The organism is Roseobacter sp. MED193, from assembly GCF_000152965.1.
Taxonomy (GTDB): domain Bacteria; phylum Pseudomonadota; class Alphaproteobacteria; order Rhodobacterales; family Rhodobacteraceae; genus Pseudophaeobacter.
The window spans coordinates 2640703-2756045 of the sequence record NZ_CH902583.1 but is presented as its reverse complement, the minus strand read 5'-3'; the positions used below and the strand labels follow the sequence as shown (position 1 = coordinate 2756045).

Below are 115343 nucleotides of genomic sequence, written 5' to 3'. Positions count from 1 at the left end.
ATCCGCATCAATGCGGTGAGGAACAAAAAGGTCGCGCCACCTTCGGCCAGACAGCGCAGAGTCACCAAGCCCCAGTCCCGACGGTCAAGCCGCAGGTGCAGGCTGCCCTGATAGCGGGCAAAGGCATAGATCAACAGCGAGGCCATCGTGCCCCGTAGAACCAGAATCTGGGACAGAGGCAGGCTGGTGCCAATCGCCTTGATCAAGGTGTCATTGAAGGTAAAGGCGGCCATCGCCCCCATCATCAAAAACGCGCCTCTTTGGTTGGCTGTCATCCTCAAAGCGCCCTTAGCGCGTCTAGGCTCTGTCCAAAATGGGCTTTTAAACAGGCATCCATCTCGGCAGGTTCCATGCGCCGGGTGATCCCGGTATGCGCTGGCTCTGACTTATTGTCGCCATGGATTGTGCGAATATAGGCCGGCACCTGCATATCGGAATAGAGATTGAAATGACGCGCTAATTTCCGGTGATTGAATTTGTAGGGGTTCGCGCCACTATCCACAGGCGTAACTAGGATCGTTCCCGCCGATAGCGGCGCTTGTTCGATCGCATCAAAGACCTCTGGCCCATCCGGCGTAGCCCGCAAATAAAAGCCTCTGTTGTGAGCGATCACAAAAGAGGTGTCGGCGGGATGCAGCGGCAGCAGGCTCTCTGCCAGCGCGCGGGTGCGGCGAATGAAATCCAGGTCCACCGCATCGTCATCATCCAACCGAAACAAAATGCGATGGCTCGCGTCATTTGACGGTACAGAGTCATAGCCCTGTTTCAACAGGCGATAGTGATTGCGGGTGCCTACGGGACGCAGGTGCATATTGTCGTAGGGCGCCAACAAATCCCGCAGCCGGTTAAGGTAGATCTCAGGCATTGCCTTGGCGGCTAAGACCACCAGATCAAAGTTTCTATCCGTTTGCCGTGCCAGCGACGGCAGGCACAAGTTTTCAAAAACACTAAATCGCAGCTCCATCCGGTCTGGGGCGAACAGATGCTTGGCCGTCTGTTTCAGGTCAGAAAACCGTTCAGAGTAATAGGTTGGCGTCAGAACCGAAAAGCGCACCAGCCCCACCATATTCATGTTCTGCGTCATTCGTCCCCCTGAAGTGGTCCGGCAAATTCGGACAGCGTGCTAAGATGTATCCAACCCGATTGAATGGATACAAGAATGACAAAGCGACGGAATTTTTCAGACAAGTTTAAAGCGACTGTGGCCCTTGAAGCATTGCGCGGTGACAAGACGGTGCAGGAGATTGCATCGAAGCGCCAGCTGCACCCTACGCAGGTGAGCACGTGGAAACGGCAGGCGATTGATGGCATGGTCAACGTTTTCTCGGACAAGGTCAAAAAGGCTGAGAACAAAGACGGCGAAATCAAAGAGCTTCATGCCAAGATTGGTCAGCTGGCGGTGGAAAATGATTTTTTGTCACAAGGGCTGAAGCGATGAGCCTGTCTGAACGCCGCGAGATGATCCGCAAGGACAACACCGACCTTAGCCTGACGCGCCAGTGTAAGCTGCTCAAGATCAGCCGTTCCTCAATCTATTACACGCCTGTTGGCTTTGATCAGGCGACGATTGATCTGATGCATGAGATTGACCGGATATTTACGAAGTATCCGTTCTTCGGCAGCCGCCAGATCGCGGCGTATCTGCCCCAATCAGGGTTCTCGGCAGGACGGCATCGCGTGCGTCGCCTGATGGGCATCATGGGGCTGCAGGCCATCTACAAAGGGCCGAACACCAGCAAGAAGCACCCGCAGCATAAGATCTGGCCATACTTATTGAGAAAGCTGTCGATTACGCGGCCCAACCATGTTTGGTGCAGCGACATTACCTACATTCCAGTGAAGAACGGGTTCCTGTATCTGGTGGCAATCATGGATTGGGCAACACGCAAAGTGCTGTCCTGGCGGCTGTCAAATACGTTGGATGCCAGCTTTTGCGTTGAAGCACTGGACGAAGCCATCGCCAAATATGGCAAGCCCGAGATCATGAATACGGATCAGGGTAGCCAATACACGGGCGCGGATTGGATCAAGACGCTGACGAAGGCCGATATCAAAATCTCTATGGATGGGCGGGGCCGCTATCTGGACAACATCTTCATCGAGCGGCTCTGGCGATCCCTGAAGCAGGAGGCAGTGTATCTGCACGAGATCACCAACGGCTTTCAAGCCAAAAGGATCATCGACGACTGGATCGGCTTTTACAACGCAGAGCGGCCTCACACCGCCCTCGACAAGCGCACGCCAGACGCGGCATACTTCGAACAAAGTGAAACACGAAAAGCGGCATGAACATAAACCAGATGCATCTTAGCCAAGCCGCAAACCTGTCCTAAAAAGCAGGACCACTTCACCCTGCCTATGGCCGGGCAAAACACAACTGCAAACCGCGGCCACCGAAAGCTTAGATAGCCTAAGGCCGCCCCCAGCACAAAAAGAAACCCCCGTGACCAAAGCACGGGGGTTCTCAATCTTATTGGTCAGAGCCCAAGGGCAGCTGAAATCAATCGCGGCTTTCAGGTGTGTCAACCAGATTATCGAAAGTCTCTGCTGCCAGATCGTCTTCGGCCACAGGCGCTGCCAATGCGGCGGCGGCTTCGGCTTCTTCACGACGGGCCTCAAGCACAACATTGTCGCGACCCTGAGCAATCGAACGCACGCGCTGGGTTGCCCCACCGGTCCCGGCTGGGATCAGGCGGCCAACGATGACGTTCTCTTTCAGACCAACCAGTTTGTCCTTCTTACCCTGAACCGAAGCTTCGGTCAGAACGCGAGTAGTCTCCTGGAAGGAGGCCGCCGAGATAAAGGAACGTGTCTGCAAGGATGCCTTGGTGATCCCAAGCAGGATCGGCGCGCCCTTGGCAGGACGTTTGTTGCGCGACAGGGCCTTTTCATTGGCTGCGATGAACTCAGCTTTGTCCACATGTTCGCCTTTGAGCAGCGTGGTTTCACCCGAGTCCGAGATCTCCCACTTCTGCAGCATCTGACGCACGATGACTTCGATGTGCTTATCGTTGATCTTCACACCCTGCAGGCGGTAAACGTCCTGCACTTCGTCGATCATGTAGTTCGCCAGGGCCTCGACACCCATGATGCCCAGGATGTCATGCGGCGCTGGGTTGCCGTCCATGATGTAGTCACCCTTCTGGACAAAATCACCTTCCGCAACAGGAATGTGCTTACCCTTGGGCACCATGTATTCGACGGCATCCAGCGACTCATCCGCAGGATCAATGGCGATGCGACGCTTGTTCTTGTAGTCCCGGCCAAAGCGCACATACCCATCGAGCTCTGCGATGATGGCGTGATCTTTGGGACGACGGGCTTCGAACAGTTCCGCAACCCGTGGCAGACCACCGGTAATGTCCTTGGTCTTGGCGCCTTCACGCGGGATACGCGCAACAACGTCACCGGCCTGCACTGTTTCGTTATCCTCAACAGACAGGACCGCATCCACAGACATCGGGTAGGTCACGGGGTTGCCATTGTCGAGACGCATAGGCTCGCCATTGGTGTCCACCAGAATGATCTCAGGCTTGAGCTCACTGCCTTTGGGGGCGGCGCGCCAGTCGATCACGATCTTCTGGGTCATACCGGTTGCCTCATCGGTTTCATCGCGCACGGCGATGCCCGAAACCAGATCGACATATTTGGTCGTACCAGATTTTTCGGCGATGATTGGCAGAGTATAGGGATCCCATTCAAACAGCTTGTCGCCACGAGCAATCTGCTGACCTGCCTTGACGAAGAGTTTAGAACCATAGCTCAGCTTGTGGCTGGCACGTTCCTCACCGTGTTCATCCTGGATGATCATCTTCATGTTACGACCAACAATCAGAACATCTCCATCGGAGTTCTTCAGAGTGTTTTCGTTTTCAAAGACGATCTTACCTTCATGGCTGGCTTCCTGGAAGGACTGCTGACCACCCTGAGCAACGCCGCCGATGTGGAAGGTCCGCATCGTCAGCTGTGTACCAGGCTCACCAATCGACTGCGCGGCGATGATGCCGACAGCCTCGCCGGTGTTGACCATGGTACCACGTGCGAGGTCACGACCGTAGCACATGGCGCAGACGCCTTCTTCGGCCTCACAGGTCAGCGGCGAACGAATGCGCATGGTCTGAACACCAGCTTCTTCGATGGTGTCGGACAGACGTTCATCAATCAGCTGACCAGCGCTTGCCAGGATCTCATCGGTGCCGGGGCGTTCGACATCCTCGGCGGCGACACGACCCAGAATACGCTCACCCAAGCTGGCAACCACTTCACCGTCATTGACGGCGGCAGAAGCCGTGATCGAGTTTTCAGTGCCACAGTCGCGATCGCGCACGATGCAGTCCTGTGCGACGTCAACCAGACGGCGGGTCAGGTAACCAGAGTTCGCGGTTTTCAGAGCCGTGTCCGACAGACCTTTACGGGCGCCGTGGGTGGAGTTGAAGTACTCCAGAACCGACAGGCCTTCCTTAAAGTTCGAGATGATCGGTGTCTCGATGATGTCGCCGTTTGGCTTGGCCATCAGGCCACGCATCCCGCCCAGCTGTTTCATCTGCGTTACCGACCCACGGGCACCGGAGTGCGCCATCATATAGACCGAGTTCGGTTCCGCTTCAGAGCCATTCTCATGACGCTTGGAGGTCGAAATCGTGGTCATCATGGCGTCTGTGACGCGATCGTTACACTTGGACCAGGCATCGACAACTTTGTTGTACTTTTCACCCTGAGTAATCAGGCCGTCCATGTACTGCTGTTCAAAGTCCTTCACCAGGTCACGGGTTTCGTTGACGATGGGCCATTTGGTATCGGGGACAACCATATCGTCCTTGCCGAACGAGATACCTGCCTTGAAGGCTTCTTTGAAGCCCATGGTCATGATCTGATCACAGAAGATAACCGACTCTTTCTGACCGCAATACCGGTAAACAGTATCGATGACCTGCTGAACTTCCTTCTTCCGCAGAAGACGGTTCACCAGTTCAAAGGGAGCCTTGGCGTTCTTTGGAAGCAGCGCGCCCAGCATGACGCGACCTGGCGTGGTTTCAAAGCGCTGCAGCACCTCGTTGCCTTCGTCGTCGATCTGGGTGATCCGCGCAGTCACGCGAGAATGCAGGTGAACTTCACCGGCGTCCAGAGCATGCTGCACTTCTTCGATGGTACCGAAGACCTTGCCTTCACCTTTCATGCCTTCGCGGTCCAGGGTCACATAGTAGAGACCCAAGATCATATCCTGCGAGGGAACGATGATTGGTGCGCCGTTTGCAGGCGACAGAACGTTGTTGGTCGACATCATCAGAACACGGGCTTCCAGCTGGGCCTCAAGGCTCAGCGGCACGTGAACAGCCATCTGGTCGCCGTCAAAGTCAGCGTTAAAGGCCGAGCAAACCAGCGGATGCAGCTGGATCGCCTTGCCTTCGATCAGCGTGGGTTCAAACGCTTGAATGCCAAGACGGTGCAGCGTCGGCGCCCGGTTCAGCATGACAGGGTGTTCGCGGATGACTTCATCCAGGATATCCCAGACTTCTGGACGCTCTTTTTCCACCAGCTTCTTCGCCTGCTTCACGGTGGAGGAAAGACCTTTGGCCTCCAGACGCGAATAGATGAAGGGCTTGAACAGCTCGAGCGCCATCTTCTTGGGCAAACCACATTGATGCAGCTTCAGCTCAGGGCCGGTCACAATGACCGAACGACCCGAGAAGTCGACGCGTTTCCCCAAAAGGTTCTGGCGGAAGCGACCCTGCTTACCCTTCAGCATATCGCTGAGCGACTTCAGCGGACGCTTGTTGGCACCAGTGATGACACGACCACGACGGCCGTTGTCGAACAGGGCATCCACAGACTCCTGCAGCATCCGCTTTTCGTTGCGGACGATGATGTCAGGCGCGCGCAGCTCAATCAGACGCTTAAGACGGTTGTTCCGGTTGATCACACGACGATAGAGATCGTTAAGATCAGACGTCGCAAAGCGGCCCCCATCCAGCGGCACCAGCGGGCGCAGTTCTGGCGGGATAACCGGGATCACGGTCATGATCATCCACTCTGGGCGGTTGCCGGATTCCAGGAAGGATTCCACAACTTTCAGACGCTTGATGATCTTCTTGGGCTTCAGCTCGCCGGTGGCCTCAGCCAGTTCAGCGCGCAGGTGCTCTGCCTCGGAATCCAGATCGATGGCCGCCAGCATTTCGCGGATCGCTTCAGCACCGATATTGGCGGTGAAAGCATCCATGCCATAGGCATCCTGAGCGTCCATATACTCTTCTTCGGTCATCATCTGGCCATAGGTCAGATCGGTCAGACCAGGCTCGATAACGACGTAGTTTTCAAAGTACAGAACCCGTTCCAGATCGCGCAGGGTCATGTCCAGCATCAGGCCGATGCGCGATGGCAGCGACTTGAGGAACCAGATATGCGCAACTGGGGCTGCCAGTTCGATATGGCCCATGCGCTCGCGGCGCACTTTTTGCAGGGTAACTTCAACACCACATTTCTCGCAGACAACGCCGCGATACTTCATGCGCTTATATTTACCACAGAGGCATTCGTAGTCTTTGATCGGGCCAAAGATACGGGCACAGAACAGACCGTCGCGCTCTGGCTTGAAGGTCCGGTAGTTGATGGTTTCTGGCTTTTTGATTTCGCCATAGGACCAAGACAGGATCCGTTCGGGCGACGCCAGCGAGACTTTGATTTCATCAAAGACCTTGGTGGGCGTCAGCGGGTTGAACGGGTTGTTGGTGATTTCCTGGTTCATTTGTGTTTCCTCAAATTTGTGCGGAAGGGTGGAGGAGAAATAAGGGCGGGCGCCCTTACTCCTCTTCCTCCGCATCCAGGAGTTCCATGTTCAGGCCGAGGCCACGGACTTCTTTGACCAGAACGTTGAAGCTTTCAGGTACGCCCGCTTCAAAGTTGTCCTCGCCCTTGACGATCGATTCATAGACCTTGGTCCGACCAGCAACGTCATCCGATTTGACGGTGAGCATTTCCTGCAGGGTGTATGCAGCGCCATAAGCTTCGAGAGCCCAGACTTCCATTTCCCCGAAACGCTGACCACCAAACTGCGCCTTACCACCCAATGGCTGCTGGGTAACCAGCGAGTATGGGCCAGTGGAACGGGCGTGGATTTTGTCGTCAACCAGGTGATGCAGCTTCAGCAGGTACTTGATGCCGACGGTCACGGGGCGGGCAAATTGCTCACCGGTACGACCATCATAAAGAACCGACTGACCAGAGGTGTCGAAACCGGCGCGCACCAGCGCATCGTTTACGTCTGCCTCTTTGGCACCATCAAAGACGGGTGTTGCAATCGGCACACCGCGGGTCACATTGCCTGCCGCCTCAAGAAGATCGTCTTCGGACATATCCGCCAGACCTTCTTCATAAACGTTTTCGCCATAGGCATGTTTCATCGCGTCGCGAACAGGGGTCAGATCGCCAGAGCGACGGAATTCCTGCAACGCGTCATCCACCTGGATGCCCAGACCGCGTGCGGCCCAGCCCATATGCGTTTCAAGAATCTGACCAACGTTCATACGCGACGGAACGCCGAGCGGGTTCAGACAGAAATCGACAGGGGTACCATCCTGAAGGAACGGCATGTCCTCCATGGGAACCACTTTCGAAATCACACCTTTGTTGCCGTGACGACCAGCCATTTTATCACCAGGCTGAAGCTTACGCTTCACGGCGATAAAGACTTTGACCATCTTCATCACACCGGGTGGCAGATCGTCACCACGGCGGACTTTTTCGACCTTGTCTTCAAAACGGGCGTCCAGCGCGCGTTTCTGCGCTTCGTACTGCTCGTTCAGGGCCTCAACAACCTTGGCGTCCTGCTCTTCTTCCAGAGCGATCATCCACCACTGGCCACGGCTCAGCTGCGACAGGGCATCTTCGTCGATGGCAGCACCGGTACGGATACCTTTGGGGCCTTTGACGGCGGTTTTACCCAAGAGCATGCTGCGCAGGCGGGCGTAGATGTTGCGGTCCAGGATCGCGAGCTCATCGTCGCGGTCACGGGCCAGACGTTCGACCTCTTCCCGTTCGATCTGCAACGCACGTTCGTCTTTTTCAACGCCATGGCGGTTGAAGACGCGGACTTCGACGATTGTGCCGTAGTCACCAGGCTTCACCCGCAGGGAGGTGTCACGAACATCCGAGGCTTTTTCACCAAAGATGGCGCGCAGCAGTTTTTCTTCTGGCGTCATTGGGCTTTCGCCCTTTGGTGTGATCTTACCCACAAGGATATCACCGGGCTCAACATCCGCGCCGATGTAAACGATGCCTGCCTCGTCGAGGTTGCGCAGCGCTTCTTCACCAACGTTAGGGATATCACGGGTGATTTCTTCTGGGCCCAGCTTGGTATCACGGGCGGCGACTTCGAATTCTTCAATATGGATCGAAGTAAAGACATCGTCACGGGCAATACGCTCGGAGATCAGAATGGAGTCTTCGTAGTTGTAGCCATTCCAGGGCATGAAGGCCACGACGACGTTCTTACCCAGAGCCAGTTCACCGATATCGGTGGAGGGGCCATCGGCAATCACTTCGCCCTTGCGGACTTCCTGACCAACACGCACCAGCGGACGCTGGTTGATGCAGGTGTTCTGGTTCGAACGCTGGAATTTGCGCATGCGGTAGATGTCTACGCCTGCGTCACCCAGTTCGAGGTCAGAGGTGGCACGAATAACGATACGCTGGGCATCGACCTGGTCGATGACACCGCCACGTTTCGCCATGATCGCCGCACCAGAGTCACGAGCCACAACTTCTTCGATACCGGTGCCAACCAATGGCGCCTCGGCACGCAGAAGTGGAACCGCCTGACGTTGCATGTTCGAACCCATCAAGGCTCGGTTCGCATCGTCATTTTCCAGGAACGGAATAAGCGAAGCCGCAACCGAGACCAGCTGCTTGGGGGAAACGTCGATCAGATCAACGCTTTCGCTGGGCGCCAGCGTGTAGTCACCGGACTGACGGGTCGAGACCAGATCATTGGTAAACTTGCCGTTTTCATCCAGCGAGGCGTTGGCCTGTGCCACCGTGTGGCGCATTTCTTCGGTCGCCGACATGTAGTGAACTTCGTCAGTGACCTGACCCTCGTTCACAACGCGGTAGGGCGTTTCGATGAAGCCATACTTGTTCACACGTGCAAAGGTCGCCAGAGAGTTGATCAGACCAATGTTCGGGCCTTCCGGCGTTTCAATGGGACACATCCGGCCATAGTGGGTCGGGTGAACATCTCGCACTTCAAAACCGGCACGCTCACGGGTCAGACCGCCAGGCCCAAGCGCCGAGAGACGGCGTTTGTGGGTGACTTCCGACAGCGGGTTGGTTTGGTCCATGAACTGCGACAGCTGCGAGGAGCCAAAGAATTCACGTACCGCAGCCGCGGCTGGTTTTGCATTGATCAGATCCTGTGGCATCACAGTGTCGATCTCGACAGAAGACATCCGCTCTTTGATCGCGCGCTCCATGCGCAACAGACCAACGCGGTACTGGTTTTCCATCAATTCACCAACGGAACGCACACGACGGTTGCCCAGGTGGTCGATATCATCGATGCCACCACGGCCGTCACGCAGATCCACCAGCGCCTTGATACAGGAGACAATGTCTTCCTTGCGCAGGGTGCGCTGAGTATCCTCGGCATCCAGAGCCAGACGCATGTTCATTTTCACCCGACCAACGGCCGAGAGATCATAGCGCTCAGAGTCAAAGAACAGGGTGTCAAACAGCGCCGAGGCCGCTTCGACGGTGGGAGGCTCGCCGGGGCGCATCACACGGTAGATATCCATGAGCGCGGTGTCGCGGCCCATGTTTTTATCTGCCGCCATGGTGTTGCGCATGTAGGGGCCAACATTGACGTTGTCGATGTCCAGAACAGGAATGTCGGTGATACCCGCATCCATCAGCTCTTTGACAGTACCGCCAATGATGTCGCCACCCTTGTCGTATTCCATTGTCAGCTCGTCGCCGGCCTCAACGTAGATCGCACCGTTTTCTTCGTTGATGATATCCTTGGCGACAAACTTGCCAATGATGTTTTCAAACGGAACCAGAAGATTGGTGATCGCGCCCTCGTCGATCATTTTCTTCACAGCACGAGGCGTAACCTTCTTACCCGCTTCGGCAAAGACCTCACCAGAAGCTGCATCCACCAGGTCAAAGGTCGGACGGGTGCCACGCACGCGATCTGGGAAGAAAGGAGTCACCCACCCCCGGCTCTTGTCGAGCGAGTAGTTCACCGTGTTGTAATAGGCATCCATGATCGCTTCCTGGTCCAGCCCCAGCGCATACAGCAGGGTGGTCACAGGCAGTTTACGGCGACGGTCAATCCGGGCAAAGACGATGTCTTTGGCGTCGAATTCAAAGTCCAGCCAGGAGCCGCGGTACGGGATAATGCGGCAGGCAAACAACAATTTGCCAGAGGAATGCGTCTTGCCCTTGTCGTGATCGAAGAACACGCCAGGCGAACGGTGCATCTGGCTAACAATAACGCGCTCAGTGCCATTAACAACAAAAGTGCCATTGGGCGTCATCAAAGGCATATCGCCCATGAAGACATCCTGCTCTTTGATGTCCTTGACCGACTTGGCGCCGGTATCCTCGTCGACATCAAACACGATCAAACGCAGGGTCACCTTCAGCGGTGCTGAATAGGTCATGTCGCGCTGCATGCATTCTTCGACGTCGTATTTAGGCTTCTCGAAGGAATATTTCACGAACTCCAGAACGGAGGTTTCGTTGAAATCCTTGATCGGGAAGACCGACTGGAAGACGCCCTTGATCCCTTCACCGTCAAGCGGCTCTGGGGAATCTCCGGAACGGAGAAACAGGTCGTATGATGATTTCTGAACCTCAATGAGGTTCGGCATATCCAGCACTTCGCGGATTTTGCCATAGTATTTACGTAGACGTTTCTGGCCAAGGAACGTTTGAGCCATGTCAGATGTCACCTTTCGAGTTCTCACCGGTCAAGACTGCTGCCGGGCCACAGCATCTTGCCCATACGAGACAGCGTGGTCGGATCTATTCATGGCCACCGTCCCGAATGGCGGCCTCCCGATCCTATGAACCGCGCCTGAGAAAGGACCGTTCACAATGGTCCTTGCTAAGACAGATTCGGCTGGACCCGAATTACTTCGGATCCAGCCTGAATTTAACAAGGAGAGGTCAGGTATTCCTGACCATATCCCCAGACAAAATGGCTTAGGCCACTTCGACTTCGGCGCCAGCTGCTTCCAGCTTGCCTTTGACTTCTTCGGCTTCGTCTTTCGACACGCCTTCTTTGATCTTGCCGCCGGCTTCGACCAGCTCTTTGGCTTCTTTCAGGCCAAGACCGGTGATGCCGCGAACTTCTTTGATCACGTTGATTTTCGACGCGCCGGCGTTCTTCAGAACGACGTCGAATTCGGTTTTCTCTTCAGCCGCTTCGCCGCCGGCGTCGCCAGTTGCCATTACGACTGCGCCGCCAGCGGCGGGCTCGATGCCATACTCGTCTTTGAGGATGGTTTTCAGTTCTTGTGCTTCCAGCAGGGTCAGACCCACGATGCTTTCTGCGAGTGCTTTCAGATCAGCCATTGTATCAGCTCTTTCCGTGTTCAGTGTATGTGTTCCAACGCATGGGATATTTCCCCACGCCAGTCATTCAGTGCTAACCGCTTACGCAGCTTCCGCCTTCTCTTCGATGGTCGAAAGAATGCTTGCGATATTGCTTGCAGGTGCGCCAATGGCCCCAGCGATGTTGCTTGCAGGTGCGCCGATGCAGCTTGCGATCTGAGCAATAAGCTCGTCGCGCGAAGGCATTTTCGACACAGCTGTAACACCAGCCCGGTCCAGAGCGTTCTCACCCATTGCGCCGCCAAGAATTTCGAATTTCTTGTTCTCTTTGGCGAAATCTTCGGCCACTTTGGCAGCTGCCACAGGGTCCTCAGAGTAGGTCAGAACGGTCATCCCCGTCAGCAGGTTAGACATGCTTTCACACGGCTTACCCTCGAGGGCGATTTTGGCGAGCCTGTTTTTGGCAACACGCACGGCACTACCAGCATCGCTTGCGCGCGCTCGTAGGTCCTGCATCTCAGCAACTGTAAGACCGGCGTAGTGAGCAACCACCACGACGCCAGAGCTTTCGAAGATCTGGCCGAGTTCCTCGACCAATTTCTCTTTCTGGGCTCTATCCACAGTTCTCTCCAAATCTGGGGTGTAAACACCCCGGCTCATTGATGTGCCAGACAAAACTGCCTGACGTTCAAGTCCGTTTTACGGGGTAGCCAACGTCGCCCGAAGGTATAAAGAACCCTCGATCTTTTTTGTCTTTCCCGTCTCAGGAGGGAAATTAAGACCCGATCGACAGGTCACCCACCATCTTGGACGAAATGAAATAAAGCGCACGACGAATCGCACGCTTTACCTCTTGGTCGTATTACTGCCAATTCGAGGAATTTCCAAGTGGTAAATCACTCAAGCCCCCACAAGGGCGCGGCCTTCTCAACAAACCGCATCATCTGGCGCGGCGCGGCACCGGAAAACAGAAAATGGGCGGGCCTTCCGGCACCGCCCATTCTCAATTCACATCGACAAATTGCGATCTCACTCAGAGACAGCAGCGTCCACGTCCAATGTCACACCAGGGCCCATGGTCGAAGTCAGAACGATCTTCTTCATGTAGGCACCCTTGGCACCCGAGGGGCGCGCCTTGGCAACAGCGTCGATAAATGCAGAAACGTTTTCGACCAGCTTGGCTTCGTCAAAGGAGGCTTTGCCAACACCCGCGTGCACAACACCACCTTTTTCAGCTTTGAACTGAACTTCGCCGCCTTTGGCCGCTTCAACAGCTGCCTTGACGTCCATGGTCACGGTGCCGACTTTTGGGTTTGGCATCAGGTTGCGTGGGCCAAGGATCTTACCCAGACGACCAACGATGGGCATCATGTCAGGGGTGGCAATGCAGCGATCGAAATCGAGGTTACCGGCCTGGATGCTTTCCATCAGGTCTTCTGCGCCGATCACATCTGCGCCAGCCGCCTTGGCTTCATCAGCCTTGGGGCCACGGGCAAAGACTGCAACGCGCATGGTTTTGCCGGTGCCGTTTGGCAGACCAACAACGCCACGAACCATCTGGTCCGCGTGACGGGTGTCAACGCCGAGGTTCAGAGCGATCTCGATAGTTTCGTCGAACTTCGATGTTGCATTGGCTTTGACCAGAGCAACGGCTTCAGCAACGGTGAGGTTGGCTTTGCCAGCGACTGCTTCGCGCGCGGCGCGTGTACGTTTTCCGAGCTTTGCCATCTTACTTCACCTCGATGCCCATAGAGCGGGCGGAGCCCAGGATGATCTTCATCGCCGCTTCGATATCGTTGGCGTTCAGATCTTTCATCTTTGCTTCGGCGATTTCTTTCACCTGAGCAGCGGTCACGGTGCCAACGGTTTCACGCGAAGGTGTCTTGGCGCCGGATTTAACTTTGGCGGCCTTCTTCAGGTAATAAGACGCAGGAGGCGTCTTGATGTCCATGGTGAAGGACTTGTCCTGATAGTAGGTGATCACGGTTGGGCAAGGCGCACCTGGCTCCATATCTGCAGTCTTGGCGTTGAACGCCTTGCAGAATTCCATGATGTTGATGCCGCGCTGACCCAGAGCGGGGCCAACTGGCGGGGAGGGGTTTGCCTGACCTGCAGGAACCTGCAGTTTCATCGAACCAACAAGCTTCTTAGCCATTTGGTTGTCCTTTCAACTCGGGCGAAACGCGTTTCGCCCAGTGGATGTTGCGTGGTCCGACCAGAGATCGCGATCTCCGAATCTCCCACGAGAGAATCTCGCCCTAAGACGATAGGGCGGCATTTACAGGGGAAAGGAATGGTTGGCAAGTCAGGAAGCATGTTAAAACTCAATGTCAGTTCAGAGCCCAAACTGTACATCCCAAATGGTCGCGACCAATCATTGGCTATGCAGTAAATCGTGGACTAGCCGTTCCGCTTTTGAAACCGAAATCCCAGTGCTTTGGTCTGTGAAGAGGGGATGATCGGTTTCATGTATTTCAACATACGGTCTTATCCCGTTATCAAGCAGATGAACCGAAGTCGCCAGACCAACGGAACCTTCATAGAACGGTAGCTGCGTATTGAGCCAACCGAAAAATGGGCCGATATGCGAGCGACTATTAAGCTCGTATGCATCTTCCCACTGAGAATAACTTTCCCTGCTAAGTGAGCACCAAACTAGCCAGATAAAGGAATCCTCACTTCCGAGGATCGGCAGTTCTACGCGACCTCTCACGAAGAATAGTTCGTTTTCGATAATGCAATTGTCACTGCCCAACACTGCTTTGTCAGACCTGTCGAGCTCGCTCATGGCCGCGTAACTGTCAGGAGCATCTGGCCCAAAACTTGGAAGCCCCTCATGGGCCTCGCCGCATGTCCGGCATTGAAAACTGAATGACATACGTCGCCCCTAAAATAATTCGAAGTTCCTACAACGCTCCTACAATGGTGAGGAAGTGCCGCAATGTCGAGATATCTTGAAGGTCGGTTAAGTCCCGCATAGCTGTCGTTCCTACCAATACAAAAACGCCGCGAGCCTTGGGGCTTCGCGGCGTTTTGAATTCGGATCAGTGGAGCAATCAGCTCTGTTTGGTCACCTGAGTGTAGTCCAGTTCGACCGGGGTTTCGCGGCCAAAGATGGAGACCGAAACCTTGAGCTTCTGTGCCTCATCGTCGACACCCTCGACCATACCGTCGAAGTCCTCAAAGGGACCGTCGTTGACCTTGACCTTATCACCGATCTCAAAGGAGATCAGGGTGCGTGGTGCTTCGACACCCTCCTCAACACGGCCCAGGATGCCCTGAACTTCGGCGTCACGCATCGGCATCGGGCGGCCCTGCGGCCCAAGGAACCCGGTGACCCGGTTGATCGAGGAAATCAGGTGATAGCCACGGTCGGACATTTCCATGTGGACCAGAACGTAGCCGGGCATGAAACGGCGCTCGGTGGGAACCTTCTTGCCGCGACGGATCTCGATCACCTCTTCGGTGGGGACCAGGACCTCATCGATTTCGTCCTCCAGCCTCTGTTCAGCAACCGAGGTGCGAATCTGCTCTGCGATTTTCTTTTCGAAGTTCGAAAGAACGCTGACCGAATACCACCGTTTCGCCATGAACTTGACCGTCCTTAGTTTTGCCGCGCGAAAATAAATTCGACGCCGTCAGTAAAATTAATTTCTGCCGTGATCCTGCCCTGGCACCTACGGCGCCTTAACAAAAATCGGCGCGCAACACGAATCGCCGCACGCCCACGTCAGAGGTTCTGGCTCAACTACCCGCCAATGGGGGTAAGATCAAGAGCCGGGTCTGGTTTTGTACGGGCGCGATTACCCGCAGATCAGTCCAGTTGATTGGGGCGAACCACAGCCCATCCCAAAACGTACAGGATTGATTGCTTAGAACATGCCAAGCAAGCTTTGCAGACCAAAGCGGATCACCAGATCAACCAGGGCAAAAAACACAGCTGTCAAAGCTGCCATGATAAAGACCATGACAGTGGTCAGCAGGACTTCGCGACGGGTAGGCCAGACGACCTTGCTCACCTCGGCACGAACTTGCTGGATGAACTGAACGGGATTGAGTGTGGCCATGTGCCTTGTGTCTTTCTGCTAGCAGGGTCTGCGGCATTTAACGCCAACAGCTCTCGATTTCAAGCCCTAGGGTTACTTCTGCGTCCTGCGCAGCTCTCGCAACGCCTCATTGAGGATCAAGCCCCCATAGGCGCCATTCTTGTGCACGCTATCGTCGCCCTGGTCCCCAAGGGTGGTTGCGAACTCCGCACGGGTCAGCCCACCGCGAGTGACGGTTTCTTCGGGCTGGCGGATCAAATGAATATTGTCTTGTTGCATTGCCAGGGCGACGCCGTCCCAGATCGCCTTGCGCTCTGCCTCTGTTGCTTCGGTATTGATGGTGCGGGCCACCTCATCCTCGCTGACGATACCATCATTGAGAAAGCCCGCCGGGGAAAAGAAAACCGGCCGTAGTTTGGCAAATTCGCGCGCCGCACGGTACCAGCGACACCCCTCCAGCCAGCGGTTCAGCATTAACGCACGAACAGAGGAACTCAGATACCCAGGCGATCCCGGTAGACTACCGAGTAAGGGCAGCAGAAACTCAGAGGCGCGCAAACGGCAGCCGATGAACAAGAACCCATCAAAATCCTCTGGATCCAGCCCCTCCACGCGCGCTGGATTGATCTTTTCCAGACTGTCGCGTGCCGCCTCGCTACGCGCGGCCAAGCGCCCCTCCTCAAGGTGCAGATCACGAAACTGCGGCCCAGGCGCACCCCAGAACTCCAGTGCCACATTTTTCAGATCCAAAAGATCTTCATCCTGCGCATGTTTAACGCAGGCGATATGGCTGTCGCCGAAAACACAAAACCGTAGAGTGCTTTTCTTTGTGGAGGTTTTGCCCTTTTTGAGAGTTTTTCCAGACGTCGATTTAGCCAAAGGCATCCAGGAACTCCTCGTCACATTTGACCGCGCGTGCGTTTGACGGCTGCCCTGCAGGCTCTCCGGCTGTTTTGCCACCACGTTTGGATTTGCGCGCCAGCCATGGGAAGGCCGCGGTTTGACAGGCAAAGAAACTCTCCATTACGTGGTTGACCCCCTGGGGCACCACACTGCGCTGATTGGGAGCGTAGAACATCCCCCGATAGGCGGGATGGGTGATGATTTCATATGAGGGAAAGTAGTCCACATGTTTGAATTCAGCCGCCAGCTCCCCCGCGACCGCTCGCAAAACCGATTTGGAATGGGAGGTCGCCGTCAAGACGTGCTCTTCAGAGGCGGTTGCCGTCAAAGGAACCGGCGAAACCGTCAGAAGCACCTTCAGTTTCGGGTTGGCCTGGCGCAGAATTTTCAACGCGGCCAGCATGTCACGGCGAATGCCGACAAAGCTCTGGTTTACAAATTCATGCTGGTCAGGGTCAAAACGGCCCGCCAGCGTTCCGGGGCAGATGGCATATTCCAGCTCGCTTGTCCGGTGCCGCCAGCATTCCGTCAACCCCATGGTAAAGACCAAGACATCCGCTTCGAGAATCGCACCGCGAATCGCGGCCAGAAGTGCAGCGCGTGAGGCCTGGAGCTCTGCCAGATCGGCAAAACCCTCAGGCTCGATGCCTGGGCGCAGCGGATCATAAAAACGACCGTTTTGCTCCCAGTGCTCGACTGGGGGCTCTTCCCCTTCAAAAGCGTAGCTCAACCATTGTCGCAGCATGCGCGCGGTGTAGATATTTCCGGTGCGAAAGGAAAAGATCCCATAATTGAAATCCCACGCCTGATCTTCGCTCAGCAGCTTTGGCGCGGGTTCCGCATCCAGCCATCCATAGCCACGCGCCACCAAGGCGCGGCTAAAGTGTTGCGCGAAACAAGACCCCGCCGTAATCACCTTGTGCTTACGCGCCACCGTGAATTTGGGTCTCCAGAGAGCCGAAATTTCAAGCGGGTTTCGCGCCGCAACCGCGGTTTTCCAAAAAGCCGTTTCCGGCAGCCCGACATAGGGGTTTGGGGATTGCTCGCTCATCATGTCATGCCCGTTATGGTTTTTGCCAGACTAGGCGGAGAGATGCGGGAAAACAATTCGTTTGGCCCATAAAACCCGTCGACAACACAATTATATATAGTGACGTTCACCTGAAATAGCTTCCGACTGCGCGGTGCTCAGAGATACCATCAATTTGTAGAAACTCAATTTTAATCCCCTTCGCATAACCATTGAGAACGCGGCGCTGAAGTCTCTCAGAACGAGGACTGCCGCCACCCGTGCGTGATAATGAGATAGGATTCCATGAGTATCGCTGTATCCATGACCAAAGCCAATCGACTGGAACGGAAAAACAAACAAGAAGACGCGGCCAAAATCTATCGCGACATTCTTGCAAAGTTTCCAAAAAATACCAGAGCACAGGCCGCATTGAACAGTCTGCAGAAGAACATGCAGCGCGAGCTCAACCCTCCCCAGGAGCTGCAACAGAAACTTGCGGCGGCATTTGACGCTGGCGACCATGCCAAAGTTGCAAGCGCCTGTGCCTCGCTTCTCAACAGCTACAGAAGATCCTGCTTTCTTTGGAATACACTGGGACAATGCCATCTGAAGTCACAGAACCTCGATGAGGCCGCAACCTGTCTGAACAAGGCTTGCGAGCTCAATCCAAAGGACCCGGCTATCTTTTCTTCCTTGGGCGACGTGCACCGCGCTCAGGGGCAAATCGACAATGCGCTTGCGCTCTACAAAAAGGCCCTTTCGCTAGATGGGGACACGCTGAGTGCACTCAACAATATGGCAAACACCCTCACGGATCTGGGCCGTCTAGCCGAGGCTGAGCCGCTGTTGGAAAGGGCCTGCAAACTAGCCCCCAAGAGCGCCGTAATTCTCTTCAACTATAGCAATGTATTGCTGAGAACGGGCCGCGTCGAGCAGGCAAAGACCTTTTTGGAGCAAGCCACAGAGCTGGCTCCTGAGCTGAGTGGCGCCCAATACAATCTGGCACAACTGCAATCTCTGGATGGCGACAAAGAAGCGGCCATCAAGCGGTTCGAACACATCTTGGAAACCACCCCCAGTGACGACCGAACCCGCGCAGACAAACTGCACGTTCAGGCCCATCTGAATGATTGGAGCTGGATGGAGGAGTATCAGCAATTCCGTCGCCAGCTTGGCCTCACCAGCAAGCCCTGTTCGGCTTTCGCCTCTCTTACCTTTGAGGACAACCCAGACCTCCTGCGTCTGCGCATCCAAGCCTATTCAAACGCAGCCCTGCCCCAGGTAAAATCCGCAACACCCCTCCCTGCGGAGCTGATCGGAACAGATCGCCCGGACCGGTTGCGCATAGGCTATTTCTCTTCGGACTTTCACGACCACGCCACAATGCGCCTGATGGCCGGGCTTTTTGAGGCCCATGATCAGAGCCGCTTTGACATCATTGCCTATTCCTATGATACGGCCCCCGAAGATGCCATGCGGCGCCGTGTCAGCCAGGCGGTCACCATTTTTAAGGACATCCACCAGCTGACCGACGCGGAGGCCACACAGCAGGTTCTCGCGGATAAGTTGGACATCGCCATTGATCTGAAGGGCTTTACCGGCAACAACCGCATGACCCTCTTTGCCAATCGGCTGGCCCCTCTGCACATGTCCTACCTGGGCTTTCCAGGAACCTTGGGAAGTACTGCGATAGACTACTTTATTGGCGATCACATCACCTGCCCTGCCGGTAGCGAGCGCTACTTTGAGGAACATCTCATCCGGTTGCCACACAGCTATCAGGTCAATGATGACAAGCGCGTTTTTTCTGGGCGCCAATACACCCGCAAGGACTGCGGCTTGCCGGACAACGGGTTTGTGTTCTGCTCCTTTAATAGCAGCTATAAAATCACCCCAGTTGAATTTGATATCTGGATGCGCTTACTTGACCAGGTCGAAGACAGTGTCCTGTGGCTGCTGGACTGCAGCGAGACCTCCAAGACAAACCTGCGCAAAGAGGCCAAGCGTCGAGGCCAAGATCCCGATCGTCTGATTTTTGCGCCCCGCATTGCCCAGGAAGAACACCTCGCCCGGCATCGAGCCGCAGATCTGTTTCTTGATACCTTTGTGGTAAATGCGCATACAACGGCAAGTGATGCGCTCTGGGCGGGTCTCCCAGTCCTCACGCTGCCTGGGCGCCAGTTTGCTTCGCGCGTTGGGGCCAGCCTGGTGAGCGCAATGGGCCTGCCAGAAATGATCGCCAAATCCGCCGCAGACTACGAGGCCCGTGCTCTGGAGCTCGCAAATGATCTAGATGCGCTGGCCTCCCTGCGCAGCAAATTGCAACGCAACCGCCTCTCCACGCCGCTTTTTGACACCAAGGGCTTTACCAAAGCGCTGGAGCAGGGCTTTGACATGGCCTACGCGCGCTATTTGCAGGGCCTGCCACCTGCCCATCTAGACGTGACGGACTCGCCTGCCCTGGAAACGCATCTCCCACCCTCGGCTTTTGCCAAGATATCTAGCGAGTTGCCCAATCAGATGCGGTAAGGCCTCACAGTGTTTCTCTGGCACACCCTTCCCCGCGTTGTGCCAGAGTGGGGCTGGAGACCCGTAATCCTGCAAGCAAGTCTGACGCTGGCCTTCGGGCAAACGGGTAGGATTTGGCGTTAGGTTAAAACCCACGCGAACGCCTCACCCCAACACGCCCTTCTCATGCAAACCTAAGGTAGGTCACACCGCCGGGATTGGAGCCCCAAGGGTTACTCCTCTCGGGCTGATCTGCGTCGCGTAAATCAACCGTTCAACCCCGTTCCGTTGTGCAACATCAAAGGCCTGCGCGTAGGTCGGGTCGATATCATCAGCCAGCTGAAAGCGCTCGCAATCGGTGCGTTGCAGAAGATAAAGCATCACCGCTCGATGCCCCTGTTGCGCCACTTTGGTCAATTCCTCGAGGTGTTTAGCACCACGTTTGGTCACGCTATCGGGAAATTCAGCCAATCCTGGCTGACGCATGAGCGTGACGCTTTTTACCTCTATATAGCAATCCGGAAGGTCGGGATGCCGCAGCAGAAAATCGATCCGGCTGTTTTCGCCATATTTCACCTCGGGCTGCACGCTCGTGTAATCCGCAAGTTCAGTGATTTGTTGCGCTTCCAGTGCACGACGCAACACACGGTTGGGAACGGATGTATCAATACCAGAGAAATGGCCATCGTTATGCTCCACCAAGCGCCAGCCATATTTCAGTTTCTTCTTGGGGTCCTCATTGGGTTCCAGCCAAACCCGCATTCCCGCTTCTGCCAGCCCTTGCATAGAACCGGGATTGGGGCAATGTGCGGTGATCTCCTGGCCATTGGGGAGCAGGCAATCGGCCAAAAAACGCTTGTAGCGGCGCACCAAAGTCGCGGGGATAAGAGGCGTAGAAAATTCCATGCCCCTCCCTATCGCAGCCCTGAGTGTTATCAAAGCTGCATTTGTAAACCAGCATACTGTCGCGACCAAAGGTAAGGTGGATCACTTAGGTAACGCCCAATCGCCCCCGCCGCGTGTACGCCTCGTGTCGCGCCTGATACCAAGAACAGCCACCTTCAAGCGGATCTGCACACCGCCTAGTCACCCTTTCTAGGGCACTGCCGGTTTTACGGCAGCACCTCTGGTTCTTTTTACCATTTCCGCTTACATAGTCAGCAAGACACAAGCCTACGGAGCCCAGCTTGATGAGATCGAAAGACGGCCGCACCACCAAAGACGGTATTCGCATTTACCAGGACGCCGATTTTGCCGGCATGCATGTGGCAGGACGACTGGCCGCGCAGATTCTTGATGACATCGCACCGCATGTCTTTCCAGGACAAACCACTGGTGAAATTGATCGCCTCATCACCAATATGGTTGATGAGGCAGGGGCAAAATCCGCCACAATTGGTTACAAGGGCTATCAGCACGCCAGCTGCATCTCGGTGAACCATGTGGTCTGCCACGGCATCCCTGGCGACAAAAAGCTCAAAGATGGCGATATCCTCAATATCGATGTGACCGTCATCGTTGACGGCTGGTTTGGCGACACCTCGCGGATGTTTGTGGCCGGCAAACTGCCCCGCAAGGCCGAACGCCTGATCCAAGTCACCCATGACAGCCTGATGAAGGGGATTGAGGCGGTAAAGCCTGGCAATACCTTTGGCGACATTGGCCATGCCATCCAATCCTATGCCGAAAGCCAACGCATGAGCGTGGTCCGTGATTTCTGCGGCCACGGGCTGGGGTTGGTGTTCCATGCGCCGCCAAATGTATTGCACTATGGTCGCCCAGGTACTGGCCCCAAGCTGGAAGAGGGCATGTTCTTTACCATCGAGCCGATGATCAATCTGGGTCGGCCTGAAACCAAGATCCTCGCGGATGAGTGGACTGCAGTGACCCGCGACAAATCCCTGTCAGCGCAGTTTGAACATTCTATTGGTGTGACCTCAGATGGCTGTGAAATCTTCACCCTGTCTCCTGGTGGCCTGTTCCATCCGACCTACAGTTAGGCGTTTCGCCCAGCTGTCCAGACCTCACAGCAGCGCCTCGACCTTCGGTCGGGGCGTCGTCATTTTGGCCAAGAGTTTCTTTCACAGCCCGATTAGCGCGGGAACCTCTGACATTTCGCTAAAAACTTCGGCGCCCTGCCCAGCGAGGTTCTCGCCCGTGCCGGTCGGCGCAAAACCAAGGCAACGCATCCCGGCCCGCGTTGCCGCCAGCACCCCTGTGGCGCTGTCCTCGACCACCAGACAATCACGGGCCTGAATGCCAAAATGGCTGGCGGCCGCCAAAAACAATCCAGGGTCCGGTTTTGCCACGCCCAGCGATTGCGCTGAAAACATCGCCGCCGGGTGAAACCGCTGCCACAACCCGTTTTGGCCTAGGGTGATACGCATCTTGTCTTCGCTGCCGTTTGAGGCAACACAGCTGGGAATATGGTGCCGGTCTAACAGCGCCAGTAGGTCCATCACCCCCGGCATCAGCTCTACCCCGGCCTCCAGGGCGGCATAGGTCTCAGCGTAGATTTCATCAACCCAGCCAGCGCGCAAATCAGCGCCCAGCGCCACAGCCTTTTGCATCACACCGGTCATAGTACCGCCGACAAACAGCTCCATCGAGCGCTCCAGCGTCAGCTCCAGCCCGTGGCCCGCCAGATTGTCGACCAGAGCCTGATTTGACACAGGCTCACTGTCAACCAGCACCCCATCGCAATCAAAGATGACAAGCTGTGGCGTTGGAAAAGTTGTTGGCATATCCAGAAGTCCCGAGCAAAACAGCAAAGCGTATCGCTACTCTGCCCCGCTCCGTTTGGGGAGGCAAATCCTGAAATGGCGCAAAGCCGCGCGTCAGGGAGCATCTTATTTCAGGCTGAAACATCCCGCAGCATTACGGTGATATGGCTATCTCCATATTTGCGCGCGTCGCGCAAGTCGTAACCTTCGGGGGGCGACATCGGCGCGTTTTCTTCCCAGATGATCAAGGCATCCTCTGCAATCCAACCGCCTGCCTGCGCCACTTTCAAAGCCTTTTCCCCCAGGCCCTTGCCATAGGGTGGATCGAGAAACACCACATCAAAGGGAGGTTGCGGGTTTTCCCCCAGTTTCAGCGCATTCCGTCGGATCAGGCTGGCGCGATCTTTGGCGCGGCAGATCTCGATATTCTTGGCAATCAGCCCCTGCGATACCCGGCCATCATCAACAAAGGTCACGCTCTCGGCGCCGCGCGACAGGGCCTCGAGCCCCAATGCCCCGGTTCCAGCAAAGAGGTCCAGCACCCGCATGCCGTCAAAATCAACCTGATGCGCCAATACATTGAACAGGCTTTCACGCACTCGGTCGGTGGTGGGGCGCAGATGCGCGCCAGCGTCCCCCTTGCCAAGTGCCGCCAGCGCACGGCCACGAAAATCTCCGGCGATGATCCTCACGCTTTTAGCAGGGGCTTCAGATCTGCGGCAGGATCAGCCACCACCGCCTTATCCGCCGTCTTACCCATGTCGATCAAGCGCTTCCCCACCATATAGGCGCGGGGGTCATTCATCGCGTCCACTGCAACCAATTCATCACCTTTGTAGTACCAGAATGAGGTCGTGCGCCCCTCACCGGCACGGGTAACGACGTTGTCGAACCCCGTGTTCAGGCCTGCGATTTGTAGTTTCACATCATATTGGTCCGACCAGAACCAGGGCGTTGCCACATAGTCCTTGCCCGCACCCAACATGTTTTGCGCCACCACCTCGGCCTGATCGATTGCATTGGGCACGCTTTCCAACCGGATACGCTCAGCCTTGTAGGGAAATGATGCACAGTCCCCTGCCGACCAGATTGATGGATCTGAAGTGCGCCCCTGGGCATCGGTCTTGATCCCGTTCTCCAGCTCCAATCCGGCCATCTCTGCCAACTGGGTGCCAGGCGTAATGCCGACCCCAACCACGACAAAATCCACCTCAACCTTGGAGCCATTGCTCAGAACTGCGCGGGTGACCTGCCCGGCCTCGCCCTCCAGCCGTTCCAACCCGGTTCCCTCGAGTATGGTCACACCATGCTCGCCATGCAGCGTGCGGAAATAGTCGGAGGTCTCGGGGGCGGCCACCCGCTGCAGGATGCGATCCCCCATCTCGACCAGAGTAACGTCAACACCGCGCTTGGCGCAAACAGCCGCGGCTTCCAGCCCGATATAGCCGCCCCCAACGATCAGTGCGCGCTTCCCCTCGACCACATGTGGTGCCATAGCATCCACATCCCCAAGGCCACGCACCACGAAGACACCGCCAAGATCCCCACCAATAGCACCGGGCAGGCGGCGCGGGTCAGACCCGGTGGTCAGAGCAAGTTGATCATAGGCAATGACCTCCTCCCCCAAAGAGAGGGTCTTGGCCGCAGCATCAATCGCCGTCACTGCTGTTCCAAGACGCAGGGTAATATTGTTCTCGGCATAGAAGCTTTCGGGACGTAGGAACAAGCGCTCCAACTCCATTTCCCCCAGCAAATAGGCCTTGGAGAGCGGTGGGCGCTGGTAGGGCAGGTGTTCTTCGGCACCAATCAAGGTGATGTCACCGTCAAATCCATCTTTGCGTAGCTTTGCCACCAAGGAAGATCCTGCCTGACCTGCTCCAATCACAACGATATGACTCATTTGCACCCTTGCCTCCCACACGTATTATGGTCTCCTGTTATGGCGACCCTATAGGGGCCAAGAACCAAAACGCAATCACCCAGACAGAGGAAACGCGCAATGATTTCAACTGGAGAAAAACTGCCCGACGCCACGCTGACACAAATGGGCGCTGAAGGCCCAGAACAGGTGCAGATGTTGGACAAAGTAACGGGCCGCAAGGTAGCCATCTTTGCCGTCCCTGGTGCCTTTACTCCAACCTGCCATTCAGCCCATGTCCCCAGCTTTATCCGCACCAAGGACCAGTTTGCCGCCAAGGGGGTTGACGAGATCATCTGCGTCTCAGCCAATGATCCATTTGTAATGCAGGCCTGGGGAGAAGCGACCGGCGCCAATGCAGCGGGCATCACCATGCTGGCTGATGCCGAAAGCGCCTTTACCGATGCCATTGGAATGCGCTTTGATGCCCCTCCCGCCGGGCTGATTGGTCGTTCCCTGCGCTACGCCATGTTGGTCGAAGATGGGGTGGTCACCGTGCTGAACCGTGAAGAAAACCCCGGCCAGTGCGAGTTGTCGGCGGGCGAAGGTCTGCTGGACTCCATCGGCTAACCCCAAAGGGGCCGCGTGGCACCTGTTCGCGCGGCCCACTTTTTGCACAGCGCCCTTGGTGCTAAAGCAAACTGTCCATCTTACGCGCCAGCTTGGCGTCCTGTGCTGACAGGCCCTCTACATCATGGGTCGTGAGCACGACGTTCACCCGATTGTAGACGTTGCTCCATTCTGGGTGGTGATTCCATTTTTCAGCCCAAATCGCAGCGCGGGTCATCCAACCAAACGCATCGACAAAACTGTCAAAAGAGAAGGTCTTGGTCAGGGCATCGCGCCCCTCCACCATCTCCCAACCGCTTTGGAACAGTGGGTCCAATAGCGGCCCTCGCGTGGCCTCAGATAGCTTTTCTGTCATTCCTGCTCCTCCACCTTTGCTTTGCGAAACGGCCCATAGCTGGTCAGGACCTCAACCTCTTCTGCAACAGCGGCCCGCTCGGCCTCCAGATATCGACCAACGGCCTCTGCAAAACCGGGATCGCCTAGCCAATGCAGGCTATGGGTTTCCACAGGCAGATAGCCCCGCGCCAGCTTGTGTTCGCCCTGCGCTCCCGCCTCTACCCGCGTCAGCCTATGGGCAATGGCAAAATCAATCGCCTGATAGTAGCACATTTCAAAATGCAGGCAGGGATGATGCTCCAGGCAGCCCCAATAGCGGCCAAACAGTGTCTCTCGACCAATGAAATTCAGGGCCCCTGCAACCGGGTAGCCATCGCGTTCGGCCAAAATGAGATGCAGGTCATCCGCCATTGTCTCATGGATAATCGAGAAAAACTCGCGTGTCAGGTAGGGACGGCCCCATTTTCGCGCGCCGGTATCCTGATAAAAAGCCCAAAAGGCATCCCAGTGCTCGGGGCGGATCTGATCTGCAGTGTAACTGCTGATTGTTCCCCCAAAACTCTGGGCCTGAAGGCGTTCCTTGCGCATATTCTTGCGCTTGCGCGACGACAGAGCGCCCAGGAAATCGCCAAATTCACCGTAGCCCTGGTTCAACCAATGAAACTGCTGACTCACGCGCGGCATCAGCCCCATCTCGGCGCCACTCTCTGCCTCCTGCGCTGTACAAAAAGTCACATGCAGCGATGAGACCTGATTGTCAGCGGCGAGCTGAACCGCCCCCTGTACCAGTGCCGATTGGCCAAGCGCCTCATGGCCAGGTCGCACCAAGAGCCGCCGACCGGTGGCCGGGGTAAAAGGCACTGCGATCTGCAGTTTGGGATAATAGCGCCCACCTGCCTGCTCATAGGCATGAGCCCAGTTGTGATCAAAGATATACTCGCCCTGGCTGTGCGATTTGGCATAGAGCGGCGCGCAGCCAATCAGAGCATCATCCAAAAAAGCCGTCAGATACTGCGGCTGCCAGCCGGTCCCCGGCCCCACAGACCCGCTCTGCTCTAACGCATGGAGAAAACGATAGGTGGTAAAGGGATCCATGGGACGCCCGCCGTCCGCGGCCTCGGGGCAGGCACAGGCGTCCCAATCCGCCGCCTCAATCTGCGACAGACTGCCAAGCACGCGTATTTCAACCGGTTTTTGATCCATCAGCACTCCCTGCTCCTGACACTATTTGAGCAGTGTTGCGCCTGTGATCAACCCGGCATTGGCGAAAGATATTGCTCGAAGGTAACATTATCGACCCATTTCCGTGCCTCTTCCTCGACCTTGGCGGAGGTCACGGTCCAGCAGAGTACGGGTACGCCAGAGGTGCGCAACTCCTGCACCCGCTGGCGAGACAAATCCCCGACCTCGTGACTGATGAAACTGGATTGGCTGCTGTCAAAATCCGGGATTTCGCGCAGGCGATCGCAGGTGGGGACAGGAAGTGGGGACCAGGATTCTGGATCATAGGCGCTGGTTACCAATCCGCGCGCAATCTCGGGTGCAGTGCGCGCCAGCGCTGTTATGGAATGAGGGTTGAAGGACATCAAAGCCACTGGCCCCTTGTAGCCTGACAGCGCACGCGCCGTGGCCTCCTCTAGAGGGCCAAGATTGGTACCAAGGGCACCGTCCTGATCCTTGATCTCAATCAGCAACGGCACCTGACCGGCCACGAGTTCCAAAACCTCAGCGAGGGATGGAATGCATTCGCCATCCCCCCCCTTCAAAGGGATCTGTTCCAACTCAGCGCGACTGCGGGCGGTGACCGGACCCGAGGCTTCAGCCAGGCGGTCCAGAGTATCGTCGTGAAACACCATAGGACAGCCATCACTAGAGCATTGCAGATCAATTTCGATTGCATAGCCAGCCTTGATCGCCGCGCGAATGGCCGCGCGGCTATTTTCTGGACGTCCGTCTTTCACATCGTGCAAGGCCCTATGGGCGACGGGCTGCGACAAAAATTCTATTGGCAGTTCTGGGTTCATTTAATTTGGAACACTGCGTCGATTTCAACCGCCACACCCAAGGGCAAAGAAGGAGAGCTCACAGCAGAACGCGCATGACGGCCAGCCTCACCCAGCGCAGCGACCAAGAAGTCCGAAGCCCCATTCACCACCTGGGGCTGTTGGGTGAAATCGGCTGTGGAATTGACAAAGGCACCCAGTTTCACAACCCGCACCAGGCGCTCCAGATCGCCATCACAGGCGGCTTTTAACTGCGCCAGCAGGGAGATCGCACAGCGTTTGGCGGCAGCCTGGCCAGCCTCAACGTCCATATCGTCGCCCAATGTGCCGGTGATCAGGCCGGTTTCATCCGCCGAGATCTGACCAGAAACATAAACCATGTCCCCCGTGACAACAAAAGGCACATAGTTTGCCGCCGGGGCTGGGGCCTCTGGCAGGGTGACACCCAGTTCTTTCAGTTTCGCTTCGATGCTCATTGTCACGCTCCTTCAACGCCGATCTATCGAGGCGACGCTAGCGCTGATGAAACGCGCCGGGAAGAGCAAAAACGACTCCATTCATCCCTGTATGGACATCAATCCTCACGAAAGGCTTTGACAAAATAATCCGCCAAGGGCTTGACCAGATACGACAACGGCGATCGATCCTGCGTGCGGATGTAACTTTCCACTGGCATTCCTGGGATCAGCACCGTCCCCTTGGGCAGACGCTGCGCTTCATCGGCGTTCAGCTCAATCTCAGCGCGATAATAGGAAATCCCCGTGTTTTGGTCCTCAAAGGCGTCCGCCGAGACCAGCATGACTTTACCAAACAGATCCGGGGTGTTGCGCTGGTCCAAAGACGAGAATTTCAAAGTCACATCCTGCCCAACATAGATCTGTTCGATATCCGTTGGCGATACCTGCGCTGCAATCACCAGCGGGCGGTCTTGGGGGACCAGATAGAGCACGGGGTCAGCTGCGCGAATGACGGACCGTGGGGTATGGACCTGGAGATCATAGACGATGCCGGACACAGGTGCCGCAATATCCAAGCGATCCAACCGCTCCAGCAGAGTGCGGCGGTTTTCGCCGAGTTCCAATTCTTGATAGCGCAGGTCGCGCAGCTGGGTAATAGCCTCCTCTCGCCGAGTTGACCCCAGCTTGAGGATCTCAATCTCGGTCTCAGTGATCCGCCCCAAGGCCTGTGCCTCGGTCGCGACCAGCTCTCCCAAACGGCCACTCAGGTCGGCCTCAGTGCGGCGCAGGTTGAGCACTGTCCCCGCCTGAGCCAGACCACGTTCCAAAAGGATTGTCTGGTTTTTCAGCTCTTCAGCGATCAGACCCAACTGCAACTCCATTGAAGCCTGCTGCGCCTTGATCCCCTTGATCTGGTCCTTTGTCTGAGCACTGCGTTTATTCAGCTGCTCAATTTCGCGGGCAATGGATTCCTCCCGTGCGACAAAGAGGCGACGCTGCCCCTCGACCAGATCCGCTACCGCAGGCCGGATCATAGCCAAAGCCAGCAGCTCCTCCTCAAACTCAACCGCTTTGGCGCTATCACGTTCCGCCTCCAGACGGCCGCGGCGCGCCATCATTTCAAACAATTGCCCCTCGGTAATGGCCAATTGTGAACGCAGCTCTTTTGCATCCAGACGCAGTAAGACATCGCCACGGGCAACGCTGTCGCCTTCATCCACCAGGATTTCGGCAACGATGCCACCATCCAGATGCTGTACAATCTGCCGGTTGCGATCCACTTCGATCCGACCAGAGGCAACAATCGCCCCCGCGATCGAAGACATCACCGCCCAGGTCCCAAAACCGCCGAGTAGGATCAAAAGGGTCAAGCCCCCAATCAGCAGCGGGCTGCGTGCAGACCATTCAGTCTCCTGGCTCATTGCACACCTCCCGCGCCGGCGGTTTTGCGAATGGACTGATGGTTGGCCACCATTTCTTGCAACACCTTATCCTTGGGCCCAAAGGCGGTTTGTACCCCCTTGTCGATCACCAAGAGCATCTCACATTCCTGAATGGCCGCAGGACGGTGGGCCATGATCAACACCGACTGGCCCGCTGCCTTGAGTGCCTTGATGGCTTGGTTCAAGGCCACAGACCCTTCGTTATCGAGGTTCGAATTGGGTTCATCTAGGATCACAATCACCGGCGCATCATAGAGCGCACGCGCCAAGGCCACCCGCTGCATCTGACCGCCAGACAAGCGCCCGCCCCCAGCAGACACTCGCGTGTCATAGCCCTCTGGCAGGCTGACAATCATGTCATGAGCAGCCGCCTTCTTGGCCGCGGCCACCACCTTTTCGGCATCAGGCTGCTCCGCCAGCCGGGCAATGTTCTGCGCGATGGTTCCGTCAAACAACTGTACACGCTGTGGCAGATAGCCAAAATGTTGGCCCAAAACATCTGGATCATATTGGTCCAGCGCGGCACCATCCAAGCGGATGGTTCCGGCCGCCGGCCGCCAGGCCCCCGTGAGCGCCTTGGCCAGCGTCGACTTCCCAGACCCAGAGGGGCCAATCACCCCAATTGCCTGGCCAGGCTCTACTCGGAAGCTAACGTTGCGCAGCTGCGCACGGCTATCCCCTGGCGGCACCACGGCCAGCGCCTGGACTTCCAGGCGCGCTTTGGGCTGTGGCAGCGCCATGCGCTCTTCTTCGGGGGGAACCTTGGTGAGCAGTTCCGCCAGGGCATGCCAGCCCTTACTGGCGCGCTGGACAAGAGCCCATTGGCCCAGCCCCAGCTCAATCGGAGCCAAGGCCCGCCCCATCAACACCGATCCTGCAATCATGGCCCCGGGAGACACCTCTCCCTGTAGGGCCAGATAGGCACCAAGCCCCAACATCGCGGATTGCAGAAACAACCGGAGCGTCTTGGTCAGGGTGGTAAACCCACCGCCGGTATCATTGGCAGTCAGGGTATCCTTCAGAGCCTCTTTACGAATTTTCTGCCAACGTCGGAAAGCTGCTCCTCGCATCCCCATGGACTGGATCATTTCCGCCTCACCGCGAATTTCTTCGGAGGACAGATTGGCACGATGAGACGAAACCGCTGCTTTTTGTAAGGGGGCCCGGCTGAACATCTGGTTGCAGAGGGCCACCACCACCAGAACTGCCCCTCCGCCCAGAGCCAAGAGGCCGAGCCAGGGATGAAACAGGGCAATTCCTGCCAAAAAGAACGGCGTCCAAGGAAGGTCAAAAGCAGCCCCCAAAACGGGAGAGGACATCAGGCGCTGAACGGCTTCCAAATCAGCAGTCCCCGTCTGTGCCACAGGATCCTGCGCGACGGCTGAGCGCCGCACCATGGCGTCAAATACCCGTTTATCAAGCGTGGCCTGAAATCGGGCCCCGATGCGGGCCAGAACCCGCCCTCGCACAAAGTCCAAAAGGCCCATCATTCCATAGAGAAACAGCACCAGAAGAGACAATGCCACCAGAGTAGCCTCGGACCCGCTGCCCAGAACCCGATCATAGACCTGCATCATGTAGAGCGGGCCAGTCAGCATCAACAGGTTTACAAAAACACTAAATACTCCGACTGCCCAATAGAGACTACGGCTCTTGCGACGACAGGCTGCAAGCTCACTATAGCCGGGCTTAAAAGTTTTATTTGTCATAATGATTACGCTCTACCTGTTCAAACCGCCCGCGACATATTAGACCCTGCGCCAACTAAAACTCTTGGGAAACCTGTTCCGAATCTGCCACAAACGTGCAAACAAATTGCTGTTGAAAGTGGGAATCCGCCCGATTTCCCCTAAATAGATTGCTCGTGTTTCTCAAAAATAGCGAATTAAGTGGATCACAACCCGTATGCGAATTTTCACCAGGTCTCGTTTTGTCTTTGTTGCATTTGCACTGATGTTGTCAACGGCAGGCTGTGCGACGCAAAACCCAGAGGCAAAAGCCGCTGGCGAAGTTTTTGATCCCTATGAAAACACCAACCGGTCCGTCCACAGTTTTAACCTCGCGGTGGACCGCTACGCCTTTCGCCCCGCCTCCAAGGGCTACGTGACGATCGTCCCAGAGCCAATGGTCACAAGTTTTTCGTCTTTTGCCCAAAACCTGTCGATGCCGGGACAAGCAATCAACGCCCTGCTACAGGGCAACCCAAAGCTCGCCGGGCAGGCCCTTGCGCGCTTTGCCATGAACACCACCATTGGTTTTCTTGGTCTAGCGGACCCGGCCACAGAATTTAACTTGCCACAAGTTGATACCGACTTTGGGAAAACGCTAGCTGTCTGGGGCGTTGGCGAAGGCCCCTATGTTGAGCTGCCTGTTTACGGGCCCTCAACCGCACGCGATGCCACCGGTATTCTCGTGGATTTCTTCACCAACCCCATTGGCTACGCTCGGAACAATCCCGCCGATAATATCAGCGTTTACGCTGAGGTGGTGCGCCGCATGGGCGATCGTGGCAGATATTCAGACACCGTGGATTCGATTCTCTATGAAAGTGCTGACAGCTATGCACAGGCCCGACTGCTGTATTTGCAGAACCGGCGCTTTGAGCTGGGAGAAACAGCAGAGATAACTGAGATTGATCCCTTTGAACTTGATACTGAAGGATTTTAGATTATGCATCGCCGCAGCTTTTTGACCGGACTCACCGCCAGTGCGGCACTTGTTCCTGCTGCGCCTCTTTGGGCTTTGAACGAAGCCGGCGCCAGCAAGCTGATCAACAGTCTCGTCACTGATATCAATAAGGTCATCGCATCAGGCAAGGCTGAGAATGCCATGTTCCGCGAGTTTGAGCGGATCTTCAAACGCTACAGTGATACCTCCTATATCGCGGCCTATGCGCTTGGCGTTGATGCTCGCCGGGCCTCTTCTGCGCAGAAGCGCAACTTCTCCAAAGCTTTCCAAGCCTATATTTCCCGGAAATACGGCAAACGCTTCCGCGAATTCATCGGCGGTAGCTTGGAAGTGAAAAGCGTTAAGCGGGTGAAGAAGTGGTATGAGGTAAGCACTCTTGCCCGCCTGCAGGGCCAGGCGCCCTTTGAGGTCACCTTTCTGGTCTCGGACCGCTCTGGCAAGGATCTCTTCTTTAATATGTATATCGAGGGTGTGAACCTGCTGCTGACCGAACGCACCGAGATTGGTGCCATTCTGGACAGCAATAAAGGCAATATCGACGCGATGATCACCGAACTCAAACGCCAAAGCTGACCCGTTTGAGCAAACCGCACGCTGAAAGGCTCCCACTTGGGAGCCTTTTTATTTGGGGGATACGAGGTGAAGTACTGCTAGTTGCGGCCGAAAATGTCGCGCAGGAGCCCGTCCACCGCCCGGCCTATCTCTTGCCCCGGTCGGATCCTTTCGCGGCGCTGCCGGGGATTTGACCGCTCCGGCTCTATCACTGGTGCTATCGGAGTAGGGGCCAACATCGGTAGAGGTTTCGGCGCTAACCCGTCATGCACCCTGACCATCGCCTCGTGCCAGATCTCAGCCGGGAGCCCCCCGCCGGTGACACCGCTCAATGGTGTATTGTCATCATAGCCCATCCAGACACCCGCCACGTAGTCAGCTGTAAAACCGATAAACCAAGCATCTCGGGCTGCCTGGGTGGTGCCTGATTTCCCTGCCGCTTGCCAGCCTGGGATCTGCGCCCGCCGTCCGGTGCCCTCAGAAATGACTTTTTCCATCATCCAGACAAGCTGTTGCGCGGCCTCGGTCCGGATCACCCGCTCACCCATGCCACCACTGCGCCCCATCAGAGGCTCTGTATCCGTAACCAGACGCAACTCGCTTACCCCATAGGGGGTGACCGATGAGCCACCATTGAGGATACCCGCATAGGCCCCGGTCATTTCCAGCAAAGTGCTTTCCGAGGCCCCAAGCGCGAGCGCCGGCCCTTCTGCCATGGCGTTATCAATGCCAAAATCACTGGCAACACGGCGCACAAGATCCCGACCCACAGCCTCTGAAAGCTTAACAGCGGGAACATTCAACGAATCCCTCAAGGCACGGGCCAGCGTCACCTCACCATAGTATTTGCGGGTATAGTTTTTTGGGCACCATTCGCCAGAGCCAGGCAGATCCAGGCAATATTCGGTGTCCAACAGGATATCGAGCGGCGAATAGCCCAGCTCCAGTGCCGTGGCATAGACAAAGGGCTTAAAGGCCGATCCAGTCTGACGCTTGGCCTGGGTCGCACGGTTGAACACACCAGAAACGCGGGTTTTGCGGCCTCCAACCATGGCGCGCACCGCTCCATCTGCGCTCATCACCACAATCGCCGCCTGCGCTTTGGAGCCTTCACGCACCTTATTTTCAAACACATAGGTGATCGCCTCTTCGGCTGCGGTTTGCAGGCGCTGATCCATTGTGGTGCGGATCACCACGTCTTCGGCAGTTTGGGCGCCAAAATAGCTGGGAACGCTGTCCATGATCCAATCGGCAAAATAGCCACCCGCCCGCGCCTCTGCTGCTGGGCTCAAGCGCGCCGGATTCTCCTGCCCCGATTTGGTCTCAGCAGCACCTAAATAGCCCTGTTCCTGCATCAAGCGCAGCACCGTGGCGGCACGATCCTGCGATCGTTTTAGATTATTGGTTGGCGCTAGGGACGAAGGCGCGGTCAAGAGCCCGGCCAACATGGCTCCTTCAGCTGCGCTGAGCAGATTGGCCGATTTGCCAAAGTAACGCTGCGCTGCGGCCTCAGCGCCATAGGCCCCGCCTCCCATATAGGCGCGGTTCATATAGATAGAGAGGATTTCATCCTTGGTGTATTTGACCTCCATTGCCAGCGCATAGACCGCCTCGGTGCCCTTGCGCCACAGCGATCCCTGACGACAGTCCTTTTCATAGGCGGATTCGCTCTCCCATTCCGTCGGGTCATAAACCCGCCCCAAACAGAGCAATTTTGCGGTCTGCTGGGTAATGGTAGAGCCGCCGTGCCCTGACAGAGGGCCGCGGCCTTCGCTCAGATTGATACGTACCGCCGAGGCAACACCGCGCGGCGAGATCCCAAAGTGGCGATAGAAGCGCTTATCCTCGGTGGCGACGATGGCGTTCTTGAGATGCGGCGACACAGTCTGTGCCGTGACCACACCGCCGAATTGATCTCCACGCCAGGCAAAAACTTCGCCCTCATGGTCTAGCAAGGTGACAGAGCCCCGCGCGCGCCCATCCAAAAGCGTCGTCACCTCTGGCAGATTGAGGGCCTGATAGCCCACCGCCATACCCACCAAGGTGAAAACGATCACCCCAACCCGCCAGGAAAACCCCCAGATCAAACGCAGCAACCAACGAAAAGGCAAAAGCAGGGTGCCAATCATCCCACGCGGCTTTGCCGGGCGGGATGCCTTTGGCCGCTTTGAGGGCTGACGTCGAGGTTGCGGTTTAGCTCTGGGCCTGGGTTTTGGTTTGGATTTCCCAAACAACAACCCCCACAACCCGCCAGACCGTCTGGTTGACGGTTTCGCGGGCCGTTTGCTCCCCGCCTTTGCATAGCGTTTATCCGCCACCAGTGGCTTTCGCCCTGAACCCTGCGCCATCTTGAAAATCCTGCCCGGTTTGCCCGTTTTTACCACTCTAGCCTCTTCACTCTGCTTTGTAGAGAGGCGGTTTATGGGGAATTTACCTTTCGCCACCGCCTAATTTCTGGGCGTATTAACAAATTTGCGCTCCTTTTTTAGCCGTCACCCTACGTGCCGAACCTGCAAAACCACCGCTCCGGTTCCCCCGACTCGGCGCCTTGGTTTTTCTGCATGTGCAAATACGCGGGTGCTACAGCCAGATCCTTTGGCGACGGGCCCCCTACCAAGACGAGGATGTCGAAATGAAAATGATCATCGCAGCCATCAAACCCTTCAAACTGGAGGACGTCCGCGAAGCACTGACAGGCATCGGCGTCTCTGGATTGATGGTGTCCGAAGTCAAAGGCTTTGGCGCACAGGCTGGCCATACCGAAATCTACCGAGGCGCGGAATACGAAGTGAACTTTGTACCCAAGCTGAAGCTGGAAATCGTAGTCGCCGCCAGCCTGGCCGATCAAGTGGTCGAAACCATCGCAAACACCGCACGCACCGGGAAAATCGGTGATGGCAAAATTTTTGTGATCGACGTGGAGCACGCCCTGCGGGTGCGCACCGGCGAAACCAATCAAGACGCGCTTTAAGCGCCGCATTTGGAGGATAACTGATGCGTAAACTCTCTCTCTCTTTGTCGGCGCTAGCGCTGGCCACCCTGCCGGGCCTGGCCATGGCGCAAGAAGCGGCTGCTCCAAGCTTTGACGAAATCGGCCCCTACATCATGACAACCCTGTTGTTCTGCATGGCAGGCTTCCTGGTGTTCTTCATGGCCGCAGGCTTTGCGATGCTCGAAGGCGGCCTGGTGCGCTCCAAGAACGTCACCATGCAGATGACCAAGAACATCGCGCTCTACTCGATCGCGGCCATCATGTATTGGCTGGTTGGCTTCAACACCATGTATCCGGGCGATTTCAATGGCTTCTTCTCGATTGGTGGCCAAACGGTCCTGGATGCCGTAGGCGTTTCCGCAGCAGATGCCGCGCTGGACTATGCCTCGGTCGGGTCTGACTTCTTCTTCCAGCTGGTGTTTGTTGCGGCCACCGCTTCGATCGTATCGGGCGCCCTGGCTGAGCGGATCAAACTGTGGCCCTTCCTGGTCTTCGTGATCGTTCTGACTGGCTTCATGTACCCAATTTCCGGCTCCTGGAAATGGGGTGGCGGCTGGCTCGACGCTATGGGCTTCTCTGACTTTGCTGGCTCCACCGTTGTGCACTCTGTAGGTGGCTGGGCTGCTTTGGCTGGTGCGATCGTTCTTGGCCCCCGTTTGGGCAAGTACAAAGACGGCCGCGTCAACCCAATGCCTGGTTCCAACCTGGCCCTGGCGACGCTCGGCACATTCATCCTGTGGCTCGGCTGGTTCGGTTTCAACGGCGGCTCGCAGCTGGCGATGGGCACCGTAGGCGATGTTTCTGACGTGTCGCGCATCTTTGCCAACACCAATATGGCAGCTGCCGCCGGTGCCGTTGCCGCGCTGATCCTGACACAGGTTCTGTACAAGAAGGTTGACCTGACCATGGTCCTGAACGGCGCGCTGGCCGGTCTCGTATCGATCACCGCTGAACCCCTCGCCCCTACCCTCTTTGGCTCGCTCTGGATCGGTGCCGTCGGTGGTGTGATCGTGGTCTTCGCCGTCCCAATGCTGGACAAGTTCAAAATCGATGACGTTGTCGGCGCCATCCCTGTTCACCTTCTGGCAGGCATCTGGGGCACCATCGCGGTGATCTTCTACGGCGAAGCCAGCCTGATGACCCAGCTGACCGGCATTGTAGCCTACGGTGTGTTCACCTTCGTCGCTTCGCTGGTAATCTGGTTCATCCTGAAGGCAACCATGGGTATCCGCGTCAGCGAAGAAGATGAGATCAACGGTCTCGACATGTCGGAGCTGGGCATGGAAGCCTACCCAGAATTCAAAACAGGCTAATCTGGCCAAGAACTCCGAGCAGACCAAAAGAAAACGCGGCCCCCAGGGGTCGCGTTTTTACGTGAGAGCTGCCGCAGCCGCCAAGCCGCTCATCTTCGCTGTTACCCAAACAAAAACGCGCCCCGCAGGGCGCGCTTGATGATTTCAAGAACCAAAGTGTTAAGTCAGACGCCTGCGTCGATGATCGCTTTAGCCAGTACTGGAATGGTCGCCGAGTTCAGACCGGCGATGTTCATGCGGCTGTCGCTGACCATATAGATCCCGTTATCAACACGCATTTTCTCGACCAGATCTGGGGTGGTACCCAGCAACGAGAACATGCCACGGTGCTGCGCCAGGAAGGCAAAGCGATCAGAGCCGGAAAGGCGCTGCAATTCGTTGGCCAGGCCGGTACGCAGGCCCAGCATTCCCAGACGAACCTCTTCTAGTTCCGCAGCCCAATCAGCCCGCAGCGCATCATCATTGAGGATCATGGTTACCAGACGGGCCCCGTGATCTGGTGGGAAGGAATAGTTCTGGCGATTCAAAAACGCCAGGGTTCCTTGATTGACCACTTGCAGACCCTTGTCCTGCGAAACGGCCATCAACAGGCCCGTGCGTTCGCGGTAGATGCCAAAGTTCTTGGAACAGCTGGCAGCGATCAGCACCTCAGGGCAGCTCGACGCGACCAAACGTACGCCCAGCGCGTCTTCTTCCAAACCATCGCCAAAGCCCTGATAGGCAATGTCGATCATCGGGATGAGCCCGCGATCGTTCATCAGCGCGATGACCTCTTTCCACTGCACCTCGTTGAGGTTGGCGCCTGTGGGGTTGTGGCAGCAACCATGCAGCAGAACAACATCCCCTTTGGCAGCCAGCTTTAGGTCTTCGATCATGCCGTCAAAGTTCACACCACGGGTTTCGCGGTCGAAATAGCGATAGGTGACGGTTTCAATGCCGACATATTTCAGAATCGACACATGGTTGGGCCAGGTCGGATCCGAAACATGGACCTTGGCCGCCGGGTTCGCCATCTTGATCATTTCAAAGGCCTGGCGCACCGCCCCGGTGCCGCCGGGAGTAGCGGCAGCAGCAATGTTTTCGCGGGCTACAGAATTGCCCAGGATCAGCTTGATCATCGCATCGCCATAGGCGGGATCGCCAGCCAGGCCGACATAGGACTTGCTGGTCTGCTCTTCCCAAAGTTTGTGCTCGGCCGCTTTGATCGCCCGCATAACCGGGGTAAGGCCCTCGGCGTTTTTGTAAACACCGACGCCTAGGTCAATCTTGTTGTCGCGCCGGTCTTCGCGGAACATTTGCATCAAGGCCAGGATCTTATCAGCTGGCTGAGGTTTAAGGGTTTCGAACATCAGTTCTCTCCGGTTGCAACGGGAAGGGTCGGGAAGGCGCCCCACTCCGACCAAGAGCCATCATAGAGCGCGTGATCGGTCTTGCCGGTCCGCTCTAACCCAAGGCTCAGAACAGCAGCGGTAACGCCCGATCCGCAGGTCGTAATGGCAGGTTTATTCAAGTCAACGCCAGCTGCAGCAAAAATCCCCCGCAGCTCGTCAGGATCTTTCATTGTCCCATTCGCATTGAGTAGATCAGTGTAGGGCGTATTCTTGGACCCCGGAATATGACCTGCGCGCAGTCCTGCGCGGGGCTCGGGTACTTCGCCGCGAAACCGAGCTGCGGCGCGCGCATCAATGATCTCGTGGTCACCCAGTTTGGCAGCAGAGGACACCTGGGTAACATCGCGCACCAGATGATTTTGCACACGCACCGTCATGTGACGGTCGCGGATTACCGGCGGCAGGTCCTCGATCTCGCGGCCCTCGGCCACCCATTTGGGCAGCCCACCGTCCAGCACCGCAACATTGTTCTGTCCCATCAAGCGGAACAACCACCAGACGCGGGCTGCCGATTTCAAGCCAGCGCCATCATAGACCACAACCTGGTGGCCATCTCCAACGCCCATAGCACGCAGCCGGGACATGAATTTCTCGACCGGTGGCACCATATGCGGCAGTTCGGAGCGGTGGTCAGAGATATCGTCAATGTCAAAGAAGCGCGCATTGGGGATGTGAGCGGCGTTATATTCCGCCTTTGCATCACGCTCTTCCTGCGGCAAATACCAAGACCCATCCAACACCCGCAGGTCCGGATCTTTCAAGTGAGCCGCTAGCCACTCGGTGGATACAAGGGTTTTTGGATCGTCACGCATCAAAGCCTCCCCGCACATGTCGTTGGCCCATGCGTACTACCCAGCGTTGGGAGTCGCAAGAGAAGCCCTCTCTGTCGGGCTCAATCAATCGCAACAAATGGCCGATGGGCCTGTGCAGGAAGTCCCAGGCGGGGGGCTAGCGCACCACTTGCAGCTTGGGCCTGCCCGCTCCCACTTTGGGCCGCAGTCCGCCAACCGGAAAACGAGCCGCAAAAGAAAGCCCGGCGCGGATGACCTCCGCATCCATGGTGCCACCGGTCACAGTCGCCACAGCTGCACGCGCCCGCGAAGTCTCATCTCGGCGCATGTGGTGCAGCATCTGTAGCAATGCCCGTTCGTCTTGACTAACCAAGTCCCGCTCATGCAGCGCCAGCGGATCAATGGCCTCGAACTCAATGCCCCTTGCTTTGGCGGTACATTGCACCAGCTTGAACAGGGCTTGGGAGATCGGTAGGCCCAAGGCCTCCCCCCAACGTTCGGCGGCAATACTGTATGCGAATTGCCAAGTTTGGCGCTCTGGCTCTGCCAACGACCGGAAGAAATGGCGCAAAATCGGCAAGAGCCCCTCTTCAAAGTCATCCAAATCGCACAGGTTAAGCGGCAACCTGTCAGAGCGGCCAAGGGCCTGTGGCTGACCTTCAGGTGCAGGGTGGCGGTGATGGGAGGGCATTAAGGGAAGCGTCATGGATCTGTCCTTTGGCCAGCGCAGCTGAATTGTTGTGCAATCTGGGCACCGGGCGGGATCGCAGGAGATCAATCTAACTGGGGTACCGATTTGAACCATTTGGTATCTGACAAAAATAGTCAGAATAGGCAAGCCCTCTTTTCTTCAGCCGCGTTTCTGCTGTTTTCCAGCAAACCCACGCAGAAAGAGGTATGCATGGGGAAGCCAATGCCCAGACAGAAAATTCCGCTCCCCTGGCACAGAGGGCGGGTGGTCCATGATGGATTTTGGGAACTCGGGTGTCGAAGACCATCACCCAGCAATGCTGGGATCAGCCGTGATCCTTCATCAAGCGGCTTTTCTGGCGCGACCAGTCGCGCTTGGCGGCGGCCTCGCGCTTATCATGGGCCTTCTTGCCCTTGGCGATACCGATCTTCAGCTTGGCGCGGCCCTTGTGATTGAAGTACATAACGATGGGCACCAGGGTCATCCCCTTGCGCTGTGTCGCGTTCCACATATCCGACAGCTGCTTACGTGACACCAATAGTTTGCGGCGGCGGCGTTCTTCATGTTTGAACATCTTCGCCTGGGAATAGGGCGGCACATAGGAGTTCACCAACCACAGCTCGCCATCTTCAACCGCAGCGTAGCTCTCGGCGATATTGGTCCCGCCTTCGCGCAGAGCCTTCACTTCGGAGCCTTCAAGCATAATGCCGCATTCCACGTCATCCTCGATGGCGTAGTCAAACCGCGCACGGCGGTTTTCGGCAATCACTTTGTAGTTCGGGTCTGATTTCGTCTGAGCCATGGCTGGCAGATGTAAGCGCCTGCGTCGGCGGGCGCAAGATGACTCTAGCCTCTGGCACTGCGGATCAGGGTGAACAGGCCGCTTGTCACAATCACCGCACTGCCCAGTAGGGTCCAGCTGTCCGGGCGTTCGCCAAAGACCAAAATACCCAGGGCCATGGCAAAAACCAAACGCGTATAGCGAAACGGCGCCACCACCGATATCTCGCCCTGGCGCATGGCGCCGGTCAGCGCATTATAGGCCAGGACGCCGATAACAGTTGTAAGCGCGAGATAGAGCCAGGCCTGTCCACTGGGCCAGCTCGCACCACCGGTCCAAGCTAGCGCTATGGCGCCGGCAATGACCAGCATGGCAAATCCAAACAGCCCCAGCTGCATATTGGTCATGGATTTTGGCGCCGCCCGTGTGGCGAGATCTCGACCCGCAAAGCCCAGCGTGCCGATCACCGCAAAGAGCGAGTAAAACTCAAAACCGCTGGCCCCAGGTCGCAGAATCATCAGCACCCCGACAAAGCCAAATGAAATCGCCAGCCAGCGCCGCCAGCCCACCGTTTCACCAAAAAACACCACCGCGCCGCCGGCAACCACCAGCGGCGTGGCCTGCAAGATGGCCGAAGCGGAGGACAACGGCGTCAAAGCAATAGCCAGAGTAAAACAGAGCCGCCCGGTCACCTCAGCCAGAGAGCGCAACACCAGAGGGCGCGTGCAAAACCCCGGATGCCATAGAGCCTGCCCCTGCGCACGCGCTCCCACCGAAAAGATAACCATGCCTCCGAGCCCAAAGAGAATAAGGATCTGCCCAACCGGCAGCTCCCGCGCCACCTGTTTGATAAACATATCCTCCAGGGAAAAGGCAGCCATGGCCAGAACCATCAGCAAACTGCCACGCAGCGTTTCCATGCTTTTCTCTCCTTTGGGTTGGTCCTGCGGCCAGGGTCCAGGGACATGCGCCTCACCCGCGTGTAGCGACCCCGACGTGACGTGGGTAATGGTGCATATTCAAGAACTCGGCCCCCTGGGAACCACCACGATACCCATGAGACTGGTCCGCCCGGAACCGGATCCCCTCACCAGCTCCAAGGGCAACCCAGCCCCCATCGCGCAGTACCTCCATGTCCCCGGATAGCACAAAGACCTCTTCGACCACCCCGCTCTCATGCGGTTGCGAGACATGGGTCTGGCCCGGCGTCAGGCTGATGCGGAAGGTCTCCCCGCCCAGCGCCGGATCAAAGGGAAAGATGATTTTCACCGCAATACTGCCGGGAAACTGCACGGTCTCGAAAGCCACAGCCGGGTCAGGCTGGTCGGCGTCGGGCGCACCGATCAGTGCCGTCAAAGGCAAGTGAAACCCCTTGGCGATTTTCCAAAGGGTGGCAATTGTCGGGCTGGATTCACCTCGCTCGATCTGCCCCAGCATCGCCTTGCTCACCCCTGTTAGATCGGCAGCCTTGGACAGGCTCAACCCAGCCGCATTCCGGATTTTTCGCAGGTTCGCACCGATAATGTCCTCAGTCATGATCTGTGTTCCAAAAGCCTAAAGCAGGCGATTCCAAAAAAGGGGCTTGTGCGTTATAGCGCACAAGGGCAACATGAGCGCTATAACGCACGACACCCTAGCGCAGCCCCGCGAGAAGGAAAACCCAAATGCTCTCTCACCTGAAACTCTCGCATCTTGCGGCTGGGGCCATAGCAGTGTTGGTTGGTTATACCAGTTCGGTTGCGATCATCTTTCAGGCCATCGAGGCGGTGGGCGCGTCTCAAGCCCAGGCGAACAGTTGGCTCATGGCACTTGGGGTTGGCATGGGGCTCACCAGTCTCGCGCTGTCTCTGTGGTTCCGCATGCCGGTTCTCACCGCCTGGTCAACACCCGGCGCTGCCCTTCTCGCCGTGGGGTTGCAGGGGGTACCCATCGAACAGGCGGTAGGAGCCTTTTTATTCTGCGGTGCATTACTCACACTAACGGGGCTGACCGGCTGGTTTGAGCGCCTGGCGCGGTTGATCCCTGACAGTCTCGCCAATGCGCTCTTGGCTGGGATCCTGTTCAAATTCGGGCTCTCGGCCTTTACTGCCCTCAATGATGATACAGCATTGCTAGCATCGATGGGCCTGGCCTTTTTGGCAGGGCGGCTCTGGTTTTCCCGCTACACGATTTTGGCCGTTCTCTTGGTTGGAGGCATTTGGGCCGGTTTTACCGGCGGCTTTGGCGATTTCACCCAGTTGAACATGAGCCTAACCCTGCCCGAACCCGTCAGCCCGGCCTTTTCTCTGCCCGTTCTGATAGGTGTTGGCCTGCCGCTCTATATTGTCACCATGTGCTCGCAGAATATGCCCGGCACCGTCACACTACGCGCCGCAGGTTATACGCCCCCAGTCTCGGCCACTATGACCGTGACTGGCCTTGCCACGCTCTTGCTTGCCCCCTTTGGTGGCTTCGCCTTCAACTTTGCGGCCATAACTGCTGCCATCTGCGCAGGCCCCGAAGCCGACGACGACCCGAAAACCCGCTATCTTGCAAGCGCTGCCGCCGGCCTCTTTTACTGCCTGGTGGGCTTGGGTGGCGCCACCGTCATCAGCCTGTTTCTCATCGCACCGCCTGCGCTGATTTCTGGTGTTGCCGGGCTGGCCCTGCTGGCAACCATCGGCAACAGCCTGTCCCAAGCACTGCATCAAGAGACCGGGCGTGAAGCCGCCTTGATCACCTTTATGACCGCCGTGTCCGGTATCAGTTTTTTCGGTATTGGCGCCGCCTTTTGGGCCTTGGTCTTTGGATTGCTGGTGAATCACCTTTTCACCCGCGGCACGCCCAAGACCAGCACCCCAGCCAAAGCCTCCTGAGAACGGCGCCTTCGACGCCACGGAGCCCACAAAATCCACCTCAAAGGCCGCGCTCTTGAGATCAAAAGAACCAAAACACGCCTCCGGATATTGCGTTTGTTGCGCAAATGATGTGTCTGAGGGCAAAGACAAGGGAAACAGCTCAGATGCCAATGTACCGATCCAGAACTTCCACCCACGGCCGCAACATGGCGGGCGCCCGCGGTTTGTGGCGCGCCACCGGCATGCAGGACGATGATTTCGGCAAGCCGATCATCGCCATCGTCAACTCGTTCACCCAGTTTGTGCCCGGCCACGTGCACCTCAAGGATCTGGGCCAAATGGTCGCCCGCGAGGTCGAAGCTGCCGGAGGTGTTGCTAAAGAGTTCAACACCATCGCGGTGGATGATGGCATCGCCATGGGGCATGACGGCATGCTCTATTCGCTGCCTTCACGCGAGGTGATTGCAGATTCAGTTGAGTATATGGTCAATGCCCATTGCGCCGATGCCATGGTCTGTATCTCCAACTGCGACAAGATCACGCCAGGCATGATGATGGCCGCGATGCGCCTGAACATCCCGGTGATCTTTGTCTCTGGTGGCCCGATGGAAGCCGGCAAGATCGACATCGCAGATCTTGATATGAAAAAGATCGATCTGGTCGATGCCATGGTTGCCGCTGCCAGCGAGACCATGACCGATGAGCAGGTCCAGCATATCGAGGAAAACGCCTGCCCCACCTGCGGGTCGTGTTCCGGCATGTTCACCGCCAACTCGATGAACTGTCTGGCTGAGGCCCTGGGCCTGGCCCTGCCTGGTAACGGCTCCACCCTGGCGACCCATGCGGATCGTAAACATCTGTTCCTGGAGGCAGGTCGTAAGATCGTCGAGATCACCAAGCGCCACTATGAGGGTGAGGAAAAGGGTCTGTTGCCGCGTGAAATCGCCAGCTTCGAGGCCTTTGAAAACGCCATGAGTCTGGACATCGCTATGGGCGGGTCGACCAATACAGTGCTGCACCTGCTTGCGATTGCCCATGAGGGCGAGGTCAGCTTTACCATGGATGACATTGACCGGCTGAGCCGCCAGGTGCCCTGTCTGTGCAAGGTCGCGCCCAATATCGAAAACGTCCACATGGAAGACGTGCACCGCGCCGGTGGCATCTTCTCGATCCTCGGCGAGCTGTCGCGCGCAGGACTGCTGCATGATGGCTGTTCCACCGTGCATTCGGCCTCGATGGGCGAGGCCATTGCCAAATGGGACATTAAGGTCGCCAATAACCCAGAGGCCGAGCAGCTGTTCAAAGCGGCTCCGGGCGGCGTGCGCACCACCCAGGCCTTCTCCACCGAGAACCGCTTTAAAGAGGTGGATGTCGATCGCGAAGGCGGCGTGATCCGATCCAAAGAACACGCCTTCAGCCAGGACGGCGGTCTGGCGGTGCTGTTTGGCAACATCGCGCTGGATGGCTGTATCGTAAAAACCGCTGGGGTGGATGCCTCGATCCTGAAATTCACCGGTTCTGCCTACGTCTGCGAGAGCCAGGATCAGGCGGTGAGCGATATTCTCACCGGCAAGGTCAAGGCGGGCGATGTGGTGGTGATCCGCTATGAGGGTCCGCGCGGTGGTCCGGGGATGCAGGAAATGCTCTACCCGACCTCCTATCTAAAATCCAAAGGTCTGGGCAAAGACTGCGCCCTGCTCACCGATGGGCGTTTCTCCGGCGGCACATCGGGTCTGTCGATTGGCCATGCCTCGCCCGAGGCCGCCGAGGGCGGCACCATCGGCCTGGTGGAGATGGGGGACAAGATCGAGATCGACATTCCCAACCGCAGCATCCATCTGGCGGTCTCGGACGCAGTTCTGGCAACCCGTCGTGCCGCGCAGGACGCCGCAGGCTGGAAGCCTGCCAAACCACGCAAGCGCAAGGTCTCCAAGGCGCTGAAGGCCTATGGCATGCTGGCCACCTCAGCCGCCAAAGGCGCGGTACGTGAGCTGCCAGAAGACTACGACGGCTGATCCATTTTGACTTTACCGCTTAAGCAGCCCTCTGCATTCCATATGCAGAGGGCTTTTTTGGCCGCAGGTCCAGCAGGATCACCTCCAAGCGCTCCCGCCCCCTCCGCCCGCCTTCTGCCTTTCGGCAAAAGCCAACCAGAGGCCTTGGGCATGGCGCCGGGCAAAGCCCGGCGCGGGTTTCGTCGCTGATCAAGCCTTGCCATCGAAACACTAGGCCACAGTTGGAGTGTCGGAACGATCTGCTGAGAAGCGGTCTAGGGGCAGGTCTGCCCCTAAACGCGCCTTTTGATTCTGAATAACAATCCCGCCTCAAGGGTAGCCCGCGCCAAGGCGCGGCGGCTTTGCCGCCCTTGACCCGGGAGCAGGGCGCGAGCCGTAAAACTGAGGTCTGTTTTTACCACGCCCGCGCCGCGCTTCAGCGCGGCGCCACCCCCAACGGGGGATGAACAATCTATAGATTGTTCTGAAACGGGTGGGAGCTACCCCTGCTCCGGTCACAATAAAGTTATTCGCCGAGCTTGGCGTGCACCTCGTCGAGATCAATCTCTCCAATCGGCATCTTGTTGGAGGGATCCTCAAAGTCGTATTTGAACAGCTCAAAATCGCGCTTGTAGATCTCGTAGATCAGATGCATCGACAGGTCGTCAAAATAGTCCTCAACCGGATGCGCCCGTTTGGGGCCATGACCTTCGCTCTCATTGAAGCGCGGGATCGCGCCCAGGTCGACTGTATGAGGCGTTTCGATGGCGTCCAGAACCTCCTGCATGCCGCCGTTGAAATCCTCGGTCCAGAAGATCTTGTTGTAGCGGCCGCCATTCCAGATAAAGGTCGAGACATGGCCTGACATGGCTGACCAGTGGATATCGGGATCCATCGGGCGGCGGAAGCGAATGCTGTCGCGCACAAAGAGCAGGAACCGACGGAAGCTCTGGATCTGGTCAAACTCCTGCTTGCCATCCTCGCCGCCGACTTCGATGCCATATTCATAGATCAGTTTGGGCACCAGATTGCCGCGATAGCGTTTGCCATTACGCTGAATACCGCAGATCTTGTCAAAAAACGAGCTGAGCACCCGAGTATAAGGATTGCGGACACAGGTGAAAGCATAGGTGCGCTGACCGCGGACATTGCGGGTGATCGGCCCCTGGCTGTGATCCAGCGCCCATTTGTGCAGCCCCTTTTGCGCGTCGTGGATATCGCCCTCAAAGAATTCGCCATGATCCGAATAGTGCAGGATCTGACCGATGGTAGAGCAGGCGCATTTTGGCACCACGCGATAAATGACGCTCTCGCTCTCGGTCATCCAGGTGCCGGGAAATCCCATGTAAGCCTTCCTCCAGTCATGCCGCTTTGGCGGTACAATCCACATCTAAGCACGAAATTCAAATAATCTGGTTTATTCAATGCGCTCGCGCCTTTATCAAGGGGACAATCAGGCCGAAACAAGGTGACCGTCTCCAAAATGGCAAAAATTGCGTATATTCTGCTCTGCCACAAGGATCCCGAAGCGATCATCCAGCAGGCTGAACAGCTGACGGCGGTCGGTGACTACATGTCCATTCATTTTGATCGGCGCGCAAACCCAGAGGATTACGCCAGCATTCAAAAAGCACTGGCAGACAATCCAAACGTCTGCTTTGCCAAGAAGCGGATCAAATGTGGCTGGGGCGAGTGGTCTTTGGTGCAGGCCACCCTGCATGCGCTGGGCAGCGCCATCGAAGAGTTTCCCCGTGCCACTCATTTTTATATGCTGTCTGGCGACTGTATGGCGATCAAAACCGCTGAATACGCCCATGACTTCCTGGATAGGCATGACTGTGATTTTGTCGAAAGCTTTGACTTTTTTGAGAGCGACTGGATCAAGACGGGTATGAAGGAAGAGCGGCTGACCTATCGCCACTTCTTCAATGAACGCAACCATAAGGCGCTCTTTTATGCCAGCGTGAGCCTGCAAAAGAAACTGGGACTGAAACGAGATATCCCCAGCGATGTTCAGGTACAGATTGGCAGCCAATGGTGGTGCCTGCGCCGTCGCACAGTAGAATCCATCTTCGACCTGCTGGACCAGCGCAAAGACATCATCCGCTTTTTCCAGACCACCTGGATCCCGGATGAGACCTTTTTTCAAACCCTGGTGCGCCACTTGGTTCCGGGATCCGAAATCGACAGCCGCACCCTGACGTTTTTGATGTTCACCGACTACGGCATGCCGGTGAATTTCTACAATGATCACTATGATCTTCTGCTCAGCCAGGACTTTCTTTTTGCCCGCAAGATCAGCCCCGATGCCAAAGAGCTAAAACTGCGCTTGGGGCGCCTTTATGCGGCACAAGGCGTGAGCTTTCAGATCTCGAACGAGGGGCGCAGCCTTTACAAGTTCCTGGTGAAACGCGGCCGCATTGGTCGTCGGTTTGCCACCCGTTTCTGGGAGAAGGAAAGCTCGCTTGGGCGCGAGCGCGAACTGATGATCGTGGTCTGCAAAAAATGGCACGTTGCCAAGCGCCTGATCGAACAGCTGCGCAAAAGCACCAACATCCCAGCCATTGAATATCTGTTTCACGAAGAAGGCACGCCGCTGCCGGATCTCGGTGGCATCCAGGCTTCGTTAAATAAACGCACACGACACCGGCGGGCGCTGATGCGGATGTTGTTTGAGTATTTCGACACAGATCGTCTGGTCATCTGTATGGACCCCTCAGCCCTGGAGTTGATGAACGACTTCAATTCGGACCGCTCTACCACCCGCACCCTGCAAATCGAGTGTGAATTCTCAGATGACTACTTGATTGGTCATGCCCATAGGGTGGGCCTCGCTGGGGAACGCACGCCGCAGCAAACGCTGGAGCGGCTGCTGCCGACAATCCGTAACGATATTGTCTACGAATCCGACCGCATTCGCGATTCCGGCTATTCCAACTATGCGATCATCCGCGAGTCCGACAGCACAGAGGAGAATGCCGACCGGCTCATGGAGTTCTTCAGCCTGCCATTTGAAACCGCCAAAGAACTGGCGGAAACGCCGCATCTTTTTGCCGATTAGGCCCGCTAAGTATCCTTTGCAAACCAGATGTGGGCCTGGCTATTTCCGAACCGGCAATGGCCTCAGCCTTTGAGGCTGGAAAACCAACGTCGCATCCGTCCGCGCCGCTCCGAAATGGCATCCCCCGCTGCATATAGCCCGTCTTCGACCTCTTCCAGCACCGGGTCGATCCGATTACGCCTAAACCGGCGCCAGCGCACATAGATTGCCCAGAACAGCGCTGCCAGCAGAGTCAGGAAGATGATATTGAACCAGTTGACCGGCTTGTCATCGGGGCCCGCTGCTGGCGAGATCGAGATCGCATTAGGGAAGGCCGACAAGAAGATGCTGCGCCAGCCATAGTGCATCACAACGACCCACTCTGGGTCATCCTTGGTCGAGATCGCATCATTTGCTTCCGTATAGAGATTGGCGGTGTCAAACTTGAAATAGGGTGGCCAATGCCAGCCGGTGTCCTCATTCCGATAGACAACGGCGTCACCACTGGTACGGAAGGACTGAATGAACTGTACATCGCGGGTGATTGCGGCCTGTGACTGGCTGTCTGGGGTAGACCAGAAAACTCGCTTCCAATTGTCCAGCTCCTGGCGTTCCTCATAGGTGCTGACGATCCGAACCACATCGTATTGTGGTAGGGTATAATGGAGGAAGGCCGCAAAGGCGGACCAGAGCGTGATCAAAAATCCCCATTTGATATAGGCCATGACAGATGCCCCTCAGCTAAAGTTTACCACATAGATGACCAGTGCAATTGCAGTCAGCGGCAGAATATAGACCAACAAGATCAGCCGCCGTCGCAAGGAATGGTCGTATTGTTTCAGCCCCCGCTGGATGAAGGTCCGCCGGTCTCCGGTCAACCCCCTCTCTGTCCAACGCCGTTTCAACTTGGCACGCCGCCGCTCACGGGAGTAGAGCGAAACTGCGCCATAGACCAAGGTCAAACCAACCAACAAAAGCAGCGAAAGGCGCAAAAAGGCAAACATATCAGGTCTCTCAAGAGTGGCGACTGAACTGGGGCACCCCGGCTAAGGTGCTATTCGGCGCGCCTGGTGAGCAGCCCCCAAATCACCAGAACCACATAGCTGATGCAAAGTACAACCAAAGTGGACCAAGCATAGGTCAGAACCGCAGCACCGGCAAAGGCGCAGGCCACCAGAAAGTACTTTACGTTCTCGCGCGAGATGCGCACCAGCTTGGGGGACCATGTTGGAATGCGGCTGATCATCAGCAATCCGATCACCACCATATGCAAACAAATCAGCAGTTTGGGGAAGCCCGTGCCTGCATCGAAAGCGAAGGAAATGAACATCGGCAGCATCGCCAAGAGTGCTCCGGCAGGTGAAGGAATACCCACAAAGTAGCCGCTGGGCACTTCGCTGACCTCTTCGGATTTGGTGGCCACATTGAACCTGGCCAGCCGCACGACGCAGCAGACAGAAAACACCAGGACCGAAATCCAACCCGCATTGCTCATGTCCTGAAGAGCCCAGAAATATATCACCAGGGGCGCCGCCACACCAAAGTTGAGGAAATCCGCAAGCGAATCCAGCTCGGCCCCCATCTTACTATCGCTGCCTAGCGCCCGTGCAAGACGCCCATCCAACCCGTCAAGAATGGCTGCCGCAAGGATCAGCTGCACCGCGAGCACATAGTTGCCCTGCACCCCAAACCGAATAGCCGAAAGCCCCGCGCAGATTGCGCCAATGGTCATCATATTGGGCAAGAGCTGGATCAGTGCAAATTCGGTCAGTCTTTTGTCGTGGGGTTCATCCATGGCGCAGCGTGATCACTTTTATGAGACAGATATCATCTGTTGGAACATATCCCTCCCCCCAGTCAATGCTGGATCCGCATCCTATTTGCGAAGACCAATTCTACAGGGTGGTGAGTTCGCTACTCATAAAAGGTTTGGGCTTGAAAGCAAGAGAGAAGCCTATGTTTGCTACCCAAAGCCCTTCTTAGGGCCTGCAACGCGCCCCATTTGCAAGCTCTCTCTGGGCTCACTGCAATGCGTGACAGCACCGCGCCAATAGCGCGGTGCCATGCCCAACGGGCATGCGATCCCGTCAGGGATCAAATCCGGGCGGGAGCGCTACGCTTTCCAGCCATGACGCAGGCGCGGGAAGGCTCAGCCGACAATGTTGAACTCAGGCCCATAGGGGTATTTGGTGATGTTTTCATTGTCCTCGTCATGGATGACCAGAATATCATGCTCACGGTAGCCGCCCGCACCAGGCTGACCATCGGCAATGGTCAGCATTGGCTCCATCGAGATCACCATACCGGGCTCCAGGACCGTATCGATATCTTCACGCAGTTCCAGCCCCGCCTCGCGGCCATAGTAGTGCGACAAGACCCCAAAGGAATGGCCATAACCAAAGGTGCGATATTGCAGCAAATCGCGCTCTTCAAAGAAGGCATTGATCTTATGGGTGATCTCGGCGCAGCTGGCACCGGGTTTCAGCAAAGAGATACCATATTCATGGGCCGCGACATTGGCTTCCCAGATTTTCAGGCTCTCGGCATCCACTTCGCCTACAAACATGGTGCGTTCCAGAGCTGTGTAATAGCCTGAAATCATCGGAAACGTGTTCAGCGACAGAATATCCCCACGCTGCAGTTTGCGCCCCGTCACGGGGTTATGCGCGCCGTCAGTGTTGATCCCCGACTGGAACCAGACCCAACTGTCGCGGTACTCTGCATCCGGAAAGCGCTTGGCAATCTCCAGTTCCATCGCATCACGCCCGGCCATAGCCACGTCAATCTCGCGCGCGCCCTCTTTGACCGCCTCGCGAATGGCATAGCCACCCACGTCTGCCACCGCAGCACCAGCACGGATCAAGTCCAGTTCAGCGTCGGATTTCCCCATGCGCTGCACCATGGTGGGCTCATAGAGATCCACCAGTTTTGACGGGAGGAGAAAGCCTTCGAGTTTGCCTTTTTGCAGTAGGGTCAAATGATCGCTCTCAAAGCCAACGACCGCCCCCTCACCAGAGACAGATTTGATCGCTCGCCAGAAATTGTCGCGCTGCCAGTCGGTGTAGGTAATGTTGTCGCAGAACGACCGGCGCCAGGGCTGACCCGCATCAATCCCAGCCGAAATCGTCACCGCCTCGGTGGCAGTGACAACCAGCCCATAAGGGCGGCCAAAAGCACAGTAAGTGAACCCAGAATAATAAGAGATATTGTGCATAGAGGTGAAGACAGCGGCGCTCACCCCCTTTTCGATCATGATCTTACGCAGGCCCGCGATACGCGCCTCATATTCGGAGACCGCAAATTGCAGGGGCGCTTTTTCACCATTGTGAAAACGATACATATCAGGACGTGAAGTCATATTAGACCCTTCCTTCTTACAAGAAAGGTCCTGGCGTACAGGACAGATTGTTGAAGACGACCCATGGCACAATCGCAAAATCAAGCAGCGCTTGATCCAAGACTGAGATAGACCCCATGTGGCGACGCCATCGCCTGGTCAGATCGGAAAATGCGCGCGAATCTTTTTTGAGGCAAGCGTTTTTTCCGCCGCCGTCCAAGCACAGCCCCTACATCTGGCCATCGGACCAAAATTGCCTAATTCGTCAGCAACCGGACGAGGTCGCTTTCTGGATCTGCCAGGGGATCCACCACGTTAAAATGGTGCTTGCCAAAAGCAATGACATGATCCGCGTGCCAGGCATCGGCCAGCCATTGGGCCTGATCCAAAAACGCGGGCCGCTCCTCGGCCCCGACCCAAACGGTCACATCAGTCTGGTAGCGCTCTCGCATTTCCACCGGGCTTTCCGCCTTGGCGGTGTCGCAATCCATTTTGAATTTGTCATTCATAGACGTCCGCAGCAGCGGCAACAGATCCGAAAGCGGCGAAATTGGCACTACAACCTTCAAACGTTCACCAATCGCCAGCGGGATCAGCGCCGGATCCAGCATCCTAGCCACCAGATGCCCGCCCGCCGAATGGCCAGCAAGCGAAATAGGAACCTCTGGCACTTCCGTAGCGATCCGAGCCACAGCCTGGGCAATCTGCTGGGTGATATCCGCAATTCGCACCTCAGGGCACAGATCGTAGGACGGCATTGCGACCGCCCAGCCCTGCCTCAGGGCGCCAACGGCCAGATGCGACCAGGAGCTTTTATCAAAAGCCATCCAGTAGCCGCCATGTACAAAAATCAGCACCCCTTTGGACGCGCTCTCCGGCAGAAAAAGGTCAAAGCGATGTCGCTTCCCCTCCCCATAAGGGATATCGAGCTGCGCCCGCTCATGCAGGCTGTTTCGGAAATCTTCTGCCGAAGCCGCCCAGCGTGGCGGATATTCCTCTGCGCCCTCAATGTGTGCCCCGTTTGCGTAGGCGTCGTCCAGTTCCATGAGTTTGCTCCCCTATTTGTGCAACAAGTGACAACCTGGCTTTGGCATTGTCAAATGGTCTTCTCTCAAATATTATAAATTTAACAAGTGAAGTATATTGCGGTGAGATTCTGGACTTATGGAACTTTCTGGACATATCTAACTGCACCTGTTTTCCATGCCCTCACAAACACCCCCCAGGAGGCCCCTATGCTACAAGACACCACAGCGCTGAAATCACTGCTGAGCGATCCAACCCTGCTGGAAACCCGTGCCTATATCGGCGGCACCTTCGCCGATGGCGACGGCACGTTTGACGTGGTCAACCCGGCGCGGGGCGATGTGATTGCCAAAGTGGCCGATGTCAGCCGCGCGCAGGTCGCCGGTGCGATCGCTCAGGCGGATGTGGCGCAAAAGGAATGGGCCAAATGGACCGGCAAGGAGCGCGCCAGCGTTCTGCGCAAGTGGTTTGATCTGATGATGGCCAATCAGGAAGACCTCGCCATCATCCTGACTGCAGAAATGGGCAAACCCCTGGCAGAGGCCCGCGGTGAAATCGCCTATGGCGCTTCCTTTGTCGAATTCTTTGCCGAAGAAGCCAAACGTATCTACGGCGAGACCATACCTGGCCACCAGCGCGACAAACGCATCACCGTGTTAAAACAGCCCATCGGTGTCGCGGCCTCGATCACGCCTTGGAATTTTCCCAACGCGATGATCACCCGCAAGGCCGGTCCGGCACTGGCCGCAGGCTGTGCCTTTGTCGCCCGCCCAGCAGAACTCACACCGCTCTCCGCCACTGCGCTCGCAGTCCTGGCGGACCGCGCAGGCATTCCCGCTGGCGTCTTTAGTGTCGTGCCCTCCTCCAATGCTTCCGAAATCGGCAAGGAGTTCTGCGACAACAACGCAGTGCGCAAATTGACCTTCACTGGCTCCACCGAAGTGGGCCGCATTCTGATGCGGCAGGCCGCTGACACAGTGATGAAATGCTCCATGGAGCTAGGCGGGAATGCGCCCTTTATCGTCTTTGACGATGCCGATTTGGATGCCGCCGTCGAAGGCGCGATCCTGTGCAAGTTCCGCAACAACGGGCAGACCTGCGTTTGCGCAAACCGGATCTATGTGCAGGCCGGGGTCTATGACGCTTTTGCCGCTAAGCTGAAAGAAGCTGTCTCCGAGATGAAGGTCGGCGACGGTATGGAAGACGGCACCGTGTTTGGTCCGCTGATCAACGCAAAGGCCGTCACCAAGGTGCAAAACCATATCGCCGACGCCACCGCAAAGGGCGCCGAAGTGATCCTGGGCGGCAGCCCCTCGGATCTTGGTGGCACCTTCTTCCAGCCCACTATTGTGACTGGCGCCACCCGCGACATGGACTTTGCCACTGACGAAACCTTTGGCCCCTTGGCGCCTTTGTTCAAGTTCGAGAATGAGGACGAGGTCATCGAGATGGCCAATGACACCATCTTTGGCCTCGCCTCCTATTTCTACGCAAAAGATCTGAGCCGCGTCTACAAGGTCGCAGAGGCGCTGGAATACGGGATCGTTGGCGTCAACACCGGCCTCATCTCCACCGAAGTCGCGCCCTTTGGCGGGGTCAAACAATCCGGCCTGGGCCGCGAAGGCAGCCACCACGGCATCGAGGATTACCTGGAGATGAAATACATTTGTATGGCCGTCTAATACCGCACCGGCCTCAGCCCTTATGACGCCCAATGGGCCCCGATTTCATATTGGGGCCCTTTCAGATTTTGGAGTTCTTGCGTCTTGGTCGGGCCTTCAGCACTGCGGCGCTAATTTGGTGTCTGTCTCCGCCAATAACAACTGCATCACACCTGATATTGCCTGCTCCCAAATCTCTCGCTGCTTTGTCGACAGGTCATTGCCCAAAACATCTTCCAAAGCCGCCATCACCGCTTTGCCGGCCAACTCCATCTCTCGGGGGCCAAGATTAAAACGCGCATGAACCTTGACCAGCCCGGCGCGGGCTTGGGGCAAGCTCTGACTGTTGGCCACGCCTTTGAGGCAATAGGTCAACATGGCAGCAAACATCTCCTTCTGTTTGGAGAAATCATCGCCAAACAGGCTCTCCACCTCGGGCAAATGAACAAAAAGATGGGAATAGAAGCGATCTGCCAACTCCGCTTTCCGAGCGAAGATCGTGGGAAAACTGGATCGCATTTCGTCGACGTCCCTAGGATCCATAATGCCCCCCTCAAAACAGCCAAAACAACACAGTCAGAAATGATGAGTCTCATTTACACCTTTATTGAGGCCATTGGGCAAGGGGTAATCCAAAAGCCATTTTATCACGATACTGCGGAGTAGGCCTGCAACCTAAGCCGCTCACCCCTTCCAATCAAACTTTCTGCTTGGCAAATTAGCCTCCCAGCCTGACCCTGACCAAGTCTCGCGCATGCTCAACTGCAAGCCGCCTTCCTTGTTCTACCGCGCTTACACCGAAGCGGACGGAAAGGTTTTTCCTTGCTGCCGACAGTAGGCATATGGCACCCAATAATTCGATGGCAACAGCCAGGGCCTCTGCAAAGCCGCCCCCCTGCCATCGTGGTGTAGCCTGGACCAAGGCAACAAGCGGCTCTAGAAAGTCCTGCAACGGGAGAGGTGGAGCTGCCGAAAGCACCACTTGCCCCGGGGCATCGGTCAAGACTCCCATAACTAGAGCCGGCGCAGAACCATCCTCTAGATAATACTCCGTCAGAGCCACGAGACATCTCTCAAGCTGGAGATCAGCATCTTCTGTGCCGTCCATCGCGGTAAAGAGCAGGTGCAGCAAATCCTGATTCAGTAGATCCAGGCACGCTCGATAGAGCAAAGGCTTGGATTTGAAGTGATGAAGAAGAGCCTGTTTAGATACCCCCAGTTCTGCCGCAACATCAGCAAGGCTAGTGCCCTGATAGCCCCTTTCAGCGAAGTGGCGCCTGGCCACTTTCAGCAGATCATTTCTGGTTTGGCGGGTAGGTTTCATCGCTCACCTCTGATCATCGTAAGCAAGCCTAACATAAAACTTACCAATTGGTAAGTATTAATCCCTACCAATTGGTAAGCAGAGTGGAGACATCCTTCCATCCCAAAAAACATAGCCCCAGACCACATAGGCGGCCTGGGACTATATTCACTCCATTCAGGCTCCCTGGAGAAAGCCTATGAACGGAAAGGAGTTCGCGCCAGTGGAGCCTAATTGAGCGACTGGGCCTCTGCTTCAATCGCAGTCTGCTTTGGCCGGGTCGAGCTAATATCGATCCGTCGCGGCTTCAGCGCCTCTGGCACTTCACGGTGCAGGTCAATATGTAGCATGCCGTCGGCATGGCTGGCGCCGATGACTCGCACATGATCCGCAAGTGTAAAGCGGCGCTCAAAGGCACGGGTGGCTATACCACGGTGCAGAAAGCTGCGCCCCTCGGGTTCATCTGCCTTGCGTGCAGAAATCACCAAGGCATTTTCCTTCACCTCTACGGTCAGGTCTTCTTCGCCAAAACCGGCGACAGCAATGGAAATCCGATAGCTATCTGCGGCAGTTTTTTCGATATTGTAAGGAGGGTAGCTGGGTTGCCCGACATCATTGCTCAGGGCGCGGTCCATCAGATCAGCGATCTGGTCAAAGCCAATAGTTGCACGGTTGAGTGGTGCAAAATCAAATCTACGCATGTTCTATCCTCATGTATGAGCGACATTATTTACCCTCCCGAATGGGACGGGCGATTGTTATCCGGGCCCCGGTATCCAGCGACCCTGACAAAACATGAAATATGTATGCACCATCCGATTACAAGACCCGCTTGCACGCCTGTGTTACGCGGATCTATTGCGACTGGGGGAGGAGGTTTAGCCGCCGGGTCGTACAAACTTGGCGCCACCCGTAGAACGTGCGCCACCGACCTGTACGCGCCCAACCCCTTCTGGCATGCGGCCGCCAATACGGGCATTGGTGAGCTGCGCCCGCAGGATCTGCAACTCTTCCGCCAGAGCGGCCCCCAAGGAAACCCGTTGCCCTTCCACTTCCGCCTTAGCCGAAACCACCGAGATAATGCGGGGTTTGCCATCGGCGAAGGAAAACACCGGAGCACCGGAAGAGCCAAAATCAACGTCACAAGACATGATCAGCACCCCCTCCTGCTTTGCCATCACCGCACAAAGCTCTTGTATCGACGGCGCTTCAGAGCGGTCATGCGCATAAGAGACCACCCCCACATCTGCGCCTTTGCGCGGTCGGCTATCGGTCTGAAACGGTATGACAGTGGTATTGCGGATGGGGCGCTGCAATTGCAATAGGGCGATATCCCTACGTACTCGGTCGGTCGAAACCTCTCCGTCAAAGATATAGCCTGGATGCACCACCGCCCGGGCCACTGTGCGGTAAGCCGATGCGCGACCATTGCGCCATCCCGCCAGGAATTCGATAGTCTGAGGCTCGATCCGCGCACCACTGCGGGAATCGTACAGACAATGCGCCGCAGTTAGCACCAGATCCGGTGCAATCAATGACCCGGTGCAAAAGCCTTCACCGTCGACATCCAAGCGCCCCACTGCCTCCCAGCCCCGACCCGCATCAGAGGTCTCCATACGCTGCAACTGGCTGTCTGCCGCCTGGGCCATCACGGGCAACAGCCCCATCAGACCAACCAGCCAGCCAAAGCTTTGTCTTGTGAACCGAAATCCCAGCAAATCTGTCTCCTCACCTCATTGCTGACAGATCTAGCTGCGAGCTTCGGCAAAAATACGGCATCACCGCTTAAAAGACAGCCCCAAAGGCAAATAAATAGGAGTCCCCCTTGGGGAGCATTCCAGGGTGCCGTGCCTCACCGCAGGATTGGCACCTCGCTCATCGGCTTGCGCGCAGCTATCAGGGCAGCGGGCTTTGGCCCGCCGGTGGCCCAATCGAGCAGCTCAACCGTGTGCACAATGGGCAGCTTGGTACCCGATCCGATCTGCATCATGCAGCCGATATTGCCCGCCGCGATCAGGTCGGGATTCTTAGCCTCCAGCGTATTCACCTTGCGCGCTTTCAGCTGGCCTGAAATTTCAGGCTGCATCAGGTTGTAAGTCCCGGCGGATCCGCAGCAGAGATGACTGTCGGCAGGCTCCACAACCTTGAAGCCAGCGCGTTTCAGCAGGGTCTTGGGGTGCGTCTTGATCTGCTGGCCGTGCTGCAAGGAACAGGCCGCGTGATAGGCTACGGTCAGGCCCTTGTCCGCCCCTTCGGGCAGGTCGAGCTGCATCAACAGCTCCGAGATATCCATCGCCCGTTCCGACACCCGCGCCGCATCGGCCGCCAGCGGATCATTGCGGAACATGTGGCCGTAGTCCTTCACCGTGGTGCCGCATCCCGAGGTGTTGATGACAATGGCGTCCAACCCTTCGCCGTCCATTTCATCGCACCAGGCGCGGATGTTCTTGGCCGCTGTCGCATGGCTTTCGTCCTCGCGGCCCATGTGGTGGGTCAGCGCCCCGCAGCAGCCCGCGCCCTTGGCCACGACCACCTCGCAGCCCAGCCGTGTCAGCAGGCGGATGGTGGCATCGTTTATATCGGTGTTGAGCGCCTTTTGGGCGCAGCCGGTCATAAGCGCCACCCGTTTGCGCTGCGGGGCCAGCGGCGCAAAGCTCTGCGGATCATCGTTGCGGCTGACCGGCGGGATCTCTTTTGGCGCCATCTCCAACATCGCGCGCAAACGGGCATCGGGCATCAGCCCTTTAAAGGGCCGCGCCAGCTTTGCTCCGAACAGGGCCAGACGGAAGCGCATCGGGTAGGGCAGTATCCGCGCCAGCACCCAGCGCAGGGCGCGGTCGGTGAAGGGGCGTTTGTAGTTCTTGTCGATATAGGCGCGGGCATGGTCGATCAGATGCATGTAATGCACCCCCGAAGGGCAGGTGCTCATGCAGGCAAGACAGGACAGGCAGCGGTCGATGTGCTTGACCGTTTTCTCATCGGGCACGCGGTTGTTTTCCAGCATGTCCTTGATCAGGTAGATCCGCCCGCGTGGGCTGTCGAGCTCATCGCCCAGCACCTGATAGGTGGGGCAGGTCGCGGTGCAGAACCCGCAATGCACACAGGATCGCAGGATCTCGTTCGAGCGCTGAATGCCAGGGTCAGCCAGCTGGTCTTTGGTGAATGTCGTCTGCATGATCTAAGCCCTTCCCATGCCGGCCATCTGTCCGGCCCGCATCAGACCCCTGTTCAACACGCCGCGCGGATCAAACCGGCTCCGCAACCCGTCAGAGATCAACTCCAACGCCTGTGCTTGCTGCTGAAACCGGCCCAATGCGGCAATTGTTGCCGATTGGGCACGTACGAGAGTGGCATGCCCAGAAAGCCCAGCGCTCATCAGCCTCGCACGCAGATCCGCGCCTTCCGAAGTCAGCGCCCAGATCAACCCACCGCCCCAGTCAAACTGCAGGGCCTCTGCTTCCAACATCGGTGCAAGTTTCACGGCATCCGACGGCTTTACCGAAATCCGCCAAACATCGCCCTCTCGTCCCTGGAAGGCGGCGACATCGCGGATGTCCTGCCACAGGTGTTCAGAACCAGACCGGTTTTCAACCTCGCCCGAACCCGCCAGCTCCCCTGCTAGCTTCTCCTGGCGATAACGAACCGAGGGCGCAAAGCCTTCCAGGCGGATATGGGCAAGACCCGAACCCGGATCATATGCGGCGCCGGTGACATCATAAGGCGAGCCCAGGGCTGTCGACATTGCCCGCACAGCCGAAAGAAGATCTGGTACTGCAACACTGACCGTTGCCATTGCTTCAGGGATGGGCAAAACCTTCAAAGAAACCTCGCTCAACACGCCCAGGGTGCCATAGGACCCCGCCATCAGTTTCACCAAGTCATATCCGGTGACATTCTTCATTACCCGACCACCGTTTTTGATCACCTGGCCAGCCCCATCAACAAACCGCACTCCCAAGAGATAGTCACGGGCCGCCCCCCCCTGAATACGGCGAGGTCCGGAACTATTGACAGCAATAGCCCCGCCAATAGTCGGCGCTCCCGAGCTCCCCAGCACCCCCCGTGTGTCCATCGGCTCAAAAGCCAGGCGTTGACCTTCACTGGCCAAGAGCGTCTCGATCTCAGCCATGGGTGTTCCAGCTCTGGCGACCAGGGTCAGAGATCCTGGCTCATAAAGCTCAATGCCGCTCAGCCCCCGCAGTGCCAATCGGTCTCCCTCGACCTCACAACCGCGGGTACCACCTCCCTCAACACACAAGGGGGTCTCCGCACCAGCAATGATCTCAGCCAATTCGGCCTCATTTTTAGGGCTATGCATTTTCATCTTTCCAAAAATATTCTGGGGGTTTGGGGGCAAAGCCCCCATCACGCCGACTGTCACGCAGTTTTTTTTCACTCAGCCGCCAGGGCGGGCGCGCGGCGGCTTTCGGTCACCGACAGCGGGAAGACCTTGGCCGGATTGAGCAGCCATTGCGGGTCGAAGACATCCTTCACCCGCAGCTGCGCCTCCAGATCCTCGGCGGAGTACTGATGCAGCATCAGATCACGCTTTTCGATGCCGACCCCATGTTCGCCAGTGAGGCAACCGCCCACCTCGACACAGAGTTTGAGGATCTCGGCGCCGAAGTCTTCGCACAGCTCCAGATCGCCGGGCTTGTTGGCATCGAAAAGGATCAGCGGGTGCATATTGCCGTCACCCGCGTGGAAGACATTCGCCACGGCCAGGCCAAACTGTTGGCTTAGCTCGCCAATGCGGCGCAGCACATGAGGCAGAGAGGACACCGGAATGGTGCCATCCAAACACATGTAATCGTTGATCTGCCCCATGGCGCCAAAGGCGGATTTGCGACCCAGCCAAATCCGGGCGGCCTCATCCGCGTCTGTGGCCTCGCGCAGCTCGACCGGGTTGTGGGACTGGGCGATTTCCTTGATCAGGCCAAGCTGGTGGTCGATCTCGGCGGGGCTTCCTTCGACCTCGACGATCAGCAGGGCCTCACACATCGGGTAGCCCGCCTTGGCAAAGGCCTCGCAGGCCTCAATGCAGGGACGATCCATAAATTCAATGGCAACAGGCAAAACCCCGGCCTTGATGATATCACTCACGCAGGCGCCCGCCACCTCGTTGCTGTCGTAGCCGATCAGCACCGGGCGGGCGCCTTCGGGTTTGCGCAGGATCCGCAGCGTGGCCTCCGTCACCACACCAAGCTGCCCCTCGCTGCCGCAGATCACCCCCAAGAGGTCCAGACCGCCCGCATCCAGATGCGCACCGCCAATCTCGACCACGGTGCCATCCATCATCACCAGGGTCACCCCAAGCAGATTATTGGTGGTCACGCCATATTTCAGACAATGCGCCCCGCCCGAATTCATTGCGATATTGCCGGCAATAGCACAGGCCAACTGGCTCGACGGGTCAGGCGCATAAAAGAATTCTTCTTCCTCGACTGCCCCCGAGACGCTGAGGTTGGTGCGCCCGGACTGCACCCGGATCACCCGGTTGTCATAGTCGGTTTCCAGCACCTCATTCATCCGCGCCACGCCAAGGATCACACTATCGGCCGTGGGCAAGGCCCCCCCTGCCAGCGAAGTGCCAGCACCGCGCGGCACCACCGGAACCCCCTCCTCATGACAGATCCGCAAAACGTCAGAAACCTCCTGCGTTGTGCGCGGCAGCACCACCATGAGCGGCGGGCAGCGATAAGCCGCCAAGCCGTCGCACTCATAGGCGCGGGTTTCCATTTCATCCTGAATCAGGGCGTCGCCAGGCAGAACCAATGAAAGTCGTGCGGCTAGATGTGTCTTGCGGGCCAGAATGGCTACATTGGGGACAGGCATCTCCATGGGGCTCTCCTTTGGCGGTGCGCTATTTGGTAAAATAATATTACCAATCCTCGCAGATATGCAAGCACGAAGTACTCCCTCCCTTGAATTCAGCTGGCAGACACGCCTTCGTGACTGTACCAAAACTGAAAAATATCTAGGCTTGGGTCATGCAAAAACCTCTCCTCCCACTCCTGCTCACCCTCATGGCGCTGCCTGTATTGGCGGATGAGCCAAGAATCGAAGCTGTCACTGCGGTGCAGTCTGGTACCGAGTGGCGATTTAACGTCACCCTTTCCCACCCCGATACCGGCTGGAACCATTATGCGGATGGTTGGCGAGTGCTTGACATGCAGGGCAATGAGCTGGGGCTGCGGGTTCTGGGACACCCCCATGTCCAGGAACAGCCCTTTACAAGATCGCTCTCTGGTGTCGCGATCCCCACCGGAACACCCCAGGTCCAGGTACAGGCTCGCTGCCTGGTCGATGGCTGGGGAGACGCGCTGTTTGTGGTCGACCTAAAGTAATATGCTCGGCCCTTTGTCCAAGTGTGGCGCCCGTCTCATCCTTGCAGACAGAGGCGTCTTGTGACACAGGTCTGACAATGCGCCACCTCCTCTTTTGCTACGGGATACCCCTGCCATGACAGCCTCAAAACGCGTCGTTCTTTCCAGCGATCATGCCGACATTCAGCTTCGCCAGACCATTGCCGAACACATTGCCAACCAAGGCTGGGAGGTTCTTGACCTCGGTCCCACCACTTCGGAAAGCACAGATTACCCCAAACATGGCCGCGAAGCCGCCGAGCGCGTGGCCGCTGGTGATTGCGATCTGGGCATTATTGTCTGCGGCACTGGCCAGGGCATCATGATGGCCGCCAATAAGGTCAAGGGCATCCGTTGCGGCGTTTGCGCTGATACGTTTTCGGCCCGTATGATCCGCCAGCATAACGATGCAAACATGCTGTCAATCGGGGCGCGGGTTGTGGGCAAGGGTCTGGCATTGGATATCGTCGACGCCTTCCTCTCCGCAGAATTTGAAGGCGGTCGCCATGCCACTCGTATGGAAATGATTGAACCCGCTGAAGACTAAAACATGACAGCATTGCTTGACCGGGCCTGTCCCGGCGCGCCTTTGCACATTCAGCTTCGGTGATAGGGGCTGCCAGACAGGATGGTGGCCGCGCGGTATATCTGCTCGGCCAACATCACCCGCACCAGCATATGCGGCCATACCATTTTCCCAAATGACAATGAAAAATCCGCCTCGGCGCGCAGACTGGGATCAATGCCGTCTGCGCCGCCAATAATCAGCGCCAGATCCTGGCGTCCAGAATCGCGCCAGCTGCTCAGACGGTTGGCAAAATCCGGCGAGCTGAGCAGCTTGCCCCGCTCATCCAGGGTGCATATCACCGCCCCCTTGGGCAGAGCTTTGCGCAGCAAGCCCGCCTCAGCGCCCATACCGGCGTTTTTCTTGTCTTCGACCTCAACAATGCGGGCCGGGCCAAGGCCCAGCGCCCGCCCGCTGCGATCAAAACGGGTGAGATAATCGTCGATGAGGGTCTTTTCAGGCCCAGCGCGCAGGCGTCCAACCGCGCAGATATAAATACGCATCGGAATGGTCCTCGCTGGGAGTTACGGCATGAACTGGCCTGTCGCGTCTAACACAGCAGAGATGGCACAAGAACAGAGTGCCGCCTCCATTGTCAAAACCGCAGCTTAAGCGCCGTCCTGACCAGGGGTCATGCCCGGCTGCCAGAGCTTTTCGATCTGGTAGAATTCACGCACTTCTGGACGGAACAGATGCACAATCACATCGCCGGTATCAATCAAGACCCAATCGCCGGTGTCGCGACCTTCGACCTTGCTGAGAATACCATATTCCTGCTTCAGGCGATCAGTCAGCTTTTCCGCGATCCCTGCCACCTGACGGCTCGAACGGCCCGTCGCAATGACCATAAAATCGGCAATAGCTGTCTTGCCGCGCAGATCAATCTGCACGACATCTTCAGCCTTGTCATCATCCAGAGAGCTCAGGATCCGCTCCAACAATACCATATTGGTTGGGCGGCTCTTGGCAGCACCCTCGGCTGCTTCGCTAGCAGCGGCTGCTGCCGCTTGAGGTTCGGTCGACAGAACACTGTCCTCCATAAGGCGCGCCGACCCTCCCCCGGCGCTGGGGATATGCTAAAAATAGCAATTTCCGTGCCGCATTTCAATGAAAGCGACGACGGGTCTCGAATCATCGACACTCTCTGCCTGATCTGCGCCCCCACCGAAAGAGGGAAGGGTTCATATTTACAAGGATTCAAAGGAAAGATTGCCCAGTTTGCCGTGATCGCGCCCTGCTAACCCTTGATCGCTTGCCCGCCCCCCTGTATCTGACAGCCATGACCCTCGTATTGGCCCAGACTATTGAGTTGCAAGATCGCGCCCGCCTGCGCGAGCGATTCTATGGTGCCGCCCGCACGGTCCTGGCGCGCCTATAAGGCCGCAGCCCAAGCCCTAAGCCAGCTACACACACCTGAAAATACGGGAGAGGACACATGTCCCCCAAAACGCTCTATGACAAAATCTGGGATGCGCATGTTGCGCATGAAGCAGAGGACGGCACCTGCCTTCTTTATATCGACCGCCACCTGGTCCACGAGGTGACCAGCCCGCAGGCCTTTGAGGGTCTGCGCTTGGCGGGTCGCAAGGTGCATGCGCCGGACAAAACCATCGCCGTGCCGGACCACAACGTGCCCACAACTGCGGGTCGTGAAGATCCCGCGCAGATGACGGCCGAAAGCCGCATTCAGGTCGAGGCCTTGGATAAGAACGCCCGCGAATTTGGCGTGCACTATTATCCTGTTTCTGACGTTCGTCAGGGCATCGTGCATATTGTTGGCCCAGAACAGGGCTGGACCCTGCCCGGCATGACCGTGGTCTGTGGTGACAGCCATACCGCTACCCATGGTGCCTTTGGGGCCTTGGCTCATGGTATCGGCACCTCCGAGGTTGAACATGTTCTGGCCACGCAGACTTTGATTCAGAAAAAGTCGCTAAACATGAAGGTCGAAATCACCGGTAAGCTGAAGCCTGGTGTAACTGCCAAGGATATCACCCTGGCGGTGATCGGCGAGACCGGCACTGGTGGCGGCACTGGCTACGTGATCGAGTATTGCGGCGAAGCAATCCGCGATCTGTCGATGGAAGGCCGCATGACCGTCTGCAACATGGCCATTGAGGGCGGTGCCCGTGCTGGCCTGATTGCGCCGGATGAAACCACCTACGCCTATGTCAACGGTCGCCCCCACGCCCCCAAAGGCGCACAGTGGGAAGCCGCGCTAAACTGGTGGAAGACCCTCTATACCGATGAGGGCGCGCATTTCGACAAGGTTGTCACCCTGAAAGGTGAAGACATCCAGCCGGTTGTCACCTGGGGCACATCGCCCGAGGATGTACTGCCCATCACAGGCGTTGTTCCAAACCCAGAAGATTTTGAGGGTGGCAAGGTTGAAGCTGCCCGTCGTTCGATCGAATACATGGGTCTGACCCCTGGTCAGAAGCTCACAGATATCGAAATCGATACCGTCTTTATTGGCTCCTGCACCAATGGCCGTATCGAAGATTTCCGTGCCGTGGCCGAAGTGGTCAAAGGCAAGAAGATCAAAGACGGTATGCGCGCCATGATCGTGCCCGGCTCTGGTCTAGTGCGCGCCCAGGCTGAAGAAGAAGGTCTGGCCGATATCTTCCGCGAGGCCGGTTTTGAATGGCGCCTTGCGGGCTGCTCCATGTGTCTAGCGATGAACCCCGACCAGCTGTCCGAGGGTGAGCGCTGCGCTGCAACCTCGAACCGCAACTTTGAGGGGCGTCAGGGCTACAAGGGCCGCACCCATCTGGTGTCGCCTGCCATGGCTGCCGCAGCGGCTATCACCGGCAAGCTGACCGACATTCGTGATTTGATCTGAAGGAGCGAGACAGATGGAAAAGTTTGAAAAACTCACCGGCATCGCCGCCCCCATGCCTTTGGTCAATATCGACACTGACATGATCATCCCCAAGGTGTTCCTGAAGTCGATTGCACGGACAGGCTTTGGCAAGAACCTTTTCGACGAGATGCGCTACAATCGCGATGGCACCGAAATCGAAGATTTTGTGCTGAACAAACCGCAGTATCGTAACTCTGAGATCCTGGTAGCCGGCGATAACTTTGGCTGCGGTTCTTCGCGCGAACATGCACCCTGGGCAATTGCAGATTTTGGCATCAAATGCGTGGTCTCCACCTCCTTTGCCGATATCTTCTTCAACAACTGCTTCAAGAACGGCATCCTGCCCGTTGTATTGCCACAAGAGCAGGTCGATGTGCTGATGAAGGACGCGGAAAAGGGCGAAAACGCCCGTATGACCGTGGATCTCGAGGCGCAGCAAATCACCACATCGGATGGCGAAGTCATCAAGTTTGAGGTTGATGCCTTCAAGAAACAATGCCTGCTGGAAGGTCTGGATGACATCGGACAGACCCTGCAGAAACAAAGCTCCGTTGAGGCCTATGAGGGGAAGATGGCCCAGGAACGTCCCTGGGTCTAACAGCACCTCTTTCGGGCTCTGGCAGGTCTAGATGCGCCGCAACTCATTGATAAAGACAAAGCCGCTCCCGTTATTCTGGGGCGGCTTTGTTGCTCGGGCAGCGGGCCAAAACAAAAAATCTGTCGCCTGCGCGCCCCAGATAGTGTGCAAATTAAGACAAATTCGCCACAAATTCGCCCCATTCGAACACATTCACCCGACCCACCTCGACATTGTGGGTCCGATTGGGGGCCTGAAACCCGCAGCCACTAGATCTGGTAGGCGCGAGGCAAGCTGCTGATTGGCTTGGTCAAAATTGATGCATTCGCGCATCAGGCCGAACGACTTCCTTAAAGAAAATCAAATTTCCGCAATTGCAAACTTGAGCCCAAGAACCAATCCATGCACAAATGGGGCAAAATTGAGGCGCGCATTCTGGACGATCCAGGGTGCATCAAGTTGGAACAAGGGCACGGCAAAGTACCGTCCAGTCCAGTTTGAAGGGAAAAATAGCAGTGTTTGCTCGCATATCAGGCGCGGCAACTCGTGGTTTGTTGATTGCGTTGCTCATTGCAATGCCGTCGATGGTACTGCCAGTTTCTGCCACGGAATCCCCTGAGATTATCGCCCTAATGGCGATACTTGGCGGAGCTTTGACCTTTGCAGAGTATTTCTCCAACTATCCCAGTTTTGTTGAGTTTCGCGAAGCGCCACCGCTAAACCGAATGCGGTTTGTTGCGGCCCTTGTCACCATTGGCCTGCTCAGTCTTCTCACGCGTCACTCTCTGGATCCAACCGGGCTTACTGCGCTGGTACAGGGGTTGGGAATACGGCTGGGTGAGGCCTTAGACTTTGCCTATTCCCCGGTGCAATTGACGGTTTTGATGCTGCCGCTCGACACCCCCAGCGAGAGCCTCCACCTGACACGCGGCGCCGCTGGCATCGCCTATGTTGCCTCAGCCCTGGCAATCCTGTGTTTTATCCTGGCCATTCGGGTTGGCAATTGGCCGGTCGCCAATGGGGCCTTTAATGTCTGGGTGAATCTGCCATTGTTTGACCCAACCACTGGCGGCGATGTGGTCACCAGATTGCAACGCGACGGCCGCATCAACATCATAATCGGCGTATTGCTGCCCTTTGCCATTCCCGCCACTATCCAGCTTATGTCTGGCCTTATCGACATCAGTCACCTCACCTCTGCGCACATGCTGGTCTGGGTGATTTCTGCCTGGGCCCTTGTACCGGCCTCCATGATTATGCGCGGCCTTGCCATGCTGCGGGTCGCGGATTTGATCGCACAAAAAAGACGGGCGGTTTATGCCCATGCAGAATCCCTACAGGCCGTCTGATGTTCTGGGCGATGTGGAGATATCGCTCCATCTTGCCATATCTCACTCTGCTGATCCCCCTTGTCGCGCTACCGCGCCTCCCCCAGGCCGAAACCCTGCGTATTGCCACCTTCAATACCGAACTGTCCCGCAAGGGGCCGGGCCTGTTGCTGCGCGATATTGAACGTGGCGAAGACAAACAGATTGCTGCGGTGATTGCCGTGATTGCGGAAGCTAACCCCGATATTCTGTTGCTGCAGGGCATCGACTGGGATTACAATAATCAAGCTCTAAAGGCCCTAACACAACGCCTGGCGCAGGCTGGATCACCCTATCCTCATCTCTTTGCCAGCCAGCCCAATGCGGGCCTCGCTACGGAGCTGGATCTGGATGGTGACGGTCGCTTGGGCGGTCCCGGAGATTCACAGGGCTATGGCGACTACACGGGTCGCGCTGGCCTGGCAGTGTTGTCACGCTCGCCTCTGGTGCTGGATGAAATGCAGGATCTTTCAGCACTCTTGTGGCGCGAAATCCCCGGAGCGACGCTCCCACAGCATCCTGACGGCAGCCCCTTCCCCTCCCCCCAGGCACAGGCAATCCAGCGCCTCTCCTCTACTGCACATTGGGTATTGCCGATCATGCTGGCAAATGGCCAGCGATTGACCCTGCTATGTTTTCAGGCTGCTCCCCCGCTGTTTGACGGGGCTGAGGATCGCAACGGGCTGCGCAATGCAGATGAAATCCGGCTTTGGCAGGTCTTTCTTGACGGCTTGCTACCGGTAGAGCTTGCGCCCCCTCCGACCCGCAGATTTGTGATTGTCGGCGGTGCAAATCTGGACCCAAATCAGGGCGATGGCCGACGCGATAGCATCGCCCAGCTGCTACAAGACCGCAGGCTGCAGGACCCCCTCCCCTACTCAACGCAGGCCAACACTGCGACCGTAGATTGGGGAGAAGGGCGTCGCATGCGGGTGGACTACCTGTTGCCCTCAAAGGAGTGGCAAGTAGCCGCTGCGGGGGTGGTCTGGCCTGAAAGCGACAGCTCTCCGGCGGCCCATGCCAGCCGTCACAGGCTGGTCTGGGTCGATCTCGTTTTGGACTAAGCCATGGCATCCTGGCGTACCGCACCGGGCTGACTGACCAACAACTCCTGGGGTAGGCAATGCGGCAGTGCTTGCGCAAGCGGCGTCGCTTGAAACCTCGGCAAAAGCTCATGAAACAGATCTCCGTTCAGGCTATGCGGCGTATTCCATAGATAGCGCATCTCCAACAGGCAACGTCCGAGCGGCCAAAACGGACGGGCAAGCTGCAAAGGCAGCCAGGACATCTCGCTCAGCCTCGCAGGACGGGACAAATTTGCATTCAATGCTGCCAACAGCTCCTGCCCGGAAAGGGTGTAACCCGTATAGGGCACATCCAGAAACCGCGGCAGGTCAGCGCGCTTTTCTGCCAGTTCCACTGCTGCACGCGCAACATCCGGCAGATAGGCCCAGGCATGAGGAATATCCCACCGCCCCGGATAGACGAACTTCCCCTTGCTCAGCTTGGCGGTGATCATTGCGTCAAACCAGTTTCCCGAGGCCTCGGTATCGAGAAAGTCTCCTGCCCGCAACAAAATCACCCGCGCAGAGGAGGCGCGGTAGGCCGCTTCCATCTCAATGCGGATCCGCCCCAACGAGTTCTGCGCAGCATGGGCACTGTGCTGCGACCAGGGGGCAGGCGTGGTTGGGCCAAAAACGTAGACATTGCCTGGCAAAATGATGGTTGCACCAGCAACCTCTGCCGCCTGGATCACCTGCCGATGCAGCCTTGGCACCTGCGCGGCCCAATCAGGGTAGAGCGGGTTCCAACCATTCACAATCACATCAACCCCTGCGCAGGCCTGTGTAAGATTGTCCTGTCCCCGCCGGAAACGCTCCACCTGCCAACCCGCCTGTTCAAAAGCCTTAGCTGCCGCTCTGCCAAACCGGCCAGAGGCCCCGAGTATGAGAGCTGTCTGTGTCATCACGTCTTCTCCTGTTCTTAAGATCTGCCCCATGCTCCTCCATTCGAAACAAATATGGCATTGCCAAATTATTTTGATCTGCCATTCATTATTGAATGGAAAAGACAACACGCACCGACTGGTCTCTGATTCAGAGTTTCCTTGCTGTGGCGGACTGCGGCTCTCTATCGGCGGCGGCACGGCAGCTGTCTCGCAGCCAGCCCACCCTTGGCCGCCACATTCAAAGCCTTGAGGCCGATTTAAATCAGCGCCTGTTTGAGCGCCACCCTCGGGGGCTTCAACTGTCGCAAGCCGGGACTGCCCTTTTGCCGATGGCGCGGGAAATGCAAGCGCAGATGTACCGACTGTCACTGCAGGCCGCAGGCCAGTCTGAAGAGCTCGCAGGCACCGTGCGTATCACCGCCAGCGTCTTTGCGGCGCATCACCTGCTGCCACCTATCCTAGCAGATATACGCCGGGAAGAGCCAGGAATTGAGCTGGAACTGGTGCCGACAGATGAGAGCGAGAACCTGCTCTTTCGCGCCGCCGATATCGCCCTGCGCATGTATCGCCCAACGCAGCTGGATGTGATCACCCAGCATATCGCAGATCTGCCCCTTGGGATCTTTGCCGCAAAATCCTACCTGGCACGTCGTGGACGGCCCAGCACGAGCGAGGAGCTATGGCAACATGACTTGGTTGGATATGACAATAACGATTTGATCCTGAACACAATGCGCCAGATGGGCTGGCAGGTGGATCGCAGCGCCTTTGCCATGCGTTGCGACAATCAAACGACCTATTGGCAACTGGTGCGGGCAGGCTGCGGAATCGGCTTTTGCCAAAGCGGTGTCGCCCGTGCGGATGACTGCGTTGCAGAGCTGGATCTAGGCGTTGAGATCCCTGCCCTACCGATCTGGTTGACCGCCCATAGCGCTATGCGGGAAACACCGCGTATCCGACGGGTCTGGTCGCTCTTGGCAAAAGCCCTCAAAACGGTGGGGAAATCACCCTGACCTCCCTTGAAATTAGGGCCTGTTGTTGACCCTGCGCCCCCAGAAGGGTAGGCCCTTTTCAACTGTTTTTAGGAGGCACATATGTCCAATCCATCGATTCTGATTCTGCCCGGCGACGGTATCGGCCCTGAGGTCATGACCGAGGTTCGTAAAGTCATCACCTGGTTCGGTGAGGCCCGCAACATTCAGTTCGATGTGAGCGAAGATCTGGTCGGCGGCGCCGCCTATGACAAGCACGGCGTGCCACTCGCGGATGAGACCATGGCCAAAGCGCAAGAGGTGGACGCGGTTCTGCTCGGCGCCGTGGGTGGTCCGGCCTATGATGATCTGGACTTCTCGGTCAAGCCTGAGCGCGGGTTGCTGCGTCTGCGCAAAGAAATGGATCTCTATGCGAACCTGCGCCCTGCTCAGTGCTTTGACGCCCTGGCGGATTTCTCCTCGCTCAAGCGTGACATTGTTGCCGGTCTCGACATCATGATCCTGCGCGAGCTGACCTCAGGCGTCTATTTCGGCGAGCCCCGCGGCATCTTTGAAGAAGGCAACGAGCGCGTAGGCATCAACACCCAACGCTACACAGAGTCTGAGATCGAACGCGCAGCCCGGTCCGCCTTTGAACTGGCGATGCGTCGCAACAAAAAGGTCTGCTCGATGGAGAAGGCCAATGTAATGGAGAGCGGCATCCTGTGGCGCGAAGTAGCCACCCGTGTGGGCAAGGACTACCCAGAGGTAGAGCTGTCCCACATGTATGCCGACAACGGCGCTATGCAGCTGGTGCGAGCGCCAAAACAATTCGACGTCATCCTGACCGACAACCTGTTTGGCGACATCCTGTCAGATTGCGCCGCTATGCTGACCGGCAGCTTGGGCATGTTACCCTCTGCCAGCCTCGGCGCGCCAATGGCCAATGGCCGTCCTAAGGCAATGTACGAACCGGTGCACGGCTCGGCCCCAGACATCGCCGGTCAGGGCAAGGCAAACCCAATCGCCTGTATTCTCAGCTTTGCCATGGCGCTGCGCTACAGCTTTGACATGGGAGCCGAGGCCGACCGTCTGGAAAAAGCCATCGAAACAGTGCTCTCGGACGGAGCCCGCACTGCAGATCTGCTGGGCGAAGACGGTGTTGATCCGATTTCGACCAGCGAAATGGGTGACGCTGTTGTCGCAGCCCTGCAGGCTAGCCTGTAACGCAGCCTGCCTAGGCTCTCCCTTTTACGGGATCTAGGACATGGAAAACATGGGAAAAGAGGGCGGAGACGTCCTCTTTTCTTTTTGAGAACCAGGTTAATCAGGCACCGTTCTGGCCACAGGCAACAAGGTGTCGACCACATGGCGATAATGCTCCAGTCTCTCAAGGTGATGTAGACTGCGGCTCAGCCAGCGCATGGCATCTGTATGTGCAAAAACCTCACTCAGATCATAGAGCCCTGCGTGCTCGCCCAATAAAAGCGCGCGGCGATGGCGATCTTTACGCTGATTGACCAAGCCCGAAATGCGCTGCAATCGGGCTTGCCCCGCGCTATTAGTAGGCGGCGCCACAGTAAGCCACTGCAGCGCCGCACCGGTGATCAAGGCAGGACGTCGCAACAGAGAATCTTCGGTCAGTACGGCAATCCGCCCTGTCTGGGTCAAACGGTCCAGCAACCGCACCAGATGATCCGTCTGGTGCAGCAGCGCCGAAAGTGCCGCTTCTTGCTTTTCGTGATCCGAAGTCAGGCGAATATCTGCCAGGAACGCTTCCACCTCGGCCAACCCGGCGTGACAGGGGCCAAGTGCCGCAATGCCGCGATAATCCGCGGGTTCCTGCAGAGCTGCGGACATGGCCGCATAGGCGCGATTTTTAAGGATCTCTAGTGCGCTTTGCACTGACAAAAGCGCCATATCGGGATCCGAGAGCAAGGCCCGGTCCAAATCCACCACTGTCTGCCTTGGCGCCTCTGGCAAAAGCCAGCTGATGAACTTGGCAAACCGTGCTGTAATAGGCACGAACACCATCGCTCCAACGAGGTTGAAGCCAGTATGAAACACCAAAATCGCCGTCATCGCATCGGTTCGGTCAGCGACCTGCTGAAGCGCACCAACCCCGAACAGCAAGACAGGCACCATCATCAAGCTGGTCGCGATATTGAACAAAATATTGGCCACAGCGGTCTGACGCATCGGCAACGAGCCCCCCAGGGAAGCCAAAAGCGCCGTACAGGTGGTGCCGATATTCATCCCCGCCACAATGGCCACGGCCTGCGTCAGGCTGATGGCCCCGCTTTGGATCATCACCAGCGCCAGCGCCATCGCCGCCGAAGAGCTTTGCATAATCACCGTTAGCCCAGCGCCCAGAGCCGCAAGGACCAGCAGTCCCCAAAGGGTCCCGGAGGGCAGCATATCAGGATGCAGGAACCCGCTGACATCTTTCATACCTGCCTGCATCAGGTCCAACCCAATGAGCAATAGGCAAAGCCCCGCCACCATGCGCCCAGCCCGTGCCCAGCCGCCACGCGCCAATAGATCCAACAGGCTGGCTGGAAACAGCAAGGCCATGGCCACTGTGCCCAGTTTCAACTTAAAACCCAGCAGGCTCACGAGCCAGCCCGTCGCCGTAGTGCCAATATTGGCGCCATAAATGACCCCAAGCGCCTGCGGCATCGTCAACAACCCTGCCCCGACAAAGCCAACGGTCATCACTGTGGTCGCGCTGGACGACTGAATTGCTGCGGTTGTCAGCCCCCCAGATATCACCCCGGAAAAAGGTGTTGTGGTAAATCTGGTCAAGACCGCCTGAAGCCGGCTGCCGACAGCTTCGCGAAGGGCAGAGGTCATCACCTTCATCCCCATGAGGAACATGCCAATTCCGCCAAAAACATAGAACAGTTGCTCGGTCATGCCCGCCCCTTCTCTTCCGTTCAATATGACCAGCACAAAGAGCGGGCACAAGGCGTGGGATAAAGCGTGAAATTGCGTCATCGACGCCACATAGAAGAGCTGGGACAGCTCTCTCCGACCTCTGGTTGCGCAAAGAGGATTGGTGACAGCACGGGCCTTTGTGATGTATTAACCCTCACGCGCAGACCCTATTTGTAAAAGTTGTTTTTCCGAATGCCCCAGCCCGAACCACGGCCACTCATCTCGGTCATCATTCCCGTGTTTAATGTGGGCGACCATGTGGCGGATTGCCTGCGCAGCCTTCAGGCCCAGACACTGAATGATTTTGAAGCCCTGGTGATTGACGACGGATCAACAGACGATAGCGCTGCCATTGCCCAGAGCGTGATCGGGGCTGACCCAAGGTTTCACCTGATCAAACAACAAAACAAGGGCCTGTCGGGCGCCCGAAATACAGGGCTTGATGCAGCCCAAGGTGCCTTCATTGCATTTCTCGACAGCGATGACAGGCTCGCACCTGACTATCTGTTTCGCCTGTGGCAAGCGTTGGAGACAACAGGAGCCGACTGGGTGTCTTGCGGCATCCGCTTTTGCTTTCCCAATGATCAAGCCATTGACCATTCTGCGATCCACGCAAGCGCCGCACAGCACAGCTCTGGTCAGATAAAGCGCTATCCACAGTTGAACTGGGAAGACGCTATCCAACACTTTCCATCTGCCTGGAACAAGCTCTATCGCCGCAGCCTGATTGAAGGCCTGCGGTTCCCAGAAGGCACCTGGTTTGAGGATCATGAATTTTACTACCAAGCCCTGACCCGAACCGACCACCTGCTGCACATCGAAGCGCCGCTCTACTTGCAAACACGCGCACGGGAAGGCCAGATCACTGGCCAAGACAGTGATCGCGTGTTTGAACAGTTCGCCGTTCTGGACCGCATCAAACATTTGATGAAAACCAGCAAACGCCCAGGGGCAGATGCCGCCTTTGAAAAAATCGCCAGCCGCCTTCTGTTTGAACGCAGCACCGCCCTGCGCAATCGCGAACGCCGGGCACGTTATGCCAGCGCCTGCGCGGCCTATCTGGACAAGCATCATCTCACCTACTCCCCCGATTGGGATCCGCACATCTCCCGCGCCTGGGGCTTGGAAATCGACGGCACGCTCCCGCTGAGCGTGATTATCCCCTGGGGCGGAAAAGATGCCAGCCTGCTGCGGCAGAGCCTGCAATCGCTTGCCCGGCAAGGCGCCCCAGGGCGCGAGATCCTGATTCTGTGCAATTCAGACGCGGCCTTTGCCGAGGCCCAGGCCATCGCAGAACGCCACCACTCCGAGGCCCGCGCCCTGCGCCATAGCGAAACGGAACTCGGCCCGGCCTGTAATATCGGCCTCAAAGCCGCACAGGGTGTCTATGTGAATTTTCTCGTGGCTGGCGATATCCTGACGGAGATGGCACTGCATGACTGGGTGGACGGGCTACACCTCGCTCAGGCTGATTTTGCCGTCTCTGTCTTTCGCCAGGGGTTGGAGGGGGAAGACTATCACTCCTCGTTCTATCAGGATGAAACGGTGTCTCTGGACAGTTTGGCTACCGCAGCTTTTGCCTTCGCTCCTGAAGCCGCCCTTGCGTTGGACGGTCAGATTTCTCCAAAGCTCTATCGGCGGGCTTTTCTAATTGAAACAGGCCTTCAATTTGGAAACGGTGCTTTACCCGGCTGGACTATGGCGCTGCAAGCAGCCTTGCTGGCAAAACAATCAGCCTACTTCCAACATTCTGGCTGTGATATCAATCAATCCAGCGAAGCACTGGCCCAGTATCACGACGTCGGCGGGTTCCGGCCCTTTCTGCGCTCTCTGGATCAACTGAACCGCAATCTGCCCCCGCATCTGGCAGAAAGACTACCCAAAGGCTGGCAGCGGCGCCTCTTTGGCCGCGCCCTGCGTCTGCGGATAGCCCGGATTTGTCCTCCCTTTCGGACATTTAAATTGGCCCTATTGTCTGCTTCAGCCACCTGGGCAGCCCTACGCCGAGGGTTGACCCGAGAGCAAACACCACTAGACCCGGGGGAGGGGCGGCGGATCGCAACCCTGCTCAGCGTTGAAGCCCGACTTCGTCGCAACTCCTAGCCTGCCCTCCTCACCGGTGGCAGGCGACAATAAAACACTAGTCAGGCATATGGAAATCGTAATGCAGTCGTTCCTAGTTCAAGATACCACAGTGTTTCGCTATACGGCGAGGTTCTCGCAATATCCCTATGCCAATATCTCGTTTTTTGATCGCGACCAGGAAAACATCCTGTTTCATTTGTCGCTTCGCCAAGAAGAAGGGCTCTGTGTCTGCAATAGGCGCATGGGTGAGCAATGGTCTGCAGAAAAGGCAAAAAAGCACCCGCTGCCCAAAACAGGGGTTGAGGTCACTATTACCTTCGCACCACCACATGTGACCGTCGCACTGGATGGGAAGAAGGTTTTCAGCTTTGGCCGCAACCTGTTTGGTCGTCCCTATCCAAACCTCGATAAGATCAGTTTTGTAAGTTATCAGGGTGGAATCGCTGCTGGAGATGTAGATTTTGGCGATAGTGCCAATCCAAAACTTGCCCTGGGAGCATTGAGCCGCAGCAACCAGGCTCTACTGGACAAGGGTCAGCTTTGTCTCAGCAACCGATTGGAGCTCCGCGCCCGATTGAACAATCTGCCCAAGGCAGACACCCTGACGCTGGACCTGCCAGGGGAGCTTTCGCCACCAAAAGTCATTCTCTATCCGCAGAGCCAGAAAAAAGGCGGTCAAGACCGCGCGCCCGGTTTCACCGATATTATTGTCTTGCTACCTGGCCGCGTTTGGGAAGGCCGCTCGGAGAGCGAGGCCCTGGACCTGGGTCTTTTGCACGAAGATGGTTCTGCTGCCTGTCCTCGCCTGCAACTCACACGGGATGACATGGCGGACCAAATAGAGCTGATACTGACTGAGGTCGATCTGGCCAACGATTCACTGGCGGCGATGCAGGTCTTTGAACATGTCCAGTTTGGCGGCCTGCAAAACAGACTGTCCAGTCAAAGCCGCGCCAGCCTGGTCAGCGCCCAGCGCTTTTTCGGCCTGAGCGATTACATCACCGCCCCTGAGGGTCAGGCCGAAGAACCCAATGTCCCCGCAACCCCCCTCACAAAGGCAGCTGCCCCCCCGCCCCGCGACCCAGTCGTTCAGGCTCATTTGGAATTTGGCCAGACGATGCGGCTCTCTCCCACGAGCGATCCGCTTGTGGTTTTGGAAAATCTGCTGACCGATGTCCCCAAAGATCAGCGCCGCTATCTGTTTCTTCCCCTCAGCGAGTTCTTCAGTCACCCAGACCGCGATTTCGACGGCTTTCACAGGCTGTATTGCGCCGAGGGCTTTGGCGCCAGCCTCTCACCTGAACCTGGGAACCTTTACAAAAGTTCCGCCCTGCTCCCCTTCCTTTTTCTCGAGGAACGCCACGATCAGATCTGCCCAACCCTTCGGTCGTTGATCGAACCCACTGCAGGTTGGATCGTCACGCCAGCCCTGGCCTGGCTGCTACGACGCAGCATTGCGGGGCAAGGGGTCAACGAGAAAACCCGAGAGAATATCCTCTACGCCTATATGGATCTGATCGACAAACAGGCCGCCGACTACTGGGGGCGGACCCATTGTATTGACCTCACCGAGGTTGCTGTCTTGTTGCTGGAACAGCGCGATAGCTTTGCCGATTACACCCACCGGCTAATCATCGATTTTGTCCTTCGCACCTATGGGCTGTCGCGTCAGTTCTGGCGTCATCTAGATGCCCATTTTGCCTATGAAACCGATACAGAAGTCTTTGCCCTACGGCAGGCTTTCGCCACCATCGAAGCCTCTATTGAGCAGACAGGCTCCAACGCTCACCTTCCACCGAAAGGTCAATCTGAGCTCGATAAGGCTTTGTCTCTGTTCAAAAACTACCACTGCAGAGATCTGCAACGGGTTCGCCGCGAACTCCTTGGCCCCTCGGGAGTTGAAATTCAGCCTGCAAACCCGCTTGACCGTGAGACCCTGATCCGGGCCGAGGTCGCAATAGAAGAAGCCGCCCTGCGCCATATGGCGTTTCCCGGCGCAAAGCCGGTGCATAAGGATCTCACCTTGGTCACCGCCCAGGCCCTACCGAGATTTTACAAGGACGTGCCACGCGCGCCCTACTATCAACTTCAGATCGCAGTAAGCCAACGGATACAAGCGCTGCTCAAACAGGCGACGTCGACACCTGTTTCCTCCGATCAGATCAAGGCTCTGGGCCAGGATCTGCAACTGTTGGCAGGTCGGCGCAGCCAGTTTTTGGGCCTCGGGCTCACCCTGGCGCTGCTGCGGGGGCTTTCCCCCAATGCACAACAAAAAGACGCCGTATCAACTCTGCTAAAACAGCTGAAATCTCAGGTGCAAGAGCTGAACGACGACGATCTCTCTGCACTGCGCTATGCCACTGCGCCTTCTCTTGCCCTGATGGCGCTCCGCGACATGCCTGACACCCAAAAATTGTTTTCAGAAGTCAGCGCACTCCTGCCTGACATCGCGGATCTTCTTCCGCCCCCCCGCGACCTGCCACAGGGCGCACCTGAACTGGCATCATCGCCCCTTTTTGACACAATCGTCACCGTGTTCTCATGCCTGCCAAACCTGAACAGCCGCGTCCCTGCTATGCAAAACGGTTGGCTGGCTTTGCTAAAGGCCTTGGATATTCCCTATGTCATCATTGTCGGCAATGGTGACGGTTGGAAGGAGGGCGATATCGTTCATGTGGACGCCCCAGACAACTACGAAGGGCTGCCGCAAAAGACCCTAGCCACCATTCGTTGGGTCTATGAGAACACCCGCTTTTCGCATCTGCTCAAAATTGACGATGACTGCTTCTTGAATCCTGATGTCTTTTTCCACGGTCAAAGCTATAGAAAGTTCGACTTTTATGGCCGCATCCTGACCCGCCGCCCTGGCGACATGGATCGCGCTTGGCACAATGAAAAATCGACCTCAGACCGGGGCCGGTTAGAATTGGATAAATCTCCCGAGCCCTCTACATATACCGATGGCGGCACTGGATACGCGCTCAGCCGTAACGCAATGGCAGCAGTCATCGCCGCTGAAGAAAGCCCAGAAGGACAGCATCTGATTCAGATGTCCTTTATGGAAGACAAGATGCTCGGAGACCTATTGGCGCAACAGGGTATTCATCCTGCGGATGAGGACTATCGTACCTCTATTCGCCGTCGCACCTGGGGCAAGGCAAAACCAGTGTCGCGCTGGGTGAACAGTTTTGACGCCAGTGCTGCGGCACCAGTGGCCCTAGTGCATCTTGACGAACATGAAACCCAGGCCCAAGCCTGTGACACGCTGGCAGCGCCGACGCTAACGCCCAAAAAGATCTGGCCCAGCTATCAGGACGCCGCCCTCGTCTATCAAAGCAACGCGCTGGAGCTGATCAGCAGCGAAGACAGCCTGGAGTCAGCGCGCAACGCTGAGGTGGCCGTGGTCGCCTGCATGCGCAATGAAATGTTCATGTTGCCGCAATTCCTAGCACATTACCGGCGCCTCGGCGTTGATAGCTTTTTGATCGCCGACAATTGCTCGGATGATGGCACCCTGGAATTTCTGATGGAACAACCCGATGTGGCGCTCTTCTCCGTGGATACGGATTATAGCCTTTCGCATTATGGCGCAGGCTGGCAACAGACCATGATGTCCGCCTTTAGGGTTGGCAAATGGACCCTGATCGCCGACACGGATGAACTCTTGATCTGGCAGAAGAGGCAGCAACAAAGCCTGCCAGATCTGTTGAACACCCCGGAATTCCAAGGTGTTGATGCGGCGCGAATATTCATGCTCGACATGTATCCAAAGGGGTCCTTAGGAGAGGCTACCTTTGAGACCAATCCCTTTGATGAGGCTGGCTATACTGATCGCGAGCCGTTTCTGGCGGATTGGACCGGTCAGGGGCCGTTTTCCAATATGCCCACCTGGACCAGCTCTGTGCGTCACCGGTTGATTGCCGGGTCACGGATGGATCTATTTGTTGCCCAGAAAATTGCCTTGCTGAAATACCAACCCTGGATGCGCATCTCTGCCGGATATCACTTTCTGACTGATGTCCAGCTCTCCCAACGCGAGCTTCTCTTTGGTCATTTCAAATATAATGCAGACTTTTATCGTAAGGCTCAGATCGAAGTCTCGCGGCGCCAACATTTCAATGATGCCGAAGAATACCGAAAATATCTCGCCCTGATGTCCGAAGGGCGCGACGTGGTCTACGAAGAAGGTCTTTCTGTCCCCTGGTACGAGGCCCCCTTTGTTAAAGCCCGGCTAGACAATATCTAATAGAGTGCTAGCGGGGCGCTGCAGGATTTAATCCCAGTGGCATGAAAGGCTATTGCACAATGCGCTGTGCAATAGCTGTGCCATTTTGGATTGCCGCAGAGGGATAAATCACCACCTGGTCGCCCTCTGATACCCCGCTGAGCACCTGAGCCATGGTTCCGTTATTATGGCTGATATCAATCTGTCGCTGGGTTGCGGCACCATCGATCATCACGAAGACCGACCAGGCTTCACCGGTGCGAAACAGAGCGCTGGAGGGCACCCGCAACACATCTTCTGCCTGCCAGACGATGATCCGCGTCTCTACCCTATACCCATGTCCCAGCCCCGCCCGGTCTTCTGAAGGGGACGCCAACGCAATCACCACAGGAACGCGTTGTTCTTCGACGCCAAGCGCCGAAACCTTGGTGATCCCAAAGGGATCAATCCGAGAGACCTCCCCATGGAGGGTGGCCACTCCCCCCCAATCCTCAACCTGTACCGGATCGCCCTGTGTGACCTGCACCGCATCTGATGAAATCAGATCAACCACGATCTCAAGATCTCCATCGATATCGCCAATCTCCATGATTGGCTCACCGGCGGGCAGGGTTGTCGCGCTTTGGTGCATGACCTGCAATATACGGCCACTGACCGGGGCATAGAGCGGGATGTCATCCTGGGCCTGGTCCCTCAGCGCCGCACCAATCCCAAAATCCTCAAAGCCGATAAGCTGCGCCTGGGCAGTGGCGAGGTCGGCCTCATGGGTGCCTATTGCCGCCTCAGCCATCTGCACGCGCGCTTCTGAAATCCGGAATTCGCGCTTGGCTCGATCATAGGCCGCAGGGCTGGCAATATTGCGCTCTGCCAATTGCTCGGTTCGTTGCAATTCAGTTTGGGCAAGGTCACGGCTGGCTTCGGCAGCACTCAGATCCGCATGCGCCCCGCGCAGGGCTGCTTCTGCCGATTTCACCGCCGCCTGCGCCTGTTCACGGGTCCGAACATCCAATGCCACCGGGTTGGTCGGCAACATCTGAACAACAATCGTCTCCCCCCGCACCACAGGATCACCAGGATAGACCTCAACCCGCTGCAACCGTCCAGCCACCGGAGTTGAGACCACATAGGGTTCGCTCACTCTGGTACGGCCCTCCTCATCAATTGTGATCTGTAACGGGCCTCGATTCACTTCTTGCAGGTCCACCAAAACAGGGCGGGGCCAAAAGGCTGCTGCCAGCGCCGCTGCAATCAGCCCCCCTACCAGGAACATCAGCAGTAAACGCGAATGTTTCTTTGCCTGTGTCATGCGTTACTCCCGTGTCTTTAACGCTTCGATCAGATCTGCCCGATCCAGATCACGTTTTACCAGCCAGCCGGAAACCACCGCGGCAGTGATCACCACCAGCATCGCCTGCCCGTAGCTTACCGGATCAAACACCGCTGGAATTTGATATAGATCGGTGGAAAACCCCGCTGCGATACCAAAGGACAGATAGTAGCCTAGCATCGCCCCAACGGGCAGTGAGATCAATGTCACCACGGCGAGCTCTCCGAGCAGGACAAAGGCCGCTTCCCCCTTGTTGAAGCCGATCACGCGCAAGCTGGCCAAATCTCGGATGCGCTCTGCATAGGCAATACGCGCAGCGTTGTAGACAATGCCAAAGGTGATGATAAACGCGATCGCGCCCATCACATAACGCATTGCCCCTGCCCCAGTGTTCATCAGAACCATAAAGGCCTCAAGGGCCTCGTCCTTCAGGCTCAGCCCCGCCACCGTCGGCATATCCTGCAGGGTTTGGTAAATTACATCCCCCCTCGCCTCATCAATCGTGAGATAGGCCCCTGAAACCCGTCCTGGTTCCCGCAGGATTTGATTGAGCGCCGCCAGGTCCATATAGGCTGGCGCCCCCAACAAGGCCTGCGCAACAGAGGCAACGGGGATTTGCAGCACCGGTTGTCGCCCCTCGCGCACCTCTACGGTCAACAGTTCACCCGGTGCTATCCGTAGGATATCGGCCAATACACTAGAGAGTACCACGCCGGATTGGGGCATATCGATTGGGGCCATGTTTTCATCAAGTGCCCGGTTCAGAATTGGGTTTTGCGGCAATCCGGTGATCGCGCTGCGATAACTGTGCACCCCATTGCGCAGCACCACCGGAACATGACGCACAGGTTCTGCACGCATAACGCCATCGATACGGCGCAGCTCAAACAGGGCCTTGGTGCCAACTGGCTGCGTGAAAGTCACACTGACATCGCTGCGGTCCACTACCGAGAAGGTCAAATCAATGGTGCGATCAAAGCCTGCATATATTGTGATCATCGCAACCGAGAGTCCCATACCACAGGCAATGCCAACCATGGCGCCAATCATGCGAACCGGCTGCCGGGTCAGGCGGCGCAGCACCATCCGGCTGGGCTGATCCAGAACCGCTGAAAGGGACTTTCCCAGCGTCCCACTGCAGCTGTAATCCGGCGGCGTGGGCGGACGCATCGCGCTGGCAGGAGTAAGCGCAAAAACCTGGCGCAACACCCAAAGCCCCCCGGCCGAGGCCGAGAGCACGCTTACCGTGACCCCGATAACAAAGGACGCCGGGTCGACACGAAAGACCAAAAAAGGGAACTTGAAGTATATCCCGTATAGCCCAATCATTGCCCGTCCCGTGGCAATTCCAGCCATACAGCCCACAAAAGCGCCCCCCAAGGCGATGGCCAAGATCAGCTTGAAATAGTGTCCCCCCACCTCCAGATCCGTGTAGCCAAAGGCCTTCATCAGACCGATCTCTTCACGCTCGGACTGCACCATGCGGCTGATGACGATGTAGAGCAGGAAAGCCGCCACCGCGAGAAAGATGGGGGGGACCCCCTTGGAGGCTGCCGCCATGCCTGAGATTTCTTCAGAAATAAAACGGTTCGAAAACTGATCAGCCAAAGGATAACCGCCACTGCCGCCATAGGGGGCCATCAACTGATCCGCGCGGTCCAACACCGCCTCCACATTGGCGCCCCGTGTCAAACCAAACAGCGCTTCATTAAAAGCGCCTTCCAGATCATAAGCAGCAGAAAGCCCTGCACGGTTCATCCAGATCACCCCAAATCGGGCATCATCCGGCACCAGTTCCCCTGGCGCAGTGACATAGAGAAACTCCGGGCTTTGTGCCAATCCGGTAATTTTGAATAGCCGTCGGCTGCCGTTCATTGTTGCTGCCAAGCTGTCACCAGGCAGCAGGCCATGGGTCTGAGCAAAGCTCTGCAGCAGAACTATTTCCTCTGTACGACCCAGCGCAGGCAACCGTCCATGGGTGAGGTAGATGTCATTCAACGCAGGGCGTTGACGTTCGGGCAGCGACAAAGCCTGTGCCTGTACAGGCAGGCTTTGGCTTGGGAGATCAATCAGCGCGCGCCCGGTGACCCGTGTTTCAACAGTTGCAACACCAGATATCTGTGCAAGTTGAGCCGCCAGACGCTCTGGGGCACGTTTCACCGGTACAAAGGCATCTGCCAATCGATAACGTTCATAATAGGCGGCCCGCGTCTCACCCAGCGAGGACACAAGGCCTGTCATCATCACCAACATCATCACCCCAACGGCAATCACCGTGCCAATCGCCAGAGCCTGGCCCTTGATGCGCCAAAGATCGCGCAGCAACTTATGATCAAGCGGGCTCACCAGTGGATCTCTGAGGGGCTAAGTTTTTCGGCATTCTCCACCACTTTGCGGATACCACCATCGGCAAAATAGATCACCCGATCGGCCATCGCGGCTGTATTGGCGTTATGTGTGACCATCAAGATGGTAGATCCAAGCTCAGCATTCACATCGCGCAGCACCTGGAGAACCGCCCGCCCGGTCTGACTGTCGAGCGCCCCGGTAGGCTCGTCGCAAAACAAAACCTCAGGCCGTTTGGCAATCGCGCGGGCGATGGCCACCCGCTGTTGTTCCCCGCCTGAAAGCTGCGCTGGGAAATGGTCGACCCGTTCACGAAGCCCCACCAGTGCGAGAGCCTCGTCTGGATCCATCGGATCTTTGGCAATTTCCGTCACCAGTTCAACGTTTTCGCGCGCCGTCAGGCTGGGCATCAGATTGTAGAACTGAAAAACAAAACCAACATGATCGCGTCGGTAGCGTGTGAGCTGGGCATCTGACATGTCGCTCAGACAAAGATCGTGGAAAAAGACATCTCCCCGGGTGCCGCGATCTAGGCCGCCAATGATGTTCAAAAGCGTCGATTTCCCGGACCCTGACGGCCCCAACAAAACTACGATATCACCTGCAGGAATTTCCAAATCAACACCACGCAGCGCATGAACTGCCGAATGGCCGCTGCCATACACCTTTGTTAGTCCGCTGGTGCGAAAGGCCTTTGCGCTCTGAGTGCTCTGCATGGGCCATACCCTTTGTCCACGACGCACCCTCCCGACGATGCGCATCCCTAGGTGGATGAGTGTAACGCCTTGACCTCTGACCGCAACTCTTCACAACCTTGGCTCCAAGGCCCGATTATGGGTGAACTCGCAGTCGCAAAACTGGCGTTAGCCTCTGCCCTGATTGGCAATTTTGGTGTCGGGCCCATCGGCCGCGACGGCGACAGAGGGCTGGTAGACCTCGGCCAGTTTGACAAGGTGCTCAGCCATAGAGGCAGGCCGACGCGCGCGCGCCCAATAGGCATCCAAATCTACCTCATCATTCAAAATTGCCTGTAAACATGTCTGAAAACTGGCGATGTCACCTGCACGGAAGGTCATTTCCGGACAATTTGACAGCTCTTGCGCCCCGCCCAAATCGCTGGTGAGCAGCGGGATATGGTTGGCATGCATCTCGATCGCTACCTGTGGCAGGTTGTCATTCCAAAGAACGGGAACCACACCCAGATCAATCTGAGACAGGATGTTTGGTAAATCCGCCTGGGTGAACCCGTCAAAATACTCCAACCCTGCCAGGCCCTGCCCAAGCTCAAAGAGATCTGACATGGTTTGTGAATCCCCACGCCCAGCCGCAACCAAAAGCCGGACGCGTTTTGCTAAAGGTTGCGGTAAGGCTTTCAAAGCCTCCATCAGAAAGAAAAACCCTTTGTCGCGGCGCATGTAGCCCAAATAGCCCAGTGTGAGCACTTCTGCTTTCTTTACCGGTAGGGCGCGTGGCGCGGTCTTGGCAAAACTGCCCGCGTGGGATGTGCCAATATAGGAAGTCTGCAAAATATCCGAACGCACCCCAAAACTGCGCGCAATCTTGCCGGTGAAGTCTGATACCGCCAACACCCGATCGCAGTGCGTATTGATCAATTCAACCATTTCTGCACGTCGCCTGGCAAAGGGGATAGGGCTTGCTGGTGAGCTTTGCTCTGGTGCTGCCAAGCCCGGCTTTGACCCTTGGAGGGTCTGCCGGATCTCCTTCACCATCATCGCGAGACGCCGACCGATCAGGATGGTGGGCCGGTAGAGCAGTTGGAACAATCGACTTTGAGAAGAAATACCTGCGGATTTCAACCGATAGGCCAGCCCATGCGCCAGGCGCAATTGCTTTTGATTATGGGCATGAGGCAGGCATTGCCCGCATCTCTCCCCACCCTTGAAATCGGTACAGGTCTCGCGCTCTTGAAACCACAGATTCACCTGCGGGCAGAATGGGTAGTAATTGTGCAGCGACAAAACGACCCGGGTTTGCGGAAAGCGCGACTTTAGCTCCAGCACCTGCGCTGGCAAGCCTTCAAGGTTGTTGAAATGCACAACATCATAAGGACCCGTGGCATCGAGAAAGTCGTAAAAACACGCCTCGGTTTCCGGGTCAGAGATCTGCGCGGAACTGCCAAATGAGAAATGCGCGGGCGACAAAACGGCTGAGTTGACAATTTCAAACCGGCGGTCGCGGTCGCGGGCGGGTCCGTGGCGGCTCTTTTCCCAACGCGGCGCCCGCCTGCGCAAATCATAGGAAATCCCGGCAGAGAGAAACACTGCGTCGACGTTCTCTTGCTCATCCAGCGCACTCAAAATATTGCGCTGATACTGGGAAACGCCTCCACCTCGGTTTTCTTCATCGAGGTAATCGACCCAATTGTAGTAAAGGATCCTCATGAGGGTTTAGATTTTTTGGAAGCGAGTTGCGCCTCGAGCACCTCAAACCGTTTTTCAAAGGCGAAGTTTTGCTTGTTGATTGATTTGCGCAGAGTATTCAGCTCAGCCAATAGAAAACCAGCCAAAAGCCAGCCATCCTCCGAGGCCTTCTCGTTTGGCTCCGGCAGGTCTGCGCGAAGCTGGGCCAGAGTTTCAGAGAATTCCGGCAGTTCTAGCGCGAGCTGGTCCAGCCCGGCAAGCGTCCTGCCTCGGACCTGATCAAAACCGTCCCCCTTCCCATAAAGGTCTTCTACCTGCTCCCCTTTAGAAAAGGTAATGAACCTATCCTGCGTTGACTTGACGACCCAACGCGCAGCATTGACATTTTGCAAAATGCGGGCCACCTCCACGCCTTCTTCAGCCATGCGCGGATTTGGATCTTCGGAGAAGAGTGAGACACCACGATTTGGCCTTTTGATACCAAAGATCGACAGAAAATCATCAAAGAGCGCGTAGTCCTTGCGGCTCTCATTATTGTAAGGGCGAAGAGAGATGGCCTCGGCTCCAAACATGGAAATCCACGGGCGCAGAGCCAAACCATAGTCATAATGCACAGGCTCTATCTTCTGCGATATCGCGGCATTGTACGATGGCGTTTTGCATCCCATCTTGACCAACTGGTTATACCACGACCGCAGATGGCTTTCTGGCGCACGGAGATAAGCAATAACCTTGATATCGACATCCGGAGCCGCTGCGACAATCTGTTTCAGGGTTTCCACCGCTTGGGGGAAACAGGCCAAACGTATCAATTCTTCTGTGCTGACGATCATGCCAGACTGCCGACTCCGGCGCAGTTCATCAAAAACAGCTGCCCAAACCTGCTCAGGCGTTTCTTGTTTGGCATAGCCATGCATCAGCTCTTGCACGCCCGCCGCCTGATACAGGCTAAAGGCCAGGTCCGAGTGCTTGAAATACTCTCGCTTTGTCTCGGCATAGGCCAGATCATTGCGTTTCAACAGCCTGGGATTCAAATGCAAGAACTGCTGGATGGCGGTGGTACCGGTTTTGAAGTGCCCGATATGGAGATACAAAGTCTTGCGCATAGCCTCACCAAATACTGTAAGTCCTTCAAAAGAACCAGTCGCACATCTGGCTTTTTTCCCCTTACCTGGCGACTGTCAAGCAATCAGATTCCGGCCTCCAGAGGCTGACCCTTGGCCCTGCGTCAAAACTCCTATGACGTTGCGAAGGCATTGGGGTTCGGGTAGGTGTTTGGCAAATCGAACTATCCGCCATTGTTCACTAGAAGAGATGCCATATCCTAATGACCGTAATTCTCGACAAGCATAAAATTTTCTACGCGTCAGTCCCCAAAACCGGTTGCTCCTCTTTGAAATTCGCCTTCTTTGAGCTTGAAAATGGTTTCCCGTTCCAGCACTTCCGGACCAATGGCGTTTCAAAGCATATTCACAACGTCGGCTACAGGACACTGGTACGCAGTGGCTTTCCTGATGAGCGGATTAAAGATTTTCATCGGATCGCCTTTGTACGTGAGCCGATAGCACGCCTGCTATCCGCCTATGGAAATCGGGTGATTTACCATCAGGAACTCTCTCTCAAAAAGGCCGCGGCCGGGCTCGAGGAACACAAGTTGGAGCCAACGCCGGATCTGGACCAGTTCATCGACCGCTTTGCTTATTACCGACAGGCGCACCCCTCGATCCTGCACCACACACGGCCTTCGACGATTTTTCTGGGAATGGATCCAGGCTACTATTCCCGCATCTACACCCTGCCTGAAATGGATCAGTTCGCACGCGATATTTCCGAACGTGTGGGACAAACGGTTACCGTTGGTAGATCGCAAACCGGTGGACCAAAATTCAAGGTTGATGATCTGACCAAAAAACAAAAGCAAAAGCTCCGTAAGTTCTACAAGGCGGACTACGATGCCTTTGGGGCCTATTTTTGATCTGCATCCGGTTGCCCTAACCCAAAGCCACTTCCAATGATTGCCCAGATGCCGACCTGTCTTGAGAAAGGCAGCACGGTGACTGTAGGGACGGCAAAAGCCAAATCAGGCCCCTGCCCAACGACGGTCCCAAAGTCTGGCATGCATGCGCGCCGGTGTCTTTCCAATGAGAAAACTCTGGTCTGGCCGATGAAGCGAGCCAAGAAGCAGGCCACAAATGCACGGCGTGTCAGACCCCCTCCACTTGGCAGCAAGAGCGACGCTTTGCCTCGTGACGGAGTATTCTCTCCCTCACGTACAGTTAGAGCGGCGCCTCTAAACGACCGCCTCCATGACGGCGAAGGAATTGGTTTGATGTATGCCGGGCAGCTTATTGATCTGGTCCCCAAGCACCGCTCGAAAATGCCTCATGTCGCGCGTCCTCACTGTCAATAAGTAGTCAAATGATCCGGCAACCATCAGACAGCCCTCCACCTCTGGAATATCTTTGACAGCTCGATTGAATGTATCAAGCGAGTTGTCCCCAGCTGTCGCAGCCAATGAAACCTGAACAATGGTCAGATGGCCCAACCCCATTTTAGCTTTATCCAACACAGCCCGATATCCGCTGATGTAGCCGGACCTCTCCAAGCGCTTCACCCGTTCTGAACAGGGGGTATTGGTCAGGTTTACCCGCGTAGCGAGTTCCACGATAGACAGCCGCCCGTTTGCCGCAAGCTCACTCAGGATTCGCTGGTCAATTCGGTCCAAATCTCCTATCACTAGCAATAATCCCCAAATTTCGTCTATTATTTACCAATTTCACCTAAACTATACCTGTATTTATCAACACTTACTAGTGAAAATCACTTTTACTGACGTTGGGTGAACCGGCAGCAACAAGGCATTCTGGCACCCAACAATGAGGGCTAGCCCCCTCTCCATCGTAGAAATCATTAACCGGGAGAGAACCATGACAGTTAAACTAGTCGTTGGACTGGACGGCACGGAAACGGGTGACCGCGCACTCGCCTTTGCCAAAGATCTGGCTTCAAAAATCGACGCCAGTGAGCTTATCGCCATCTATGTAATCGAATGGTCGCCATTCACCTTTCAAACGGCGGATGAGAATGCCAAGCGGCATTTGCGGCGTGAAGAAGAGATCGACCTCGCAACCTCCCGCATTGTTGAGCCGGCAGTTGCAGCCCTGCGGTCAGCGGGTTTCAACGCAAGAGGCATCGTGCGTCACGGTGATGTGGCAGAAACCCTGGACAAGCTCACAGTTGAAAACGGGGGATCGCAAATCATCGTTGGCCGCGCCTCGGCGGATGGGTTTACCAAACGCATGTTCGGCAGCTCGACACAAAACCTGGTGATGCACGCTAGCGTACCAGTAACAGTTGTAGGTTAGGATAGAGCATGAAAACTACATCAGTATTCGGCCTGACCACGGCTTTGGCTGCTGCAGCAGCAAGCCCACTGGCCGCACAAGATGCCGTCGGAATAGACGAAAAGGTCAATCAAGTCTTTGCGGATCTTACCGGACCCTTTGTCAGCCTGATCTTTGCCCCATTCCCAGGAACCAGTTTTCCTTGGATCGTTATGTGGCTGGTGATCGCGGCCACCGTATTCACCCTCTATTTTGGGTTTGTACAATTTCGGTTCTTCAAACATGCTATCCAGCTGGTCAAAGGTGATTATTCCGACCCGAATGACGCGGGCGAGGTAAGTCACTTTCAGGCTCTCGCAACAGCCCTGTCAGGCACGGTTGGGCTTGGGAATATTGCCGGTGTAGCGGTGGCTGTTGGCATTGGTGGTCCTGGCGCAACTTTCTGGATGATCCTCGCAGGTCTATTGGGGATGGCCTCCAAATTCACTGAATGTACCTTAGGCGTAAAATATCGGAATGAATACGATGACGGCACCGTCTCTGGTGGTCCGATGTATTACATCTCCAAAGGCTTTTCCGAGCTGGGCCTCCCCGGAGGTAAAATACTGGCCGTCGTCTTTTCGGTCTTTTGTATCCTTGGTGCCCTGGGCGGTGGAAATATGTTCCAGGCCAACCAGGCGCACGCCCAGATCTCGGGCATTGTCGGAGACTACCCAGGCTGGATCACAGGCATCATCTTTGCCGCAGTTGTCTTTGCCGTGATCGTTGGAGGCATCAAATCAATTGCCAATGTAACCGAAAAAGTTGTGCCATTTATGGGCATCCTTTATGTCGGCGCTGCGCTGGTCATTCTGATCGTCAACTATGATCAAATCGGTTGGGCATTTGGTCAGATCTTTGCCGGGGCCTTTACCGGTCTGGGTGTCGCTGGCGGTATGGTCGGGGCCTTGATACAGGGCTTCAAACGCGCCGCTTTCTCGAACGAAGCCGGGGTTGGCTCTGCGGCTATTGCCCACTCTGCAGTAAGAACCAAGGAGCCCATCACAGAGGGATTTGTATCGCTGCTTGAGCCCCTGATCGACACTGTTGTAATCTGCACCATGACCGCTTTGGTCATTGTCATTTCACAGCAAATGATCATCAATCCGGAAACTGGCAACTACATGCTGAACGAGGCTGGCACCGCAATTGCTACGGTTGACGGAAATTCGGGCGTCGCTTTGACCTCTGCTGCCTTTGCATCTGGTATCAGCTGGTTCCCCTATGTCTTGGCGATCGCAGTGGTTTTGTTTGCCTTCTCGACGATGATCTCCTGGAGCTACTACGGGCTGAAGGCTTGGACCTACCTCTTTGGGGAAAGCAAAACCTCTGAACTTGTGTTCAAGGTTATCTTTTGCATCTTCATCGTCATCGGAGCCGCCGCTTCGCTTGGGCCGGTTATCGACTTCTCAGACGCCGCGATCTTCGCAATGGCTGTGGTCAACATCTTCTGCCTCTACTTCCTCATGAAGTTGGTCAAGACAGAGCTGTCGTCCTACGCTGCCCGTCTGGACAGTGGTGAAATCAAAAAATTCACCCACTAAACAACGCGCTCCGACGCGAAAACGTCGCGTCGGAGCCCCCTCTTTCGGGAAGGGGCAGCTTCCCGTGATACCGCGATCTATCCTCAGCGCTGCAGTCCATTTTGATCGAATAGTTTTACGCCGATCTGTAGCTACAGACCAAAGTCCCATTCTGGCCTAGCGTTCGATCTTGGCTCCCCAACCGCCAGATAGCCCCCAGACCTCAGCCCGCGCCACAATCGCTGATCAACTGGTCAGCATCCAAAGAATACTCTTGCCGCCTCGTTATCCTGCACCTTGCCGCGACTTTGGGTCGACAGTGCAGGGCCCCAATGCTGGAAATAGCTTGGCCAACAGTACCCGGAATCATATCTAAGAAGGCACCTCTACTCTCGAAATTGGCTAACTGGCCGTTCGGACCGACACGTCAACAAGCTAACACTCTGAAAATTATTAATATAAATATGTTGAACCATTTAGTTATTGGATATAACTATTATATCACCCAAAAATTCAGCGCGCTGTAGCGTTGTGGGTACGGATATGAGAGGGGGAACAGTTGATCAAGTTTGGAAGAGCTATTCCACCGATGGACCTTGGGATCATCCTCTCAGCATAGACACCGACCGCGACCGGCGCCCCTACCGCAAAGGGAAGGCTGACTGCGGGCAGAACACCTGGCCTGCATATTCCAGGGAAATTCATCACCGGTGCTTGCGCGGGCGTAATTCGGGCAAGTGAATATGAATGATAACAATGGTAGAGCATACTTTATTGGAGATTTTTACATGCAAGTAGATGGGAGTATCGCACTGGTCACAGGTGGAGGCAGCGGGCTTGGCGCTGCAACCGCGCGCCACTTAGCTGCTCAGGGGGCCAAGGTCGCCGTGCTGGACTTCAATATCGAAGCTGCACAGGCAGTGGCCCATGAGTGCGGTGGCATCGCGGTGCAGGCGGATGTGTCTGACGAGGCCGCAGTAAGTGCTGCCTTTGACGAGGCTGAACAAAAACTGCAAAGCGCACCGCGCATTATCGTGAGCTGCGCGGGTGTGGGCATGGCGGCACGGATCGTTGGCCGGGAAGGGAAACTCTCCTTTGATGTGTTCGAGAAAACCCTGAAGGTAAACCTCTTCGGCACCTACAATGTGATGAGCCACGGCGCCCGTCGCATCGCAGAACTGGCGCCACAAAAAGATGGCGAACGCGGCGTGATCATCAACACGGCCTCGGTCGCATGGCAGGACGGACAATTAGGTCAGGCGGCCTATGCGGCCTCCAAGGGTGCAATTGCTTCAATGTGCCTGCCAGCCGCCCGCGAATTTGCCCAGACTGGTATCCGGGTCATGGCGATCGCCCCGGGCCTGTTCCAAACGCCAATGATGGAGGGGCTGCCCGAAGAGATCGCCGCCAAGATCACCGCCAACATTCCATTCCCGGCCCGTCTGGGAGAAGCCCATGAGTTTGCTCTGCTGGCGGAACAGATCGTCGTAAACCCGTTCTTGAACGGGACAACCATTCGGCTCGACGGCGCGGTCCGTCTGCCCCCACGCTAAGGACATCTGCATGACATCCGAAACCCTGAAGATCGAGGTTGACGGTCCCGTCGCCACTCTGACCATGAACCGGCCCGGAAAACGCAACGCCATGTGCGAAGAGCTGCTCAACGCGCTTGATGCGTTTTTCTCAGCCCCGCCCAAAGACGTGCGCGTGGTGATCCTGACCGGGATCGAAGGCCACTATTGTTCCGGGTTGGACCTCTCCGAGCATGTGCACCGTTCCGCAGAAGACAACCTGCATCATTCGCGCCACTGGCATGGGGTTATGGAGAAGATCCAGTTTGGGGGGCTCGCCGTGGTCTCTGCAATGTTTGGCGCGGTGATTGGTGGCGGGATGGAACTTGCGGCTTCGACCCATGTACGCATTGCCGAAACCTCCACCATCTTCCAACTTCCAGAGGGGCGCCGTGGTATCTTTGTTGGCGGTGGCGCAACGGCGCGGGTTGGTCGCCTGCTCGGCCCCGACCGGATGACCGAAATGATGCTTACCGGTCGTAAATACAATGCCCAGGAAGGGGTTGATCTGGGCCTGGCCCACTACGCAGTTGGTGAAGGGGAAGCGCTGGCGTTGGCACAAAAGCTGGCCGGCAAGATTGCCCGCAACGCCCCTATGTCAAACTACCTGATGATCAACGCAATCGCCCGGATCAACGACATGAGCCAGGCAGATGGGCTGTTCACTGAATCCCTAGCCGCAGCGCTGTCGCAAACCACGCCCGACGCCGAGGAAGGCCTACGCGCATTCCTAGAGAAACGCGCCCCAAAATTCCGGTGACCCCATGAAAAAGCCTGCTGTAAAACCCGCTGAAGCCACTGTCGTGACCCATGTCAGCGACGTCACTCTGCGTAACTTCATGGGCTATCACATGAAACGCGCGTTTAATGTTGTCCAGACCGATCTCGTTCAGACACTCAAGCCATTTGATCTGCGGATGCTGACCTATACCGCGCTGGTACTTATCGTGGACAATCCCGGTATGCGACAGTCTCAGCTGGCCGACGGAATGGATATCGAACGCCCCAACCTTGTCGTCATCATCGACGAATTGGAACGGCGTGAACTGATCATACGCGAACGCGTACCCACCGATCGTCGGGCCTATGCGCTCAAGGCGACGCTGGCGGGGCAGCAGTTGTATGAAAAAGCCGTGGCCGCCGTCACCAAACACGAAGCGCTGCTGCTTGACGGGATTGACGACGCCACCCGAGCCACGGTGATCGCCGCCCTGAAACAGATCGAAAAAAGCCCAAGAAAGGGGTGAGCCATGAAACGGACTTCAGAGTTCCAGAAACACTCAGTCCTGCGTGAAGATCGCGACGACGGCACAATCCTGTTGCGCTCCAGCCATGCGTTGGGCCCAGTCGTCGACAACACCGGTGTCTGGCTCCATGAATGGGCCGAAAAGGCGCCTGATCGCACGTTTCTGGCCGAACGCAGCGGCGCGGGCTGGCGGGAAGAAAGCTATAGCGCCACCTTGCAAAAAGTCCGCGCTATCGCCTCCTCGCTTTTGGCGCGCGGCATGGGACCGGATACACCCATTATCATCATGTCAGGCAATGGCGTTGACCACGGGTTGCTGTCCCTGGCCGCGCAATATGTCGGCGTGCCGACGGCACCAGTGGCCGAGCAATACTCGCTGATCCATGGTGCGCATGGTCGCTTGCAGCACGCTATCGAGTTGGTGCACCCTAAGATGGCCTATGTTGTCGATGCCGATCAATATAGTGAAGCACTGGCGCTAGAGGCCTTGAACGGGATCGAGATCCTCGCCAGCCGCCCGGGAAAGAACAGCAAGGTAACGGCGTTTGACGAGTTGCTGAAGGGGGATGGGAGCGTTGACATCGATGCGGCCTATGCCAAGGTCACTCCGGATACGGTCGCCAAGATACTGATGACCTCAGGGTCCACCTCGGCACCCAAAGGGGTGAAAACCACACAACGCATGATGTGCGTGAACCAGACTCAGATTGCCGATGCCCTGCCCTTCCTGCGTGCCCGCCCTCCACGCGTGGTCGACTGGTTGCCATGGAACCACGTCTTTGGTGGCTCACACAACTTCAACATGATGTTAGCCAATGGCGGCAGTTTTTACATTGATGACGGCAAGCCCGTGAAAGGCCTGTTTGACCGCACCGTGGAAAACCTCTCAATGGTGACCGGCTCGCTGGTCTTCAACGTTCCTGTCGGCTTTGGCCTGCTTCTGGGCGCGTTGCAGCAGGACGCTGCTCTAAGGCAGCGCTTCTTTTCGGACCTCGATCTGATCTTCTATGCTGGAGCCTCCTTGCCACAAGAGATCTGGTCCGGGTTTGAACAGATGGCGATGGAGGTAAAAGGCGAAATCCCTTTGATGACCTCCTCCTGGGGCCTCACTGAAACCGCGCCTGCGACAATGATGCAAAGTGAGCCAATCGACCGTTCCGGAGTGGTCGGTGCGCCTCTCAACGGTGTGACGCTCAAACTGATCCCAGATGCGGACATGCGTTGCGAGATGCGGATCAAAGGGCCACAGGTCATGCCCGGCTATTTCGAGGACCCGCAAAAGACGAAAGACGCCTTTGATGATGAGGGGTTCTTTATCACTGGCGATGCGATGCAGTTCATCGACAAGGCGGACATGAACAAGGGCATGAAATTCGACGGACGTATTTCCGAGGATTTCAAACTGCTCACCGGCACCTGGGTTCGGGCGGCGCAACTGCGCATCGACATGCTGACCTGCCTCGCACCGCTTGCCGCTGACCTGGTGATCACCGGGGCCGATAAAAACCAGATCGGTCTGATGATCTTTCCCGACCTGAGTGAGTTGGAACGCCAAGGGTTCGATTTATCCGACGACAACGGCGCCTATCGCTGCAAGCTGTTGCAGGGCGAGATTCACCGTCGGCTGGCTGAACGTGCCCGCGAGGTTTCGGGGAGTTCGACATTGATCTCTCGGGCCATCGTGCTGAGCGAAGCCGCCTCCATGCCCGAGGGGGAAATGACCGCAAAGGGCAACCTGAATTTCCGCAAGGTGCTGACGCGCCGCGCGGCTTTGCTGGACCGGCTTTATGATGACGCCGATCCTGCCACCATCACTCTATAAAAAAGGAGCAGGACAAATGGTTGATATCTCCAAGGTCCGCGCACTCGATATCCATACACATGCCGAAGAGCCCTGCGGCTGCCACTCTGATGATGGGTATGATGATCTGCAATCTACTATGGCCAACTATTTTGGCGCGCCGTGGCAGCATCCGCCGACCATCCCACAGACCGCCGCGCACTACCGTGAACAAAACATCGCAGCAGTGATCTTTCCAGTCGATGCAGAACGGGAAACCGGCTATCGGCGTTACTCCAACGATGAGGTGCTCGAGCAAGTCAAAGATAACAGCGACGTGCTGATCCCCTTCGCCTCCATCGACCCCTGGAAGGGCAAGATGGCGGTGCGTGAAGCACGTCGTTTGATCGAAGAATGCGGCGTCAAAGGGTTTAAATTCCACCCCACTATGCAGGGCTTCTTTGCCAATGATCGCATGGCCTACCCCTTCTACGAGGTGCTGGCGGAACACAAATGCGTTGCCCTGTTCCATACTGGGCAAACTGGTGTGGGGTCTGGCATGCGGGGCGGCAACGGCATGCGACTCAAATACTCCAACCCGATGTATATGGATGATGTGGCGGTTGATTTTCCTGACATGAATATCATCCTGGCGCATCCCTCGTTCCCCTGGCAGGAAGAGGCGCTGGCCGTGGCTCAGCATAAGCCCAATGTCTATATCGACCTCAGCGGCTGGTCGCCAAAATACTTCCCGGAAATTCTGGTGCGCTACTGCAACTCGATCCTCAAGAAGAAGGTATTGTTTGGCTCTGACTGGCCAATGATCACCCCAGAGCGCTGGCTCGCTGATTTTGACAAGATCGCGATTAAGGACCACCTGCGTGAAGATATCATCAAGAACAATGCCGCTCGCCTTTTGGGGCTGATGGACTGATGCAAATCCCGGTTCCGGCGCTAACCCATTCTTTTACCCTGCGGGTGGAACTGTCCGCCCCGATTGAACTGGGTCAGGGCCGGACCGGGCAGCGTCGCATCATCCCGATTGTAGGAGGCGCGGCGCTAGGGCCGGATATCACCGGTGAGGTCTTGAACCTCGGAGCTGACTGGCAAACCATATTTGCCGATGGCGCCGCCCATCTGGATACGCGCTATGCGGTCCAAACCGCGGATGGTGCTGTGATCGAAGTGGTCAATGTGGGCACCCGCCACGGGCCACCGGAGGTGATGAAGCGGCTTACTGCAGGCGACGATGTCGATCCGGCAAGTTACTACATGCGCACCGCAGCGCGCCTTGAAACCGGCGACGCACGCTATGCCTGGGTGAACCACACCCTGTTCATCTGCGCCGGCCTGCGCCGCGCATCAGCAGTTGAAATCTCTTACTACAAAGTGAACTGACCAATGAAACCCTTTCAGGCCCCACTCGAGGACATCCTGTTCTCGCTCAACCATGTCGCTGGTGCAAATACCTTGCCAGATTGGGACGCGGAAATCGCCTCAGAAATCGGTGGGCATTTTGCGTCCTTTGCCGAAGGCGAGATTGCACCTCTGGATGAACCGGGCGATGTTCAGGGCTGCAGGCTGACGGATGGCCGCGTCTCGATGCCAGACGGCTTTGCCGCAGTCTACCGCGCTTATGCAGAACAGGGCTGGCCTTCACTGACCGCCCCAGAAGCCTATGGTGGACAGGGTATGGGCGCGCTGATGCTGGCAGTCACCTCTGAGATCTTCTCGGGCGCGAACCACAGCCTGCAGATGGTCACCGGACTGGTCCCGGGCGCGGTGCGGGTCTTGATGAGTTTTGGGACTGCCGACCAGAAATCCCGCCACATTCCACCGCTGGCCTCGGGAGAAACCATCGCCACCATGTGTCTGACCGAGCCTGGCGCGGGATCTGACCTGGCGCAGGTTCGCTGCCGCGCCGAGCCTGTGGGGGAGAGCTGGCAGATCACAGGTGAGAAAATCTTCATCTCAGGTGGCGATCAGGACATGAGCGACAGGATCCTGCATCTGGTCCTGGCCCGTACCTCTGACAGCGGGATCAAGGGGCTATCGCTGTTCCTGTGTCCCTGCACCCGTTCCGATGGCAGCCGCAACCTGGTGACTGTCACTCGGATCGAAGAAAAGATGGGCCTACATGCATCTCCCACCTGTCAGTTGGCGTTTGAAGGGGCTGAGGCTGAATTGATTGGCGAAGAGGGCAAGGGATTGATGGCGATGTTCACCATGATGAACCACGCCCGCGTCGATGTTGCGCTTCAGGGAGTGGCCCATGCTGCACGGTCCTACGACATTGCCAGTTCCTATGCCGCCGAAAGAGTGCAAGGGCGCACCCTTGATGGCGCGCCCGCGACACTCGATCAACATGCCGACGTGCGCCGCATGCTTGATGAAATTGACGGGCTTGCCATGACAGGACGCGCCATGGCGCATCTGGCATGTGTCACGATGGAACGGGGCGACAATCCCGCATTGGTAGAGTTCCTTACCCCCCTTATCAAGGTCCATTGCACCGAAGCCGGGATACGCGCGGCTGAACTGGGCATGCAGGTTCTTGGCGGCTATGGCTACCTGCGCGAATACCGGCTGGAACAGACCTACCGCGATGCCCGGATCACTGCGATCTATGAGGGGGCAAATGGAATCCACGAACGGATGTTGGCGACGCGCCTTGCCTCAGGGGCTGCAGCCGATGCCTTTGAGACCTATGTGGCCTCGCAGGCCGCACAGACCCAAGAGGCAAAGATCCTTTCGCAACTAGCGGCTTGGCGCGCCCTGCGCACCCGTCTGGCAACGCTCAAAGATCCCTCCCCTTTGGCCCATGAATTCATGGGCGCGTCCCGCGAGACACTGCTCGCCTGCATTCGAGCGCGGATCGCACTGGTTGCGAGCCATCATCCCGACCCCACCAGAATACTAAGGTGTTCCTAGCCGCACTCTTGGTCGCTGAAATTGACCGTTCAAGGCGACGAACCCAAAGAAAGAGTGTATCGTCAACAAAGCTCCAGAACCCTGCGTGTCTCAACACGCGCGGTCCACTATGACGGGCTCTGATCAGGCGCTCCATTTCGGTGTTTCAGGGATCGAACAAAACCCAATCCATGGGCATTGTCAGCTTCGCAAATGTATTCCGCCCGACAATCAAAGTATTCCTCAATCAACAAGACCTGTTCATCAGACATCCCGTTTCTCAGATCGCATATCAATCTTTCACCTATTGAAGACAACGACTTATCTGACCAAGGGTTTTTGATGTCACTTAGCCCGGTTGTCAGAAGGTCCAGAGCACTGACGTCAAAATTCTCCGACAACAGGCTATGAAACATCAGGGCGCCAAAGAAATGATTGAAATTTTCCACCCCTAGAAAGGCAAAGCACTCCATGTGTTCTTCGAAGGATCGAAGTTCTATTTGACTCCACGACCTCCCCCACAGTTCTCGTGTATCCTCCCATGCCTCGCTACCCTCTTCTAGCCAATTCGGCGCGCTGGGCGGAGGAGTGGATTCGAATCTACAGCGAATTTCGTTTGCCAATTCAGATAACGTTTGGGACACTTCCTTTTCCTCAGTTCCTCAGCGTTGCAACACTATCTCATGGCATAAGCTTTGAATGTAGAGAATGTAGACTTGGCGTAGCTTTCTAGAGTTTTTATAGGTGGCGACTGCCTTCCGTAAGTGCTTACGACTTCTGCCCCGTAGCTGGTCTGGACATCGCGGTCCAGTGGGCTACGGAGTTGTCCGAAATGCTGCAAAAGTCTTCTTTAATGGAGAAGTCGCTCAAACTATGAGGGTAAGTCTTGAATAAAGCCTCTGAGTTTGAAAGGGGAAAGCAAGCCAGCAGAAGATCAGGAGCACCCATGCCAAAGGTTTCTATTGTAATCCCAACTCGGGAACGCGCTGAGTACTTGCATTATTCAATACAAACCGCGCTCGCGATTGACGACGCAGACATCGAAATCTTGATCAATGACAATTTCAGCCAAGATCACACGCGAGAAGTGGTTGAAGCCTTTGATGACCCACGTCTTGTTTACAAAAACACAGGACGCAGGGTGTCAATGCGTGAAAACTACAATGACGCCATCGCAAACGCGACCGGGGACTATCTGATCTCTTTTGGCGATGATGATGGCATCATACCGGGGCAGTTCCCCTTCTTGCGCAAAATCCTAGAAGACTATCAGCCAGATGGCGTCAGCTGGATCCGTGGAACCTATGGCTGGCCCGAAGATGCGAGCAACAAGAAGCTTGGCGGGATGCGCTTTCGCAGAGACAACCTGTTTGGTGATGCCTATCGTTACGACCCCAAAGAAAGAAACCTGCAAGCCCTGTTGCAGTGTCGCTTGAACGACATCTATCCTGTGACACCGAACCTGTACCATGGATGCGTGTCACGCGCCTACATCGATAGAATTGCACCGACAGAGGGCGTATTTCTAAATAGCCTGATCCCCGATGTTAATTTTGAATACCGTGCGACTATCGAAGGCGGGGATTTCGTGCATGTCGATCATATGTTCACCGTCAACGGATACGCCAAGAAAAGCACAGGTGGTGCACATTCGGGGAATGCGACGGATAAAACCCAGGTCGACCCGGCAAAGCGCTTTGAGCTCGAGAATGAAGCCGACCCCTACAATGACCTCTTCAACCATGCGAGGTTTGTCCCGCTGGCCTTTTTGGCAACTTTGGAAACAGTTAGAGAGCGTGGTGGCTATGCTGATGCCAAGGTGGACTATCACGCCTGGTATAAATTCAACCTCCAAGTGGCGGCAAAACGCAAACACCCCTTTGAGAGCGTGAAAACCATCCTGCAAGACTACGCCAAGCGCACCAACACAACGCAAGAGCTTGACGCCCTACTGCAAGATTTACCGAAATTGAAGCGCACCCCAAAAGAGATTTGGGGTCGCGCCACCGAAATAGTGAGAAGCCTGCGCTTAGACGATGTTGGGGATGGAACAGAAAACACCATTATGACTGCCGTGAATACTTGCGACGCTGTTCTTGGCCAAAGCTATGGTCAGATACAAAGCGGCGATCTGTCAGAAACTCAAGCCTGGCGCGCGGTCAAGCAGAGGGCGGGCCAACAGAAATGAGGCTAGCCGTTTAGCACTCTGATTTCGGCATCCCAACCCATTTCTCGAATGTTCTGCCGGATCTCGTCTTCGTAGTTCGGGTTCATAATGATCACCGTGCCAACCCCACGAGACTTTGCCGTCTCTGGCGAAACGATCATTGTGCCACTGACCGGCATGAAGCATCCCTGTTTGGCGGCATTGAGGTCAATCACACAGTCAATGGGCGTGTCCTCGGCGCTGTTGAACAAGAGCGAAAATGTCACCCCTTTTGAGGCACCGCCCCAAAGTGCAACTGGCGCAATCGCTCTACGGTCTTCAAAGTACGTGGTCCATTCCGCCATCATTTGACGTTTGTTTTCTACGTAGTGCAAGCCCAATTTCTCCGAGGATGCCACGGGATTTGCATGACCTGGAGCCTCAGAGAGCCGCGCCACAATCCACATGTATTGACCGTCATAGACCGACTCTACATCGCACTCCAATCCCTGCTGGGCCAAAAGCAAACGGATGGAATCCGGCGTATAGATCGAGCAATGCTCGTAGAAGAAGTCCTGAAATGCGGTGTGCTCCAAGATCCAGTTAGCGTCTGGTGTTTCGATAAACATCGTCCGCCCTGGCGCCATAGCCGCAGCCAAGGCCGTTGCAAAGTTCTGGACATCTGCCACATGTTCTATCGTGTGCCGAGAGCAGACCACATTTGCCTCAGCCGGGATCTGATCCGTGTTGTCAGGCGAGAAAAAGTTGCGATAGACCTTGGCTCCCTCCGGCAACTTGTCTTCCCCGGTAAAGGAAGGATCAAACCCCGTGGCAGATTTCATCCGTCCTGCGGCCCGCTGATGAACAAGGCTGAGAAAGTCGCCTTCGCCGCATCCTATCTCTACGTAGTGGATATCTGTATCCTCAGGCACGGAGGCAATAACACGATCGGCCATCGCATCCAGGTGTGCCAAGTAATAGGCTGAGGAAGTGACGTCATTGTTATAGGTTTCATCGTAGGAGATCTTGGCAAGGTCAAAAGAGGCGTTCCACACAAAGCTGCAATTGGCACAACGCACCATTGTGATCGTCCCCTGCGGAAATGCCAGCGCTTCGGCCTGGGTCAGGAGTGCCACATTTTGCAAAGATGGTACCTTGGGGCGTTCATCCAGTAACAAATTGCCAACAGTATTATTGCAAATGGGGCATGGACTGAAGTGGTCCTGCTTTTTAGGACAGGTTTGCGGCTTGGCTAAGATGCATCTGGTTTATGTTCATGCCGCTTTTCGTGTTTCACTTTGTTCGAAGTATGCCGCGTCTGGCGTGCGCTTGTCGAGGGCGGTGTGAGGCCGCTCTGCGTTGTAAAAGCCGATCCAGTCGTCGATGATCCTTTTGGCTTGAAAGCCGTTGGTGATCTCGTGCAGATACACTGCCTCCTGCTTCAGGGATCGCCAGAGCCGCTCGATGAAGATGTTGTCCAGATAGCGGCCCCGCCCATCCATAGAGATTTTGATATCGGCCTTCGTCAGCGTCTTGATCCAATCCGCGCCCGTGTATTGGCTACCCTGATCCGTATTCATGATCTCGGGCTTGCCATATTTGGCGATGGCTTCGTCCAGTGCTTCAACGCAAAAGCTGGCATCCAACGTATTTGACAGCCGCCAGGACAGCACTTTGCGTGTTGCCCAATCCATGATTGCCACCAGATACAGGAACCCGTTCTTCACTGGAATGTAGGTAATGTCGCTGCACCAAACATGGTTGGGCCGCGTAATCGACAGCTTTCTCAATAAGTATGGCCAGATCTTATGCTGCGGGTGCTTCTTGCTGGTGTTCGGCCCTTTGTAGATGGCCTGCAGCCCCATGATGCCCATCAGGCGACGCACGCGATGCCGTCCTGCCGAGAACCCTGATTGGGGCAGATACGCCGCGATCTGGCGGCTGCCGAAGAACGGATACTTCGTAAATATCCGGTCAATCTCATGCATCAGATCAATCGTCGCCTGATCAAAGCCAACAGGCGTGTAATAGATTGAGGAACGGCTGATCTTGAGCAGCTTACACTGGCGCGTCAGGCTAAGGTCGGTGTTGTCCTTGCGGATCATCTCGCGGCGTTCAGACAGGCTCATCGCTTCAGCCCTTGTGACAAAAAATCATTTTCCACCGCCAGCTGACCAATCTTGGCATGAAGCTCTTTGATTTCGCCGTCTTTGTTCTCAGCCTTTTTGACCTTGTCCGAGAAAACGTTGACCATGCCATCAATCGCCTGCCGTTTCCACGTGCTCACCTGCGTAGGGTGCAGCTGGCGCTTCGATGCAATCTCCTGCACCGTCTTGTCACCGCGCAATGCTTCAAGGGCCACAGTCGCTTTAAACTTGTCTGAAAAATTCCGTCGCTTTGTCATTCTTGTATCCATTCAATCGGGTTGGATACATCTTAGCACGCTGTCCGAATTTGCCGGACCACTTCAGACAGGCACTAGCTGATGTCATTTTGTCCTCTTGTTTTCCTGATCACAGCGCTGTTATTGATGCACAGTCGGTGAACTTACTACGAGTATTTTCTGGGCTTGAAACCGTTGACCTGAGCAATTTTTGTATCACGTTCGCGCGTTCCAGTTGCCCCTACTTATGCGAAAAATGAGAAATGTAAAATATGACGAAAGCAGTAATTTTGGCCGGCGGTTTGGGCACACGGATCAGCGAAGAATCCCACATGCGCCCCAAGCCTATGATCGAAATCGGTGGGCGCCCCATTCTGTGGCACATCATGAAGATCTACTCGCATTTTGGGGTTAATGAGTTTGTCATTTGCTGCGGGTATCGCGGCTATATGATAAAAGAGTATTTCGCCAACTACTTCTTGCACATGTCAGATATTACCTTTGATATGTCCAACAATGAAATGCACGTGCATAACCAACGCTCAGAACCCTGGAAAGTCACATTGGTTGACACCGGCGAGATGACGCAAACCGGGGGACGCGTGAAGCGGATCCGCGACCATTTGGATGAGACCTTCTGCCTGACCTACGGCGATGGGCTGAGCAATATCAATATCGCCGATCTGCTGGCCTTTCACAAACGTGAAGGGCGTGTTGCCACGATCTCTGCTGTGCAACCCGAAGGCCGCTTTGGGTCCCTGGAGATCGAAGGCACAAAAATCAGCCGCTTCCTGGAAAAACCCAAAGGCGATGGCCGATGGGTCAGCGGTGGCTTTATGGTCTGCGAACCAGAGCTGTTGGATCATATCGACGGGGATGCAACCATTCTGGAGCAGGAACCCCTGATGGGCCTGGCTGACGAAGGCAAGCTCTCCGTGCGCAAACACGAAGGATTTTGGGCCGCGATGGACACGCTACGCGACCGAAATGCCCTCGAAGCAATGTGGGCCGACGAGAAGACCGCGCCCTGGCGGGTCTGGGCGTAAAAATGTCTGACTTCTGGCAGGGCAAACGCGTTTTTCTAACCGGTCATACAGGTTTCAAAGGCAGTTGGATGGCACTATGGCTATCCCAGATGGGGGCACAAGTCACAGGCTACGCACTGCCGCCTGACACTGAACTGGCTTTGTTTGATCAACTTGATATTGCCAACCGCATAAGCAGCCAGTTCGGCGATATCAATTCCTACGAAGCCTTACTCTCTGCGCTGGACGAGGCAAAGCCCGATTTCGTCTTTCACTTGGCAGCCCAGTCGCTGGTTCTGCGCGGCTATAGCGACACTCTGACCACATGGCAGACAAATGTCATGGGGACAGCCAACCTGTTCGAAGCTCTGCGCGTTCTAAAACGGCCAGCAACTGTAGTCGCCGTGACGACCGACAAAGTGTATCGCAACACTGAGGCCCACCATGCCTTCGTTGAAGATGACCCTCTAGGCGGAATTGACCCCTACAGCGCCTCCAAGGCTGGCACGGAGCTGGTGGTTAACAGCTACAGATCTGTATTGTTGCAAGAAAAACTCCCTATTCGAGTGGCGTCTGCACGGGCTGGCAACGTTATCGGAGGCGGGGATTGGTGTGAAAACCGCCTGGTCCCTGACATTGCCCGTGCCTTGATTGCAAATGAGCCGTTGTTGACGCGCAACCCCCAAGCAGTACGTCCTTGGCAACATGTCCTAGAGCCCTTGGCAGGCTACATGCAACTGGCGGAATTATTGCATGGCGATCCGCAGTTTGCGGATGCCTATAACTTTGGCCCAGACATCACCGACAACCGCACCGTGCAGGATGTCATTGTTGAATCGCTTAAATCCTGGCCCGGCACCTATGCCCCCACGGATAACAGCGATATGCCCCATGAAGCCAACCTGCTGATGCTGAACATTGAAAAGGCCAAGGCCAAATTGGGCTGGGCGCCGCGTTGGAACTTTGAAACAGCTGTCGCCAAGACCATGCAGTGGTATCGCCAAACTCATGAAGGTGCCGATCCTGTAGAGCTGTCTTTGGCCCAGATTGCAGAGTTCACCCGCTCATGAAAATCAGTCCCCTACCGATCGCAGGCGCCTACCACATTGTGCCCGAAAAACTGGGGGACAACCGCGGAGCCTTTGCCCGACTGTTTTGCAATGAACGCTTTGCAGAACAAGGGCTGAATATCGAATGGGCGCAGATGAACCTATCTCGCAGCGCCCAGAAAGGCACCCTGCGCGGCCTGCACTTTCAGCGCCCTCCTTTTAGTGAAGTAAAGCTGGTACGCGCGGTTACCGGCAAAGTCTTCGATGTGCTGGTTGACCTGCGCGAGGGATCAAAGACCTATGGGGCCCACTGTGGAGTGATTTTGGACAGTGATCAGTTGGAAGCGCTCTATATCCCGCAGGGGTGCGCCCATGGATTTCAAACTCTGACTGATGATGTAGAATTGCATTACATGCATTCGGCCCCCTATGCTCCTGACCATGAAGGCGGTATTCGTTTTGATGACCCGACCCTCTCTATTCGCTGGCCGCTTGGTGTCACCGAAACATCGCCGCGCGACCGCGCGCTTCCTCTTTTCTCAGATATCAAGCCGATAACCCTATGAAATGTCGCCATTGCCAAACTGACTTGTCGTTGAAATTCTTGGACCTGGGCTATGCTCCCCCATCCAATGATTATCTTTCGGCCGATGATTTGAACAAGCCAGAGGTCACCTATCCTCTGCGTGTCTTGACCTGCACCAATTGTTGGCTGGTCCAGACCGAAGACTATGCAGCACACGACGACCTGTTTCGCGAGGACTATGCATATTTTTCTTCGACCTCAAAGGGCTGGCTTGCGCACGCAGAACGCTACTGCCTGCAGATGACCCAACGATTGGGGCTAAATGAGAAGAGCTTTGTGGTCGAGCTGGCATCAAACGATGGCTACCTCCTGAAAAACTTTGTGGCCAATCGTGTTCCCTGTCTCGGCGTCGAGCCGACCCGTTCGACCGCAGAGGCGGCGAAAGCGCGGGGGATTCCTGTAGTTGAAGATTTTTTTGGTGCCAAACTGGGGCGTAAGCTCGCCCAGGAAGGGCCCAAGGCGGATCTGATCCTGGGAAACAATGTCTATGCGCATGTGCCAGATATCAACGATTTCACGCAGGGCGTTGCTGAGCTATTGGCCGATGAAGGCGTGGTTACGTTTGAGTTTCCGCATCTCGGGCAGCTGGTAAAGCACAGCCAGTTCGATACCGTCTATCACGAACATTTCTCCTATCTCGCTTTGCATCCTGTGATCAGTATTTTCAAAGCTGCAGGTCTAAGGGTCTTTGATGTCGAAGAACTGCCAACCCACGGCGGAAGCCTGCGCGTCTTTGGTTGCCTGTCCAGCGCATCACATTTGGCAACTGAAAATGTCGCGAGAGTTATGTCCCAAGAGATCGAAGCCGGCCTTTTGAAGGAAGACACCTATCGCGGTTTTCAAGATAGGGCCGAGCAGGTCAAGAACGGCCTGCTGCGGTTTTTGCTGGATGCCAAAGCAGAAGGAAAAACTGTCGTCGGCTACGGCGCTGCGGCGAAGGGCAATACGCTGCTGAATTTCTGTGGTGTGGGGCCGGATTTGCTCCCCTTTATCAGTGATGCGGCCCCCTCCAAAATCGGCAAGTTCATGCCCGGAAGCCATATTCCGATCAAGGCTCCAGCCGCATTAACGGCAGCGCAGCCTGACTATGTTTTGATCCTGCCCTGGAATATCGCGGATGAAGTAATGTCGCAAAACAAAGACCTGGCCCAAAACGGCAGCACCTTTGTAATTGCGGTGCCTGAACTCAAGTTCATATGACACCGCGCGTTCTCATAACCGGGGCGACTGGCTTTGTTGGTCGCCAGATCCTGGCCGCCTGTATTGCGCGCAATGTGAGCATGCGCTTGGTGGTCAGGGCGGGGTGGCAGGAAAAACTGGGCACCCTGCCAGAGACCTGCGAAATCGTCGAAGTCGAGGATTTGTTTGCACAGAGTGCCGAATGGTGGGCAGAACGCCTAACAGGTATCGACACCCTCATTCATTCCGCATGGTATACCGAACCAGGGAAGTATCTAACCTCACCAAGGAACACCGATTGCCTAATCGGAACCCTCCAAATGGCACGCGGTGCCGTGCAGGCTGAGCTACGCCGGTTTGTGGGGGTTGGCACCTGTATCGAATACCAGTTGGGGCCCAAAATTCTCACGCCTGATACTGTGTTGGCGCCCAGCACCCCCTACGGTCTGGCCAAGGCAGCCGCTTTTCAAGCGCTCAGCGGTCTGTTTGGCGAAACCAAGACCGAGTTCCTGTGGTGCCGACTGTTCCAGCCCTATGGCGAAGGTGAACATCCGCAACGTCTCTACCCGTATCTGCACCGCTGCTTGTCAGAGGGCAAAACTGTCACCTTGGGATCCGGCCGAGAGGTGCGTGATTTTATTGATGTCAAAACTGCCGGAGCAAACATCTTTGATGCCGCTCTGGGTAAGGATGTCGGTGCAATCAACATCTGCACAGGCATCCCAAAATCAGTGCGCGAGTTTGCAACCGAAATCGCCGAAACCTATGACCGTACCGACCTGTTGAAATTTGGCACTTTGGATAACAGTGCCAGTGACTGGGACTATATCGTCGGCCTGCCCTGGACCCGATCTTAGGTTCCTGTTCAAAAGGCATGACATTTAGAAAGCACAGGCCTCACATTTCCGATGCTGACAGTCGGGATGCCGCTTCCGCAATTTTCGACCTCACCCACTTATGCGGTGCTGAAACATGGGTGCGCGCTGTCCAATAGAGATCAATCGAGAGCTCTGCCGGAAAGGGACAGGGCACCGAAACCACCCTGTCGTCGAACATCTGACTGATGCGAAAGGGAACCGTTGCGATCATATCGGTTTGCGCCAGAAGGTCCGGCAGATTTGCAGGGCTTGGGACTTCCATCACGGTATTGGGCACATGGCCAGCGGCCTCCATAACCACCAGAAACCGCGATCTGAATCCCCCTCCGTAGTTGATCACCACTTGTGGCGCTTTTACGAAGTCTTCGACGCTCAAAGATCCTTCCGCCAGGGGGTTGGAGCGATCCATGACGCAAGTGTATTCCTCTCTTAGCAGAGATCTCCGGTAGTACCCGCTGTCGTCAATCCTGATCGGCCCAATCAAGATATCGCTTTCCGAGCGCAACAACTGCTGCTTTCCCTGTGCCGATGACGAAATCACCTTGAGCTTAATACCAGGTGCCTCGCGCCGCAGAATGCGGGTCACATGCGGCAGTATCGTCACTCGCTCGTAAAAGTTGCAGCTCAGCCCAATTTCCACTGAGGCCTCAGCAGGGTCGAACTCTCGTTGCGCTGTCAGGGTTTCAAACCGGTCAATCAACTCCCCGACCTGAGAGACAATCTCGCCGCATCGCTCAGTTGGCACCATACCTGTGCCCTGACGGACAAAAAGAGGATCGCTAAATACCTCGCGCAGGCGTGTCATCGTGTAGCTGATCGTCGATTGCGTCACGCCCAACGTTTCTGCCGCACGTGAAAAGCTTCCGTGAGCATAGACCAGGCGCAGCGTGCGCAAAGATGCAAAATCCAAGGCAAAGGGATCTGGGTTCATCGGTCAATCCTATCGAAATTTTCGAACTAGAGTATCAAATGCATCGGATTGCCCAATACTAAATCGATGGCTACCGTCTTAGAACTGTCGATTTCTTAGGACCAACCATGACCCCAACTGCAATAGCGGCACTCCCTGTGGATGATCAGATCACGATCGCGCAGCTGACGGAAAACCCCTATGCGATCTACAAACGGTTGCGCGCTGAAGCGCCAGTCGTACGCATTCCCAGCATTCGCAGAATCTTGCTGACCAAAGCCGCCGACACAAAGCATGTGAAAGAAAACTGGGAGCTTTTTAGCTCGGATGACCCGCGCACACCCATGACACGGGCATTTCAGGCCCAGACACTGATGCGCAAAGACGGTGATGCCCATAAACGTGAACGCAATGCTATGGCGCCGGCCTTTGCGCCCCGTAATATCACCGGATGTTGGCAGGCAGCCTATACCAAAGTCGCAGAAGACTATGTTGGGCGGCTGCAACGCGGCGAAACCGTTGATTTGTTTGCCGAACTCGCCGCACCATTTGCCGCGCGCTGCTTAACACACCTTCTAGGTATTCCCGAGGCAACAGACTCGGAGATGATCCGCTGGTCGCAAGCCTTGATTGATGGGGCAGGAAATTTCGGCAATGCGCCAGAACTCTATGAACGCTCTGACACAGCCAACGCAGAGATGAACGCACTCTTTGACAGATGCGTACAACGCGCCAAGGCAGCGCCAGATGCCTCTGCCCTCTCCGCCATGGTCAACGCTGAAGATCCGATAGAGAAAAGTCAGATCTATTCCAACATCAAGATCGCGATTGGCGGCGGCATCAACGAACCCAGGGATGCGCTGCTCACCATCCTTTATGGGTTGCTGACAAATCCCGATCAGTTGGAGGCCTGCAAGGCAGATGCTCTTTGGAATGCGGCGTTTGAGGAAGGTGTCCGCCGGGTCGCTCCGATTCAGGCCAGTTCCCGGCTGGTGATGGAAGACACAGAAATTCGTGGTCACGCTATCGCCAAAGGTGAAGTGGTTATGACTGCACAGGCCTCGGCCTGTCACGACGAAGAGCTGTATGACAGGCCTGAGGCGTTCAACATTTTCCGAACAAAAGCTCCCCATCAGGCTTTTGGGAACGGCCCTCACTTCTGCCAGGGCACACACATCGCCCGGCGGATGTTGGCACAGATTATTCTGCCAATGCTGTTCGATCGTTTCCCCAAGATGCAACTGCCAGATCCAAAGGCGGTCAAATTTTGGGGCTTCGGCTTTCGTGGACCACTCAGCCTACCGGTCACATTAAACTAGCATAAACACGACATGAAAAACGAGGGAGGTACTTCATGAAACGTCGCACTATGTTCAAATCTGTCGCAGCCGTTGCGCTGACAATTGGCCTCTTGCCCAGCTCCACGCTGGCGCAAGAGGTTACATTGCGCCTGCACCAATTTTTGCCAGCTCCGGCAACCGTGCCAAAACACATTCTCTGAAGTGGTCCTGCTTTTTAGGACAGGTTTGCGGCTTGGCTAAGATGCATCTGGTTTATGTTCATGCCGCTTTTCGTGTTTCACTTTGTTCGAAGTATGCCGCGTCTGGCGTGCGCTTGTCGAGGGCGGTGTGAGGCCGCTCTGCGTTGTAAAAGCCGATCCAGTCGTCGATGATCCTTTTGGCTTGAAAGCCGTTGGTGATCTCGTGCAGATACACTGCCTCCTGCTTCAGGGATCGCCAGAGCCGCTCGATGAAGATGTTGTCCAGATAGCGGCCCCGCCCATCCATAGAGATTTTGATATCGGCCTTCGTCAGCGTCTTGATCCAATCCGCGCCCGTGTATTGGCTACCCTGATCCGTATTCATGATCTCGGGCTTGCCATATTTGGCGATGGCTTCGTCCAGTGCTTCAACGCAAAAGCTGGCATCCAACGTATTTGACAGCCGCCAGGACAGCACTTTGCGTGTTGCCCAATCCATGATTGCCACCAGATACAGGAACCCGTTCTTCACTGGAATGTAGGTAATGTCGCTGCACCAAACATGGTTGGGCCGCGTAATCGACAGCTTTCTCAATAAGTATGGCCAGATCTTATGCTGCGGGTGCTTCTTGCTGGTGTTCGGCCCTTTGTAGATGGCCTGCAGCCCCATGATGCCCATCAGGCGACGCACGCGATGCCGTCCTGCCGAGAACCCTGATTGGGGCAGATACGCCGCGATCTGGCGGCTGCCGAAGAACGGATACTTCGTAAATATCCGGTCAATCTCATGCATCAGATCAATCGTCGCCTGATCAAAGCCAACAGGCGTGTAATAGATTGAGGAACGGCTGATCTTGAGCAGCTTACACTGGCGCGTCAGGCTAAGGTCGGTGTTGTCCTTGCGGATCATCTCGCGGCGTTCAGACAGGCTCATCGCTTCAGCCCTTGTGACAAAAAATCATTTTCCACCGCCAGCTGACCAATCTTGGCATGAAGCTCTTTGATTTCGCCGTCTTTGTTCTCAGCCTTTTTGACCTTGTCCGAGAAAACGTTGACCATGCCATCAATCGCCTGCCGTTTCCACGTGCTCACCTGCGTAGGGTGCAGCTGGCGCTTCGATGCAATCTCCTGCACCGTCTTGTCACCGCGCAATGCTTCAAGGGCCACAGTCGCTTTAAACTTGTCTGAAAAATTCCGTCGCTTTGTCATTCTTGTATCCATTCAATCGGGTTGGATACATCTTAGCACGCTGTCCGAATTTGCCGGACCACTTCACCCCTGGGAGGTCACACCAGCGATCAAGCTTTCTGAGCTGGTGAGAAATCACACAGAGTTTGTTGGCGATGAGGCGCTATATACCGCGACGATTGTCTTGGTGATGAATAGGCTAAAGTATGACAGCCTCCCCGAGGATCTCCGCGCTGCTATCGACGCCGAATCCGGGCAGAAACTGTCCGAGATGGCAGCCGAGGTGATGTGGGCAAAGGATGCCCGAGGTCGGGAAATTGCCGAAGATGCAGGCAATTCCATCGTCCAGTTGTCAGAGGCAGAAGTCGCCAGGTTCAAGGAAAAATCTCAGCCGGTTATCGCCCGCTGGGTCAGCGAAATGGAAGGTCAAGGCATCGATGGCCGGGCACTTATCGAAACGGCAAAAGCCCTGATCAAGGACTACGGCGGCTAAACCACCCCAGACCCAAATGTGAAGGCCTCGCGGGCCTTCACAAGGCATGGAGAACCGGCTCCAGACCAACGCGCAGTCGTTGTTCTTCCTTCGCCCTAGGCCAGTGCAGTTTCGCAACGCTTCGCCAATCCAAGAACAAAACCTGCCATAAACTCAGCCTCCGACGAACACATCGAACGGGGCTATCAAGGCGCGATTGACAGGTTCTTGGGAAAAGACACTGCCGCCCTGTAATTCTTATCCCCTAGGAAAGCGAAGCTATTGATCTTGTGGGTGATGTTGTGAATCTGCCGCTCCAGAATGACGTCCCTGATCAAAAACAGAAAACGGCTTGAAGAGCAGAAAACCCCGTTCGGCTGTGGTATTAATCTCCATTACGGTCGAGAAATGGGCCGTGCAGAGCCGGGGGCCAATGTGTACCCCCAAACAAACGTCACCGAGGATGAGTACAAAATATGAGCTTTGATGAAGATCTATTCCTGAAAGGGCTTGAACAGCGTAAAGCGACCCTTGGGGCGGACTATGTTGAAAAAAACCTAGCTGCAGCCGATGATTTCACCCGCCCGTTTCAGGAAGCCATGACCGCCTGGTGTTGGGGGTTTGGCTGGGGAGATGACGTGATTGACGCCAAAACCAGGTCGATGATGAACCTGTCGATGATTGGCGCTCTTGGAAAGATGGCAGAGTGGGAAATCCATTGCCGTGGAGCAATCAACAATGGTGTCTCCCAAGATGAAATTCGCGCCATCATACATGTTGTCGGAATCTATTGCGGCGTCCCGCAAGCTTTGGAGTGTTTTCGCGTTGCACGCAAAGTTCTTGAAGAAACCTGATAATCTAAGAGAACGCACCTGCGGCGCTATTGCCTGCTCGGTTCTGGACAGTATTGTTGCGCAGACAACAGGCGAGGAAGCGGCCTTATGAACCCGATGTTCAAAAGAGCCCCTCCAGAGACAAAAGGTGAGACGTGATGAGCCAGAATTCAAAAGCCGCCCAAGACAAGACTCGTGAAGTCTGTGAACTGGCCCCGATCATGCCAGTATTGGTGGTACGGGATGCGGCCCATGCTGTCCCCCTTGCCCGGGCCCTGATCGCCGGTGGGTTACCAGCACTGGAAGTCACTTTGCGTACTCCAGCTGCGTTGGACGTCATTTCAGCTATGGCGCATGTCACGGGAGGGGTTGTCGGTGCAGGCACCCTGGTTACCCCGCAAGATGTACGCAACGCTAAGGCCGCTGGCGCCGCCTTTGGTGTTTCTCCTGGTGCCACAGACGATCTCATTGAGGCATGCCTGGCCGAGGATCTGCCCCTGTTGCCCGGAGCAGCTACCGCAAGCGAAGCCATGCGCCTGCTTGAGCGGGGCTATACAACACAAAAGTTCTTTCCCGCCGAGGCCTCAGGCGGGGCCCCTGCGCTCAAGGCAATTGGCGCACCGCTACCGCAAATCAGCTTTTGTCCAACCGGTGGAGTAAGCCTGGAAAACGCGCAGGACTACCTCTCTCTCTCTAATGTCTTGTGCGCTGGCGGCAGCTGGGTGGCCCCAGATGCACTGGTCTCTGCTCAGGCCTGGGATGATATCGAAGCTTTGGCCCGCGAAGCAAGGCAACGTCTTTCCTAATCCCCTGAAGGATCCCCCCCCCTTTTGAAAATCATATGGCACCGGCCCGATGTATCCGTTTGGGCGGCGGGATCAGAGCGAGGCTGTAAGCCCAGCCACCAGAGATAAGAGAAAAGCCCCTTCCTGAGGACTTCCAGCGGATAGCCTGAGCCGTATCCATGGCCCACTCCGCCCGTCTGCCAGCCCCCAATCTGGTCAACGATGTCAGCTGGACACTCGACGGCTCTGAGGCGGTCTCGCATCGAGTGAGGGAAACCATGCATCGTGCAAGGCCACACTCGGGCTGAGGCTAACGCAGTCATCCGTGAAATCAACAAACTGAAAGAGGAGAAGGAAGATGCAGGAACCGTTCGATTGGGAACAGGCCATGGAAACAACACGGCGCAGCGCAGCGGCAGCGTCGCAAAACAGCGAGAATGCGGTGGCGGGACTGTCCAAACTGCTACGAGTAATCGACCACCATTCAAACAAGCTTGCCAACCTGACCAAGGCCATAAACCAATTGGAAGCTACACAGAAACACCAAGTCAACCATTCCAAATCGACCCTCGAACGCACCCAGGGCGAAAACCGCCATTCATGGCGGCTGCCCGCCTTGGGCTTACTCGCCGTCTTCGCCGTAGGCGTGGTGTTCGGCGGGTCTATTGTGAACTGATTATGCTACGTGACACTCTTCGGGCGCAGCTATTAGCTATCTTGGCGCAAAAACAGTTTTCCCTGTCGGCAATGGTGCGCGAAAGTCAGATACGGGCACAGTCCAAACCGACAAAGCCCCGCATAGGCGGGGCAGAGCGTTAAGTGTAGAGACCAAGCAGAACTGACTAATCTGCCAAGAGATAGCCCTTAATGGGCTATGATTCTTTCGAGGTCAGATTGACGCCAGCGCGATGAATGGCCCAGTTTGATGGGGACCGGGAAGTCACCGCGCTCAATGTCGCGGTAAATACTGGCCCGGGACCGACAGAGTATTTCGCAAACGGTTTTCATATCAACCAGGCGGTCTCCGGGTTGTTTTGGTTGCTTGTCGTGCATATCTAATTTCCTAACCTTGAACTCGTGGCGGGGCCACGAGTTCAAGGTTGGCCATCTTTATCAAACCCGAAGAAGAAACACGAAAACATCTTACCTTATGTCGGTTTGTCAGTGTGAGCTGTTGATTTGCGCTGAGAACTGACCCGGTAGGCCTATAAATTTTCACTGAGAATTGACCCATGTGAACCCGCTACCCTGACGCTTTTGTTCGGGGAGATATGGAGTGATCGACATGGGATTTTTAAGTGTAATACGACGTTGGGCTTTGCGTGAAGATATGCCAATTCGAGAGATAGCGCGGCGGACGGGATTGTCTCGCAACACCATCAAGAAGTACCTGCGTGAGGGCGCTGTTGAGCCGAGGTTCAAGACGCCCAAACGGCCAAGCAAGTTGGACCCGTTTGCGGATCGTTTATCAGCATGGTTGTTGGCTCAGACACGCAAATCGCGCAAAGAGCGGCGTACTGTGAAGCAGATGCACGCCGATTTGGTGAAGTTGGGTTATGCGGGATCCTATGCGCGCGTGGCCGCTTTTGCCCGTGCATGGCGTGAAGACCGGCATCGTGTGGAGCAAACAACTGGACGCGGCACGTTTGTGCCTTTGGTATTCCAACCGGGTGAAGCGTTCCAGTTCGATTGGAGCGAAGACTGGGCCACAATTGGCGGTGAGCGGGTCAAGTTGCAGGCCGCCCATACGAAGCTCTCGCACAGCCGGGCATTCCTGGTGCGCGCCTATCCATTGCAAACACACGAGATGCTGTTCGATGCTCATTGGCATGCATTCCGCGTGTTTGGCGGTGTGCCTGGGCGCGGTATATATGACAACATGAAGACCGCTGTTGATCGCGTTGGCCGTGGTAAACAGCGCGACATCAACGCCCGCTTCAAAGCGATGGCCAGTCACTATGTTTTTGAACCTGAGTTCTGCAACCCAGCGGCAGGTTGGGAAAAGGGTCAGGTCGAGAAGAACGTCCAGGATGCGCGCAATCGCATGTGGCAGATCATGCCTGTCTTCAAAGATCTGGACGAGCTGAACCAATGGCTGGAAGACCGCTGTATCGCCCTTTGGGTTGAGACTTCGCACCGGGATCTGCCAGGCACCATTGCCGACGCTTGGGAAGCGGAGAAGCCGTTGTTGAT

Annotated in this window: 103 protein-coding genes (2 of these 103 only partly in view); 45 read left to right on the top strand and 58 right to left on the bottom strand. The window is 56.3% G+C overall.

The annotated features are described in order from the left end of the window. Positions 1 to 275 carry the 5' portion of a DMT family transporter gene (locus tag MED193_RS15505; RefSeq protein ID WP_009810696.1) on the bottom strand. 592 nt of this gene lie to the left of the window's left edge, so only the first 275 of its 867 coding nucleotides appear in the window; it begins with the start codon at positions 273 to 275; the stop codon falls past the left edge of the window. Positions 276 to 277: 2 nt separating this feature from the next. After that, positions 278 to 1084, bottom strand: coding sequence for a glycosyltransferase (locus tag MED193_RS15500; RefSeq protein ID WP_039966259.1), 807 nt, complete (start codon positions 1082 to 1084; stop codon positions 278 to 280). Positions 1085 to 1159: 75 nt separating this feature from the next. On the opposite strand from MED193_RS15500, the gene MED193_RS15490 reads away from it, so the two are divergent. Further along, a protein-coding gene (locus tag MED193_RS15490) for an IS3 family transposase (RefSeq protein WP_085978290.1) occupies positions 1160 to 2289 on the top strand; the annotation gives its coding sequence in 2 pieces (ribosomal slippage) (positions 1160 to 1424 and positions 1424 to 2289; 1131 coding nt in all). Between the two features lie 211 nt (positions 2290 to 2500). Here MED193_RS15490 and rpoC read toward each other — a convergent pair. The 11 genes from rpoC to MED193_RS15435 all read right to left on the bottom strand — a co-directional run bounded on the left by rpoC (position 2501) and on the right by MED193_RS15435 (position 17550). After that, entirely contained in the window at positions 2501 to 6742 is a 4242-nt protein-coding gene (gene rpoC / locus MED193_RS15485; RefSeq protein ID WP_009810694.1) for a DNA-directed RNA polymerase subunit beta', read from the bottom strand. A 55-nt stretch (positions 6743 to 6797) separates the two neighbouring features. Next, positions 6798 to 10934: a DNA-directed RNA polymerase subunit beta gene (gene rpoB, locus MED193_RS15480; RefSeq protein WP_009810693.1), complete on the bottom strand. Its 4137-nt coding sequence runs from the start codon at positions 10932 to 10934 to the stop codon at positions 6798 to 6800. A gap of 265 nt (positions 10935 to 11199) precedes the next feature. Next, positions 11200 to 11571 (bottom strand): 50S ribosomal protein L7/L12, encoded by a 372-nt coding sequence (gene rplL, locus MED193_RS15475; RefSeq protein ID WP_009810692.1) that lies wholly within the window; start codon positions 11569 to 11571, stop codon positions 11200 to 11202. A gap of 81 nt (positions 11572 to 11652) precedes the next feature. Further along, positions 11653 to 12171, bottom strand: coding sequence for a 50S ribosomal protein L10 (gene rplJ / locus MED193_RS15470; protein ID WP_039966257.1), 519 nt, complete (start codon positions 12169 to 12171; stop codon positions 11653 to 11655). A gap of 408 nt (positions 12172 to 12579) precedes the next feature. Continuing rightward, positions 12580 to 13278 (bottom strand): 50S ribosomal protein L1, encoded by a 699-nt coding sequence (gene rplA / locus MED193_RS15465; protein ID WP_009810690.1) that lies wholly within the window; start codon positions 13276 to 13278, stop codon positions 12580 to 12582. A gap of 1 nt (position 13279) precedes the next feature. Then, complete coding sequence (gene rplK, locus MED193_RS15460) at positions 13280 to 13705, bottom strand: 50S ribosomal protein L11 (RefSeq protein ID WP_009810689.1); 426 nt, start codon at positions 13703 to 13705, stop codon at positions 13280 to 13282. 219 nt (positions 13706 to 13924) lie between these two features. Then, the gene (locus tag MED193_RS15455) at positions 13925 to 14428 is read right to left on the bottom strand and encodes a DUF2199 domain-containing protein (RefSeq protein ID WP_039966255.1); all 504 of its coding nucleotides are present in this window, start codon (positions 14426 to 14428) and stop codon (positions 13925 to 13927) included. A gap of 178 nt (positions 14429 to 14606) precedes the next feature. After that, complete coding sequence (nusG, locus tag MED193_RS15450; RefSeq protein ID WP_009810687.1) at positions 14607 to 15140, bottom strand: transcription termination/antitermination protein NusG; 534 nt, start codon at positions 15138 to 15140, stop codon at positions 14607 to 14609. 282 nt (positions 15141 to 15422) lie between these two features. Continuing rightward, the gene (secE, locus tag MED193_RS15445; protein ID WP_009810686.1) at positions 15423 to 15617 is read right to left on the bottom strand and encodes a preprotein translocase subunit SecE; all 195 of its coding nucleotides are present in this window, start codon (positions 15615 to 15617) and stop codon (positions 15423 to 15425) included. A gap of 72 nt (positions 15618 to 15689) precedes the next feature. Next, a complete protein-coding gene (locus tag MED193_RS15440) occupies positions 15690 to 16481 on the bottom strand; it encodes a hypothetical protein (RefSeq protein ID WP_009810685.1) in 792 nt (263 codons plus the stop codon). Next, the gene (locus MED193_RS15435) at positions 16468 to 17550 is read right to left on the bottom strand and encodes a GSCFA domain-containing protein (protein ID WP_157041381.1); all 1083 of its coding nucleotides are present in this window, start codon (positions 17548 to 17550) and stop codon (positions 16468 to 16470) included. The genes MED193_RS15440 and MED193_RS15435 overlap by 14 nt, the downstream gene beginning before the upstream one ends. Before the next feature lie 264 nt (positions 17551 to 17814). On the opposite strand from MED193_RS15435, the gene MED193_RS15430 reads away from it, so the two are divergent. Continuing rightward, positions 17815 to 20040 carry a tetratricopeptide repeat protein gene (locus MED193_RS15430; protein ID WP_009810683.1) on the top strand — a complete coding sequence of 742 codons (2226 nt, stop codon included), beginning with the start codon at positions 17815 to 17817 and terminating at the stop codon, positions 20038 to 20040. A gap of 183 nt (positions 20041 to 20223) precedes the next feature. On the opposite strand, the gene sfsA is transcribed toward MED193_RS15430, so the two are convergent. Next, the gene (gene sfsA, locus MED193_RS15425) at positions 20224 to 20925 is read right to left on the bottom strand and encodes a DNA/RNA nuclease SfsA (protein WP_009810682.1); all 702 of its coding nucleotides are present in this window, start codon (positions 20923 to 20925) and stop codon (positions 20224 to 20226) included. A gap of 284 nt (positions 20926 to 21209) precedes the next feature. On the opposite strand from sfsA, the gene map reads away from it, so the two are divergent. After that, positions 21210 to 22019: a type I methionyl aminopeptidase gene (gene map / locus MED193_RS15420; protein ID WP_009810681.1), complete on the top strand. Its 810-nt coding sequence runs from the start codon at positions 21210 to 21212 to the stop codon at positions 22017 to 22019. Positions 22020 to 22100: 81 nt separating this feature from the next. Here map and MED193_RS15415 read toward each other — a convergent pair whose 3' ends face one another. The 3 genes from MED193_RS15415 to MED193_RS15405 all read right to left on the bottom strand — a co-directional run bounded on the left by MED193_RS15415 (position 22101) and on the right by MED193_RS15405 (position 24642). Beyond that, positions 22101 to 22763, bottom strand: a complete 663-nt coding sequence (locus tag MED193_RS15415; protein ID WP_009810680.1) for an HAD family phosphatase — start codon at positions 22761 to 22763, stop codon at positions 22101 to 22103. Positions 22764 to 22873: 110 nt separating this feature from the next. Next, a complete protein-coding gene (rsmD, locus tag MED193_RS15410) occupies positions 22874 to 23434 on the bottom strand; it encodes a 16S rRNA (guanine(966)-N(2))-methyltransferase RsmD (protein WP_009810679.1) in 561 nt (186 codons plus the stop codon). Then, on the bottom strand, positions 23431 to 24642 hold the full coding sequence (locus tag MED193_RS15405) for an NAD(P)/FAD-dependent oxidoreductase (protein ID WP_009810678.1): 1212 nt from the start codon (positions 24640 to 24642) through the stop codon (positions 23431 to 23433). The genes rsmD and MED193_RS15405 overlap by 4 nt, the downstream gene beginning before the upstream one ends. Positions 24643 to 24741: 99 nt before the next feature. Here MED193_RS15405 and MED193_RS15400 point away from each other — a divergent pair, with 99 nt between their 5' ends. Next, positions 24742 to 25230 carry a peroxiredoxin gene (locus MED193_RS15400; protein ID WP_009810677.1) on the top strand — a complete coding sequence of 163 codons (489 nt, stop codon included), beginning with the start codon at positions 24742 to 24744 and terminating at the stop codon, positions 25228 to 25230. Between the two features lie 61 nt (positions 25231 to 25291). Here the strand turns inward: MED193_RS15400 and MED193_RS15395 are convergent, their stop codons facing one another. The 6 genes from MED193_RS15395 to MED193_RS15370 form a co-directional block, all read right to left on the bottom strand. Further along, positions 25292 to 25585, bottom strand: a complete 294-nt coding sequence (locus MED193_RS15395) for a 4a-hydroxytetrahydrobiopterin dehydratase (RefSeq protein WP_009810676.1) — start codon at positions 25583 to 25585, stop codon at positions 25292 to 25294. Further along, entirely contained in the window at positions 25582 to 26769 is a 1188-nt protein-coding gene (locus MED193_RS15390; RefSeq protein ID WP_009810675.1) for a GNAT family N-acetyltransferase, read from the bottom strand. Before MED193_RS15390 ends, MED193_RS15395 begins: the two co-directional genes overlap by 4 nt. Positions 26770 to 26816: 47 nt before the next feature. After that, the gene (locus MED193_RS15385) at positions 26817 to 27590 is read right to left on the bottom strand and encodes a glycerophosphodiester phosphodiesterase family protein (RefSeq protein ID WP_009810674.1); all 774 of its coding nucleotides are present in this window, start codon (positions 27588 to 27590) and stop codon (positions 26817 to 26819) included. Continuing rightward, the gene (locus MED193_RS15380) at positions 27587 to 28045 is read right to left on the bottom strand and encodes a RidA family protein (RefSeq protein ID WP_009810673.1); all 459 of its coding nucleotides are present in this window, start codon (positions 28043 to 28045) and stop codon (positions 27587 to 27589) included. The genes MED193_RS15385 and MED193_RS15380 overlap by 4 nt, the downstream gene beginning before the upstream one ends. Positions 28046 to 28143: 98 nt before the next feature. Beyond that, on the bottom strand, positions 28144 to 29448 hold the full coding sequence (locus MED193_RS15375) for an HlyD family type I secretion periplasmic adaptor subunit (RefSeq protein ID WP_009810672.1): 1305 nt from the start codon (positions 29446 to 29448) through the stop codon (positions 28144 to 28146). Continuing rightward, positions 29445 to 31178, bottom strand: a complete 1734-nt coding sequence (locus tag MED193_RS15370) for a type I secretion system permease/ATPase (RefSeq protein ID WP_009810671.1) — start codon at positions 31176 to 31178, stop codon at positions 29445 to 29447. The genes MED193_RS15375 and MED193_RS15370 overlap by 4 nt, the downstream gene beginning before the upstream one ends. A gap of 196 nt (positions 31179 to 31374) precedes the next feature. On the opposite strand from MED193_RS15370, the gene MED193_RS15365 reads away from it, so the two are divergent. After that, positions 31375 to 32136, top strand: coding sequence for a VacJ family lipoprotein (locus MED193_RS15365; RefSeq protein ID WP_009810670.1), 762 nt, complete (start codon positions 31375 to 31377; stop codon positions 32134 to 32136). A 3-nt stretch (positions 32137 to 32139) separates the two neighbouring features. Then, complete coding sequence (locus tag MED193_RS15360; protein WP_009810669.1) at positions 32140 to 32730, top strand: phospholipid-binding protein MlaC; 591 nt, start codon at positions 32140 to 32142, stop codon at positions 32728 to 32730. Positions 32731 to 32807: 77 nt separating this feature from the next. On the opposite strand, the gene MED193_RS15355 is transcribed toward MED193_RS15360, so the two are convergent. Beyond that, positions 32808 to 35057: a transglycosylase domain-containing protein gene (locus tag MED193_RS15355; RefSeq protein WP_039966950.1), complete on the bottom strand. Its 2250-nt coding sequence runs from the start codon at positions 35055 to 35057 to the stop codon at positions 32808 to 32810. A 284-nt stretch (positions 35058 to 35341) separates the two neighbouring features. Between MED193_RS15355 and MED193_RS15350 the strand changes: the two genes are divergently transcribed. Beyond that, positions 35342 to 35680 carry a P-II family nitrogen regulator gene (locus MED193_RS15350; protein WP_009810667.1) on the top strand — a complete coding sequence of 113 codons (339 nt, stop codon included), beginning with the start codon at positions 35342 to 35344 and terminating at the stop codon, positions 35678 to 35680. Between the two features lie 23 nt (positions 35681 to 35703). Beyond that, on the top strand, positions 35704 to 37014 hold the full coding sequence (locus MED193_RS15345; protein ID WP_009810666.1) for an ammonium transporter: 1311 nt from the start codon (positions 35704 to 35706) through the stop codon (positions 37012 to 37014). 164 nt (positions 37015 to 37178) lie between these two features. On the opposite strand, the gene MED193_RS15340 is transcribed toward MED193_RS15345, so the two are convergent. From MED193_RS15340 to MED193_RS15315, 6 genes are all read right to left on the bottom strand, one after another. Beyond that, the gene (locus MED193_RS15340; protein ID WP_009810665.1) at positions 37179 to 38363 is read right to left on the bottom strand and encodes an amino acid aminotransferase; all 1185 of its coding nucleotides are present in this window, start codon (positions 38361 to 38363) and stop codon (positions 37179 to 37181) included. Continuing rightward, entirely contained in the window at positions 38363 to 39217 is an 855-nt protein-coding gene (sseA, locus tag MED193_RS15335) for a 3-mercaptopyruvate sulfurtransferase (protein WP_039966949.1), read from the bottom strand. Before sseA ends, MED193_RS15340 begins: the two co-directional genes overlap by 1 nt. Positions 39218 to 39353: 136 nt before the next feature. Beyond that, positions 39354 to 39902 (bottom strand): hypothetical protein, encoded by a 549-nt coding sequence (locus MED193_RS15330; protein WP_254655459.1) that lies wholly within the window; start codon positions 39900 to 39902, stop codon positions 39354 to 39356. Positions 39903 to 40212: 310 nt separating this feature from the next. Further along, positions 40213 to 40689 (bottom strand): SsrA-binding protein SmpB, encoded by a 477-nt coding sequence (smpB, locus tag MED193_RS15325; protein ID WP_009810662.1) that lies wholly within the window; start codon positions 40687 to 40689, stop codon positions 40213 to 40215. 44 nt (positions 40690 to 40733) lie between these two features. Continuing rightward, positions 40734 to 41588 carry a DMT family transporter gene (locus MED193_RS15320; protein ID WP_009810661.1) on the bottom strand — a complete coding sequence of 285 codons (855 nt, stop codon included), beginning with the start codon at positions 41586 to 41588 and terminating at the stop codon, positions 40734 to 40736. 52 nt (positions 41589 to 41640) lie between these two features. Beyond that, positions 41641 to 42204, bottom strand: coding sequence for a helix-turn-helix domain-containing protein (locus MED193_RS15315; RefSeq protein WP_009810660.1), 564 nt, complete (start codon positions 42202 to 42204; stop codon positions 41641 to 41643). 128 nt (positions 42205 to 42332) lie between these two features. Here MED193_RS15315 and MED193_RS15310 point away from each other — a divergent pair, with 128 nt between their 5' ends. Together MED193_RS15310 and ilvD are read left to right on the top strand one after the other, a co-directional pair. Beyond that, positions 42333 to 43523, top strand: a complete 1191-nt coding sequence (locus tag MED193_RS15310) for a benzoate/H(+) symporter BenE family transporter (protein WP_009810659.1) — start codon at positions 42333 to 42335, stop codon at positions 43521 to 43523. A 146-nt stretch (positions 43524 to 43669) separates the two neighbouring features. Beyond that, a complete protein-coding gene (gene ilvD, locus MED193_RS15305) occupies positions 43670 to 45520 on the top strand; it encodes a dihydroxy-acid dehydratase (protein WP_039966249.1) in 1851 nt (616 codons plus the stop codon). Positions 45521 to 46025: 505 nt separating this feature from the next. Here the strand turns inward: ilvD and MED193_RS15300 are convergent. Continuing rightward, positions 46026 to 46844 carry a sulfotransferase family protein gene (locus MED193_RS15300; RefSeq protein ID WP_009810657.1) on the bottom strand — a complete coding sequence of 273 codons (819 nt, stop codon included), beginning with the start codon at positions 46842 to 46844 and terminating at the stop codon, positions 46026 to 46028. A gap of 138 nt (positions 46845 to 46982) precedes the next feature. Here MED193_RS15300 and MED193_RS15295 point away from each other — a divergent pair, with 138 nt between their 5' ends. Then, positions 46983 to 48560 (top strand): DUF5928 domain-containing protein, encoded by a 1578-nt coding sequence (locus MED193_RS15295; RefSeq protein WP_009810656.1) that lies wholly within the window; start codon positions 46983 to 46985, stop codon positions 48558 to 48560. 62 nt (positions 48561 to 48622) lie between these two features. On the opposite strand, the gene MED193_RS15290 is transcribed toward MED193_RS15295, so the two are convergent. From MED193_RS15290 to MED193_RS15265, 5 genes are all read right to left on the bottom strand, one after another. Further along, positions 48623 to 49264 (bottom strand): DUF1523 family protein, encoded by a 642-nt coding sequence (locus MED193_RS15290; RefSeq protein WP_009810655.1) that lies wholly within the window; start codon positions 49262 to 49264, stop codon positions 48623 to 48625. 12 nt (positions 49265 to 49276) lie between these two features. Further along, entirely contained in the window at positions 49277 to 49543 is a 267-nt protein-coding gene (locus tag MED193_RS15285) for a hypothetical protein (RefSeq protein ID WP_009810654.1), read from the bottom strand. A 50-nt stretch (positions 49544 to 49593) separates the two neighbouring features. After that, the gene (pssA, locus tag MED193_RS15280) at positions 49594 to 50334 is read right to left on the bottom strand and encodes a CDP-diacylglycerol--serine O-phosphatidyltransferase (protein ID WP_009810653.1); all 741 of its coding nucleotides are present in this window, start codon (positions 50332 to 50334) and stop codon (positions 49594 to 49596) included. Positions 50335 to 50688: 354 nt separating this feature from the next. Further along, positions 50689 to 51897 carry an aminopeptidase P family protein gene (locus MED193_RS15275; protein WP_039966246.1) on the bottom strand — a complete coding sequence of 403 codons (1209 nt, stop codon included), beginning with the start codon at positions 51895 to 51897 and terminating at the stop codon, positions 50689 to 50691. A 236-nt stretch (positions 51898 to 52133) separates the two neighbouring features. Continuing rightward, a complete protein-coding gene (locus MED193_RS15265) occupies positions 52134 to 52922 on the bottom strand; it encodes an alpha/beta hydrolase (protein WP_009810650.1) in 789 nt (262 codons plus the stop codon). A 189-nt stretch (positions 52923 to 53111) separates the two neighbouring features. Here MED193_RS15265 and MED193_RS15260 point away from each other — a divergent pair, with 189 nt between their 5' ends. Continuing rightward, complete coding sequence (locus MED193_RS15260; protein ID WP_009810649.1) at positions 53112 to 54584, top strand: NAD-dependent succinate-semialdehyde dehydrogenase; 1473 nt, start codon at positions 53112 to 53114, stop codon at positions 54582 to 54584. A 96-nt stretch (positions 54585 to 54680) separates the two neighbouring features. On the opposite strand, the gene MED193_RS15255 is transcribed toward MED193_RS15260, so the two are convergent. The 7 genes from MED193_RS15255 to MED193_RS15225 form a co-directional block, all read right to left on the bottom strand. Then, the gene (locus MED193_RS15255; RefSeq protein ID WP_157041379.1) at positions 54681 to 55106 is read right to left on the bottom strand and encodes a globin domain-containing protein; all 426 of its coding nucleotides are present in this window, start codon (positions 55104 to 55106) and stop codon (positions 54681 to 54683) included. Positions 55107 to 55281: 175 nt separating this feature from the next. Further along, a complete protein-coding gene (locus MED193_RS22340) occupies positions 55282 to 55887 on the bottom strand; it encodes a TetR/AcrR family transcriptional regulator (RefSeq protein ID WP_009810646.1) in 606 nt (201 codons plus the stop codon). A 209-nt stretch (positions 55888 to 56096) separates the two neighbouring features. Then, the gene (locus MED193_RS15245) at positions 56097 to 56567 is read right to left on the bottom strand and encodes an Hsp20 family protein (protein WP_009810645.1); all 471 of its coding nucleotides are present in this window, start codon (positions 56565 to 56567) and stop codon (positions 56097 to 56099) included. Positions 56568 to 56744: 177 nt separating this feature from the next. Beyond that, the gene (locus tag MED193_RS15240; protein ID WP_050757640.1) at positions 56745 to 57533 is read right to left on the bottom strand and encodes a serine protease; all 789 of its coding nucleotides are present in this window, start codon (positions 57531 to 57533) and stop codon (positions 56745 to 56747) included. Between the two features lie 185 nt (positions 57534 to 57718). Then, positions 57719 to 59041, bottom strand: a complete 1323-nt coding sequence (gene glcF, locus MED193_RS15235; RefSeq protein ID WP_009810643.1) for a glycolate oxidase subunit GlcF — start codon at positions 59039 to 59041, stop codon at positions 57719 to 57721. Between the two features lie 3 nt (positions 59042 to 59044). Then, positions 59045 to 60184, bottom strand: coding sequence for an FAD-binding protein (locus MED193_RS15230; protein WP_157041377.1), 1140 nt, complete (start codon positions 60182 to 60184; stop codon positions 59045 to 59047). A 74-nt stretch (positions 60185 to 60258) separates the two neighbouring features. Beyond that, complete coding sequence (locus MED193_RS15225; protein ID WP_009810641.1) at positions 60259 to 61707, bottom strand: FAD-linked oxidase C-terminal domain-containing protein; 1449 nt, start codon at positions 61705 to 61707, stop codon at positions 60259 to 60261. 149 nt (positions 61708 to 61856) lie between these two features. Between MED193_RS15225 and MED193_RS15220 the strand changes: the two genes are divergently transcribed. Beyond that, positions 61857 to 62213, top strand: coding sequence for a hypothetical protein (locus MED193_RS15220; RefSeq protein ID WP_009810640.1), 357 nt, complete (start codon positions 61857 to 61859; stop codon positions 62211 to 62213). A 115-nt stretch (positions 62214 to 62328) separates the two neighbouring features. Next, positions 62329 to 62778 (top strand): ribose 5-phosphate isomerase B, encoded by a 450-nt coding sequence (gene rpiB, locus MED193_RS15215; protein WP_009810639.1) that lies wholly within the window; start codon positions 62329 to 62331, stop codon positions 62776 to 62778. Positions 62779 to 62828: 50 nt separating this feature from the next. Here rpiB and rlmH read toward each other — a convergent pair whose 3' ends face one another. Both rlmH and rsfS read right to left on the bottom strand, forming a co-directional pair. Beyond that, positions 62829 to 63299: a 23S rRNA (pseudouridine(1915)-N(3))-methyltransferase RlmH gene (gene rlmH / locus MED193_RS15210; protein ID WP_009810638.1), complete on the bottom strand. Its 471-nt coding sequence runs from the start codon at positions 63297 to 63299 to the stop codon at positions 62829 to 62831. A gap of 105 nt (positions 63300 to 63404) precedes the next feature. After that, positions 63405 to 63743 carry a ribosome silencing factor gene (rsfS, locus tag MED193_RS15205; protein ID WP_039966944.1) on the bottom strand — a complete coding sequence of 113 codons (339 nt, stop codon included), beginning with the start codon at positions 63741 to 63743 and terminating at the stop codon, positions 63405 to 63407. A gap of 488 nt (positions 63744 to 64231) precedes the next feature. Here rsfS and leuC point away from each other — a divergent pair, with 488 nt between their 5' ends. From leuC to MED193_RS15185, 4 genes are all read left to right on the top strand, one after another. Then, on the top strand, positions 64232 to 65638 hold the full coding sequence (gene leuC, locus MED193_RS15200; protein WP_009810634.1) for a 3-isopropylmalate dehydratase large subunit: 1407 nt from the start codon (positions 64232 to 64234) through the stop codon (positions 65636 to 65638). Positions 65639 to 65651: 13 nt separating this feature from the next. Next, positions 65652 to 66257, top strand: coding sequence for a 3-isopropylmalate dehydratase small subunit (leuD, locus tag MED193_RS15195; protein ID WP_009810633.1), 606 nt, complete (start codon positions 65652 to 65654; stop codon positions 66255 to 66257). Between the two features lie 494 nt (positions 66258 to 66751). Further along, positions 66752 to 67585: a hypothetical protein gene (locus tag MED193_RS15190; RefSeq protein ID WP_039966244.1), complete on the top strand. Its 834-nt coding sequence runs from the start codon at positions 66752 to 66754 to the stop codon at positions 67583 to 67585. Between the two features lie 32 nt (positions 67586 to 67617). Further along, positions 67618 to 68667 carry an endonuclease/exonuclease/phosphatase family protein gene (locus MED193_RS15185; RefSeq protein ID WP_368072271.1) on the top strand — a complete coding sequence of 350 codons (1050 nt, stop codon included), beginning with the start codon at positions 67618 to 67620 and terminating at the stop codon, positions 68665 to 68667. On the opposite strand, the gene MED193_RS15180 is transcribed toward MED193_RS15185, so the two are convergent. After that, positions 68664 to 69569: a sugar nucleotide-binding protein gene (locus MED193_RS15180; RefSeq protein ID WP_009810629.1), complete on the bottom strand. Its 906-nt coding sequence runs from the start codon at positions 69567 to 69569 to the stop codon at positions 68664 to 68666. The genes MED193_RS15185 and MED193_RS15180 overlap by 4 nt on opposite strands. Before the next feature lie 95 nt (positions 69570 to 69664). On the opposite strand from MED193_RS15180, the gene MED193_RS15175 reads away from it, so the two are divergent. Then, positions 69665 to 70564, top strand: a complete 900-nt coding sequence (locus MED193_RS15175; RefSeq protein ID WP_009810628.1) for a LysR family transcriptional regulator — start codon at positions 69665 to 69667, stop codon at positions 70562 to 70564. 81 nt (positions 70565 to 70645) lie between these two features. Beyond that, a complete protein-coding gene (gene leuB, locus MED193_RS15170) occupies positions 70646 to 71749 on the top strand; it encodes a 3-isopropylmalate dehydrogenase (RefSeq protein ID WP_009810627.1) in 1104 nt (367 codons plus the stop codon). Between the two features lie 96 nt (positions 71750 to 71845). On the opposite strand, the gene MED193_RS15165 is transcribed toward leuB, so the two are convergent. Next, positions 71846 to 73438, bottom strand: coding sequence for a Na/Pi cotransporter family protein (locus tag MED193_RS15165; RefSeq protein WP_009810626.1), 1593 nt, complete (start codon positions 73436 to 73438; stop codon positions 71846 to 71848). A 213-nt stretch (positions 73439 to 73651) separates the two neighbouring features. Here MED193_RS15165 and MED193_RS22335 point away from each other — a divergent pair, with 213 nt between their 5' ends. Beyond that, positions 73652 to 75562 carry a glycosyltransferase gene (locus MED193_RS22335; protein WP_009810625.1) on the top strand — a complete coding sequence of 637 codons (1911 nt, stop codon included), beginning with the start codon at positions 73652 to 73654 and terminating at the stop codon, positions 75560 to 75562. A gap of 61 nt (positions 75563 to 75623) precedes the next feature. Continuing rightward, a complete protein-coding gene (locus tag MED193_RS22330) occupies positions 75624 to 79790 on the top strand; it encodes a glycosyltransferase family 2 protein (protein ID WP_050757595.1) in 4167 nt (1388 codons plus the stop codon). Between the two features lie 49 nt (positions 79791 to 79839). Here the strand turns inward: MED193_RS22330 and MED193_RS15150 are convergent, their stop codons facing one another. From MED193_RS15150 to MED193_RS15130, 5 genes are all read right to left on the bottom strand, one after another. Further along, a complete protein-coding gene (locus tag MED193_RS15150) occupies positions 79840 to 81075 on the bottom strand; it encodes an efflux RND transporter periplasmic adaptor subunit (RefSeq protein ID WP_009810623.1) in 1236 nt (411 codons plus the stop codon). Between the two features lie 3 nt (positions 81076 to 81078). Next, the gene (locus MED193_RS15145; RefSeq protein WP_009810622.1) at positions 81079 to 83442 is read right to left on the bottom strand and encodes an ABC transporter permease; all 2364 of its coding nucleotides are present in this window, start codon (positions 83440 to 83442) and stop codon (positions 81079 to 81081) included. Further along, a complete protein-coding gene (locus tag MED193_RS15140; protein ID WP_009810621.1) occupies positions 83439 to 84158 on the bottom strand; it encodes an ABC transporter ATP-binding protein in 720 nt (239 codons plus the stop codon). Before MED193_RS15140 ends, MED193_RS15145 begins: the two co-directional genes overlap by 4 nt. A 147-nt stretch (positions 84159 to 84305) precedes the next feature. After that, the gene (locus MED193_RS15135; RefSeq protein ID WP_009810620.1) at positions 84306 to 85844 is read right to left on the bottom strand and encodes a glycosyltransferase; all 1539 of its coding nucleotides are present in this window, start codon (positions 85842 to 85844) and stop codon (positions 84306 to 84308) included. Next, positions 85841 to 86929: a hypothetical protein gene (locus MED193_RS15130; protein WP_009810619.1), complete on the bottom strand. Its 1089-nt coding sequence runs from the start codon at positions 86927 to 86929 to the stop codon at positions 85841 to 85843. The genes MED193_RS15135 and MED193_RS15130 overlap by 4 nt, the downstream gene beginning before the upstream one ends. Before the next feature lie 221 nt (positions 86930 to 87150). Between MED193_RS15130 and MED193_RS15125 the strand changes: the two genes are divergently transcribed. Beyond that, positions 87151 to 87798 (top strand): sulfotransferase family 2 domain-containing protein, encoded by a 648-nt coding sequence (locus MED193_RS15125; protein WP_009810618.1) that lies wholly within the window; start codon positions 87151 to 87153, stop codon positions 87796 to 87798. A gap of 315 nt (positions 87799 to 88113) precedes the next feature. Here MED193_RS15125 and MED193_RS15120 read toward each other — a convergent pair whose 3' ends face one another. Beyond that, positions 88114 to 88548, bottom strand: coding sequence for an Lrp/AsnC family transcriptional regulator (locus MED193_RS15120; RefSeq protein WP_050757593.1), 435 nt, complete (start codon positions 88546 to 88548; stop codon positions 88114 to 88116). A gap of 202 nt (positions 88549 to 88750) precedes the next feature. Between MED193_RS15120 and MED193_RS15115 the strand changes: the two genes are divergently transcribed. From MED193_RS15115 to MED193_RS22325, 10 genes are all read left to right on the top strand, one after another. Beyond that, positions 88751 to 89188, top strand: a complete 438-nt coding sequence (locus MED193_RS15115) for a universal stress protein (protein WP_009810615.1) — start codon at positions 88751 to 88753, stop codon at positions 89186 to 89188. Between the two features lie 8 nt (positions 89189 to 89196). Beyond that, positions 89197 to 90750: a sodium:alanine symporter family protein gene (locus MED193_RS15110; protein WP_009810614.1), complete on the top strand. Its 1554-nt coding sequence runs from the start codon at positions 89197 to 89199 to the stop codon at positions 90748 to 90750. Between the two features lie 767 nt (positions 90751 to 91517). Further along, positions 91518 to 92282 (top strand): SDR family NAD(P)-dependent oxidoreductase, encoded by a 765-nt coding sequence (locus tag MED193_RS15105; RefSeq protein WP_009810613.1) that lies wholly within the window; start codon positions 91518 to 91520, stop codon positions 92280 to 92282. Positions 92283 to 92292: 10 nt separating this feature from the next. Beyond that, positions 92293 to 93060: a crotonase/enoyl-CoA hydratase family protein gene (locus tag MED193_RS15100; RefSeq protein WP_009810612.1), complete on the top strand. Its 768-nt coding sequence runs from the start codon at positions 92293 to 92295 to the stop codon at positions 93058 to 93060. A gap of 4 nt (positions 93061 to 93064) precedes the next feature. Beyond that, positions 93065 to 93547: a MarR family winged helix-turn-helix transcriptional regulator gene (locus MED193_RS22765; protein WP_009810611.1), complete on the top strand. Its 483-nt coding sequence runs from the start codon at positions 93065 to 93067 to the stop codon at positions 93545 to 93547. A 3-nt stretch (positions 93548 to 93550) separates the two neighbouring features. Then, a complete protein-coding gene (locus tag MED193_RS15090) occupies positions 93551 to 95368 on the top strand; it encodes a feruloyl-CoA synthase (protein ID WP_009810610.1) in 1818 nt (605 codons plus the stop codon). Positions 95369 to 95384: 16 nt separating this feature from the next. Continuing rightward, positions 95385 to 96260 (top strand): 4-hydroxyphenyl-beta-ketoacyl-CoA hydrolase, encoded by an 876-nt coding sequence (locus tag MED193_RS15085; RefSeq protein WP_009810609.1) that lies wholly within the window; start codon positions 95385 to 95387, stop codon positions 96258 to 96260. Continuing rightward, entirely contained in the window at positions 96260 to 96724 is a 465-nt protein-coding gene (locus MED193_RS15080) for a DUF3237 domain-containing protein (protein WP_009810608.1), read from the top strand. Before MED193_RS15085 ends, MED193_RS15080 begins: the two co-directional genes overlap by 1 nt. A gap of 3 nt (positions 96725 to 96727) precedes the next feature. Continuing rightward, a complete protein-coding gene (locus MED193_RS15075) occupies positions 96728 to 98257 on the top strand; it encodes an acyl-CoA dehydrogenase family protein (RefSeq protein ID WP_009810607.1) in 1530 nt (509 codons plus the stop codon). 865 nt (positions 98258 to 99122) lie between these two features. Then, on the top strand, positions 99123 to 100424 hold the full coding sequence (locus MED193_RS22325; RefSeq protein ID WP_157041371.1) for a glycosyltransferase family 2 protein: 1302 nt from the start codon (positions 99123 to 99125) through the stop codon (positions 100422 to 100424). A 2-nt stretch (positions 100425 to 100426) separates the two neighbouring features. Here the strand turns inward: MED193_RS22325 and MED193_RS15060 are convergent, their stop codons facing one another. Beyond that, positions 100427 to 101518: a class I SAM-dependent methyltransferase gene (locus tag MED193_RS15060; RefSeq protein WP_009810604.1), complete on the bottom strand. Its 1092-nt coding sequence runs from the start codon at positions 101516 to 101518 to the stop codon at positions 100427 to 100429. Between the two features lie 138 nt (positions 101519 to 101656). After that, a protein-coding gene (locus MED193_RS15055; RefSeq protein ID WP_085978290.1) for an IS3 family transposase occupies positions 101657 to 102786 on the bottom strand; the annotation gives its coding sequence in 2 pieces (ribosomal slippage) (positions 101657 to 102522 and positions 102522 to 102786; 1131 coding nt in all). A gap of 251 nt (positions 102787 to 103037) precedes the next feature. On the opposite strand from MED193_RS15055, the gene rfbF reads away from it, so the two are divergent. The 5 genes from rfbF to MED193_RS15025 are packed head-to-tail and all read left to right on the top strand — an operon-like array spanning position 103038 to position 107461. Then, entirely contained in the window at positions 103038 to 103811 is a 774-nt protein-coding gene (rfbF, locus tag MED193_RS15045; RefSeq protein ID WP_009810603.1) for a glucose-1-phosphate cytidylyltransferase, read from the top strand. 2 nt (positions 103812 to 103813) lie between these two features. Then, positions 103814 to 104860, top strand: a complete 1047-nt coding sequence (gene rfbG, locus MED193_RS15040; protein ID WP_009810602.1) for a CDP-glucose 4,6-dehydratase — start codon at positions 103814 to 103816, stop codon at positions 104858 to 104860. Beyond that, on the top strand, positions 104857 to 105405 hold the full coding sequence (rfbC, locus tag MED193_RS15035) for a dTDP-4-dehydrorhamnose 3,5-epimerase (RefSeq protein ID WP_009810601.1): 549 nt from the start codon (positions 104857 to 104859) through the stop codon (positions 105403 to 105405). The genes rfbG and rfbC overlap by 4 nt, the downstream gene beginning before the upstream one ends. Further along, the gene (locus MED193_RS15030; protein WP_009810600.1) at positions 105402 to 106625 is read left to right on the top strand and encodes a class I SAM-dependent methyltransferase; all 1224 of its coding nucleotides are present in this window, start codon (positions 105402 to 105404) and stop codon (positions 106623 to 106625) included. Before rfbC ends, MED193_RS15030 begins: the two co-directional genes overlap by 4 nt. Then, entirely contained in the window at positions 106622 to 107461 is an 840-nt protein-coding gene (locus MED193_RS15025) for an NAD(P)-dependent oxidoreductase (protein ID WP_009810599.1), read from the top strand. Before MED193_RS15030 ends, MED193_RS15025 begins: the two co-directional genes overlap by 4 nt. A 40-nt stretch (positions 107462 to 107501) precedes the next feature. Here MED193_RS15025 and MED193_RS15020 read toward each other — a convergent pair whose 3' ends face one another. After that, positions 107502 to 108413 (bottom strand): LysR family transcriptional regulator, encoded by a 912-nt coding sequence (locus MED193_RS15020; RefSeq protein WP_009810598.1) that lies wholly within the window; start codon positions 108411 to 108413, stop codon positions 107502 to 107504. A 107-nt stretch (positions 108414 to 108520) separates the two neighbouring features. Between MED193_RS15020 and MED193_RS15015 the strand changes: the two genes are divergently transcribed. Next, complete coding sequence (locus MED193_RS15015; protein WP_039966243.1) at positions 108521 to 109711, top strand: cytochrome P450; 1191 nt, start codon at positions 108521 to 108523, stop codon at positions 109709 to 109711. A gap of 35 nt (positions 109712 to 109746) precedes the next feature. Then, positions 109747 to 109893 carry a hypothetical protein gene (locus MED193_RS22970; protein ID WP_157041367.1) on the top strand — a complete coding sequence of 49 codons (147 nt, stop codon included), beginning with the start codon at positions 109747 to 109749 and terminating at the stop codon, positions 109891 to 109893. A 58-nt stretch (positions 109894 to 109951) separates the two neighbouring features. On the opposite strand, the gene MED193_RS15010 is transcribed toward MED193_RS22970, so the two are convergent. Then, a protein-coding gene (locus MED193_RS15010; protein WP_085978290.1) for an IS3 family transposase occupies positions 109952 to 111081 on the bottom strand; the annotation gives its coding sequence in 2 pieces (ribosomal slippage) (positions 109952 to 110817 and positions 110817 to 111081; 1131 coding nt in all). On the opposite strand from MED193_RS15010, the gene MED193_RS15000 reads away from it, so the two are divergent. From MED193_RS15000 to MED193_RS14985, 4 genes are all read left to right on the top strand, one after another. Further along, positions 111011 to 111553, top strand: a complete 543-nt coding sequence (locus MED193_RS15000; protein ID WP_083790524.1) for a hypothetical protein — start codon at positions 111011 to 111013, stop codon at positions 111551 to 111553. The two genes, MED193_RS15010 and MED193_RS15000, sit on opposite strands and share 71 nt — an antisense overlap. 455 nt (positions 111554 to 112008) lie before the next feature. After that, entirely contained in the window at positions 112009 to 112386 is a 378-nt protein-coding gene (locus MED193_RS14995; RefSeq protein WP_009810593.1) for a carboxymuconolactone decarboxylase family protein, read from the top strand. A 137-nt stretch (positions 112387 to 112523) separates the two neighbouring features. Then, on the top strand, positions 112524 to 113171 hold the full coding sequence (eda, locus tag MED193_RS14990; protein ID WP_009810592.1) for a bifunctional 4-hydroxy-2-oxoglutarate aldolase/2-dehydro-3-deoxy-phosphogluconate aldolase: 648 nt from the start codon (positions 112524 to 112526) through the stop codon (positions 113169 to 113171). A 337-nt stretch (positions 113172 to 113508) separates the two neighbouring features. Next, complete coding sequence (locus tag MED193_RS14985) at positions 113509 to 113826, top strand: hypothetical protein (RefSeq protein ID WP_009810591.1); 318 nt, start codon at positions 113509 to 113511, stop codon at positions 113824 to 113826. Between the two features lie 188 nt (positions 113827 to 114014). On the opposite strand, the gene MED193_RS22610 is transcribed toward MED193_RS14985, so the two are convergent. Next, complete coding sequence (locus tag MED193_RS22610; RefSeq protein WP_083790483.1) at positions 114015 to 114203, bottom strand: AlpA family phage regulatory protein; 189 nt, start codon at positions 114201 to 114203, stop codon at positions 114015 to 114017. Between the two features lie 232 nt (positions 114204 to 114435). Here MED193_RS22610 and istA point away from each other — a divergent pair, with 232 nt between their 5' ends. Beyond that, a protein-coding gene (istA, locus tag MED193_RS14980) for an IS21 family transposase (protein ID WP_039966242.1) crosses the window boundary here: on the top strand, positions 114436 to 115343 show its 5' portion. 622 nt of this gene lie beyond the right edge of the window; the window shows 908 of its 1530 coding nt (coding positions 1–908); its start codon is at positions 114436 to 114438; its stop codon lies beyond the right edge, outside the window.

Bases quoted from the DNA above. Each gene is read 5' to 3' on its own strand.
- rpoC (WP_009810694.1), bottom strand. From the start codon at position 6,742: ATGAACCAGGAAATCACCAACAACCCGTTCAACCCGCTGACGCCCACC.
- rplL (WP_009810692.1), bottom strand. From the start codon at position 11,571: ATGGCTGATCTGAAAGCACTCGCAGAAAGCATCGTGGGTCTGACCCTG.
- MED193_RS15295 (WP_009810656.1), top strand. From the start codon at position 46,983: ATGGCAAAAATTGCGTATATTCTGCTCTGCCACAAGGATCCCGAAGCG.
- MED193_RS22970 (WP_157041367.1), top strand. From the start codon at position 109,747: ATGAAACGTCGCACTATGTTCAAATCTGTCGCAGCCGTTGCGCTGACA.
- rpoB (WP_009810693.1), bottom strand. From the start codon at position 10,934: ATGGCTCAAACGTTCCTTGGCCAGAAACGTCTACGTAAATACTATGGC.
- MED193_RS15430 (WP_009810683.1), top strand. From the start codon at position 17,815: ATGAGTATCGCTGTATCCATGACCAAAGCCAATCGACTGGAACGGAAA.
- MED193_RS15025 (WP_009810599.1), top strand. From the start codon at position 106,622: ATGACACCGCGCGTTCTCATAACCGGGGCGACTGGCTTTGTTGGTCGC.
- rplK (WP_009810689.1), bottom strand. From the start codon at position 13,705: ATGGCTAAGAAGCTTGTTGGTTCGATGAAACTGCAGGTTCCTGCAGGT.
- MED193_RS15385 (WP_009810674.1), bottom strand. From the start codon at position 27,590: ATGAACCCAGAACTGCCAATAGAATTTTTGTCGCAGCCCGTCGCCCAT.
- MED193_RS15150 (WP_009810623.1), bottom strand. From the start codon at position 81,075: ATGACACAGGCAAAGAAACATTCGCGTTTACTGCTGATGTTCCTGGTA.
- MED193_RS15290 (WP_009810655.1), bottom strand. From the start codon at position 49,264: ATGGCCTATATCAAATGGGGATTTTTGATCACGCTCTGGTCCGCCTTT.
- MED193_RS15310 (WP_009810659.1), top strand. From the start codon at position 42,333: ATGCTCTCTCACCTGAAACTCTCGCATCTTGCGGCTGGGGCCATAGCA.
- MED193_RS15455 (WP_039966255.1), bottom strand. From the start codon at position 14,428: ATGTCATTCAGTTTTCAATGCCGGACATGCGGCGAGGCCCATGAGGGG.
- MED193_RS15500 (WP_039966259.1), bottom strand. From the start codon at position 1,084: ATGACGCAGAACATGAATATGGTGGGGCTGGTGCGCTTTTCGGTTCTG.
- MED193_RS15315 (WP_009810660.1), bottom strand. From the start codon at position 42,204: ATGACTGAGGACATTATCGGTGCGAACCTGCGAAAAATCCGGAATGCG.
- rfbC (WP_009810601.1), top strand. From the start codon at position 104,857: ATGAAAATCAGTCCCCTACCGATCGCAGGCGCCTACCACATTGTGCCC.
- rsfS (WP_039966944.1), bottom strand. From the start codon at position 63,743: ATGGTATTGTTGGAGCGGATCCTGAGCTCTCTGGATGATGACAAGGCT.
- pssA (WP_009810653.1), bottom strand. From the start codon at position 50,334: ATGGATGAACCCCACGACAAAAGACTGACCGAATTTGCACTGATCCAG.
- MED193_RS15405 (WP_009810678.1), bottom strand. From the start codon at position 24,642: ATGAGTCATATCGTTGTGATTGGAGCAGGTCAGGCAGGATCTTCCTTG.
- MED193_RS15375 (WP_009810672.1), bottom strand. From the start codon at position 29,448: ATGAGCCAGGAGACTGAATGGTCTGCACGCAGCCCGCTGCTGATTGGG.
- MED193_RS15230 (WP_157041377.1), bottom strand. From the start codon at position 60,184: ATGCATAGCCCTAAAAATGAGGCCGAATTGGCTGAGATCATTGCTGGT.
- MED193_RS15380 (WP_009810673.1), bottom strand. From the start codon at position 28,045: ATGAGCATCGAAGCGAAACTGAAAGAACTGGGTGTCACCCTGCCAGAG.
- leuD (WP_009810633.1), top strand. From the start codon at position 65,652: ATGGAAAAGTTTGAAAAACTCACCGGCATCGCCGCCCCCATGCCTTTG.
- leuB (WP_009810627.1), top strand. From the start codon at position 70,646: ATGTCCAATCCATCGATTCTGATTCTGCCCGGCGACGGTATCGGCCCT.
- MED193_RS14995 (WP_009810593.1), top strand. From the start codon at position 112,009: ATGAGCTTTGATGAAGATCTATTCCTGAAAGGGCTTGAACAGCGTAAA.
- rfbF (WP_009810603.1), top strand. From the start codon at position 103,038: ATGACGAAAGCAGTAATTTTGGCCGGCGGTTTGGGCACACGGATCAGC.
- MED193_RS15075 (WP_009810607.1), top strand. From the start codon at position 96,728: ATGAAACCCTTTCAGGCCCCACTCGAGGACATCCTGTTCTCGCTCAAC.
- MED193_RS15180 (WP_009810629.1), bottom strand. From the start codon at position 69,569: ATGACACAGACAGCTCTCATACTCGGGGCCTCTGGCCGGTTTGGCAGA.
- rpiB (WP_009810639.1), top strand. From the start codon at position 62,329: ATGACAGCCTCAAAACGCGTCGTTCTTTCCAGCGATCATGCCGACATT.
- MED193_RS22765 (WP_009810611.1), top strand. From the start codon at position 93,065: ATGAAAAAGCCTGCTGTAAAACCCGCTGAAGCCACTGTCGTGACCCAT.
- MED193_RS15355 (WP_039966950.1), bottom strand. From the start codon at position 35,057: ATGGCGCAGGGTTCAGGGCGAAAGCCACTGGTGGCGGATAAACGCTAT.
- MED193_RS15175 (WP_009810628.1), top strand. From the start codon at position 69,665: ATGGAAAAGACAACACGCACCGACTGGTCTCTGATTCAGAGTTTCCTT.
- MED193_RS22610 (WP_083790483.1), bottom strand. From the start codon at position 114,203: ATGCACGACAAGCAACCAAAACAACCCGGAGACCGCCTGGTTGATATG.
- MED193_RS15365 (WP_009810670.1), top strand. From the start codon at position 31,375: ATGCGAATTTTCACCAGGTCTCGTTTTGTCTTTGTTGCATTTGCACTG.
- MED193_RS15255 (WP_157041379.1), bottom strand. From the start codon at position 55,106: ATGGATCCTAGGGACGTCGACGAAATGCGATCCAGTTTTCCCACGATC.
- MED193_RS15100 (WP_009810612.1), top strand. From the start codon at position 92,293: ATGACATCCGAAACCCTGAAGATCGAGGTTGACGGTCCCGTCGCCACT.
- MED193_RS15435 (WP_157041381.1), bottom strand. From the start codon at position 17,550: ATGAGCGAGCAATCCCCAAACCCCTATGTCGGGCTGCCGGAAACGGCT.
- MED193_RS15440 (WP_009810685.1), bottom strand. From the start codon at position 16,481: ATGCCTTTGGCTAAATCGACGTCTGGAAAAACTCTCAAAAAGGGCAAA.
- glcF (WP_009810643.1), bottom strand. From the start codon at position 59,041: ATGCAGACGACATTCACCAAAGACCAGCTGGCTGACCCTGGCATTCAG.
- MED193_RS22335 (WP_009810625.1), top strand. From the start codon at position 73,652: ATGCCCCAGCCCGAACCACGGCCACTCATCTCGGTCATCATTCCCGTG.
- secE (WP_009810686.1), bottom strand. From the start codon at position 15,617: ATGGCCACACTCAATCCCGTTCAGTTCATCCAGCAAGTTCGTGCCGAG.
- MED193_RS15020 (WP_009810598.1), bottom strand. From the start codon at position 108,413: ATGAACCCAGATCCCTTTGCCTTGGATTTTGCATCTTTGCGCACGCTG.
- MED193_RS15165 (WP_009810626.1), bottom strand. From the start codon at position 73,438: ATGACCGAGCAACTGTTCTATGTTTTTGGCGGAATTGGCATGTTCCTC.
- MED193_RS15415 (WP_009810680.1), bottom strand. From the start codon at position 22,763: ATGCCAACAACTTTTCCAACGCCACAGCTTGTCATCTTTGATTGCGAT.
- MED193_RS15135 (WP_009810620.1), bottom strand. From the start codon at position 85,844: ATGAGGATCCTTTACTACAATTGGGTCGATTACCTCGATGAAGAAAAC.
- MED193_RS15350 (WP_009810667.1), top strand. From the start codon at position 35,342: ATGAAAATGATCATCGCAGCCATCAAACCCTTCAAACTGGAGGACGTC.
- MED193_RS15140 (WP_009810621.1), bottom strand. From the start codon at position 84,158: ATGCAGAGCACTCAGAGCGCAAAGGCCTTTCGCACCAGCGGACTAACA.
- MED193_RS15115 (WP_009810615.1), top strand. From the start codon at position 88,751: ATGACAGTTAAACTAGTCGTTGGACTGGACGGCACGGAAACGGGTGAC.
- MED193_RS22330 (WP_050757595.1), top strand. From the start codon at position 75,624: ATGCAGTCGTTCCTAGTTCAAGATACCACAGTGTTTCGCTATACGGCG.
- MED193_RS15400 (WP_009810677.1), top strand. From the start codon at position 24,742: ATGATTTCAACTGGAGAAAAACTGCCCGACGCCACGCTGACACAAATG.
- MED193_RS15320 (WP_009810661.1), bottom strand. From the start codon at position 41,588: ATGGAAACGCTGCGTGGCAGTTTGCTGATGGTTCTGGCCATGGCTGCC.
- eda (WP_009810592.1), top strand. From the start codon at position 112,524: ATGAGCCAGAATTCAAAAGCCGCCCAAGACAAGACTCGTGAAGTCTGT.
- sseA (WP_039966949.1), bottom strand. From the start codon at position 39,217: ATGCGTGACGATCCAAAAACCCTTGTATCCACCGAGTGGCTAGCGGCT.
- MED193_RS15330 (WP_254655459.1), bottom strand. From the start codon at position 39,902: ATGACGCTTCCCTTAATGCCCTCCCATCACCGCCACCCTGCACCTGAA.
- MED193_RS22340 (WP_009810646.1), bottom strand. From the start codon at position 55,887: ATGAAACCTACCCGCCAAACCAGAAATGATCTGCTGAAAGTGGCCAGG.
- MED193_RS15105 (WP_009810613.1), top strand. From the start codon at position 91,518: ATGCAAGTAGATGGGAGTATCGCACTGGTCACAGGTGGAGGCAGCGGG.
- MED193_RS15300 (WP_009810657.1), bottom strand. From the start codon at position 46,844: ATGGGATTTCCCGGCACCTGGATGACCGAGAGCGAGAGCGTCATTTAT.
- nusG (WP_009810687.1), bottom strand. From the start codon at position 15,140: ATGGCGAAACGGTGGTATTCGGTCAGCGTTCTTTCGAACTTCGAAAAG.
- MED193_RS15125 (WP_009810618.1), top strand. From the start codon at position 87,151: ATGACCGTAATTCTCGACAAGCATAAAATTTTCTACGCGTCAGTCCCC.
- smpB (WP_009810662.1), bottom strand. From the start codon at position 40,689: ATGGCTCAGACGAAATCAGACCCGAACTACAAAGTGATTGCCGAAAAC.
- leuC (WP_009810634.1), top strand. From the start codon at position 64,232: ATGTCCCCCAAAACGCTCTATGACAAAATCTGGGATGCGCATGTTGCG.
- MED193_RS15395 (WP_009810676.1), bottom strand. From the start codon at position 25,585: ATGACAGAAAAGCTATCTGAGGCCACGCGAGGGCCGCTATTGGACCCA.
- MED193_RS15275 (WP_039966246.1), bottom strand. From the start codon at position 51,897: ATGACTTCACGTCCTGATATGTATCGTTTTCACAATGGTGAAAAAGCG.
- MED193_RS15265 (WP_009810650.1), bottom strand. From the start codon at position 52,922: ATGGAACTGGACGACGCCTACGCAAACGGGGCACACATTGAGGGCGCA.
- sfsA (WP_009810682.1), bottom strand. From the start codon at position 20,925: ATGGAATTTTCTACGCCTCTTATCCCCGCGACTTTGGTGCGCCGCTAC.
- MED193_RS15240 (WP_050757640.1), bottom strand. From the start codon at position 57,533: ATGGGGCTGTTGCCCGTGATGGCCCAGGCGGCAGACAGCCAGTTGCAG.
- MED193_RS15130 (WP_009810619.1), bottom strand. From the start codon at position 86,929: ATGCGCAAGACTTTGTATCTCCATATCGGGCACTTCAAAACCGGTACC.
- map (WP_009810681.1), top strand. From the start codon at position 21,210: ATGAGATCGAAAGACGGCCGCACCACCAAAGACGGTATTCGCATTTAC.
- MED193_RS15370 (WP_009810671.1), bottom strand. From the start codon at position 31,178: ATGACAAATAAAACTTTTAAGCCCGGCTATAGTGAGCTTGCAGCCTGT.
- MED193_RS15030 (WP_009810600.1), top strand. From the start codon at position 105,402: ATGAAATGTCGCCATTGCCAAACTGACTTGTCGTTGAAATTCTTGGAC.
- MED193_RS15085 (WP_009810609.1), top strand. From the start codon at position 95,385: ATGGTTGATATCTCCAAGGTCCGCGCACTCGATATCCATACACATGCC.
- MED193_RS15360 (WP_009810669.1), top strand. From the start codon at position 32,140: ATGCATCGCCGCAGCTTTTTGACCGGACTCACCGCCAGTGCGGCACTT.
- MED193_RS15220 (WP_009810640.1), top strand. From the start codon at position 61,857: ATGCAAAAACCTCTCCTCCCACTCCTGCTCACCCTCATGGCGCTGCCT.
- MED193_RS15090 (WP_009810610.1), top strand. From the start codon at position 93,551: ATGAAACGGACTTCAGAGTTCCAGAAACACTCAGTCCTGCGTGAAGAT.
- MED193_RS15080 (WP_009810608.1), top strand. From the start codon at position 96,260: ATGCAAATCCCGGTTCCGGCGCTAACCCATTCTTTTACCCTGCGGGTG.
- MED193_RS15110 (WP_009810614.1), top strand. From the start codon at position 89,197: ATGAAAACTACATCAGTATTCGGCCTGACCACGGCTTTGGCTGCTGCA.
- MED193_RS14985 (WP_009810591.1), top strand. From the start codon at position 113,509: ATGCAGGAACCGTTCGATTGGGAACAGGCCATGGAAACAACACGGCGC.
- rplA (WP_009810690.1), bottom strand. From the start codon at position 13,278: ATGGCAAAGCTCGGAAAACGTACACGCGCCGCGCGCGAAGCAGTCGCT.
- MED193_RS15345 (WP_009810666.1), top strand. From the start codon at position 35,704: ATGCGTAAACTCTCTCTCTCTTTGTCGGCGCTAGCGCTGGCCACCCTG.
- MED193_RS15225 (WP_009810641.1), bottom strand. From the start codon at position 61,707: ATGGAGATGCCTGTCCCCAATGTAGCCATTCTGGCCCGCAAGACACAT.
- MED193_RS15260 (WP_009810649.1), top strand. From the start codon at position 53,112: ATGCTACAAGACACCACAGCGCTGAAATCACTGCTGAGCGATCCAACC.
- rlmH (WP_009810638.1), bottom strand. From the start codon at position 63,299: ATGCGTATTTATATCTGCGCGGTTGGACGCCTGCGCGCTGGGCCTGAA.
- MED193_RS15245 (WP_009810645.1), bottom strand. From the start codon at position 56,567: ATGCGTAGATTTGATTTTGCACCACTCAACCGTGCAACTATTGGCTTT.
- MED193_RS15285 (WP_009810654.1), bottom strand. From the start codon at position 49,543: ATGTTTGCCTTTTTGCGCCTTTCGCTGCTTTTGTTGGTTGGTTTGACC.
- MED193_RS15015 (WP_039966243.1), top strand. From the start codon at position 108,521: ATGACCCCAACTGCAATAGCGGCACTCCCTGTGGATGATCAGATCACG.
- rfbG (WP_009810602.1), top strand. From the start codon at position 103,814: ATGTCTGACTTCTGGCAGGGCAAACGCGTTTTTCTAACCGGTCATACA.
- MED193_RS15390 (WP_009810675.1), bottom strand. From the start codon at position 26,769: ATGGATCAAAAACCGGTTGAAATACGCGTGCTTGGCAGTCTGTCGCAG.
- MED193_RS15340 (WP_009810665.1), bottom strand. From the start codon at position 38,363: ATGTTCGAAACCCTTAAACCTCAGCCAGCTGATAAGATCCTGGCCTTG.
- ilvD (WP_039966249.1), top strand. From the start codon at position 43,670: ATGCCAATGTACCGATCCAGAACTTCCACCCACGGCCGCAACATGGCG.